We start from the raw sequence: 115343 nt of genomic DNA on the forward strand, positions 1-115343 counted from the left end.
GTGACCTTGATGCCCATCTCTTCCACGGCGCCGATCACTTTGGCCGGTGGCGCGGCGCCTGCGACCATGGCATTGATAGGGTGATCAATGGCAGCCTTCGCCGACTCAGGCATGTTGACCAGAGCGTTGAGCACGATCGGTGCACCACAGAAGTGGGTGACCTGATGCTCGCGGATCAGGGTCAGAATCTTCTGCGGGTCGACGCGGCGCAAGAACACATGCACGCCAGCCATCGCAGTGACGATCCACGGGTAGCACCAGCCGTTGCAGTGAAACATCGGCAAGGTCCACAGAAAAACCGGGTGGTGCCCGATGTTCCAGATCATCTGGTTGCCCAGCGAGTTCAGGTAAGCGCCCCGATGGTGGTAGACCACGCCTTTCGGGTTACCGGTGGTGCCGGAAGTGTAGTTCAGTGCAATCGCCTGCCACTCGTCGTCCGGCCATTGCCAGGCGAACGCGGGATCACCTTCGGCCAGCAGCGCTTCGTAATCGAGGTCGCTGACGGCCTGGCCTTCGCCATACTCCGGGTCATCGACGTCAATCACCAGCGGCGGGTGGTCCAGCATGCCGATGGCGGCGCGGATCACGTCATGGAACTCGCGGTCAGTGATCAGCACCTTGGCCTCGCCGTGCTGGAGCATGAAGGCAATCGCTTCGGCATCCAGGCGCACATTGAGCGGGTTGAGCACCGCGCCGATCATCGGCACTGCAAAGTGAACCTCAAGCATGGCTGGGATGTTAGGCAACATCACGGCCACGGTATCGTTCTTGCCAATGCCGCGACCGGCCAGCGCCGAGGCCAGACGACGGCAGCGCGCATAGGTTTGCGCCCAGGTACGACGAATCGAACCGTGGATCACGGCGGGGTAGTCAGGGTAGACGCTGGCAGTGCGCTCAATGAAGCTGAGCGGCGACAAAGCAATATGATTGACAGCCGAAGGGGCTAACCCCTGCTCGAAGATCGACATGTGGCGGGTACTCGGTGGCTGATTATTAGCTCTATATCTGACCGTTCAGATTGCTCGTAGGGTCAGTTAATTATCCGACGCACCTTATATGCTAATTGCCATCTGATATGGAAGTACTACCTGAGTAGTATAGTAAAAATACTATACGTTTTTCATCTTGCACTAAATGGATACAGCCCTGCTAGTAAGGCGCGTATATGCTTGGCGTCCGCTACAAGGAGCTGCGATGACCTCAACCCCCGTTCGATTACACAGTTGGTTGCGCCTGCAATGTGAGGGCGTGCCTCTGGCTGCCCGTGCCGACTCATTGTGCCGCGCGTTTCAGGACTGTCCCGAAGTGCGTCAGGCGGTGTATTTGAGTTGGCAGCCACAGGCGCGAATTTATAGCCATGAAGGCGCCGCTCAGCATTTGCCACCGGGTCTGGGAGACCCATTGTTGGCCAGTGACCAGTTATTATTCGAGCGTCTGGCCGACGAAGGGCGGCTCGATCTGGATCAGGTCCGTCAACTCGATTGCTGGCTGTCTGGCCGTCTGCGCCGTGCGGCTATCAGCTATGGCCAGGTATTTGATCTGGCGCTGGAGCCGGGGCAGGCGGGGCTGCTGTTGGTGGAAGTGTGCGAAGGGGTGAGCCTGGACTGGCTGGGCTGGGTGCAGGATCTGCTGACGACACTGCTGAGTACCGTCAACGGGGTGCTGCGTGGCTCGCCGCTACTGGGCCATGACCCGCAACCGAGTCTGCTGCTGGATGCGCAGGGTCGGCCGCTGGAGTTGAATGCGGCTCTGTTGGCATTGCTCGCCGAGCGGCCTTTGACCGACGTGTCGGGTTTTTTGCCGGTAAACCAACAGGTGCTGGTCCGCGCCTGTCTCGAACAGCAGCGTGCCATTGAAGGGGTCGAGGCACAGTTTGAAGAGCGAATATTGATCTGGACATTTATTCCCGACTTACAGGAAAACCGCGTGTTGGCACGCTGTCGGGAAGCTACCGCGCAAGTGTTGGCGGAACGTGAGGCAGCCAAGGCGCGGCGGTTGTACAGGTTGATTATCGAGAACACCACTGATCTTATTTCCCGGCACACACCGGAGGGATACTTTCTCGACGCCTCGCCGGCTTCCTGGACCTTGCTCGGGTATTGGCCTGAAGAGTTGCGTGGGCTGCCTGCCCACGGTCTATTCCATGCCCAGAATCTGGCCAGTCTGGTGCAGCGCGCGCGGGACGCCCTGGAGCAGGATGGTTATCACACCATGACGTACCGCATCCGCCACCGTGCCGGGCATTACCTTTGGTTCGAGACCGCCTGCCGTGCGATTCGAGAGACTTACACCGGTACGGTGGTCGAGGTAGTCAGCGTTTCGCGTGACATCACCTCTCGGGTCGAGGCTGAAGAGAACAAGCGAAGACTGGCTGAAGTGGTAGAGGCCAATACTGACCCGGTCCTGTTTATCGATCCGAGTGGTCAGGTCACTTACCTCAACCCTGCTGCACGACGTATTTTGCGTCTGGGCGAGCAGCAGCCGATGCCGGCCCTGAGCGAGTTCTTTGCCAGCGATGACCTGGAGCGTCTGCAACGGGAGGGCTGGAGCACCGCCGAGCGCGACGGTTCCTGGAACCTGGAAACACGGCTTCAGCCACCCAGCGGCGGCCCTTCGGTGCCAGTATCGCTGGTGCTCCTGGCTCACCGGCCGGCCGGGGGCGAGCGTTACTACTCACTGGTAGCGCGGGACATGACCGAGCGTGAGCTGCGCGACGTGCAACAGCGTCACCACCAAGACGAACTCGCGCACACCGCGCGTTTGGTGACACTGGGTGAGCTGGCCTCGGGCATTGCCCACGAAATCAACCAGCCGTTGGCGGCGGTGGTCAACTATGCCAATGCCAGCCAGCGTTATTTACAGGCACTGGGTACCAACCCTCAGGCTGCCGAACGGGTAGCCCAGGGTCTGGAACGGATTACCCTGCACGCCAATCACGCGTCGGAAGTGATCAAGCGTCTGCGCGCCTTCCTGCGCAAGGGCCAGCGGCGTATGCAGGCCCTTGATGTCGCCGAGGTCGCTCGGGAGGCGGTGCGCATGTGTGCGTGGGAGGCGAGCAATTGCCAGGTGACTATCGAGGAGCAACTGCCGGATAATCTGCCGCCCGTTTATGCCGACCGGGTACTGCTGGAGCAAGTGCTGCTCAATCTGCTGCGCAATGCCATCGACGCCAATCGTGAGTCTCATCGGGGGCAGCCTTCGATGATTGTGCTCGCTGCGGACCTGGCCAGTGACGGGCGGGTGGAGATCAGTGTGCACGACCAGGGCCCAGGCGTGAGCGAGGCCGAGCTGGAGAAGATATTCACCCCTTTTTACACCAGCAAAGTCGATGGGCTGGGGCTGGGGCTGTCCATGAGTCGCAGCATTATTGAAGGTTTCGGCGGTGAATTGCAGGCCCGGCGCGTATCGGTCGGACTACTGATGCGCTGCTACTTGCCGCTTGTTGGTCCCCTAAAAATAATATCAGGAGTGAATGAATGACGAGTGTCGCGGAGCAGGTGGTCTATGTGGTCGATGACGATCAGGGCATGCTCGACTCGACCGTCTGGTTGCTGGAGTCGGTGGGCCTCAAAGCACTGCCGTTTACCAGTGGCCTCGCTTTCCTGGACGCGTGTGACGCCCAACTCAACGCCTGCGTGCTGCTGGATGTGCGCATGCCCGGCATGGGCGGGTTGAATGTGCAGGAAGAAATGCGCGCGCGTGAACTGAACCTGCCGGTCATTTTCGTCAGTGGCCATGCAGACGTGCCGATTGTGGTGCGCGCATTCAAAGCCGGCGCTCATGACTTTATCGAAAAACCATACAACGAACAGTTGTTGCTGGACAGTGTGCAGCAGGCCTTGGGCAGCTTCGATGCAAGCCGCTCCGGCAGCCAGGGTCATGCACAATTGCAGGCGCGCTTGCTCACGCTGACGCCCCGCGAGCGCGATGTGTTGCTGCCGTTGGTGCAGGGTTACACCACCCGCGAAATCGCCGAGCAACTGGGTGTGAGCGCAAAAACTGTGGATCTGTACCGGTCTCGGGTCATGAAGCGCATGCAGGCCGACCACCTGCCAGATCTGGTGGGCATGGCCATAGTGGCCGGGATCGTGGACCCGCTGAAGCTGCGTTGAGCGCAGAACTCTTGACTCAGGACAGGACGCTATCGTGCCTGGGGAGAGATCCTGTATTTGTTTTTGCGGGCGGCACCACCCGTCGTGGGCCACGTGAAATTCTGCCGACCTGAACCCGAGAAGACCATGAGCTATCCCATCCTGCTGACCCTGCACCTGTTCGCTGCTCTGATCTTCATTGGCACGGTGTTTTTCGAAGTGTTGATCCTCGAGAGCGTCCTCAAGAAGATACCGGCCAAGGCGATGATTCTGGTCGAGCGAGGCATTGCTCTGCGCGCTCGAAAGCTGATGCCATGGGTCTTGCTGACGCTGTTCGGCGCCGGGCTGGGCATGGTCTGGCAGCGCTATTTGCCACTTCTGGCCACGCCGCTGGCGTCTTCTTTCGGTACCTTGCTTGCGCTGAAAATTCTGCTTGCCATCAGCGTATTGGGGCACTTTCTCACGGCCATGTTTTTGCTGAGAAGCGGGCGTATGAATGCACGTTACTCGCGCGTTATTCATATCAGTCTGTTCTGCCACATGGTCGGGATCGTGATCCTGGCCAAGGCAATGTTCTATTGGCAGGGCTGATCGTCTTGCGCACGGTTACGATGGACTGACGCACAGGTTCAGCGGGACAGCAGGCCGTGCTCCATCGCGTATTTAACCAGACCTGCCGGTTTGTCGACCTTGAGCTTGCGCCTGATGCTCAAACGATGGGTTTCGACCGTGCGCACGCTGATAGCAAGTTCCCGGGCAATAGTCTTGTTGTTCAAACCCTGCGCCAGACCGATGAGCACTTGGCTTTCCCTCGGAGTGAGTTCGGTTTCATCTGGTTTCCTGGTGGCCAGTTTGAGGGCCACTTCGGCGCTGTAAAACGTCCCGCCTGTGGCGATCGCCTCGATGGCCGCAATGATTTCCTTTGAGGGGGCGTTTTTCAGCACATAACCACTGGCGCCTGCTCGAATGGAGGTCGCGATGTACTCATGGTTGTCATACATGCTCAGAATGAGGATTTTGATGTCCGGGTACTGAATGCGCAGCAGTCGTGTCAGTTCCAGGCCATTCATGTCTTTCAAACCGATGTCGACCAGCAGAATGTCGGGTGAAACACGGCCGCAAAGATCGAGTGCCTGGGCCCCATTCTCGGCCTCGCCGACCACGTCGAAGGAAGGCCGGACACCCAGCAATGCGCGTATGCCATCACGCACTAAAGAGTGATCGTCCACCAACGCAATACGGATGGGGTATGAGGTGTTCATGATCGCGCTCTGGTTGTTTTCAGGGTTGTTTTTGGCTTGTTGTTATGAGCACTACGCGAGTGAGCGAAGGCGGGTGGGGAGGGTAATGATCAATTCACTTCTGCCAGGGATCGACGACAGACTGAAGTGGCCGTTGAAGTGATCGACGCGCTCGCGAATGTTGCGCAAGCCGATCCCACCGTGGATCTCTTCAAGCCGATTGATATTGAACCCGACGCCATCATCGCATACCGATAGCCTGACCTGGGCCGGATCACCCTCCAGATCAATGTATACGTTATTGGCTTTGGCGTGACGTTCGATGTTGGTCAGCGCCTCCTGCAGGATCCTGAAAAGTGCCACGGGGGCGCCATCGACCAGTTGGACGTCGCCGAGGTTGTTTTCATAGTGAAGGGTCAAACCGCTTCGCAGTTCGAACTCTGTCACCAACTGGGCGACGGCGGCGGCCAGCCCCAGCGTGTCAAGCAACGAAGGGCGAAGATCATGAGAAATGCTCCGAACTTCGCCGATTGCATCCGCAAGCCGACCTATTCCTTGACGAAGGATGTCCTGGCCTTTTTCGCGTCCGGCCTCGAGTTCAAGGGCGGCCAGTTCAAACTGAAATTTGATTGAAACCAACACCTGGCTGATGCCGTCGTGCAGTTCACGCGAGAGCCGTGATCGCTCTTCTTCTTGAAGACTCACAATGCGTTGAGTCAAACCTTGCAGCTTTTTATCGGCTAGACGATGTTCGCTGGCGTTCAAGGTCAGCCCGCACGCAAAGACCAGCAACACGGCGACGAGGGCTACGACACCAATAGCGAGCATGGTGGTGTAGATGCCTCGGGCGACTTCTTCGCGAGCCTGATGGGTGGCGCGCTCGACGTCCTCAAGATAAATCCCGGTGCCGAGCATCCAGCCCCAGCGGTCGAGCATCACGACGTACGCCAGTTTGTCGGTGACCTGTCCGGTCGAGGGCTTTTCCCATGCGTAATGTTGAAACCCGTCGCCGGACTGCGCGCTTTTTAGTAACGCCTGAATCACCGGTAACCCATGGGGGTCGGTCATGCTCCACAAGTCTTGGCCCACCAGCGCGGCCTGACGGGGGTGCATCAGACTGCGGCCGTTATGGTCATAGACGAAGAAATAGCCGTTGATGCCAAAACTTAGCTTTGCCAGCTCATCAAGGACTTTTTGCTTGGTTTGCTCATCGTCCCGACCACTCTCATACACCGGGGCAAGCGCGCTCATCGCCATTTCTACGTAGTTTTTCAGCTCCGCACGTTTACTGGCCAGAATACTGTCTTCAATCAGCTGCGCCTGCTGTTCACCCAGACGCTGGTTTTGGAATATGACCAGCGCGCTGATGACCCCAACGGCCAATATCAGGGGCAGGATGCCGAGGGCGACGATTTTGTATTTGAGTTGCATGACGAGTGAAATCCAGGCTGACGGGTTTGCCTAAAGAGGGCTAGACACCGATTGTCGAACGACTTGACGGCACATGGTAGCCGCGTAAGGCGGCAATTGACCCGCGTAGTTCTACGTAGAAGTCTTAGTAGTACTGCGGATGTTTATACCCGCGTAGTGCGCGGATAGTAGTTAAGCCCTTTTTTACGGGGCATAACAATAACAACTATCGCCGCAGGGCTATGTTCCTCGGCAGGAGACCCACAATGACTCGACTGACCAAACATCTTGCTTGGTTCGCCGTTGCCTGCTTGGGGGCAATTGCATTGGGTGTCGTCGCGCTGCGCCGCGGTGAAGCCATCAACGCACTCTGGATCGTGGTCGCCGCCGTGGCGATTTATCTGGTTGCCTACCGTTATTACAGCTTGTTCATCGCCACCAAAGTGATGCAGCTGGACCCTAATCGCGCCACCCCTGCGGTCGTCAATAACGATGGTCTGGACTATGTGCCGACCAACAAACATATCCTTTTTGGTCACCACTTTGCCGCCATCGCTGGCGCCGGCCCTCTGGTCGGCCCGGTGCTTGCGGCGCAGATGGGGTATCTGCCCGGTACGCTCTGGCTGATTGCCGGTGTGGTGTTCGCCGGTGCGGTGCAGGATTTCATGATTCTGTTCCTGTCCACCCGGCGCAACGGTCGCTCCCTGGGCGAGATGGTGCGTGAAGAAATGGGCCGTGTGCCCGGCACCATTGCCTTGTTCGGTTGCTTCCTGATCATGATCATCATCCTTGCGGTGTTGGCGCTGATCGTGGTTAAAGCGTTGGCGGACAGCCCATGGGGCATGTTCACGGTGCTGGCGACGATCCCGCTTGCGATGTTCATGGGCGTCTACATGCGCTACATCCGTCCGGGTCGCATTGGCGAAATCTCGCTGATCGGTGTGATTTTGCTGCTGGCGTCGATCTGGACCGGCGGGCAGATTGCTGCGGACCCGGTCTGGTCCAAGGCCTTCACCTTCACCGGCATACAAATCACTTGGATGCTGGTCGGTTACGGCTTCGTCGCGGCGGTATTGCCGGTCTGGCTGTTGTTGGCACCCCGGGATTACCTGTCGACGTTCCTGAAAATCGGCACCATCGTTGCGTTGGCAATTGGCATCCTGATCATTGCGCCTGAGCTGAAAATGCCCGCGCTGACTCAGTTCACCGACGGCACCGGTCCGGTTTGGAAAGGCGCGCTGTTCCCCTTCCTATTCATCACCATTGCCTGCGGTGCGGTGTCCGGGTTCCACTCGTTGATCGCGTCGGGTACCACGCCGAAGCTGCTCGACAGTGAAGCCAACTCCCGTTACATCGGCTACGGCGCGATGCTCATGGAGTCCTTCGTGGCGATCATGGCCATGGTGGCGGCTTCGGTGATTGATCCGGGCGTGTATTTCGCGATGAACAGCCCTGCAGCGATTGTCGGCAGCGACGCGGTCACGGTTGCGCAAACCGTCAGCAGTTGGGGCTTTGCCATCACTCCAGACGCGCTGATTGCGGTGGCTAAAGACATCGGTGAAACCACTGTGCTGGCCCGTGCTGGCGGTGCGCCGACCCTGGCGGTCGGTATCGCGCAGATACTGCACCAGGTACTGCCGGGCAAAGACACCATGGCGTTCTGGTACCACTTCGCGATTCTGTTCGAGGCGCTGTTCATCCTCACCGCCGTGGATGCGGGGACCCGAGCCGGTCGTTTCATGCTCCAGGATTTGCTGGGTACCTTTGTACCGGCGCTTAAACGTACTGAATCCTGGACTGCCAACCTGATCGCGACTGGCGGTTGCGTCGCGATGTGGGGCTACTTGCTTTATCAAGGCGTGATCGACCCGTTGGGCGGGATCAACACCTTGTGGCCGCTGTTCGGCATCTCCAACCAGATGCTGGCCGGTATCGCGCTGATGCTCGCGACCGTCGTGCTGATCAAAATGAAGCGCCAACGCTACATATGGGTCACCCTGCTGCCAGCGGTGTGGCTGCTGATCTGCACCACCATGGCCGGCTACATCAAGCTGTTCGATCCGAGCCCGGCGGTTGGCTTTCTGGCTTTGGCGACCAAGTACCGCACGGCGCTGGATGCGGGTCAGGTATTGGCCCCGGCCAAGACTATCGATCAGATGCAGCACGTGATTTTCAACGCGTACACCAACGCTACCCTGACTGCGCTGTTCCTGTTCGTGGTGTTCAGCATCCTGTTCTATGCGATCAAGGTCGGTGTGGCGGCGTGGGGCACCAAAGAGCGTACGGATAAAGAAGCGCCATTCCAGGCGCTGCCAGACGCACGATGAGCCTGGGTTTCAACGGAGGAGCTGCCTATGTTCAATGACCTGAGTCGACTCGGGAAATACCTCGGCCAGGCCGCCCGCCTGATGGTGGGCATGCCTGACTACGATAATTACGTCGAGCATATGCAGATCACCCACCCCGATAAGCCGGTGATGACCTACGAAGCGTTCTTTCGTGAACGTCAGGAGGCGCGTTACGGCGGCGGCAACGGGCAGTCTCCCCGCTGCTGTTGATCGTCTGTCTTGATAGAGCAACGCGCCACGCCTTGTCGTGGCGCGTTGCGTTTGGGCACAAACCGAGGCCTGCGTTTAGTCTTGGCCAACGCTACAAACATCCCGCAGACGATAGTGGACCCGGTGCAACGCCGCGAGCAGTCCGGTTTTTGGAGGCGGGCGGTTCACTGACCCAGATCAACCGACGCAAAATTCAGCCTGTTATAAATATCAGCCTATGCTGCACATGAAATTCGGGTTTCGGGTCGACAAAAGGGGTGAGGTTTGCCCCGTTAATGGCGTTGACGTTTAGAAAGTGCCAGCCCCGGTTGACGTGCCGACAGGGAGCCCAATGTGATGGTTTACGCCTTAGCTGAGGAGTGACATTAAGTGAAAGCTCTCGTTTATCAAGGTCCTGGCCAGAAATCCTGGGAGGACAAAGCAAACCCTATCATCGAAAAGCCTACTGATGCTGTTGTGCGAATCCTGCACACCACCATCTGCGGTACTGATCTGCACATCCTTAAAGGTGATGTTCCTGCCGTCACAAAAGGACGGACGCTGGGCCATGAGGGCGTGGGCGTCGTGGAGGCGGTTGGTTCGGCTGTCCGTAACTTCAAGAAGGGCGATCACGTACTGATTTCGTGTGTCACCTCATGCGGCAGTTGCGCCAACTGTAAGCGTCAGCTGTATTCGCACTGTGCTGATGGCGGCTGGATTCTCGGCCACTTGATTGACGGTACCCAGGCACAACAGGTACGCATTCCGCACGCAGACAATAGCCTGTACCCGATTCCTGCTGGCGCCGATGAAGAAGCGTTGGTGATGTTGAGCGATATTTTGCCCACCGGTTTTGAGATCGGTGTGCTGTCGGGCAAGGTCAAACCGGGCGATTCAGTCGTCATCGTGGGCGCGGGTCCGGTCGGATTGGCGGCATTGCTCACTGCCCAGTTTTATTCTCCTGCCACCCTGATTGTGGTGGATGCCGATCCAAATCGGCTCGAAGTTGCCAAGCGATTCGGCGCCACTCACACCATTGACATCAACGTGGAGAATGCTGTCGATCGAATCTTCGCATTGACCGATGGGGTGGGTGTGGATGTTGCCATCGAAGCCGTGGGCATTCCTGCCTCCTTCGATACCTGTCAGCAAGTGATTGCTCCGGGCGGGCATATTGCCAACGTGGGTGTGCATGGCAAAAGTGTCGAGCTGCACCTGGAAAAACTGTGGATTCAAAACATCAATATCTCCACCGGCCTGGTCAACACCAATACCACGCCGATGTTATTGAAAACGGTGCAATCCGGAAAAATCGAGCCGGGCCAGCTCATCACTCATCGCTTCAAACTAGACAACATTCTTGAGGCATATGAGGTGTTTGCCAACGCGGCCAAAGAAAAGGCTATAAAAGTGATTCTGTCTCAATAAAGCGTCTTCGATCACTGCCCGATACTAAGGAAATCGTATGGATGATCAGGCACGCGTCTCATTGGGCCCGTCCACCGAGGGCTTGTTGCTTGTGATGAACGCAGGTTCTTCAAGCATCAAGTTTTCCATCTACCCATCCAGGCTGGATGATCAAGGGCAGCCCGTGGCCCGCGGTCATGGCAGCCTGGAGAGGCAGGGCAACGTATACCGGTTACGCTTTCGCGAGGTCGCCAGTGACGTGAATGTCGAGGAGCAGTGGCCGCAGACGGATGAGTCGGTCACCGACGAGACGTTGGGTCGTTTGGTTGAATGGATCGAACGCTACACCGGTGACACGCTTGCTGCCGCGGGCCACCGAATCGTTCACGGAGGCGAACGAAAGCAGGTCGCCGCCTTGATCGATGCGACGGTATTGAGCGAAATGGAAGCGCTGATACCGATCGCACCCTTGCATCAGCCTCTGTGTCTGGCCCCGGTGCGGTACTTGGCGCGCGAACACCCTCGACTGCCGCAAGTGGCGTGTTTCGATACTGCGTTTCACCACTCTCTGGATCGCCTGGAAACACTGTATGGACTGCCTCGTGCCTTGAGCGAGGAGGGCATACGTCGTTATGGGTTCCACGGTCTTTCCTACGAATACATTGCCAGTGTCTTGCCGGGCTACGATTCGCGTGCGGCGGCGGGTCGGACCATCGTCGCCCACCTCGGTAATGGCGCAAGTTTGTGTGCCTTGCACGGGGGACTCAGCCGCGCCACCAGCATGGGTTTTACCACGCTGGACGGCATCCTTATGGGCACTCGCCCAGGCCATCTGGATCCCGGCATCCTGCTGTACCTCTTGCGCGAGCGAGGCATGACGGTCCAGGCGCTTGAGCATTTGCTTTATCACGAGTGTGGTGTGTTAGGCGTCTCTGGCGGAATTTCCAGCGACATGCGTGAACTGTCTGCCAGCCAAGCCCCTGAAGCCAAAGAGGCCATTGATGTCTATGTGCGTACCATCGTGCGCGAAATAGGGGCGTTTTCTGCCGTATTGGGCGGGCTTGACGCGCTGGTATTTACCGGCGGCATTGGCGAACACGCGGTCGCCGTGCGAGCCGCCATTCTAAAGGGCTGCGCCTGGCTTGGGCTGGACATGGATGAACCTGCAAACCAAAAGCACGGCCCTCGCCTGTCGCACCCTGACAGCCGGGTGGCAGCTTGGGTAATTCCCACCGATGAAGACAACGTAATTGCACGTCATACCTTGCAATTGCTGCACGCCAGCGCCGAATTCCGGGCGGCAAATAAGAAAACTGAAAGTTATTGAATTAACCACTCCCTGTACGTTCCATTCCTGAGTTGCCGAGCGGTTGTCTGTCAGCCCGCGGATACGAATGGATTGACAACACAACGGTATAAGGAGAAAGCGATGAAGCAGTTGAAAGTGGCTTCCAGCGTTGCTGCACAGGCCTGTTTTCTGACCTCGCGACAGGTTGTGGGTTTTGATCAAACCGATTTGACCGACATTGCCGCCGCCGTTCTCACGACGGAAGACGTGCGCAATGGAATGATCGAGGTGATTAGTAATTCCGGGTTCGATATTCCTGTTTTTTTTGCAGTTACCGCGCAGGACAAGTTCTCTCGTAACACGCTCCCCGGCATTGAAGATGTGTTATTACAGATCAGTGGCGTATTCGATTTGGGCAGTGACAAGGCCGAGTTCTATGGCGACAAGCTGGAAACCGCTGCCCGGCGGTATGAGGACAATCTGTTTCCCCCCTTTTTCGGTGCACTCAAACGCTATGAGGAGCGTGGCAACTCAACGTTTGCTTGCCCAGGGCACCAAGGCGGACAGTTCTTTCGCAAACACCCTGCCGGGCGTCAGTTCTTTGAGTTTTTTGGGGAGACGCTGTTTCGCTCCGACCGCTGTAACGCCGATGTGGAGATGGGGGATCTGTTGATCCACGAAGGCGTGGCGCTGGCCGCCCAACAACGTGCGGCTCAGATTTACAACGCGGATAAAACTTACTTTGTCCTCAATGGCACCTCGGCGTCGAACAAGGTCGTGACCAATGCGCTGCTGACGCCTGGGGATGTGGTGCTGTTCGATCGAAATAACCACAAGTCGGTGCATCAAGGCGCTTTATTCCAGGCGGGCGCCACGCCGCTTTATCTGGAAACAGCACGCAACCCCTACGGCTTTATCGGCGGTATCGACGCGCACTGTTTTGACGAAACGTACCTGCGTGAGCGTCTGCAGGAAATCATGCCCGAAAAAGCCGCTGCACCAAGGCCGTTCCGGCTGGCGGTGATTCAGTTGGGGACCTACGACGGTACGATTTATAACGCCCGTCAGGTAGTCGACAAGATAGGCCATCTCTGCGACTATATTCTGTTCGACTCGGCATGGGTGGGCTATGAGCAATTCATTCCCATGATGCGCGACTGTTCGCCAATGTTGCTGGAGCTGGGTCCTGATGACCCCGGCATTTTTGTGACGCAATCGATTCACAAACAACAGGCCGGTTTCTCTCAAGCATCGCAAATCCACAAAAAAGACCGTCACATTAAAGGGCAGGATCGCTACTGCAATCACCATCGCCTGAATAACTCGTTCATGGCGCAGGCGTCGACCAGTCCGTTCTATCCACTGTTTGCCTCGCTCGATGTCAATGCCCGCATGCACAGCGGCCGCAGCGGCCTGCGTTTGTGGAGCGAGTGCGTACGCGCCGGTATTGAGGCGCGCAAAATGGTGATGGACAACTGCACATTGATCAGGCCGTTCGTGCCGCCGACTATCGATGGCAAATACTGGCAGGATTATTCCACCGACGAGATTGCCAGCAACCTCAAGTTTTTCATGTTTCACCCCGATGAACGCTGGCATGCGTTCGAAGGGTATAACGAGCAGCAATACTTCATTGACCCGTGCAAATTGTTGTTCACCACGCCGGGCATTGATGCAGTCACCGGCCAATACACAAGCTTCGGGATCCATGCCGGTATCCTGGCGACCTTCCTGCGTCAGAACGGGATCGTGCCGGAAAAAAGCGACCTGAACTCGATTCTGTTTCTGCTTACGCCCGCCGAAGACAAGGCCAAGATGCACCACTTGGTGGCTCAGATAGCCCGGTTCGAGCGGTTTATCAAAGACGACGCGCCGTTGAGCAGCGTATTGCCCGGTATTTATGCCGCGCACGAAGCCCGTTATAAAGACTACACCATCGTTCAGTTGTGTCAGGAAATGCACAACCTGTATGCGCAGCATGACGTCAAACAGTTGCAGAAAGAGATGTTCCGGCAGTCGCACATGCCCGCAATCGCAATGGGCCCGCGCGACGCCAACCTGGAGTTCATCCGTGGCAACGTTGAGCTCATTCCTCTGGAAAGTGCGCAAGGGCGTATCGCCACGGAGGGCGCGTTGCCTTATCCGCCAGGTGTGCTGTGCGTGGTGCCCGGTGAGGTCTGGGACGGTGCGGCGCTGAAGTACTTCCTCGCACTCCAAGACGCTATCAATCAGTTCCCGGGGTTCACCCCGGAATTGCAGGGCGTGTACCTGAAACAAGAAGACGATGGCCGCCTGCGGGCTTATGGCTACGTGCTCAAGCAGTAACGACTCATCACCGTGGACGCCCACCAACCGGTGAGGCGTATCGATTAAACATGTCGTCGTTTCGGGCTGTAAAAGGGGTGGAACATGGGAACTGCAGTTAAAAAAATGAGTGTGGTGCAGCTGACCGTGCTGACGGCTGTCAACATGCTCGGGTCGGGCATTGTCATGCTGCCGAGCAAACTGGCGCAGGTCGGGACGATATCAATTTTCTCTTGGATCGTGACCGCGCTGGGCTCATTGGCACTGGCTTATGCGTTTGCCAAGTGTGGGCGCTTCAGCCGTAAGGCTGGCGGTATGGGGGGGTATGCCGAGTACGCGTTCGGGCGTTCGGGCAACTTCATGTCCAACTACACGTATGGCGTGTCGCTGCTGATCGCCAACATTGCAATCGCTATTACGGCAGTGGGCTATTCGGTCGTCCTGTTCAAAACATCGCTATCACCAGTTGCCACTGCGATGGCCGCTATCGCGCTGCTCTGGGTCACGATGTTTGCCAACTTCGGGGGGGCAAGGATCACTGGTCGGATTGGTAACGTCACCATTTGGGGGGTCATCCTGCCGGTTGTCGTCCTTTCGATAATCGGCTGGTTCTGGTTCGACTTCTCAACCTATCGAGCGGCCTGGAACCCCCATAACATGCCGTTTATGCAAGCAGTAGGGGCCTCGATCTCGATCACCTTGTGGGCTTTCCTGGGGCTCGAGTCCGCATGCGCCAACACCGATGCCGTCGAAAACCCGGAGCGTAATGTGCCGATCGCCGTGCTGGGGGGAACCTTGGCTTCAGCAGTGATCTACATCGTCTCGACCAACGTGATTGCGGGGATGATTCCCAATGCTGAGCTGGTCAGCTCGACGGCACCCTTTGGTCTGGCGTTTGCCACGATGTTTACGCCCTTGGTGGGCAATATTGTCATGGGCCTGATGATTGTGGCCTGTATTGGTTCGTTATTGGGGTGGCAGTTCACCATTGGCCAAGTGTTCAAGAGCTCGGCGGACGTCGGGTACTTCATGAAAATCTTCGGCAAGGTGACCAAGACCGATACGCCTGTCGCCGGTATGCTCGTATTGTTGGCATGCCAGACAGCGTTGTCGTTGATGACCATCAGCCCGGACCTGAGTGGGCAGTTCGACCGACTCGTTAATCTGGCGGTGGTGACCAATCTGGTCCCCTATCTGATGTCCATGGCGGCCTTGATGACGATTCAACAAGCCGCAAACGTAACCCCGCGCCAGGCGTTACTGGCTAATATTGTCGCTTACATTGCCGCAGCCTACAGTTACTACGCACTCTTCAGCGCCGGTGCAGACGCGATGATGCTGGGTGGCATTGTGACGATGTTGGGTTGGACATTGTACGGTACTGTTTCCCGACGTTTTATGAAGGACGGAAGCCCTCAACCAGTCGGCGAAAAGCTATCGGTTTGATAATCAAGGAACACTGAAGGGTAGTAGACAGCGTGCAGCTGTCTTCTACAGTCAGACGGCTCTCGGGCAGTCTGTTTGCAATCGACCTGCTGTTGCGGAAACGTCTACAACGCCGTCCTATGGAGTCGTCATGTATATTTTCAACTCGCTGCTGTCCAGCGCTGATAACCCGTCAGCCGTACCGATCGCGTCGCCTGAACTTAACGACGTCGGTCCACTCTCGGCCGACCTGCTTGATCGCATGCATCGTTACTGGCTCGCTGCCAATTACCTGTGTGTCGGGCAGATCTACCTCAAGGCCAACGCGTTGTTGCGCGAGCCCCTGACTGCCGAGCACATCAAGCCGCGCCTGCTGGGACACTGGGGAACATCGGCGGGTCAGAACTTCATCTATGTGCACTTGAACAGGCTCATCAGCGAGCAGCATGTCGAGATGGTCTATATCTCTGGACCCGGGCATGGCGGCCCTACGCTCAATGCCTGCGCCTGGCTAGAGGGCACTTACAGCGAGGTGCACGCTGAGATAACGCCGGACGAGGCGGGTATGTTGCGGTTTTTCCGCAGTTTCTCCACGCCAGGTGGCGTGCCCAGCCACTGTGGTCCGCACACGCCCAATTCCCTGCATGAGGGCGGCGAACTGGGTTATTCGCTGGTGCATGCCTTCGGCGCTGCGTTTGACAATCCCGAGTTGCTGGTGACCTGCGTGATTGGTGATGGCGAGGCCGAGACATGTCCACTGGAGGGCAGCTGGAAGAGCATCCGTTTTCTCAATCCCCGCGACGATGGTGCGGTGTTGCCGATTTTGCACCTCAATGGTTACAAAATCTCCGGCCCCACCGTGGAAGCGCGCACAGACGATGCCGACCTTGTCGAGCTGTACCGTGGACGCGGTTATGAACCGATTATTGTCGCGGGCGACGATTTGCCAGGCATGCATCAACGTTTTGCGGCGGCCCTGGATGCGTCTTACGCCAGCATACGTGACATCCAGCGTCGTGCGCGGAACGAGGGGCTGGTCGAGCGTTTGCGTTGGCCGATGATTATTTTGCGCAGCCCTAAAGGCTGGACCGGGCCGAAGGTGGTCGACGGTCTGCCGGTCGAAGGCACATTCCGCGCGCATCAGGTGCCACTGGCCAATGTGATCCAGAATCCACAACACTTGGCCCAGCTCGAGGCCTGGATGCGCAGCTATTCGCCACAGACGTTGTTTGATGACAACGGTGCGCTGGTGCCTGAACTGCAGGCACTGACCCCGCCGGCCGCGTTGCGTATGGGCGCTGTTCCTCACGTCAACGGCGGGCGAGTGCTGACCGCGCTAGACCTGCCAGACTTTGCCGACTATGGCCTGGAAGTGCCGGGGCCAGGCGAAGTGATCGCTGAGGCGCCGCGCAAGCTGGGCGAATACCTGCGTGACGTGATTCGCTTCAACCCCACCAACTTCCGCGTGTTCGGGCCGGATGAAACCAATTCCAACCGACTCAATGCGGTGTTTGAAGCCACCAACCGAACGGCTACGGGACCGGTACTCGAGATCGACGATCACCTCGCGCCCAATGGCCGGGTGATGGAGGTGCTCAGCGAGCATTTGTGCGAGGGCTGGCTGGAGGGTTATTTGCTTACGGGGCGCCACGGCATGTGGTCGACCTATGAGGCTTTCGCCCAAGTCGTCGACTCCATGGTGACGCAACATGCCAAATGGTTGCAGCAGAGTCGCGAGTTTCAGTGGCGCCGCCCATTGGCCTCGCTCAATGTGCTGCTCACCAGCCATGCCTGGCGCAACGACCATAATGGTTTCAGTCATCAGTCCACGGGCTTTGTCGACAATGTGTTGCAACGTCGTTCCGACGTGGTGCGGGTGTACTACCCGCCGGACTCCAACTGCCTGGTCAACGTGTTCGATCACTGCTTGCGCAGCCGCAATTACGTGAACGTGGTGACCTGCGGCAAGCAGCCGGATTTCCAGTGGCTGGATTTCGACGCTGCGCTGAAACACTGCTCTCAAGGCGCATCGATCTGGAATTTCGCCAGCAGCGATGAGGGTGACGATCCCGATGTGGTGTTAGCGTGCGCTGGCGATGTACCGACCACCGAGGCGGTGGCGGCGGCATGGCTGCTGCAGAAATATGTCCCCGGCATCCGCGTACGGCTGGTCAATGTCGTGGACCTGTGCATTCTCAGCAACCCGGAAACGCGCCCCCACGGTATGGATCATGGGTCGTTTGAGGCCTTGTTCACCCGTGATGCACCGGTGATGTTCGCCTTCCATGGTTCTACCTGGGTCATCCACTCCATGGTGCATGGCCGGGCCAACGAAGCCCGCTTCCATGTTCGTGGTTTCTCTGATCGGGGCACCACGACCACACCGTTTGACATGGTGGTGCTTAATCAGATGAGTCGCTACCAACTCGCTATCGACGCATTGAGCCATGTGCCGCGCCTGTGTGCTCATAGCCAGAATGCGGTGAGTTATTTCGAAAGCCAGTTGCGCAAGCATCACACGTACATTCGCGAGCACTTCGAGGACCTTCCAGAGATACGCAATTGGCACTGGACCGCTGACTTCAGCCAGCCTGACAGCCCGCCGCCATTAGCCAAGGGGCATGTAAGAGGCCAGCTCTTTACCGATGCCTGAGCGGTTTCGACATCCGGTTACGCTTGAGGTGTGGCCGGACCCCAGTTTGTCCCCAGTTCGTATAAGGGCCAGTCCATGCAGTCTCCTTGCAACGATCTTGATCCGAGCTTTCAAACCCTGCGCCAACTGGCGTTTGATCAGTCCATCCGTTGGTCGTGTCTGAATGATGATATCTGGCGCAGTCTCGACCATGAATTATGGGAACTGACCCATAATCCCTGTGTGGTGCTCAATGCGGTTTCCGACCAGAAGATCAACCTCCTGCTGGGCAACAGTCATTTTCATGCGCGGGTTACCCGCATCGCCGAGATCCATCGGGATATCCTCGCTCAGCCCTCATGGTTCGAGCGCGAACAGCCTGACGCTGATTTGCATCAAGTGGCCTACTTCTCCATGGAGTACATGCTCAGCGAGGCACTGCCGATTTACTCGGGAGGGTTGGGCAATGTCGCGGGCGATCAGTTGAAAGCCGCCAGCGACCTGGGTGTTCCGGTGGTGGCTGTCGGTATGCTTTGGCAGCAAGGGTATTTTCGTCAGGAAATCGGTTTTCAGGGTGACCAGCAAGCGTTGTACCCGGTCAATGACACGCGCCAATTGCCGGTGGAGCCCTTGTTGCGCCCCGATGGCAGTTTGTTACGTCTGTCCGTGCAACTGCCAGGTCTGACGGTCTGGGTGCGGGGTTGGCAGGCAACGGTGGGCCGTAATAAATTGTTGCTGCTCGACAGTAACGACCCGGCCAATCCACCCCCGTTCCGGCTGATCACCGGTGAGCTGTATGGCGGCGATGTGGAGATGCGTCTTCGCCAGGAGGTGGTGTTGGGTATTGGTGGATGGCGTTTACTGGAGGCCGCAGGTTACACGCCGGATGTCTGTCATCTAAACGACGGCCACGCCGCTTTCGCGGTGCTTGAACGGGCCCGCAGCTACATGCAGGCGAACAAGGTCGGGTTCGATGTCGCGATGACCGCCACCCGTGCCGGTAATGTGTTCACCACCCATACACCGGTCGAGGCCGGTTTCGACCGTTTCCCCTCGGAGCTGATCAGCAAATACATGGGGCGCTATGTCGAAACTGAGCTGGGTCAGCCTTTGTCGGCCATTCTGGCGCTGGGACGGCAGAACGCTGATGATGCGCAAGAACCCTTCAATATGGCGTTCCTGGCGATGCGTTGTGCAGGTGCGGTCAATGCAGTGAGCCGTCTGCATGGGGCAACCTGCCGCCACATTTTCCAGAGTCTGTTTCCACGCTGGCCCCGCGATGCCGTGCCGGTCGGGTACGTGACCAATGGCGTTCATCTGCCGACATGGGTATCACTCGAGGCCGAGTCGCATTGGCAAGCCTTGCACGGGGGCGATCTGCCTTGGCGCGGCACCAGTGAGTCGCGGGTCAGCGAGTTACTGGAGCAGGTCGACGACGGGCAGATCTGGCGTTTGCGCCAGCAGGCCAGGACGCTGTTGTTCGAGTTCGTCCGCACGAGTCTGGCGCGCAGCGAGGCCATTCACGGAGCCTCGCTGGAGGCCATTGAGTCGGCGGGTGCCCTGTTCAACCCGCAGGTTTTGACGCTGGGCTTTGCCAGGCGCTTTGCCTCGTATAAACGGCCTAACCTGTTGTTACAGGACCCCGACAGGCTGCTGCGTATTCTCAATCATCCAACCCGGCCGGTGCAGTTACTGATCGCCGGCAAGGCGCATCCGGCCGACATCGTCGGGCAGCAGATGATTCGTGACTGGCATGCGTTTATTCGCCGTCCCGAGGTCAACGGGCGTGTGGCGTTCCTCGAAGACTACGATATGCGCGTAGCACGCCATTTGGTGCAAGGGGTCGATGTTTGGGTCAATACCCCACGCCGTCCGTGGGAAGCCAGCGGCACCAGTGGGATGAAAGTCCTGGCCAACGGCGGGCTGAACCTGTCCCAGCTCGATGGCTGGTGGGCCGAAGCATGCTCAGAGGAGGTGGGCTGGGGGATTGGCGATGGTGCCGAGCATGCTGACGATTACGACAGTGTCGACGCTACCCAGCTTTATTCGTTGCTTGAGGATGAGGTGGTGCCTGCTTTTTATGAGCGCGATGCAGAGGGCATTCCCAGGCAATGGATCCGGCGCATGCGCTGCAGCATGGGAGCGCTGGTGACACAGTTTTCCGCCGACCGGGCCGTGCGCGACTACACCCAACATTATTATCTGCCCGCCGCCACGGGCTACCGGGCGCGCGCGGCTGATGAAAGCCGACTGGCCGTGCAACTCACTCGTGAACGCGAGGATCTGAATGTTCGTTGGGCTCATATCCGCTTTCTGCATCTGGACATGCACCAGCAGATGGGCCACTACGCTGCAACGTTACACATGGACCTTGATGGACTGTCCCCGGGCCAACTACGCGTGCAGCTGTATGCCGAAGGTCTGGAGGGCGCGCCCGCTGATATTCAGGACATGGTGATCGACCCGATGGCACTGTCCGGAGGTGTTTTGATCTATCGCGCCGAGGTACCCGATGATCGTCCTGCCCAGGCTTATACCGCGCGCGTGATCGTCAATGGCGCCACTGGGCTGGAGGTCCCGCTGGAGGTCGGTCTCATTGCCTGGCAGCGTTAACGTGCCTTTTCACAGCGCTAGGCTATAGACGCTGAACATCTCATGCCGAGGCCTGCGGTTGCGGGCCTCGAGTTACCCTTTTTATCTGTCTGGAAGACACTATGTCCTTTGATCAGCAAAATCGTCTTGGCATGAAAGCACTGCTTATCCATGAAGATCTTGCTGCCAATACGGCGGCGGGCCGCGCCGTCAGGCAACTGGCGCAAGAGCTGGAAAAACGCCAGGTTGAGGTCCTGCTGGCACAGTCGGCGCTGGATGCCACTGTTCTGATTCACTCAGACCCTATGGTGCAATGCGTGTTACTCGATTGGGAGTTGGCCCTCGACGACAGTCATGCAATAGCCAACAGCGTATTGGATGCTGTGCGTGAGCGCAGCGAGACGCTGCCGATTTTTCTGCTGGCTGATCGCAACAGTGCAGCAACCATCCCGCTTGACGCCATGCAGAAATCAGACGACTTCATCTGGTTGCTGGAAGACACCACCGCGTTTATCAGCGGGCGCATCGTCGCTGCCATTCAGCGTTACCGTGAGGCCGTGCTGCCACCGATGTTTGGTGCGCTGGTACGCTTCTCGCAAGTGTACGAATACTCTTGGCACACGCCCGGACATACCGGCGGTACAGCGTTTCTGAGGTCGACGGTAGGACGGGCTTTTTTCGATTTTTTCGGTGAAAACCTGTTCCGCTCGGACTTGTCGATTTCAGTGGGCGAGCTGGGTTCGTTACTCGATCATTCTGGGCCCATCGGTGCCAGCGAAGTGTACGCAGCGAAGGTCTTCGGGGCTCATCGCACGTATCACGTCACCAATGGTTCATCGACCTCCAATCGGGTGATCCTGATGGCCAGCGTCACACGTGACCAAGTGGCATTGTGTGATCGCAACTGCCATAAGTCGGTCGAGCACGCGATGACCATGTCCGGGGCGATTCCGACCTACCTGATTCCCTCGCGAAATCACTACGGTCTGATCGGGCCGATACCTCCCCAGCGCCTGAGCCCCGAGGCCGTGCGCGACGCCGTGGCGAGCAATCCATTGGTGCGTGACGGGTTCGACCCGACGCCGATGCACGCGATCGTCACCAACTCCACCTACGACGGACTTTGTTACAACGTCACCCAGGTCGAGAAGCTGCTCGGTCAAAGCGTCGACCGCCTGCATTTCGACGAAGCCTGGTTCGGTTATGCGCGCTTCAACCCGATCTACCGAGAGCGTTTCGCCATGCATGGCGAGCCAGCAGACTACAGCGCGGACAGGCCGACTGTGTTTGCGACCCAATCCACACACAAGTTGCTGGCGGCGCTGTCCCAGGCTTCGATGATCCATGTGCGCGATGGTCGCCGGCCTATCGAACATGCGCGGTTCAATGAAGCGTTCATGATGCATGCTTCGACTTCGCCGAACTACGCAATCATCGCCTCCAACGATGTCAGTGCGGCAATGATGGACGGCCCTGGTGGCAAAGCCCTGACGGGCGATGCAATTCGCGAGGCGATTGCTTTTCGACGCATGGTGCCGCGACTCAACGAAGAGTTCCAGGCCCGGGGCGAATGGTTTTTCAATGTCTGGCAGCCTGACACTGTCATCGATCCCGAGAGTGGCGAAGTGGTGCCGTTCCATACTGCCGATGAGGCTCTGCTGGCGAGTGAGCCTGAGTGTTGGGGGCTAAAACCCAATGCTGCCTGGCATGGCTTCGGTGACATCGAAGACGGCTACTGCATGCTTGACCCGATCAAGGTGTCGATCACCACGCCCGGGATTTTGCCCGGTGGCGGCATGAGCCAGCAGGGCATTCCTGCGGTGGTGCTCAGTGCCTACCTGGACCGGCAGGGCATCGTGGTGGAGAAAACCACCGACTTTACGATTCTGTTCCTGTTCTCTATCGGTGTGACCAAAGGCAAGTGGGGTACATTGGTCAGCACCTTGCTGGACTTCAAACGTGACTACGACGCCAACGCGCCACTGGACAGCGTGTTGCCGCCCCTGATCGTTGCGCACCCGCAACGCTACCGTGGCATGGGATTGCGCACACTGTGCGACACCATGTTCCAGGCCATGTCCGAACTGCGCACCACTGAATCCATGTCTCGGGCGTTCTCTACCTTGCCGGTGCCCCAACTCAGTCCGGTCGCGGCATACGAGCAACTGGTGCGCGGCAATATCGAAGTCCTTACCCTCGAACAAATGGCGGGCCGCACCGTGGCGACCGGGGTGGTGCCATATCCGCCAGGCATCCCGCTACTGATGCCCGGCGAGAGCGCAGGGGCGGCGGATGGTCCAATTCTCGGCTACCTCAAGGCGCTGCAAGAGTACGACCGGCGCTTCCCGGGCTTCACCCATGACACCCATGGCGTCGAGGTGGAGGATGGGCGTTATTTAGTCCGATGCATTAAATAAACCCCAGGACGGTCCGGGCGACGGGGAGGACGGCGGCTATGCTGAAATCATGGCTGCTCATCGCTATCGGCGCGTTGCTCGGTGCCGGCTTCGTTTCAGCTGATTAGCGCACGCTAAAGGAGTTGGATCATGAAAGGTTTTCTGGTGATTTTCTTCACTCAGCAGAATCGTCGCTATCGCGGAAAAATGCTCGGTGACTGGGTCGTCGACCTGGCCAAAGAACTGGGGCTACGCGGCGCCACGCTATCGACGGGCATAGAGGGATTTGGCCATACAGGCCAGCTGCATTCCACGCACGTCTTTGAACTTGCCGATCAACCTACCGAAATTCGTATGGCGATTAGCGAAGACGAATGCGCGCGCCTGTTCGAGCGCCTGGAGGCCGAAGACATCTCCTTGTTCTACATAAAAGCGCCGATCGAGCTGGGGACTGTCGGCAAAAAAGCCGACAAGCCCCTTAGTTGACCGGGAGTTCCAGTGTTGCGCAGAGACCGCCGTCTGGAAGGTTATCCAGATGTATCCGACCTTTCAGGCGAACCGCAATCGTTTGTACAATCGTCAGTCCAAGCCCTGCGCCCTGGTCGTTACCTCGACTGTAAAAACGCTCAAAGAGCCGCTCACGCTCTGCCTCGTTGATACCCGGCCCCTGATCTTCGACAGCCAGCTGGAAGTGTCCATTGATTTTTGTCAGGCGGACAGTGATCAGGCCATGTTCTGGAGAAAAGTTCGCGGCGTTGGTCACCAGGTTATTAAGCGCGATGTTAATCGCTACTGGGTCGGTATGGGTGATGTAAGGGACATCGCTGACGTCGAAAGTCAGCTCAAGGCCCTTGCTCAGCAACCAGGGCGTAAGCTGAACGAGACCCTCTCGAACAGTCGCCGTCAGGTCAACGGTTTGCAGGGGCGGTGCTATCGACTGGGGTTCGAGCCTGGCCATGGTCAGCAACTGGTTAACCAAACGGCTGGTGCGGTCTACACCGACGATCAGGTATTCGAGTGACTCTCGTTTTTCTGCCTCGGTGCCCGCTTCCAGTAAATTCTGCGCATGCACCCGAAGTACCGCCAACGGTGTCCGCATTTCATGGGCCGCATCGGCAATGAAGCGTCGCTCTCGCCCCAGCACCTCCTGGATTTGCGAAAGCATTCGATTCAGCGCGGCCTGCATGGGTTCGAGTTCGCTGGGCAGCGGCTCGATTTGCAGGGGCTCCAGGGAGCCGGAGTGTCGAGCGCGCAGGGTCGCGGCCAAGTCGGCCAGAGGCTTGAGCCCCCAACCAATCGCCAGCCACATCACTGTGACCAGGATCAGGCTGCCCAACAGATTTGGCCAAAGGGTATGCTGAACGATACGGTCAACCAGATCCGTTCGCACATCGTTACGCTCGCCGACCCAGATATGCAGGCCGTACTGCACGTCGTCGAGAATGAATGTCCGCCACTGATGATTTTTCAGGTCAACGACATCGCTGAAACCTGTCTGGGAGGGGGGCAGGGTAAAGGTGGGGGCGCTGGCAGTGTGTACCAGCAGTTCGCCTTGATGATTCCATACCTGAAAAGCAATTTTGCTCTCATAGGGATGGCCATCGAGCTTGGGCGAGGCTTGGCTGAGGGCCTGATTGAAGGCCTGGTACAGTGCTGAATGGTCCTTGCTGGCCATTGGCATGCGCATGACGCCTTGCAGCAGGCGAGCGTTTTGGGCCAGTTGCGCGTCATAGACTTCGGCAATTTCATGATTACTGTCATGCAGGTTGAAGAAACTCATGATCAGCAGGCCGACAAGCAACAGGCCGAGAATCAGGGTCATGGTGCGCTTTCTGATTGACGTCATCGGCGCTCTTCAACCAGGTAACCGACACCGCGAATGGTCCGGATTAACTCAGAACTGAATTTTTTCCGCAGATTGTGGATGTGCACCTCGAGGGTGTTGCTTTCCGCTTCTTCGTTCCAGCCATAAAGCAGCTGGATCAATCGCTCGCGGGTCATCACCCGTCCTGGGGGAGAAAGCAGTTCATAGAGCAACTGGTACTCCTTGGGTGTCAGCGCAATCGGTGCGCCATGGTAAGTCACCTGTTGGGTACTCGGGTCCAGGCTGATATCGGCATGCTCGATCAGCACCCGGGCGCGTCCCGCACTTCGACGCAGCAGCGCGCGCAGGCGGGCTTTCAATTCGGCAAGGTCGAAAGGTTTGACCAGATAGTCATCGGCGCCTGCATCCAGACCGGCAATCCGGTCTTCGGTGGCATCGCGCGCGGTGAGGATCAGCACGGGCAGCGTGGAGCCGCTCTGGCGTAACTGGCGCAGCACTTCGAGACCGTCCATGCGTGGCAGCCCCAGGTCGAGCACGGCCAGATCAAAGGTTTCGGTGAGCAGCGAATGCAGAGCGCTGCTACCGTCTTTAAGCCAGTCAACGGTGTAACCCTCTCGGCTCAAGGCCTGATGAACACCTTCGCCCAGAGCGATGTCATCTTCGATAAGCAGTAGACGCACAGCTGACTCCTGTCAGTTAATTTTCTTGTTTACCTCGCCAAGCAACGCCTGGATCTCCTGGCGGCGACCTGTATCGGCGGTTTCCCGGCCAGGACGCGGTGGCGCTTGCAAGGCTTTGAGCAAGGCTGCCTTGGCTTCGACATAACGACCTTGACGATAAAGGTGGTCCCCCCAAAAGTACAGGCTGTCTATGCCAGTCGGGTTGAGTTGCAAGCCTTGTTTCAAGAGCTGTTCGGCTTTTTTCGCGTCGCCGAAGCCGATGGGCCAGCCGGGAACCCGATCATAGAGTGCGGCGAGGCTGGTATAAGCGGAGCCTTGCAGCGCATTCGGGTCCAGCGCTATCGCTTTTTCGAGATCGATACGCGCCGACTTGACCTTGCTCAATGCCCCCAGTCCGCCTTGAGCTCCGGCCCAACTGCTGGTAACGATACCGGACCAGACCCAGGCCTCGGCAACGGTTCCCCGGGACTGAGTGAACGCTGACGCTTGTGCTGCAAGCTTTTCAAACGCAGCCACACGTTGCTCAGCTGGCAATTCGTATTGGATATGGGCCCAGCTTTGCTGAATGGCAATCAGGCGTTCCTGATCCGCGCTTTCCAAGGCCCAGGCAGGGCTGCTCAAAACGCCGAGAAGCAGGTAGATGCAGAGCTTTTTCATGGTTTTTATTTCTCTTTTTCTTGCCGGACACTGAGTCGCCGGATCAAGGGCAGTTGTTTACGCAGGCTGCGGTCCACAAGGTTAGGCAGCAGGCTGTTCAAACGGACGAAGAAGCGTTCAGGCCAGCCCAGGTAGAGCTCGCGACGATCACCCGCAATCGCATGGATAACCGCCTGAGCGACGATGTGTGGGTCGTCGACGTTTGATTTCAGTGCGTCGGTCAAGGCCTGTGCGGCGGGGCTGTTCATAGAGGTGCGCGTCGCACGGGGCGCCACGTACAGCACGCCAACCCGGGTATCGGCCAGCTCGCGACGCAGGGCTTCGGAGAAACCGCGTAGCGCGAATTTGCTCGCACAATAGCTGGCGTAACCCGGAAAACCAATGGAGCCGTAGGTGGACCCCACATTAACGACCATGGCATTTTCAGCGTCTTTCAATAGAGGCAGAAACGTGCGCGTCAGGCAGATAGGGACGCTGATGTTCAACGTCAGCATGGCGTTGATTTCTGCATCGTCCAGCTGTTCGAGCATGGCGAAGTGGTTGACCCCGGCGGCATTGATCAGCAGGTTCACACCACCCATTTCCTCGGCCGTGGTGAAGACCTTTCTGCGGTCAGTGGCGGTCGTCAGGTCAGCTGATATCCAGCGCAGATTGTGCGGATAAAGCGCGAGTAGCCGCTCAAGTGGCGCTTTATGTCGGGCCACCGCCAACACCAGGGCGCCCTTCGCGCACAGGGCATCGGCAATGGCCAGGCCGATCCCGCCGCTAGCACCGGTCAGGACGACTCTTGCTTCAGAGAGCTGCATGCAAGGTCTCCTCGGCCGTAGCGCCCGGGAGGGCACGGAACATGTCGGCGTACAGTTTGTAGACGACTTTCGAGGCGTGGATGACGGCGGCTTGGTCGGTCGGGTCTTCCAGGCGATCCATCAACCGGCGATAGGTCTGCATGTGCGCCACGTCCAGCTCCCCGTGAGAGCTCAAATAGCTGAAGGCAGTGGTGGGGAGTTCAAGGTGCTCGCGAATACTGTCGGCGGCATGTGTGGACAGCGCAATGCTGGTGCCCTCGAGTACGTTGACCATCCCGAACAGGCCGACGGGATTGTCCCGCGCGATCAAGTCATAGAGGAAACCGACCATCAACTCGATCGGCAGTTCTGGGCGTCCTTCACGAACAGTATCGACGTCGCCACCGCAGGCCGAAATGTCATTCAGGATCCACTGTTCATGGCCGTACTCTTCGTCGATGTACTCACAGACGGCCCCTCGCAGCCATTCCAGGCCGATGGGCAGACGGGCGCCGCACGCCATCATCAATGGGACCGTGTGTCGAACGTGGTAATAGGCCTGGGTCAGAAAAGCGCGATAGCTTTCCAGGCTGACCCGACCGGCAAGGGCTTGGCGAATGATCGGTAAGTTAAATAATTCCTGGCGTTCGTGCTGGGTGGCTTCTTGCAGTGTGTCGAAGAAACTCATGATGCTGATACCTCAGGGTAAACCGATGAGATGAGTTGATGCCGGTAGCGTTCGAGGATGGCTTCGCGCCGTGGTCGACCATTGGCGGTGAGCAGGCCATTGGTCGGAGTAAAAGGTTGCTCCAGACGTGTCCATTGATGAACTTGGGCGTAGTCGGGCAAGTTTTCGTTTGCGAGGGCGACTGCGGCGGTGATTTCCTCGTCGGTGCAGTCCGGCTTGTGGGGCCACAGCAGCGCGTGGTTACGCGGCATTGCTTCGCCATACACAAAAGCCTGGGCGATATGGCTGCGTTGTGTCAGCTCGGCCTCGACCCATTCGGGATTGACGTTGCGCCCAAAACTGGTCACGAATTGATGTTTCTTGCGGCCGTTGAGGTAGAGATAACCCTCTGCGTCAAATTCGCCCAGGTCACCGCTGTGCCACCAACCCGTGGCCTCGGGCGATTCGCCCAGATAACCGAGCATTGGAGCGCCGCCAATCAACACTTCACCGTCCTCAGCCAAGCGGACCTTCACATGGGGCAAGGGCTTGCCGACACTGCCCAGGCGGTTGGCGCCGGGATGGTTCAGGCACACCACCGACGCGCATTCTGACAAGCCATAGCCCTCAAAGACCGGCAGGCCGATCCGTTGTGCGCGTAGCAACAACTCAACCGACACCCTGGCCCCGCCCACGGCGGCGAAGCGCAGTGTCGAGGCGTTGAATGCGCCGAGCTCGGCCGCGTTGACTAACAGCAGAAGCAGTTGCGGCACTAGGATCAGACTTTCGGGACGTCGTTCGGCAAGTGTGCCGAGCAGCCGGGGGATATCCACGCCACTGGCGCCCTGGATCCCGAGTTTTTTCTGACTCGGCAGGCTTAGCGTCGCACCCGCATAAAGCGCGGCATAGCACCCCAGGTTTTCCAGGAGAATGGCCAGAGGAAGCAGGGCGAGATGATGGTGAGACTCGGTAGCACGTGTGGCCAGGTCCAGTTCCCTGGCCACCCTTAGCAGGCTGTCGGCACTCAGGCATACGCCTTTGGGGGTTCCAGTGGTGCCTGAGGTGAACGTCAGCTTGGCTGTGCCTTGAGGCATGCGCGTTGTGCCGGAAAATGACCGGCGCCAGAACTCTCCGACCTGTGTATAGCCAGCCGTTGTCAGTTCAGGGGCCTGATCGGTGTCGGCGATGACCAGCTCGGCCTGGCTTTGCTCCAGGCAATGGTTACGTTGCGCGGGGCTGAAAAAAGGCGGTAACGTCAGGCAGGTAAGACCTTCGAACAGTGCCGCAAGGTCCCAAAGCAGTGCGTTCGGACCGTTCTCCAGGGCCAAGGCGACCACACTGATGCGTTCTTCGCGCAAGCGCTGTTGCCGATAGACGACTTCTGCGTACAGGGTGGCGTAATCCAGCCGCTGAGCATCTCCCCATAATGCCAGGACGTCAGGTTTTTCTTCGGCATGTTGACGAAGAATCTGTTTGAACCCTTCCAGTTCAGGCGACATGGTTGATCATCTCGGACGTCGATGGCAAACCGAGGCGATTGAATAGCCCCACGTTGCGTAAATGAATGAAGCCAGCACGGATATTGCCGACATGCACGGACGGCTGACTTTGGTAATAACTGCCCCAGGCATGTTGGTCTTCACCCAGTCGCTGCGGGTCGGCGGCACAGAGGGTCACGGGGCGCAATCCCAAGCGATGGAAGCTGTTGACCAGCCCAGCGTTACCGGTAAACGCCACCCACTCCAGCCCGCCCATCGCCAGTAGCCAGGTGAGGGTGATGATGCTCAGGCGTGCACTGCCGGTATCGCTTGCGGCGAGATTGCCGACCTCGACAATACCGATTCGGTCAACCGGGCGGCCAGCGGCCGCACAGATCAATGGTTCGATGGGTTCATCCAGATAATGCTCGAGAAACAGCGGCCCTGAAGCTCCCAGCCGCACTCCGGCAACGGCGCTCAGCCCTCCTGCGGAATGGCTCATCCCGAACAGTTCAGGCATGAATTGGCGTATCTCGGCCCCGTGAGCCAGGTGGAAGCGTTGTTGGATATAAGCTTCGAACTCTGAGCGTTTTGGTTCACCTGGCAGGGCCCTGACCAAGCTCATGTCAGGTGCGTCGGTGTTGCCGAAATGCAGGGGTAACCGGATGTTCCAGTCGAAACCGGGCATTGAGAGGACTCCTCCCGTGGGTAGTCAGGTTCAGAGTATCGGCGTCAATTCTTAGCGAAGTCTGAAGGTTCGTCCAAGTACGTCTAAGGTCGTATCGGGTCAGTCTTCAGACTGGCTTAAGACTCGTCAGCCAAGGTGCTGATAGCCCAAATGACTCGGGCAGCACATCACGACACTTGAGAGGTCCGCTCATGAACAACAGCGCAGTGCCGCAACGTTATGGAAAACTATCGATCACTCTGCACTGGCTGATGCTGGCGCTATTCGTCGGTGTCTACAGTTGTATTGAAATCAAGGGGCTCTTGCCGCGAGGGCATGCGCTGAAGGGGATGTTTCTTGGGCTGCATTCACTGTTCGGGCTGGCGATCTTCGCGCTGGTGTGGGTCCGGTTGCTGGCCCGTTTGAAACCCAGTCCGCCCATTTTGCCGCGTCCACCAGGCTGGCAGATCGGCCTGTCGCACCTGACGCATCTGGCGCTTTACGGGTTGATGATCGCTACGCCGATATTCGCCTGGTTGATGTTAGGTGCCGGGGATAAACCGATCCCTTATTTCGATTTCGTGCTGCCTGCTCCGGTCAGCGTCGATCCAGCATTGGCGCGTCAGTTCAAGGACTGGCATGAGTTGCTCGGCAGTGCCGGTTACTGGCTGATCGGGTTGCATGCAGCGGCAGGGCTTTTTCACCATTACTGGGTGGGCGACAACACCCTGAAGCGGATTTTGCCCGGGCAGCGATCTGAGTAGTTGCCGTGTCCTGGATAGGTGACGGAATCGTCCTGTCGGCTGAGGCCTTGCCGGGCCTCAGACGCCACTGAGTGACAACGCCGCCAATGCGCCGATCAACGCGGGCGGCATCACCAGAATGCCCAGACGCAGGAAGTCGATAGCACTGACGTGTTCGCCTTCGCGGCGCACGGCAATAAGCCACAGCAGCGTAGCCAGCGAGCCGGTAATCGACAGGTTTGGCCCTAGGTCGACACCGATCAATAGTGCACTCGTGATGGCCGTGGGCAGATGATCGATCTGACCCACCGACCCGGCGATCAGGCCTGCTGGAAGGTTGTTGACCACGTTGCTGGCGATAGCCACGATGATCCCGGCACCCCAGGTCGCCTGGAGGGTGGAGTTTTCGGCCAGGGACGCCAATGCATGCGCCAGGGTATTGATCACGCCTGTCTGCGCCAGCCCCTCGACCAATACAAACAAGCCTGCCACCAGCGGCAGTACGCCCCAGGAAACGCCCTTGAGCACCGGTAGCGGGTTCAGACGCTGGCGTAAGTGGATGAGGCTCGCCGTCGCGAGCCCGGCACAGAAGGTCGGCAGACCCAATTGCAGGTCAAGCGCCGATGCCAACAGCAACAACACCGCAGTCAGCACGATGCCGAATGCGGTCAGGCGTGCGCCACTCGACAGAGGTTGTAGGGTGATGACGGTTTCCAACGGCTTGCGAAGATGATTGCGCTGGGTGAAGCGCAGCACAATATAGGTCAGGCCGATCGCCGCGATGGAGGGCAGGGTGAACTGCCACAGCCAGGTCATCAGTGGTGGCATGTGGCTGCCAAAAACCACCAGGTTGGCAGGGTTGGAGATGGGCAATACAAAGCTTGCTGCGTTAGCGATGAAGGCGCAAACGAACAGATAAGGCAGAGGCTCTGCCTTGGCCGCTTTGGCCGCTACGTAAACGGCAGGGGTCAGCACCACGGCAGTGGCGTCGTTAGATAGAAATATCGTCACCAGCGTGCCGACCAGGAACACCAAGTCGAACAGTCGTTGTCCCGACCCCCGGGCGTGTTGCGCTGCATACATGGCCAGCCAGTCGAAGAGTCCCTCCTGACGCGCCAGTTCAGCCAGCACCATCATGCCAATCAGAAACAGATAAACATCGCTGCCTTTAGCCATCGCCGCCAGGGCCGAGTGGAGCGGAATGAACCCCAGACCCGTCAGTAATACGGCGGCACACACCGCCCAGACATACTCAGGTACTCGCCATGGGCGCAGGATGATCCCGCAGGTTGCCAGGGCGGCCACTGTCCAGATGACCGTAGTTGGATCGAATGCAGGCATTGTTTTTACTCAAGCGTGAGGCTAAAGGCGAGATAACGGAAATTGAGCATCGCGAGGTAATCGGGATGACTTTATCGGCAGGCTGGAGGGGCTGTTCCGAGCCCAATTCAACGTTTCGGGCATGGCAGCCATAGTAAAAGAAATGCCACTGCGGCAATAGCGGTGAGTATCAGGAAAGCAGCGCTGTAACCCGATTGCTGTACCACCAGCCCTGCCAGGCTGGCGTTGTGAAAACTCAGACTCAATGACGCAACTGACGACTATCAATGACCCGTCGTGCCCAGGTTTGGTTTCATCGAGCCGCACTTATAGCCGAGAACCGACCGGGTGGGGCGCGAGGTGCAGTACTTAAGTTTAGATCCCGGTTGTAACGGTAGTCTTACACCGTGATGGGCGGGCTCTACCCGCCAATCTAAAGCACTGACACATTGCGGCCAAGGCAGCGTATGGCTGTGGGCCAGACCTTTTGATAATCGCCTCCGACATCTCGTCCCTGTTGCGGAGCGCGCCATGCACAACAATAAGAATTCTCAACGTCGATTCCTGCCTGTGCTTATTGCCGGCCTGTCCACCCTCAGTTTGAGCCAACTGGCCAACGCCGAGATCATGTTATATGACAAGGACCAGACGACATTTTCCACTGACGGTTACGTCAACACCTTCTACGTGAACAGCAAAGTTGACCGGCCTGGCGATCAATACGATCGCAGTCAGGCCCGAGTGAAGATGGGCTTCCTGCCCAACTACATTGGTTTCAACATGGGCAAGCAAGTGGATGATCTGAAGTTGGGCGCACGGGCGTCGCTTTGGGTCACCATTAACGACAGCCAGACCAATGGCACGGCTACGGCTATCGACGTTCGTCAATTCTACGGCACCGTCGCCAAACCAGAGTGGGGGGAGGTCCTGATTGGTAAGGATTTTGGCCTGTTTGCGCGTTCCAATATCCTTCTGGACGAAATGCTTTCCGGCTATGGTCAGGTCAGCGATACCCTGGGTCTGGTAGACGGTGGCGGGGTGTCTTTCGGCAACATCGGCACCGGCTACCCCTATCCGTTTCCCACTTCGCAGATCACCTACCGTTCGCCGATCATGGACGGGCTGCGAGTAGCTGTAGGCATCATGGATCCGGTGGATACCAATAACAGCAGCGCACTGGGTAAGGCTTACCAGAATAATCCGCGGACCGAGAGCGAGGTCACTTACCAGTTCGATGCGGCCGGGGCAAAGGTGTACAGCTGGGTCAACGGTAGCTATCAAACCTCTGACAATACCGATTCGACCGTTGCTTCGGTGACGTCAAAAGGGTTGGGTTATGGGGTTCAGGCGAAGATGGGTGGCGTGACGCTCACCGGTTCTGGGTTTCGGGCCAAGGGTATCAACCCGTTCTTCACCAATAACGCTGGCGAGGCGACTTTGCGTGAAGTAGACAGCGTTGGCTACCTGATGCAGGGCTCCTACAAACTTGGCAAAAACCGACTGGCACTGTCATACGGCAAGACCAATGACGATGGCAACGGCGTAGTAGGCTCCGGCGCCAATTACGACACGCGTGGTATCGCGCTGTTTCACGACGTCAATAGCAGCCTCCAACTGGTCGTCGAGTACAACCAGTTTGAAATCAGAGGGCATGAAACCACCGCCCTGAACGAAACCACCAACACCTTTGCCGTGGGCGCTGTCTTGACCTGGTAGTGGTTACGGTGTGCCAACTCCCACAGTGTACGTCCACTCTACTGTGGGAGTGAGTGCCTGAATGTCGCGGTCTCATCCTATCGGAGTGGCTACCCACTACCCAAGTAGGATACGGGGCCGGGTCCAGTATTCGTAGACTGGCCTATCAGACAACGCACTTTCGGGAGGCGACTATATGCAGCAAGCCCAAACCGACGGCGTAGTGAGCGCGATGTCGATGGCAACCGGGGCGCAAGAGGTCGCGCAGGAACTGGCGCGACAGCTGTTGCATCCGCACTTGGGCTTCGTGTTGTTCTTCTGCTCGGCTGAATACGATTTACAGGCCTTGGGTGCCGCCTTGCAGCAAAGCTTTGGAGGTATTCGCGTGGTCGGCTGTACCAGCGCCGGCGAAATCACTCCCGAGGGCTACGGCCGTGGTTGTGTGACGGCGATAGGCTTTGATCATCGGCATTTCTCTATTGCCGCCGAATTGATTGATGAAATGGAACGCTTCAGCCTGATCGACGCTCAGCAAATGGTCGAGCGACTGGTTGGCGACTGTCGCAGCAATACCCTGGCGCCGATCAAAGGCAACAGTTTCGCCCTGACGTTGCTCGACGGCCTGTCCAGCCGCGAGGAGATGGTCCTCGCCGCGCTGAGTGCAGCCTTGGGCGATATCCCGCACTTCGGTGGTTCTGCCGGAGACGATAATTACCTGACCCACACTCACGTATATTTCGGCGGCGAATTCCACAGCGGCGCCGCCGTGGTGCTGTTGGTCAATACCTGGCTGGACTTCGAAGTTTTCACCACGCACCACATTTTGCCGCGTGCGGAAAAGCTCGTGGTCACCCGTGCCGACAGCACCATGCGCCGGGTTTACGAGCTTAATGCCGAGCCTGCGGCTGAGGAGTATGCGCAGATCATCGGGGTACCGGTGGCCGAGCTCAATCACCGGATATTTGCTGCGCACCCACTGGCCGTTCGGATCAACGATCAGTACTACGTCAGGGCGATTCAACAGGTCAACCATGACCTGAGCCTGAGTTTTTACTGCGCGGTGGAGAACGGCATTGTGCTCACTGCCATGACCCCAGGTCCGTTGTTGCCCAATCTGCAGGGCCTGTTCGATGGCTTGCAGGATCGCTTGGGTTCGTTGTTGCTGACTATTGGCTGCGACTGTTTTCTGCGGCGCATGGAGCTGGAGGCCGATGGCAGCGTCCAGCAGATTGGCGACTTCCTGCGCGAGCATCGGGTGATAGGTTTCAACACCTACGGAGAACAGTTCAATGGCATGCACATCAACCAGACCTTCACCGGCGTTGCCATCGGACGGAACCGTGCAGCCTCCTTCCCCCGCTGAATTGCTCGAGCACATCGCACAACTGCAACGGGATAATCAAAAGCTGCGGCGGATCAACACGGCCCTGATTGAACGGGTCGAGTCCGGCACCGCGCGTGGCAATGATTCCTATGCGGCCTTTCAGCATTCGGTGGTCCTGGCCGAACAGGTCAGGGAACGCACCGATGCATTGAACCACGCGATGGCCGAACTCAAGGCCAGTAATTACCTGCTGAGCGAGGCCCGCCTGCGTGCTGAAACGGCCCACCAGCACTTGGTGGATGCGATCGAAAGTATTTCCGATGCGTTCGTGCTGTTTGATGAGGACCAGCGCATCGTCCTGTTCAACAGCCGATTCAAAGCGTTCTGGGTCAACAGTCGGGTGCGGATCATCGGTGGTATGCGTTTGGCCGAGGTCAAGCGTCTGATGGCCAGTACCGGGCTGTTTATCGAAGAACCTCGGCACAGCGCTGACGAGCATCTGTTGTATCGTCTGAACGACGGCCGCTGGTTGCAGGTCAGTGAGCGACCTACCCGAGAGGGCGGCCGGGTGATCCTGTTTACCGACATCACCGAAGTCAAAGTCAACGAAACCGTGCGCCGCGAACAGGCCGTCGCGCAGAAGTCGCACCTGCTGCAGAGGGCTGTCGATAACCTGTCTCAGGGGGTGGCGATGGTCAACGCCGATGGGGTTCTGGAACTGTGGAATCGTCGCTTTCTGGAATTGAGCGGGCTGGCTCCGGTCGCCGCGCATCGGCCTTTTGCCGAGGTGATCGCTGACAGCGAGCTGGATCTGCTGACACCGGCCAGCCGTGACGCCAACGGTCGAGTGATCCATGAGCGGGAACAGCGGTTGTTCGACGGGCGGGTCCTTGAAATCCGCACGCATCCATTGCCGACTGGCGGTTTCGTCAACACCTTCACCGACATCACCGAACGCTATCAGCATGCTGAAGCCCTCAGCGAAAGCGAGCGCTGGATTCGCCTGATCACTGACCACGTTCCCGCGCTCATTGCTTACCTGAACGCCGACCTGGTCTATGAGTTCACCAACAAGGTATATGAGGAGTGGTACTGCTGGCCGCGCGGCGTGATGCTCGGACAGAGCCTGCGCGAGGTTCACAGCGAAGAGCATTATCAGCGCCTGGAAACCTATGTTGAACGCGCCCTTGCGGGGGAGAGCGTGACCTTTGAATGCCCAGAGATCAACATCAACAATCAGGAGCGATACATGCTGCGCTCCTACGTGCCCAACCGTTTGGCCAGTGGCGAAGTGGTCGGTATTTTTGTGTTGATCCGGGATATCACCGAGCGCCGCCGTACCGCCGAAGCCCTGCACCAGGCCTACCAGAACCTTGAACTACGCGTTCGCGAACGCACGGCCGAGCTGACCACCCTCAACAGTCAGCTCCTGCGCGAGATCGACGAACGCAGTCGCGTAGAGTTACGCCTGCGTGAAGCCAAGCTCGAAGCCGAACAGGCCAACCTGTCGAAAACCAAGTTTCTGGCTGCCGTCAGCCATGATCTGCTTCAGCCACTCAACGCCGCACGCCTGTTTACCAGTGCCTTGCTGGAGCGACGCGAGCCGGTGGCCAATGCGATTCTGGTGCGTAATGTCAGCAATTCGCTGGAAGACGTGGAAAATTTGCTCTGCACACTGGTAGACATCTCAAAGCTCGATGCTGGTGTAATCAAGGCCGATATCGCACCGTTTGCTCTGAGCGAACTGCTGGACAACCTGGCCGTCGAGTACGCGCAAATTGCCAGCAGCGAGGGCCTGGTTTTAGAATTCGTGCCCTGCTCGGTGCTTGTACGCAGCGATATTCAATTGCTGGCGCGGATTCTGCGCAACCTGCTGAGCAACGCCATCCGATACACCACCACCGGCCGCGTGGTGCTGGGGTGCCGTCGGCATCGCCAGCGCCTGTCTATCGAGGTATGGGACACGGGCATCGGTATTGCCGAGAACAAGCTGGAGGAGATTTTCCAGGAGTTCAAACGCGGCGATGTGCAACGGCCGAATCAGGATCGCGGGCTCGGGCTCGGGTTGGCGATTGTCGAAAAAATCGCGGGCATACTGGGGCACAAGGTCAGCGTGCGTTCCTGGCCCGGCAAGGGCTCGATGTTCTCCATCGAGGTGCCAGTGACCCTAAGTGCACCTAAGGCGCTCGAGCAGGCGTGCATTACCGAACCGATGATGGAGCGCCTGCGAGGTGCGCGTATCTGGGTATTGGACAACGATGCGGCAATTTGCGCCGGCATGCGCACGTTGCTCGAAAGCTGGGGCTGCCAGGTGGTGACCGCACTCTCTGAGCAGGACCTGGCTCGGCAGGTAGAGAATTACCATGCCGACGCGGACTTGCTGATTGCCGATTACCACCTGGACGATGACAAGAATGGCGTCGATGCGGTGGCAACGATCAACGCTCGACGCGGCTCACCCTTGCCAGCGCTGATGATCACTGCCAACTACAGTAATGAACTTAAGCTGCAAATGCGTGAGCTGGGCCACACCCTGATGCACAAACCGGTGCGGCCGATGAAGCTCAAAACCGCGATCAGCCATCTACTGGGCCGATCGACAGTTTGATCAGCGTCGTAGATAGGCCGCGAAATCGATATCTCCGGCGCTGAGAATCGCCTGGACGCGGTTATGCACGTTGAGTTTGCGCAGGATCGCCGAGACATGGGCCTTGACCGTGGTTTCGGCAATTTCCAGGGTATAGGCGATCTGTTTGTTCGATTCGCCTTTGGTCATGCGTTCCAGTACCAGCAATTGCTTGCGGGTCAGGGCTTGTAGCAACTCAGGTGGGAAGCTGGGTGTGTTGTTCATGCTGCGCCGGGTGCCGGGCCTCTGTGCTCGAATGATGTCCGAGGGCAGGTAGACATTGCCGTTAAGAATCTGCTCTATCGCTTCGGTCATTTGCGCCCGTGGCGAAGACTTGGTGATAAAGCCCACCGCACCGTAGGTAATGGCTTGCAGCACAATTTGTTTGTCTTGTTCGGCGGACACGATCACCACCGGAATTGTGGGCGCCTCGTTGCGTAGATTGATCAGGCCATTGAGACCGTGCATGCCAGGCATATTCAAATCGAGCAGAATCAGGTCGAGGTCGTCATGGGTCTGGGTCAGTGCCAGCGCGCTGTCCAGATCGGCCGTTTCCATCACTTCGCTGCCCGGAAACCCGTCGCTGATGACATTGGCGATGGCTTCGCGAAATAGAGGGTGATCGTCTGCAATCAGAATTTTATACATAGCCTTTCACCTCGTTATTTTGATTATGGTGTGGCGCGGGGGCGGGCCTGTTGCTCAGGGAAAGGGTTCGGGTTGGGCCAGCTGTACGGGTAAATTGGCCGCCTGCCAGGCATCGAGACCATCGCGGTACCAATAGAGATCGCTGTAGCCCAATGCAGAAGCTCGTTTTACCGCGTTCCAGCTCAGCCAGCAATCGGCGCGGCAATAGAACACCAAAGGCTGATCCTTGCGTCCAGCCGTTGCTTTTTGCAAGTTTCGCGAAAAATAGTCCTGCCATCGCGGGGTGAGTTCGCCGTCGCCGCTGTTGGCCAGCCAATGGCTGCCGGGGAGGTTGGCGTGGGGTTCGTCGTCGATAAACCGACCTTCCAGCCATTGTCTGCGATAGACGTCGATCAGCACCGGTCTGGAAGCTTGCTGCAGTAGTGTCTGCAAGTGTTCAGTGTCGATGATATGAGCACCCTCTACGTGATCGGGAGTAGGGCTGCGATACAACGTGAGGCGATACCCGTCGGCTGAAAACAACGGGGTCTGTGCCTGGGCGACACTTAGACCCAGGCTTAACGTCAAAATAAGCGCCGCCAGGGAAGGGTGGAGTACAGGGCGTAGAACGCACGGCATAGGGTGTTTCCTTTCTTGTTATCGTGGCATTACATGTCACCGAAGGTGCTTTGTGAATGCGACGATAGACAGGTAAACCAGTACTAAAGTACTGGTTTACCTGTATTTGAACGCTGTCGGCTCAGGTTGCCCGACGCAACGCCGCGTGCTGAGGATTGAAGGTCAGCACTGCCAGCAGCGAAAACAGCAGGCACAGACCCACGCATACCCCAAACGCTAGCGGGTTGAAGCGCTCATACAAGGCAAAGCGCACCAGCTCTACCGCATGGGTGAACGGGTTGAGCGCACACAGCCAATACAGCCACTCGCTGGCTTCGCGCATTTTCCACAGTGGGTAAAGGGCCGAGGACAGGAAAAACAGCGGGAATATCACGAAATTCATGACCCCGGCGAAGTTCTCCAATTGGCGGATCGCGTTGGACAGCAGCAGTCCCAGCGCGCTTAGCATCAGCGCTACCAGCAACATCGCCGGCAAGGCCGCCAGCAAGCCCCAGGCGGGGGGGTGCACGCCGTAGATCCAGGCGATGGCGAGAAAGGCATAGACCTGGAGCAAGGAAATCAACGATGTGGCGAGCAGCTTGCTGGCCAGCAGAAAGGCGCGCGGCAGAGGGCTGGTCAACAATACGCGCATGCTCCCCATTTCCCTGTCATAGACCATCGACAGCGAACCTTGCATACCATTGAACAGCAGGATCATGCAGGACAGCCCCGGAACGATGTACACCTCATACGGGATGTAGGTGTCATAGGGCTCGATGATCGCGATGCCCAGCGCGGCGCGAAAGCCCGCAGCGAATACCAGCAACCAGAGCAGGGGGCGTACCAGCGCACTGAGAAAGCGCGTGCGTTGCAGAATGAACCGCAGCCATTCGCGCAGAACGATGCCGCTGAAACAGTGCCAGTAAACGCTCATCGATTTGCTCCTGTCGCGGGCGCGGCGTGTAACGAAGGTGCCGTAGTCAGCCGGTGAAACGCGTCGCCAAGGTCGCCGCCATGCTCCGCGCTTACCGCCGCAGCCTGTCCCGACGCTACCAGACGCCCTTGGTGCAAAATCAACAAGTCATCCTCTTCCTGGACCTCATCGAGTAAATGAGTGGTCCAGAGCACGCTGATTCCGTGTTCGCGACACAGGCTACGCACATGGCGATTGAGCGCCAGGCGACTGGCCGGATCGAGGCCGACGCTGGCTTCATCGAGTAATAGCAGGCGCGGTTCATGCAACAGCGCGCGAGCGATTTCTATCCTGCGGCGGTGACCGCCATTGAGTTCACGGACCCGCTCACCACGCCGTTCAGTCAGCTGTTGGCGGGCCAATTCCTCTTCGATCCGACCGTTCGCCTGACGCCGGGACATCCCGTGTAGTGCGGCGTGGTACCGCAGGTTCTGTTCGACACTCAAGTCCAGATCCAGGGTGCTTTGCTGAAACACCACACCCAACTGGCGCAAGGCCGGGCGCGGGGCCTGACGAAGCGAGCAGCCGCCCACACGGATTTCGCCGCGTTGCAGGTCGTAGAGCCGGGTCAGTAACGCGATCAAGGTCGACTTGCCAGCCCCGTTGGGGCCAAGCAGCGCCGCGAAATGTCCGGGCGCGACACTGAACGCCACATGCCGCAGTGCTTCTCTGGCGCCATAGGCGAAGCTGACATCATCCACTTCAAGGGCATTCATGGGGCGACAACTACGCCCCACGGATAACGGCCGACTTTGATCGACTTGGTCACCTTGAGGCTGTTCACATCAATGACGGATACATCGCCGCTCACGCCATTGGTGGCGAGTAACTGACTCTGGTCTGGCGTAAAGGCCAGCTGCCAGACCCTGCGGCCCACCAGCAAGTAATCGAGAATCTCAAGCGTCTTGGCGTCGACCACGGCTATGTGATTGGCCGGGCCCAGTGCGACGAAGGCATAGCGGCCATCGGCACTGAGCTTGATGCCCACAGGTTGAACCTTATCCGGATGCACGCCCTTGATCTGGAAGGTCAGCGTCTTGAGGATCTTGCGGGTGGACACATCAACCACACTGACCGTGCCGCCGACCTCCGCCGAGGCCCACAGGCGGGAGCCGTCCTTGTTGAATTCGACGAACCGTGGTCGCTGATCCACCAGGGTGCTGTCCTTCAGGGTTTGGGTGCTGGTGTCGATCCAATGCAGCATGTTCGTGGTTTCACTGGTGTTGACCGCCCACTTGCCGTCAGGGCTGACAGCCATGCCTTCAGGTTCGACGCCGACATCGACTTGCGCCAGGACCTTGGAGGTTTCGGTGTCGATGACCGTGACTAAAGCATCGTCTTCGTTGGAGACATACAGCCAGCGATCATTGGGGTGCAGGGCGAATTGCTCAGGGTCTTTGCCGGAGGGCAATTCTTTGATGATCTTGTGCGTGGCGACGTCCATGACTTGCACGCGGTCCGAGTCGCTGGCGCAGATATACAGCAGCTTATTGTCATGGGAAAGCAGTAACCCTCTGGGCCGCAGCCCCACGGGCAGGGTTTGGGTGACCTGCAGGGTCTCCATATCGATCAGGCTCAGGGTGTTGTCCTTTTCGTTGGAGATAAAGGCTGTGGCCGCCAGGCTTTGTCCCATGACAAGGAGCAGGGCGGAGGCAATCAGGGTGCGACGCATGGCGAGGTCCTTTTTTTGGAATTATTAGAGGCAAGTCACTGGAAATGGCAGGTTACTTCGGGCTTGTCGTAGCCCAAGGTGTCGAGTTCGGTGACGGGGTGCAGAAAGCCGTCCTGGGGTGAAGTGCTGACCAGCGCCCGGGGTTGAACAATAGGGATTGGCTGCCGCAGCTGACCGTTCCAGGCGCGATAGCTGAGTTTGCGGCCCTTGAAGCCGTCCAGCGGCAACTGGTCGCTCAGTTCTGCCTGGCGAATGACCATGGGGTCGGTCTGGTGCAGTTTGTTCACTGCGCTGGCGATACTGCGCACGGCCATCCATGCGGCAAAATCCCGATCATTCATCCAGCGCCCGGCGAGGGCTTCGAAGCGTTTTTGCAGCTGCGCTGCACCGTAGGTTTCCACAGACTTGTGCCAGCCTACGGGCGTCAGCCCTTGGGTGCCAGCCACCGGGCGTGGATACCAGGTTTGATAAGGCACGTACTCACCAAAGTCGCCACGCTCATCGGCGACCAGAACCACATCGTATTCGGTGGTCTGGGTGAACAGCGGCATATCGGCCTGTGCGCTGCGGCGCTGGTCGTTGTCAAAGCTCCAGGCTTTCTCGGCGACGATGGTGTGGCCGAACCGTTTGGCTGCGCGGCGCAGGGCGGCTGCATAGGCTTGGTCGTCCGGGGTCTGGCCGACGATCAACAGCCAGCGGTTCCAGCGCCTCACGGTCAGAAACTGGGCCAAGGCGTCGGTCAGCATGGCCCGGCTCGGCAGGGTGTGCAGCACGTTGTTCAGGCACGCAGTGCTGCGCAGGCTGTCATCGGCGCTACCGGCATTAAACAGAAGGCTGTCGGGCAGGGCGGCACTGAGCTGGCGCAGGGTGTCGGCGGGGGCGTTGACGACAAACAGCCGCAGGCCTTGCTGGTGAAGCGCTTGCGCGGCATCGAGCAAGGCTTGCGGGCTGTCGGCGTTGGCGGTTTGCAGGGTGTAGCTGTGATTGAGAAAGCGCCCGGTGCTATTGCTGTCGATGATCGCCAGTTCAGCGCCGCGCAGTCCGGCGTCACGGGGTTCGGGGATAATGTTCGACAGCACCGGGCCTAGGTCTGGGATGAAAGCCAGGTAGCCGATTTGAACCTTCATCTCCTCATTGGCGGCATGGCTTTGGGGCGCCAGCAAGGTCGCTGCGGCGAGGGTTAGCAGATAGATCAATCCGTAACGGACACGCTGACGCATAAGGCACTCCATACAGGTAGTGCCAGCATAGAAACCGATCGGAGGGAGGGGAATATGTAGAAAGTACCAGTCAGCCAGTACCAAGGTAGTAGGTTTGCGGGGTCGCATTGGCTTGGTCGGGCACTACCCCGTCTGGTGCAGGAAATCTTCTGTGTTGCGGGAATGGTTCTCTTGGCCCGCTCATCAAGGCAATCGCCACATGCCCTACTACCAAGGGAGGAGATGGCGGCCACCAAAGCAGCATTCGGTTGCGCTGACTGGGTTCATAAGATGGCGGCATAGCTTTTTTTGCGTGCAATCTCGAGGGCATAACAATGACAACAAAACGCAACGCCTTACTGATAGTGGGTTTGCTGGCTGGCTTGGTCGGCAGCGGCCTTGCTTCGGCGCATGGCGACGTCGTACCACAACCGGTGGCTACCGATGGTTTGACCCCGCTAGGTCCTGAATGGCGCACCGAAAACCCCTATCGCACTTCCAAGGATCATGACCGGGCGCTGGAAATCGGTTCGTCTGCCTATAACCAGAACTGCGCTGCCTGCCATGGCCTGGAAGTCATCTCCGGCGGTATCGCCCCAGACCTTCGCATGCTGGAGCCTGGCGCTGCTGGCGACGAATGGTTCGTAGAGCGGGTGAGAAACGGCGCCGTGCGCGATGGTCGGGTCTATATGCCGAAAATGGCCGACTACCTGAGCCAGGAAGCACTCTGGGCCGTCCGTACCTATCTGGACAGTGTGCACGTCGAGGAGTGACGGCTATGCGTTTTTATGCGCTGTTGTTGAGCGGCTTGCTGTTGTGTTGCCAGGCAGTGCAGGCGCAAGTTCGTAGCTACGACACCATGATCGAATCCGGAGTGCTCAAGGTGGCGGTCTACGAAGACTTCGCGCCTTACAGTTTCCAGGACAATAAAAAGCCACGCGGTGTCGATGTTGACCTCGCCGCTGCATTGGCCAAGGCCTTGGGTGTACGTCTGGAATTGCTCTGGGCGCCACCGGGGGAAAAGCTTGACGACGATTTGCGTGACTCCATTTGGCGCGGTAGCGAATTGCGTCATCAACAACTGGCCGATTTGATGATGCGAGTGCCCTATGACCGGGACTACTCGCTCAAGCGCGACGATCAGGGTGAACTGGCAAACGGTCATGTGGTGATGTTTGGACCCTACCAGACTGAATGTTGGCAGGTCGCTTACGACCGTCGGCGAATGGACGCCGTGCCCAGTGTTGCTGTGTTTCAGGAACACCCTATCGGTGTTGAAGTGGACAGCATCCCTTCGTTCTACCTGACGTCCGTGTTCAACGGCATGCTCAGCGCCAAGACGCATCACTACCCAAGTGTGCAGCAGGCTTTTGTCGCCATGAAGGGCGCCGAGGTCGATGCGGTGATGGGCATGCGCGGGGAAATCGACTGGCAAGTGCACCAGGCCAATGATAAGAACCTGGCTCTGGGGGAAAACGCTTACCCAAATATGGGCCGGCAACGCTGGGAAATCGGCATGGCGGTGCACGAGAGCAATCACCAGATGGCCTATGCCATAGAGGAAGCGCTGGAGGCCCTTATTCGTGACGGCAGTGTGCAAAAAATCTATGCCAGTTACGGTCTGCGTTATGACATTCCGGAGATGTATCAATAAGCGTGACTCTACAAAAACAAGTCATCAGGAGCGATGCGCGATGAACTGGCGAGTGACCTGTTTGCTGGCGGCCTGCCTGCCGATGTGGGTGCTGGCGGCGGGTGCCGACCCGGACACATCGCTGGAGAGGGCGCAGGGCAAGGATCCAGTCACCTCGGTGATGTGGGATTTCTATCACCAGAAAATGCTCAAGGGCGCGCCCTACGTTTTCGACCAGCAGGTGATCCTGCGGGCGCCACCGTTCGCTGAGGATTCGCGTCAGGTGCCTATCGAAATCGATGCCAGGGCCTTCAAAGGCCAAGTGGTGCGCATCCTGGCTTGGGCCGAACTCAATCCGCTGCCACAGATCGTTGACTTCCAGCCGGGGGATCAGATTTTGCCGTGGCTGGCGATTCGTATTCGCATCGAGCAGTCCACACCCCTGCGCGCGGCGGTGCTGACCCGCGATGGCGTATGGCACGTCGGCTCCACCGAGATATCCGCTGCCGGAGGCGGGTGTACGGCACCCAGTGTGGTGCGTACCCAGGCAGGCTGGGAAGAGCATATCGGCGAGGTCTTGGGAGGACGCTATCCCCGCAGTGATTTCAGTCGTTTAAGGCTGCAGATTGCCCATCCGATGGATAACGGAATGGTCAGTGGCATTCCCGAGTTCTACATCAATCACGCTGAATTACGTGACGCCAACAACAAGACCCTGGCGACACTTGAGCTGTTTCCAGCGGTCAGTGAAAACCCGACCCTGGGGTTTGACGTGCAAGGTGCCGGGCAAACCCGGCTGTTGCTGAGCGACAACAGCGGCAACGAATTTAATGCGGTCGTCAATTAACGGCTGCGGGCTGCCGTGCGGAGAGCGCCATGCGTGTGTTGATCTTGTTATGCCTGTGCCTGAGCCTGAGTCAGCCGGCACTGGCCGATCTGGACTATGCTCTGCAGCCTCGACAAATTGCCGAAGGTACCTGGTTGCTGGAGGGCAGCACCGATAATTTTACCAAGGCCAATGGCGGCAATATCGTCAATACAGGCTTCATTGTCACTGACAGCGGGGTGGTGGTGATCGACACGGGGCCGTCGCGACGCTATGGCGAAGCCCTGCGCAAGGCGATTGCCGCCACCACCGACAAACCGGTGATTCAGGTGCTGCTGACCCATCATCACCCTGACCATATGCTGGGTAATCAGGCGTTTGCCGATGTGCCCATCGGCGCGTTGCCAGGGACCATCGAGTTGATGCGCCAGCAGGGCGATGGCTTGGCTGAAAACATGTACCGCATGGTTGGTGACTGGATGCGCGGCACCGAGCTGCGGCTGCCGACCCAGACCCTGGAGAGCGGTACGCTGACGATTGGTGGTCATCCTTTGCGGTTGCTGGCCCTGAGTGGGCACACCGGTTCGGACTTGGCGATTCTCGATGAGAAAACCGGCGTTTTGTTTGCCGGGGATCTGATTTTTTATCAGCGGGCCCTGACCACGCCCAATACACCGGGCCTTGGCGTATGGCTGGCAGATATCGACCAACTGGAGGCTTTGCCGTGGACGGTCATCGTGCCCGGTCATGGCCCATTGGCTGAGGACCATCGACCCTTCGTCCAGATGCGAGACTACCTTGTTTGGCTGGACACACTGATGACGGAAGGTGCTGCCACTGGCGCAGACATGTCCGAGTTGATCCGCAGTCCGATACCTGAGCGCTTTGCCAGTATCAACCTGAGTCGCTACGAATTGATTCGTAGCGTCAGCCACCTGTATCCGCGTTATGAAAAGCACGACATGAAGCGGCTCGACGTCCGTCAATAAACCGCTCTACCTACTAAGGGATTAGAAAACTCCATATTGCGGGCAATTGTTGTCGAGGCGCCTGCCGCGAAGAATCTGCAACAGACCGGGAGGCTCTCCCGAACAAACAAAAAAACCGCAAAGGTAGCCGTCATGACCCAACCCGCACGTCGCCAACCCTTCGCTCTGAGCCTGCTCTTGAGCGCCATGCTGTTGTCAGGTAGCGCCCTGGCAGCCGTGACCGATCAGGATATTCTCAACGATCCCAAGAACCCTGAGCAGGTCGTTACCAACGGTCTTGGCGTTCAGGGCCAGCGCTACAGCCCGCTGGACATCATCAATAGCGACAACGTCAAGGATTTGCGCCCTGTCTGGGCCTTCTCCTTCGGTGGTGAAAAACAACGCGGCCAGGAAGCGCAGCCGCTGATCAAAGACGGCGTGATGTACATGACCGGCTCCTACTCGCGGGTGTTCGCGGTAGATGCTCGCACTGGCAAGAAGCTGTGGCAATACGATGCACGTCTGCCCGATGACATCCGTCCTTGCTGCGACGTGATCAACCGTGGTGTCGCGCTGTATGGCGACTTGGTGTTTTTTGGCACACTCGACGCCAAGCTGGTGGCCTTGAACAAGACCACCGGCAAGGTGGTCTGGAGCAAGGAAGTCGCCGATCACAAGGCCGGTTATTCAATCAGTGCCGCACCGCTGGTGGTCAATGGCAAATTGATTACCGGGGTCGCCGGCGGCGAGTTCGGCGTGGTCGGCAAAATCGAGGCTTACGATCCGAAGAACGGTGACCTGCTCTGGACCCGACCTACCGTGGAAGGTCATATGGGTTATATCTACAAAGACGGCAAGGCCATTGAAACCGGCATTTCCGGCGGCGAGGCGGGCAAGACCTGGCCCGGCGATCTTTGGAAAACCGGTGGCGCGGCGCCTTGGCTGGGCGGCTACTACGACCCGGAAACCAATCAATTGTTCTTCGGTACCGGCAACCCGTCGCCTTGGAACTCGCACCTGCGTCCTGGCGACAACCTGTTCTCTTCCTCGCGTCTGTCGCTCAATCCGGACGACGGCACCATCAAATGGCATTTCCAGAGCACGCCGCATGATGGTTGGGACTATGACGGTGTTAACGAGCTGGTCTCGTTCAACTATCAGGAAAATGGCAAAACCGTTCAGGCCGCGGCCACCGCTGACCGTAACGGCTTTTTCTACGTGCTTAACCGTACCAACGGCAAGTTCATCCGTGGCTTCCCGTTTGTCGACAAAATCACCTGGGCAACCGGCCTGGACGCAAACGGCCGTCCGCTCTATAACGAAGCCAGCCGTCCCGGCGCGCCAGGTGGTGCAACCAAAGGTACTTCAGTATTCGTAGCGCCAGCCTTCCTCGGTGCTAAAAACTGGATGCCTATGGCCTACAGCCAAGACACCAAGCTGTTCTATGTGCCGTCCAACGAGTGGGGCATGGAAATCTGGAACGAAGACATCACCTACAAGAAAGGCGCGGCGTACATCGGTGCAGGCTTTACCATCAAACCGCTTAACGAGGACTACATCGGCGTACTGCGTGCGATCGATCCGGTCACCGGTAAAGAGGTCTGGCGTCATAAGAACTTCGCGCCGCTGTGGGGTGGCGTAATGGCCACCAAGGGTAATCTGGTGTTCACCGGCAACCCTGAAGGCTTCCTTCAGGCGTTCAATGCCAAGACGGGTGAAAAAGTCTGGGAATTCCAGACCGGCTCGGGCGTATTGGGCTCTCCAATTACATGGGAAATGGATGGCGAGCAGTACGTCTCCGTATTGTCCGGTTGGGGCGGCGCGGTTCCATTGTGGGGCGGCGAAGTGGCCAAGCGAATCAAGGATTTCAACCAGGGCGGCATGCTTTGGACCTTCAAGTTGCCGAAGGAGTTAGTGGCCAAGCACTGACTTTAATCAGAGGCAGCTGGTTACTCTGCGAATGCGCGTGATGCGGTGTGTCTGATCACGCGCCTACGCAGGGTTCCAGCACCCTCTAATTACGACCAAAGAACGAGACTCCCCCTGCCAACGGCGCATTCGTTTGGCGCCTGCGGCTGTCTACCATCGGATCATCGCTTGTTCGACCGACAGGCAACGACCCGTACAGAGGCCACAATAATGATCTACGCACAACCCGGAACCCCAGGCGCTGTTGTTACGTTCAAACCGCGCTATGGCAATTACATTGGCGGTGAGTTCGTGGCACCGATTAACGGCGAATACTTCACCAACACATCGCCTGTCAACGGTGAAGTCATCGCCGAATTCCCGCGTTCCACCGCCGCTGATGTCGAACGCGCGCTGGACGCCGCTCACGCCGCTGCCGATGCCTGGGGCAAGACCTCGGCTCAGGATCGTTCGCTGGTGCTGCTGAAAATTGCTGATCGTATCGAGCAGAACCTTGAAATGCTCGCCGTTACCGAAACCTGGGACAATGGCAAGGCTGTACGCGAAACACTGAACGCCGACGTCCCGCTGGCTGCTGATCATTTCCGTTATTTCGCTGGGTGCATCCGGGCTCAGGAAGGCGGCGCTGCAGAAATCAACGAACTGACAACTGCTTACCACTTCCACGAGCCTCTGGGCGTGGTCGGGCAAATCATTCCCTGGAACTTCCCGCTGCTGATGGCCGCCTGGAAACTGGCGCCGGCGTTGGCGGCAGGCAACTGCGTGGTGCTCAAACCTGCTGAGCAAACGCCGCTGTCTATCATGGTGTTTGCCGAACTGATCAACGACTTGCTACCGCCGGGCGTTTTGAACATCGTTCAAGGCTTTGGCCGTGAAGCCGGTGAAGCCTTGGCAACCAGCAAGCGTATCGCCAAGATCGCTTTCACCGGCTCCACTCCGGTAGGCGCGCACATCATGAAATGTGCGGCCGAGAACATCATTCCGAGCACCGTGGAACTGGGTGGCAAGTCGCCGAATATCTTCTTCGAAGACATCATGCAGGCCGAACCGCAGTTTATCGAGAAGGCCGCTGAAGGCCTGGTGTTGGCGTTTTTCAACCAGGGCGAAGTCTGCACCTGTCCATCGCGTGCCCTGGTCCAGGAATCGATCTACGACGCGTTCATGGTCGAAGTGATGAAGAAAGTCGTCAAGATCAAACGCGGCGACCCACTGGACACCGAGACCATGGTCGGCGCTCAGGCGTCCGAGCAGCAATATGACAAGATCCTTTCGTACCTGAAAATTGCCCAGGAAGAGGGTGCTGAGCTGTTGACTGGCGGCGCGGCGGAACGTCTGGAAGGCGATCTGTCTACTGGCTACTACATTCAGCCGACGCTGCTTAAAGGCAACAATAAAATGCGCGTGTTCCAGGAGGAGATCTTCGGCCCAGTGGTCGGCATCACCACCTTCAAGGACGAAGCCGAAGCCCTGGCGATTGCCAACGACAGCGAGTTTGGCCTGGGTGCCGGTCTCTGGACCCGCGACATCAACCGTGCGTACCGCATGGGCCGGGCGATCAAGGCCGGTCGCGTCTGGACCAACTGCTATCACCTGTACCCGGCGCACGCCGCGTTCGGTGGCTACAAAAAGTCCGGTGTCGGCCGTGAAAACCACAAGATGATGCTTGATCACTACCAGCAGACGAAGAACCTGCTGGTCAGCTACGACATCAATCCGATGGGCTTTTTCTAATCTAAAGCTTCAAAGCGGGACGCGCAGTTGCATGCCTGCTGCCACGGGATTCGCAAGGATCCGTGGCAGCAGGTTTGCCTGGGAAAAGCCATGACGGTGTCTCTGGCAGCGTCATGACCCCCTACCAACGCACCCCACAAACACCCCCCAAAGTAGCATTCGAACCTATACCCCTCACGTGTATTAATTGACTTACCGGAATTGACCGGCCCAAGAAGAGGATTGACCTATGTGGACCAAACCCGCGTTTACCGATCTGCGCATTGGCTTTGAAGTGACCATGTATTTCGCCAGCCGTTGATCAATCAAGTCCCGGCCTATCGTTGCGTTGGCCGGGGCGTTTCTTGTTCGCTGGAGCACTCAGTATGCTCACCCAGAATTTCGGGTCTGCCGCCGGTGGCGGATGCCCTCCAATGACACAGTCCCCCCTCAATGGCGCGAGCGTCCTGCTCGACAGCACGATGAGTGCCAGCAAACGTGAGCGCATCCCGGCCCTCAGACACGGTTTTCGTCTGCAATGGGAGCCGCACCAGCGCTGTTGGGTTCTGCTTTACCCTGACGGCGTGGTCAAACTCAGCGACAGCGCCGGGGTCATTCTTCGCAAGGTCGATGGGCTGCGAAGCACGAACGTGATTATCGAGCAGCTGTGCGAAGGATTTCCCGCTACGCCGGGGGTCGATGACGACATCCTGGTCTTTTTAGAAATTGCCTATGCCCAGCACTGGATTGAGTTCCATTAACCGGTCTGGCCCGCTGCTCTGGCTGTGGGTGGATTGACTTACCGCTGCCCGTCTGTGCTCGCAAATGAAAGGCTTCTCGACTGATCTTCAAGGCATGAGCAATGGTCTGATTGCATTCGCCCAGAGATGGTTTAGGCTGGCGCCCATCTCCGATAACAACAAAAACAGGCTTTGTATGAGCCCTAGCATCAGCCAATTGCGTAAATTCGTTTCTCCAGAAATAATTTTCGGTGCCGGCAGTCGGCACAATGCGGGCAACTACGCCAAAACCTTCGGTGCCCGTAAAGTGTTAGTGGTGACCGATCCCGGCGTAATCGCTGCGGGTTGGGTCGCTGACATTGAGGCCAGCCTGCGAGCGCTGGACATCGAATACTGCCTGTACAGCGATGTATCTCCTAACCCGCGGGTTGAGGAAGTGATGCGTGGTGCCGAGCTTTACCGTGAGAATCATTGCGACGTGATTATTGCTGTAGGCGGCGGTAGCCCTATGGACTGCGGCAAGGCCATTGGCATCGTTGTCGCCCATGGGCGGAGCATCCTCGAGTTCGAAGGTGTGGACATGATTCGGGTGCCAAGTCCGCCGCTGATCCTGATCCCGACCACCGCAGGGACCTCCGCTGACGTTTCGCAATTCGTGATCATCTCCAACCAGCAGGAGCGGATGAAGTTCTCCATCGTCAGTAAGGCTGTGGTGCCGGACGTCTCGCTTATTGATCCGGAAACAACACTGAGCATGGATCCGTTCCTCTCGGCCTGTACCGGCATCGATGCGTTGGTGCACGCGATTGAAGCCTTCGTTTCTACCGGTCACGGGCCGCTGACCGATCCTCATGCGTTGGAAGCCATGCGTCTGATCAATGGCAATCTGGTGCAGATGATTGCCAATCCTGGCGACATTGCATTGCGCGAAAAAATCATGCTCGGCAGCATGCAAGCCGGGCTGGCGTTCTCTAATGCGATCCTTGGTGCGGTGCATGCGATGTCGCACAGCCTGGGCGGTTTCCTCGATCTGCCCCATGGCCTGTGTAACGCCGTGCTGGTCGAGCACGTGGTGGCGTTCAACTACAATTCAGCGCCGGATCGTTTCAAGGTGATTGCCGAGACCTTTGGCATTGATTGCCGGGGCCTCAATCACCGGCAGATCTGCCAGCGCCTGGTGGAGCATCTGATCGCTCTCAAACGTTCTATCGGCTTCCATGAAACCCTTGGCCTGCATGGCGTCAGCATGGCGGACATTCCGTTTCTTTCGCAGCACGCGATGGATGATCCCTGCATTCTCACCAACCCGCGGGCGTCCAGCCAGCGCGATGTTGAGGTGGTCTATGGCGAAGCCCTCTGAGGACCAGCAGCGCGCCCTCGCGGGGTTGCTGGGGCTGGGTAATCATTCGACGCGCAAGAGCCACTACCCGGAGCTGGCGGTACGTCTGGATGAACTCGAAAAAGAGCGCAATCGCTATAAATGGCTGTTCGAGCATGCGGTGCACGGGATTTTTCAGGCAAGCCTGAAAGAAGGCCTGCGCGCGGCCAACCCCGCTTTAGCGCGAATGCTGGGCTACGACGATCCGCAAGAGGTGTTGTTTTCCCTGGCCGACCTTGCCGGCAACTTGTTTGCGGGCGGTGCAGCGGAGTTGGAGACCATCGGCGACATACTGCTGCGCGAGCGTAGCCTGTTGGGCTATGAAACCCAGTTGCAACGCAAAGACGGTAGCCATGTCGATGTGCTGATGAACCTGCTGCTCAAACCTGATCAGGATGGCCTGGTCGAAGGCTTTGTTGCTGACATCACTGAACGCAAGTTGGCCCAGCAGCACCTGCAGCAGCTCAACGATGAGCTGGAGCAGCGCGTGATTGCGCGCACCAATGAGTTGCTGGACGTGAACCGCAACTTGCAGCAACAGATCGTCCAGCGGGCGGAAATCGAGCGGGCATTGCGCGAAGCTCGTGACGCCGCTCAGGCTGCCAATCGCAGTAAAGACAAATACCTCGCGGCCGCCAGCCATGATCTGTTGCAGCCACTTAATGCTGCTCGGTTGCTGATCTCGACCTTGCGCGAGCGGCAATTGCCTACGGCTGAGCAGGTATTGGTGGAGCGGACCCATCAGGCGCTGGAAGGCGCGGAAGACTTGCTGACGGATTTGCTGGATATTTCCAGGCTGGATCAGGCCGCGATCAAGCCCGACATCGAATTGTATCGACTCGACGAGCTGCTGGCGCCGCTGGCCTCGGAGTTCCAGTTGGTGGCCGAAGCGGCAGGATTGAACCTGCGCGTGCGCATAGGGGACTTCGCAGTACGTACCGATCTGCGCTTGCTGACGCGGATTATGCGTAATTTTCTCAGCAATGCCTGCCGTTATACCGCGCAGGGCAACATTTTGCTGGGCGCACGGCGGCGGGGCGATTATTTGCGCCTTGAAGTCTGGGACACCGGGCGTGGCATTGCCGAAGACCGCCTCGATTCGATTTTCCTGGAGTTCAATCAACTGGATGTTGGCCGTGCAGCCGACCGCAAGGGGGTGGGCCTGGGCCTGGCAATCGTCGAACGCATCGCGAAGATTCTGGGTTATCGGGTTCTGGTGCACTCACGACCGGGACGGGGTTCGATGTTCGCCATTGAAGTGCCTCTGTCGCACGACGTTCCGCTACCGGCCAATGTCGTGGTGCAGCAGCATCCTGTTGCGGGCAATCCTCTGCCGGGGTGCCGCCTGTTGGTGGTGGACAACGAACTGAGCATTCTCGAAAGCATGGCTGCGTTGTTGGGACAGTGGGGCTGTGAGGTCCTGACGGCCACCGATCAGGACAGCGCGCTGGAGGTACTGCAAGGGCAACCACCGGAGTTGATTCTGGTGGACTTCCACCTGGATCATGGGGTGATAGGTTGCGACGTGGTAACGCATCTGCGCGAGCATTTCGCGGTGATCATTCCTGCCGTAATGATCACCGCTGACCGCAGTGATCAATGTCGTCGTTCACTGCAAAAGCTGGGGGCACCGCTGCTGAATAAGCCGGTAAAACCCGGAAAACTGCGGGCGGTGTTAAGTCAATTGCTGGGTTAGGCTCCTGAATACAGCATAAGCACAAAGATTGCATAAGCACGGAGCGCGGGTTAATAAGGGGGTCTTTATACCCATTGGCTCTAAGAATGCTTCAGGCATTTTGGCGGCGGCGATCTGATTGGTTTTCTTGTGTCACAAATAGCATCCGTACTTGGGTCTAAACCCTGAAACTCTTTTGCAGTGAGAAAGAACACAATGCCCGTGATCCCTTTGCTGATATGCGACGACTCCAGTATGGCGCGCAAGCAGCTATTGAGGGCTTTACCCGCCGACTGGGGCGTATCGGTCACCATGGCGGCCAATGGCCAAGAGGGACTCGAAGCCATTCGTCAGGGGTTGGGGCAGGTGGTGTTGCTCGATCTGACGATGCCGGAAATGGACGGGTATCAGGTCCTGGCCGCTGTCCGTGAGGAAAACCTGCAAGCGAAGATTATCGTGGTTTCCGGCGATGTGCAGACGGAAGCGATACGACGTGTGCTCGAACTGGGCGCCTTGGCCTTCCTGAAAAAGCCTGCCGATCCAGACGAGCTCAAAAGAACGCTCGCAAGCCTTGGTCTGCTGGGCGAGCCTCAAACGGCTGTCGCCATCGCGCGGGAAGTTCCTGAGACGCAGACCAGCTTTCAGGATGCGTTTCGTGAAACCATCAACGTCGCCATGGGGCGTGCCGGGGCGTTGCTGGCCCGAGTGCTGGGTGTGTTCGTCCAGTTGCCGGTGCCGAATGTGAGCATGCTGGAGGTGGGGGAATTACACATGGCGTTAGCCGACGCACAGAACGGTGACCGGTTGACAGCAGTCTGTCAGGGGTATATCGGCTGTGGTATCGCCGGCGAAGCGTTGCTGATTTTTCACGGCTCTGAAATTGCTGATATGGCGAAATTGATGCAGCGGGACTCGGTCGAGTATTCGGACATGGAAATGCTCCTGGACTTGTCGACGATTCTGATTGGAGCCTGTTTGAGCGGGATAGCCGAACAAATTGACGTGGTATTTTCCCAGGGCCACCCGCAAGTACTCGGTGAGCAGGGAGGCATCGAAGAGTTGATCCGGGTTAATAAGCAGCGCTGGAAGAAAACCCTGGCAGTGGAAATCAGCTACAGCCTTGAGGGCCACAATATTCATTTCGATTTGTTGATGTTGTTCACCGAAGACTCGGTAGAGCGGCTTTCAAAAAAACTCGCCTACGTGATGAGCTGAGCCATGAACGATCACATCGATATCAAAGAGCTTCACTGGTTGCTAACCATCGTGCAGTGCATCGACGTGGGTGTCGTAGTCTTCGACCGGGATTTCCGGGTCCAAGTCTGGAATACTTTTATGGAGAACCGTTCCGGCGTTGTGCCGAACGAGGCCAGCGGCCAATCGTTTTTCACCCTGTTTCCCGAAATCAATGAGGCCTGGTTTCGCAAAAAGGTCGATAACGTGATCACCCTCGGTACGCCTGCGTTCACCATCTGGGAGCAACGACCATATCTGGTGCATTTCAAGAACTACCAGCCGATCACCGGCCAGGAGGACTTCATGTACCAGAACACCACTCTGTTTCCGCTGCGCTCGATCAACAACGAGATTGGTCACATTTGCCTGGTGATCTATGACGTGACAGACGTGGCCACCCACTCACATCAGTTGCAAGCGGCCAATAGTCAGTTGCAGACGCTGTCCAACACCGACCGACTGACCGGCTTGTACAATCGTGGACACTGGGAGGAGGCCCTTAAACTCGAATACGCCCGCTATCTTCGGTACGACACGGCCACAACGTTGGTCATGTTCGATATCGATCACTTCAAACGTGTCAATGACACCTACGGCCACCAAGCGGGCGACAAGGTGATTCAGCTCGTTGCCGAAACCGTACGTCAGCACATCCGCGATGTTGATATTGCAGGTCGTTATGGCGGTGAAGAGTTCGCAGTCTTGTTGCCCGACACCAATAAAGCAGGGGGCGCGGTGTTTGCCGAACGTTTGCGCAAGGCGATCGAAGCACAAGAGGTCATCCACGACGGCCATTCAATCCGTTGCACCGTCAGCCTTGGCGTTGCAGACATGAGCCAGCCTACGTCCGACTACAAACACCTGATCGAATCGGCCGACCAGGCGCTGTACGTTTCCAAGACCAATGGCCGTAACCTGGTGTCGGTGCATGAGTAAGGGCTGAGTCGCTGATCGTGCACAGTCGGCCCCCTACAGGTACGACGGTGCACAGAACTGCCAGCTTATTCGAACGCCGGCATGACCTGCTTGATGAACAGTTCCAGCGATTTCTTTTTCTCGGCGTGGGGCAAGCTGTTGTCACACCAGAAGCTGAACTCATCAACGCCCAGTTCCTGGTAGTACTTGATCCGGGCAATGACCTCTTCCGGGGTGCCAATCATGGTGTTCTTGTGGATGTTTTCAAGTTCGAACTCCGGGCGATCCGCAAATTTCTCTTCCGGGCTCGGCGCAAGGAAGCCATTGACGGGCACTTGCTTGTTGCCGAACCAGGCGTCGAACGTGCGGTAGAAACGCGAGATGGCCTTGGCGCCGACTTTCCAGCCTTCGGGGTCGTCGACACTGTGGACGTGGGTGTGGCGCAGTACCATCAGTTGAGGGCGCGGAACCTCTGGATTATTGGCCAGCGCGGTTTCGAACTTGTTCTTCAAGTCGAGCACTTCTTCGTCGCCTTTCATCAGCGGCGTGACCATGACGTTGCAGCCGTTTTTCACTGCGAAGTTATGTGAGTCAGGATCGCGGGCGGCAATCCACATGGGAGGATGCGGTTTCTGGATTGGCTTTGGCACGCTGGTGGAGGTGGGGAATTTCCAGATATCACCGTCATGGGCATAGTCGCCTTCCCACAGCTTGCGCACCACCGGGACCATTTCACGCAGGTGATTACCCCCTGAAGCAGCGGGCATGCCACCGGCCATACGGTCGAACTCGATCTGATAAGCGCCACGAGCCAGTCCGACTTCCATCCGTCCATTGCTGATCACGTCAAGCAGGGCGCATTCACCCGCGACGCGTAACGGATGCCAGAACGGCGCGATGATCGTACCGGCGCCCAAGTGGATGGTGGTCGTACGGGCTGCGAGGTAAGCCAGCAGCGGCATCGGACTCGGGGAGATGGTGTATTCCATGGCGTGATGTTCGCCGATCCAGACCGTACGGAAGCCACCGGCCTCGGCCATCAGGGTCAATTCGGTCAGGTCTTCGAACAATTGGCGATGGCTGACTTCCTCATTCCAGCGCTCCATATGCACGAACAAAGAAAATTTCATGACACATTCCTCAAGTCTTTTTAGTGGGCCTGTCAGGTGCAGGCGTGCGACGGTTTCGGATCAAGCAAAGGCTGGCAGTGCGCCCATCTTGCCGCGGCAGTACACCAACGGGCTGGTCTGTTGCTGAGGGACGATAAGGTTTTTCACCGCACCGACCATGATGGCGTGATCGCCGCCTTCGTACTCACGCCACAGTTCACACTCAATGATCGCGGTGGCATTGTTCAGCAGCGGATTACCCAGCTCGCTGAGCGTCCACTCAATACCTTGTGCCTTGTCTTTACCTTTGCGGGCAAAGGCAAAGGCTTCAGTTTGCTGTTCGCCGGAGAGAAAGTGGATAGCGAAGCGTTTGTTCTTGATCAGTACCGGGTAAGAGTCTGAACTGTAGTTGGGGCAGAACAGCACCAAGGCCGGCTCCATCGACAGCGAACTGAAGGCGCTGGCCGTCAAACCGACGATTTCGCCATTGTCATCCAGCGTGGTTATCACCGTCACCCCGGAGGGGAAGGAACCCATGACTAATTTGTAGACATTTGCATCGATCATTGGATTTTCCTCAGGTGACGGTGGCACCAGGCCTAATTGTATGGATTGTGTGTCTGATGGTATACCGTAATACCTTCTTTGCAAGTGGTATTTTTCCCGTGCGACGAAGACGATATTTCAGGCATAAAAAAGCCGACGCCTGGGTAGAAGCGTCGGCTTGGTGGGGAGTGGATCAGTGTGCGCCAGCCGCCTTGTTCAGGTCGCTTTCGGTCCATTGGGTATAGATACATGCATCGGCGGCGGCCCAGCGCACGCGCACCGGGTCCCCATCGTGGAGCGGCATTCCAGAGGCCGACAGCGCCTTGACGGTCATTACGGTGCCGCCTGCGGTGACAACGCTGCAGGTCTGACTCTCTCCGAGGAACAGGACTTCAGTCACCTTGGCAGCCACTTCGTTCCAGCCTGCTGCGAGAGGCTCGTTCCGGGCCTGTTCTACGCTCAGGGCCTGGGCTTTTTCCGGACGTACCATCAGCAGCAGGTCCTGCTCGGTCTGGAGCCCGGAGGTCAGGCGGATCGACAAGGGTTGGCCTTCAAAGACGCCCACGGCATTGCCCTGAGCCTTGAGCTTGAGGAAGTTCGAGTTGCCGAGGAATGACGCAACGAACGCATTTGGCGGGTTCTGGTACAGGTCATAACCGCTGCCCAGACCGACGATCTTGCCATGGCTGAAGATCGCTATGCGTTGCGACAGGCGCATGGCTTCCTCTTGATCGTGGGTTACGTAAACGATGGTGATGCCCAGCCGACGATGCAACTGACGCAGTTCATCCTGCAAATCCTCCCGCAGCTTTTTATCCAGCGCGCCGAGGGGTTCGTCCATCAACAGGATGCGCGGTTCGTAGACTAGGGCCCGAGCAATCGCCACGCGTTGCTGCTGGCCACCTGACAGTTGTGAAGGGCGGCGATGGGCGAACTGCTCGAGCTGAACCAGCTTGAGCATGGCGTCGACCCGGCGTTCGCGCTCGGCGCTGGCGAGTTTGCGGATGACCAGCGGGAAACCGATGTTGTCGCGTACCGACAGGTGCGGGAACAATGAGTAGCGCTGGAACACCATGCCAATATCGCGCTTGTGCGGCGGTACGTTGACCAGAGACTGACCATTGACCAGGATCTCCCCGGAACTGGGTGTCTCGAAACCGGCCAGCATCGACAGGGTGGTACTTTTGCCGGAGCCGCTGGAGCCGAGGAAGGTTAGGAATTCACCGTCCTGGATATCCAGCGAGATGTTGTCCACGGCGGCAAAGTCGCCGTAGTGCTTGTTCAGGTTGCGCAAGCTGACCAAGGTCTTGTTGGCCTGCTGCGCAGGGTCTTTGATCACAGCACTCATGTCGTACTCCTAGGCGCTCAGGCGCTGACTTCGTTGCGCCGGCGCACAGCGGCGGCGATCACCATGACCAGCACCGACAGCGCGATCAGCAGCGTCGAGGCGACGGCGATCACAGGTGTCAGGTCCTGACGCAGGGTGGTCCACATTTTTACCGGCAAGGTTTGCAGGGTCGGGCTGGCCATCATCACGCTCAGCACCACCTCGTCCCACGACACCAGGAAGGCGAACAGGGCGCCCGCCACCATGCCGGGGCGAATCGCCGGGAATGTCACCCGGAACACCGCCTGCAGGCGCGAAGCCCCACAGATCACAGCGGCGTCTTCGATGGACTGGTCGAACAGTTTCAGTGAGTTGATGATCGAGATAATGGTGAACGGCAACGCGACGATCACATGGCTGACCACAAACGCAAACATCGTCCCGGTGTAACCCAGTTTGAGGAACAACGCGTACACGGCCACGGCGATGATCACCAGCGGCACGATCATTGGCAGGGTGAACAGGCCGTAGAGCATTTCCCGGCCCCGGAAGCGCCCGCGCACCAGGGCAAAGGCGGTCGGCAAGCCCAGAGCTACAGCAAAGATCGTGGTCAGGACCGCGACCTTGAGGCTGGCGAAGGCGGCGTCCATCCAGTCGGCGTTGGAGAAAAACTGGCTGTACCACTTCAACGTCCACCCTGGTGGCGGGAACACCAGCCACTGAGATGAACCGAACGACAGCAGCACGATGAACACGATGGGCAGCAGCAGAAACAGCGCAATAGCTCCGGTTGTGAGGTAAAGGCCCAGACGCATGCGCCGGCTCATCGCATTGGCGGTCAATAACATGATGGTTTACCTCGAGTTGCTGGAGCCGACCGGGGATTCCGGTTGCAGCTTCAGGTAGAAGTAGAACAGCACCAGAGTGATCAGGATCAGCAATGCTGCACCTGCACTGGCCAGACCCCAGTTGAGGAAGGACTGCACCTGCTGGATGATAAATTCCGGCAGCATCATGTTCTGCGCGCCACCCAGCAGGGCCGGGGTGACGTAGTAGCCCAGAGACATGACGAACACCATCAAGCCGCCGGAGAACAACCCCGGACGGCACAATGGCAGGAACACCCGGAAAAAATTGCTCCATGGGCTGGCGCCACAAATGGAACCGGCCTGGAGGACCATGGGGTCAATCGCTTGCATGGTGGCCTGCAGCGGCAGAACGATGAACGGGATCATGATGTAGCTCATGCCAATCACCACCCCGGTCAAGTTGTGCACCATTTCCAGGGGTTGATCGATAATGCCCATGGCCATCAAGGCCTTATTGATCACCCCGGAAGCCTGGAGCAGCACGAGCCAGGAATAGGTCCGCGCCAACAGACTGGTCCACATCGACAGCAAGACGATATTGAGTATCCAGCGCCCCCAGCCACGAGGGACCAGGGTGATCGCCCATGCCAGGGGAAAGCCCAGCAGTAGACTGAATACCGTTACCAGACCCGCCACGGCGAAGGTGTTGAACAGCACACGGGCGTATGCGGAATTGGCGAACAACTCGGCATAGTTTCCCAGCCCCGGCGTGGGCTCAAGCACGCCGCGCAGTAACAGGCTGACCAGCGGCGCGAAGAAAAACAAGCCGAGGAACAACAGCGCCGGGATCAGGTTGCTGGCACCGCGCCAACGCAGCATCAGTGGAGTGGAATGCTTCATGACCGCAGCCTTGTCTGGAGCCGGGACGGCAGCGCCAGAGGCGCTCCCGACCGGGTTGGATTGACGGAGCGCGGTGGCCGTCATTTTCATTTGAGAAGCCATTCGTTCCACCGTGTCGCGATGGTCTGACCATTCTTGGCCCAGTACGCGAAGTCGAGAGTGATCTGATCCTTAGCGTAGGCAGTCGGCAGGTTAGGTGCCAGTACTGAGTCCAGACGTTGCACGCTGTCGGTGTTGACCGGTGCATAGGCGGTCAGGTTAGAGAAGTCGGCTTGGCCTTTGGCAGAGCTGGAGTTGGCCAGGAATCGCATGGCCGCATCCTTGTTCTTTGATCCTTTAGGGATGACCAGGAAGTCGGCCATGACCAGGTTCTGTTTCCAGCTCACACCGACCGGTGCGCCATCTTCTTGCAGTGCATGGATACGGCCATTCCAGAATTGACCGAGGCTGGCTTCACCGGAGGCCAGCAGTTGTTGGGATTGCGCGCCGCCGCCCCACCAGACGATGTCTTTCTTGATAGTGTCGAGTTTCTTGAACGCGCGATCCAGGTCCAGCGGATAGAGCTTGTCAGCGGGCACACCGTCGGCCAGCAGCGCCAGTTCAAGCACGCCAGGGCTCGGCCATTTGTACAGGGCGCGTTTGCCGGGGTAGGTCTTGGTGTCGAATAGTGCTGTCCAGTCCTGTGGGGCTTTGCCGCCCAGCTTGCCTTCGTTGTAGCCGAGGACGAAGGAAAAGAAGAACGAACCAACGCCATAATCGGAGACGAAGCGCGGGTCGATCTTGTCGCGCTGGATAACCTTGAAGTCCAACGGTTCAAGCAGACCTTCAGCCGCTGCGCGCAGGGCAAAATCAGCCTCTACATCGACCACGTCCCATTGCACGTTGCCACTTTCGACCATCGCCTTGAGTTTGCCGTAGTCGGTTGGGCCGTCCTGAACCACCTTGACCCCACTGGCTTTGCTGAAGGGATCGGCCCAGGCCTGCTTTTGCGCGTCCTGGGTGGAGCCGCCCCAGCTGACGAAACTCATGCTGTCGGCGGCGATGGCCGCGTTACAAGTTACTGCCAGTAAGCTTGCCGCGAGTACCGCAGCTGCACGTTTATTCAACACCATTTTCACGCCCTCATTTGTTGTGTTTTGAGCGGGCTGTTGACGCCCGCCTATCGGGAGCAGTAGGTCCATTGGAGCCTTGAACATTGACCGTGCCAGGCGCTGTTGTTGTGTGCTGTCCCTTTCAGGCGCACCTGGAAAACTATCCGGTCTATGGAATATCATATTATGGTATTCCAAACTTTCTGCAAGGGTTTCGCCTCACCGATTGTCTGTCTTTGTCTTGTTTTTTTGTTCTGTTTGGTTCGTCACCTGCCTGAGCGTGTTTGACGCCATCAGCCCGTAAACGGAATGCTTTCCACCACCTCCAAGTTGTACCCCGTCAACCCTGCATATTTCAGTGGCGGCCCGAGGTGGCGTAGTTTTCCCACGCCGATGTCTTGCAGAATCTGTGCCCCCGTACCGACTTCTGAATAGATGCGCGATTGCGAGCGGGTGTATTGCCGTGGTGGCTGGGTCAGTTGCGGAATCCGCTCAAGCAGCGCCTGCGAAGATTCATGGTTGGCGAGTACCACCACCACGCCGCAGCCTTCTTCGGCTACTTTTTGCAACGCTGCCCACAGCGTCCAGTTCGACGGTCCAGTGTATTCGGCACCCACCAGATCGCGCAGTGGATCGATCACATGCACGCGCACCAGGGTCGGGGCTTCGCGACGAATATTGCCCATGACCATGGCCATATGGACGCCACCTTCGATCCGGTCTTCGTAGGTGATAAGCCGAAAAGTACCGTGAACGGTAGGGAGTTCGCGCTCGCCGATGCGGGTTACAGTGCGTTCGGTGCTAAGCCGGTAATGGATCAGGTCGGCGATGGTGCCGATCTTGATACCGTGTCTGGCCGCGAACACTTCGAGGTCGGGACGGCGGGCCATGGTGCCGTCATCGTTCATCACCTCAACGATCACCGACGCCGGGGTAAAACCCGCCAGGCGCGCGAGGTCACAGCCAGCCTCGGTGTGCCCAGCACGGGTCAGCACGCCGCCTTCCTTGGCCCGTAATGGAAAGATATGCCCCGGCTGCACCAGGTCTTCTGCTCGGGCGTTGGCTGCGACAGTGGCTTCGACAGTGCGAGCGCGGTCAGCAGCGGAGATCCCGGTGGTGACACCGCTGGCGGCTTCGATGGAGACCGTGAACGCCGTGCTGAACGCACTGCCATTGCTCGGCACCATCTGTTCCAGGCCCAGGCGCTGGCAATGTTCGTCGGTCAGCGTAAGGCAGATCAGGCCGCGTGCTTCCCGGGCCATGAAGCTGATCGCCTGAGCCGTGCAGCGGTCGGCGGCGAGCAGCAGGTCACCTTCGTTTTCTCTATCCTCATCGTCGACCAACAGGACCATTTTGCCTTGGCGGTAATCTTCGATGATTTCTTCGATGCTATTGAAGGCCATGCTTGGGCTCTCTGTATCGCGAATGGTAGAGGGTTTGTTTTTCTGGTATACCATAATACAAATTAAACCGAAATAACGAGGTCGCCATGAAGGCTTACTGGATCGCTCACGTCGATGTCACCGACTTGGATCAATACGCGCAATACACCCAGCGTGCGCCAGCAGCGTTCGCGCTTTTTGGCGGCAAACTGCTGGCCCGTGGCGGGCGTTCCGAAGCGATGGAGGGCAGGGCGACGCCGCAACGCAGCGTGGTGATCGAGTTCGAATCCTACGAGCAGGCGCTGGCGTGCTACCACTCGGAGCAGTATCAGCAGGCGTGCGAGTACCGCCAAGGTGCGGCCAAGGCGGAGGTGATTATCGTCGAGGGGTATGAGTCTTGAGCGCTAGCCGGAGGGTTCAGCGGATGAAATGGATTTTTCCGCTGTCGTCATTGCCGATATAGATACCGTAGACCCCGGCTTGGCGTTCTTCTATGTAGCGTTCGAGGATCTGCCGGATGGCCGGATAGTAGATGCTGTCCCAGGGAATGTCTTCGGGTGCGAAAAAGCGGCAGTCGAGGGTTTCCGGGCCATATTGCCCCGTGTTCTCCACGGCGATGGCGCGGAAGATAATGTAGACCTCGCTGATCTGCGGCACGCTGAAGATAGAGTAGGGCGAGATGATTTCTGCACGCACGCCCGTTTCTTCCCAAACCTCGCGCAGGGCTCCTTGCTCGGTGGTTTCGCCACTTTCCATAAAGCCTGCGGGGAGGGTCCAGGTGCCGGGACGTGGCGGGATCGCACGTTGGCACAGCAGGTACTTGCCGTCCTGCTCGATGATGCAGCCGGCAATGATCTTCGGGTTGATGTAATGAATGTAGCCGCAGCCGCTGCACATCAAGCGCTCGTGGGTGTCGCCGGGCGGGAGCTGATGACTGAGGTCATCGCTGCCGCATTGTGGGCAAAAGCGCGGGCTGGGCATGTTCAGCGACCTATGCGCGGTTCTTTGAGGGCGATGGGCGAGACGATTTCACGCACCTTGCCGGTTTCGTTCTGCTTTAACTTAAGATAGTCCAGCGCCACTTTGGCGGCTGCCCGCACATGGTCGACCGAGGCCTGATGCGCGGCCAACGGATCGCCACTCTTGATCGCCTCGACCATGCGTTCCATTTCCAGATTGCTGACGCCGCGACGGTTTTCCTGGGACACGGAGGTGGCTCGCAGGTAGCTGATGCGGGCCTGCAACTGGCGCAACTGGGTCGCCGCGACGTGATTGCCCGAGCCTTCCAGCAGAACGTCGTAGAAGCCTTGCACCGAGTCGAGTACTTGCTGCAGTTCGCCGTCTTTGAGCGCCTTGCGGTTCTCCTCGAGAGCTTTCTCCAGGGCGCGAATGTCCTTGGCTTTAGCTCTGAGGGTGAATAACTGGACGATCAGGCCTTCGAGCACGCAGCGCAGCTCATAGATATCGCAGGCGTCTTCCAGGGTGATGATGGCGACACTCGGACCCTTGGCGTCGGCGAATTCAACCAACCCTTCGGATTCCAGATGGCGCAGGGCTTCACGAACCGACGTACGGCTGACGCCCAGACGCTCGCAAAGATCTCGCTCGACCAGACGGTCTCCCGGCAAAAGCTGGAAGTTCATGATGGCGCTTCGCAGTTTATCCAGCACGATTTCGCGCAGGGTAATGGGGTTGCGATTGACTTTGAAGCTGTCGTCAAGTGGCAGGCGTTTCATTGGGGCCGCTCTGAGTGGGGCTGTCCATGCAAAAGGAGCACCTTGATCGAGGATCTGCGGCGCTCCAGTCATTATTCAAAACAATGGCGGAGTTTATCATGTCGGGTTCTTTAAGCGACAAGCCCTCAAAGCCCCCCCATCAAGGTGTATTTGAGTTCCAGGTAATCTTCAATGCCGTATTTCGACCCTTCGCGGCCGAGGCCCGAGGACTTGATTCCACCGAAGGGCGCGACTTCTGTGGAAATCAGCCCCTCGTTGATCCCGACCATGCCGTACTCCAGGCCTTCGCTCATGCGCCATGAACGGCCCAGATCGCGGGTGTAGCAATAGGCTGCGAGACCAAACTCAGTGTCGTTGGCCAGGCGCAAGGCCTCGCTTTCGCTGTCAAAGCGGAATACGGCGGCCAACGGACCGAAGGTCTCCTCGCGGGCGACTTTCATCTCGTGTGTCACCTCCGCGAGCACCGTTGGCTGGAAGAAACCATGGCCCAGCGCATGCCGTTCGCCGCCGCAGACCAGGCGAGCGCCTTTAGCCAGGGCATCCTGCACATGGTCCTCGACCTTGGCCACTGCCCGATCGTTGATCAATGGGCCTTGGCTGACGCCCTCGTCGAAACCGTCGCCGACCTTCAGTTCGCGGACACGCTCCTCAAGCCGGGCGACGAAAGCATCATGGATGCCGCTCTGCACGAGGAAGCGGTTGACGCAGACGCAGGTTTGTCCGGCGTTTCGAAATTTGGCGATCAAGGCGCCTTCGATCGCGTGCTCCAGGTCGGCATCGTCGAACACAATGAAGGGGGCATTACCGCCGAGTTCCAGAGAGACCTTTTTCAACGTCGAGGCACATTGGGCCATCAGTAACTTGCCAATGGTCGTGGAGCCGGTGAAGGACAGTTTGCGCACCTCGGGACTGCTGGTCAGCTCGGCGCCGATGGCAATAGCATCGCCCGTAATTACGTTGAAAATCCCTGCGGGAATGCCCGCCTGTTCCGCCAGCACCGCCATGGCCAATGCCGAGAACGGTGTTTCCGGGGCCGGTTTGACGATGCACGGGCAACCGGCAGCCAGTGCCGGACCGGCTTTGCGGGTGATCATCGCCGCCGGGAAATTCCACGGAGTGATCGCCGCGACGACGCCAATTGGCTCCTTGCTGACGACGATCCGCGCATCGCCCTTGTGGCTGGGAATGGTGTCGCCATAGATGCGTTTGGCTTCTTCGGCGAACCACTCGATGAAACTGGCGGCATAGAGGACCTCACCCCTGGCTTCGGCCAGTGGCTTGCCTTGCTCCAGAGTAAGGATCTCGGCCAGGGCGTCGGCGTTTTCCAGCATCAACGCGTGCCAGCGCTTGAGCACCGTGCTGCGGTCTTTGGCCGTGCGTGCGCGCCAGGCCGGCCAGGCGGCATGGGCTGCGGCGATGGCTTCTCGGGCTTGTTCTGCACCGAGGTTCGGCACGTGACCGATGACTTCACCCGTGGCCGGGTTGTAGATGGCGTGGCGAGTACCGTTTTGGGCGTCACACCATTGGCCATTGATAAAGGCCTGCTGGCGAAACAGTTGCGAGGCTGCTGGGGTCATGCCGGCTCCCGGAAATAAAAAGGGGCCGCGACCGAATAGGGTGGCGTGCGGCCCTGAAACATTTGCTCAGGCGAGGGTGGGCAAGGGGCCCAGCTTGCCACGGTGATAGATCATCGGTGTCACCGGCTGATCAGGCAGAATCAGGTTCTTCACTGCCCCAACGATGATCGCGTGGTCGCCGCCATCGTATTCGCGCCACAGTTCACACTCGATGATCGCAGTGGCCTTGGCCAGCAGCGGGTTGCCGAGTTCGCTCAGGTGCCACTCGATGCCTTTGGCTTTGTCCTTACCTTTACCGGCGAAGGCGTAGGCCTCCGCCTGCTGATCCGCCGACAGCAAATGAATGGCGAATCGTTTGCTGTTGCGCAGGATCGGGTACGTATCGGAGGCGTAGTTGGGGCAAAACAGCACCAGTGCCGGGTCAATCGACAGCGCGCTGAAGGCGCTGGCAGTGATGCCGACGATGCCGCCTTCGGGGTCCAGGGTGGTGACCACTGTGACCCCGGAGGGGAAGGAGGCCATGACCTCCTTGTAAATGCCAGGTTCGATCATCTCAGGTCACCTCTCAACGCATGACAAAGGGGTCGGGCATCGGCGCCGACGACAGGTTGATCCACACGGTTTTCAGTTCGGTATAGGCCAGCACCGAATCGATGCCGCTTTCGCGACCGTAGCCGCTGTTCTTGAATCCGCCAATGGGCGCCATGGCCGAAACAGCACGGTAGGTGTTGACCCAGATGATCCCGGAGCGCACATCCCGCGCCATGCGGTGAGCGCGGCCCAGATCACGGGTCCAGATGCCTGCGGCGAGACCAAACTGCGAATCGTTGGCGATGGTCAGCGCCTCTGCTTCGTCCTTGAAACGGATCACTGACGCGACCGGGCCGAAGACTTCTTCTTGCATGATCTTCATCGAATTGCGGTCACATTCGAACAGGGTTGGCTCGTAATACCAGCCGTCATTGTCCATCTGCGGGCGCTTGCCACCCAGGCGCAGATGAGCACCTTCGGCGATGGCGTCGGCCACCAGGCCTTCGACGACGGCCAATTGCTGTGCGGTGGCCATCGGGCCCATCTCGCTGGCGTCGTCCTGCGGATTGCCGATACGAATCCGCTTGGCCCGTTCAACCAAACGCTCGACGAATTCGTCGTAGATTTCGTCTTGGACCAACAGGCGCGAACCGGATACACAGCTCTGTCCGGATGCGGCATAAATACCGGCGATGGCACCGTTGATCGCGCTGTCGAGGTCGGCGTCGGCGAAGATTATGTTCGGTGATTTGCCGCCCAGTTCCAGCGACAATTTGGCAAAGTTCTCTGCACTGCTGCGTACCACATGACGGGCCGTTGCCGCGCCGCCGGTAAAGGCGATTTTGCGCACCAGAGGGTGGCGGGTCAGGGCTGCACCGGTGCTGGGGCCATAGCCAGTAACAACGTTGACTACGCCTGGCGGGATACCCGCTTCCAGAGCCAGACGGGCCAGCTCGAGAACCGTTGCGGACGCATGTTCCGAGGGCTTGAGGACGATGGTGTTGCCGGCCGCGAGGGCTGGCGCCAGCTTGATCGCGGTCAGGTACAGCGGGCTGTTCCAGGGGATGATTCCGGCTACCACGCCCATGGGTTCATGCACGGTGTAGGCAAACAGGTCGGGCTTGTCCAACGGCAGGGTGCCGCCTTCGAGCTTGTCGGCCAGGCCTGCGGTGTAGTGAAAAAACTCGGGCAAGTAATTGACCTGACCCCGCGTCTCGCGGATCAGCTTGCCGTTATCGCGGCTTTCCAACTGCGCCAGTTGCTCTTTGTTTTCGGCGATCAGATCGCCAAGACGTCGCAGCAGTTTGCCGCGAGCGGTGGCGGTGAGACCGCGCCACGCCGGACTCTCGAATGCCTTTTGCGCAGCCTGGACGGCGCGCTCGACATCGGCTTCGTCTGCATCGGGCAGTTCGGCCCAGGCTTGGGCCAGTGCCGGGTTGAAGCTTTCGAAGGTCTTGCCGGAGAGGGCATCGACCCATTGGCCGTCGATGCACATTTGGAAGCGTGCGAGCGTCATGCAACGTTCCCCTTTGTTGGGTGTTGTCGGGTTTGTGCGGAGGCGAGAAAGTCCAGCAGCACCTGGTTGACCAGTCGCGGCGACTCCACCAGCATCATATGCCGTTGCTCGTCGAGGACAGCAACTTGCGCGCCAGGGATCCGTTCAGCCAATTGTCGGGCCATCTCCGGTGTCGAACCGGGGTCCAGCGCGCCGGTGGCAATCAGGGTCGGCACCTGAATGCTGCCCAGGTCCTCGGCGCGGTACATGTCTTGGGTGGCGAACAGCTCATACGTGGTCAGATAGCCCTGTGGGTCATTACCGGCAAGCGTCTGGCGGATCGCGGCAATCTGCCCAGGATTAGCAGCCTGGTATTCACGACTGAACCAGCGTGACAGCGCCGCCTCGGCATTCGCATCAGGGCCATGTTCGGCGGCTTGAGTCGTCCGCTCGTTGACCCCGGCGCGCTGTTCGGCGCTACGGTTGAACACGCTGTTGAGCACCACCAGCCCGAGCATGTGCTCTGGATAGTGCAAGGCGAACGCGCGAGCGACCAATCCACCCATGGAGAAACCAATCACCGTGGCTTGCGGCAGCTGCAAATGGTCGAGCAATTCCAGTAACTGATCGGCGTAGCCAAGCAGCCCGGTGCCCGGTTCCGGGCGCGGGCTGGCGCCATGCCCCAGCATGTCATAGGCAATCACGCGGTAGTGCGGAGCGAGACCAACGATCTGGCCGCCCCACATCTCTTTATTCAGGCCCACGCCATGGATCAGTACCACGGGTTGGCCTTGGCCGGTCGCCAGATAGCTGGTGCCGGCCGGGGTACGTTCAGCGGTGAGCCGAATCATGGATCGCTCCTGCAAATCTTATGGGTTACTGGGCTTTCTCTGCGGCCAGTTCTTCCAGATCGATGTAACGATTGCCGATGCGTGGGTGCAGACGACCCCCGTTGGCACAACCGAGGACAACAACGATCTCATCCGCGCGCGGGGCGTCTTCAATCTGCATTTCCAGGGTGATGTAGTGCGAACGCAGACCTTCATCGTCTTTATGCATCATCGGAATCTGGATCGACGTGCCTGTACCACCGCGCTTGTTAGTGAAGCTCAAGTAGCTTTTGGCTTTGACTGCTTCGCGGTAATGGTTGCCGAAACGCAGGGTGTGGATCACCGCAGAGGCGTGCTCGATTTCTCCATCGGCGCCGACCACGGCCGCTTTGCCATAGGCTTCGATCTTGTCCGCACCGCCGATGGTGGCAATCAGACGCTCGACCATCAGTGCGCCCAGATCGGAGCAGTTGGCCCGAATTTCTGGCTTCAAATCTTCAACAAAACCACGACCCAACCATGGGTTTTTGATGACAACAGCCAAGCCAACCATGGTCACTGGCGTGTCGGTGGCTTTGCCGCCCTCGATGAAGGTTTCTTCGATGTAGCTGACGATTTTGCGAATTTCAAAACTCATGAGCGGCTCCAGAAAAGAGGGAGGGGGAATGCGTCGCTGTATGATGGTATACCATAATATTGCGTATGCAAGCCCCAGCTGCATGTTCATGAAAGGGGAAGACGACGGAAGGTAGGGACGTGAAGCGTTGGCCGGTTAAGGATGGGTATTGCGGGGGGCAGGCGGCGGTGTTTGCGCTTAAACAGGAGGGAGTCGCCGCCTGACAGGATGACGCGGTGGGCATCACCGTTCGGCAGTTCGGGCATGCGCACTACTACAAGGACGCCGGGCACCGCTGGTTTCGCGGGATGCTTGCCCGGATCTTGGGTGCACCAGCAAAGGGGGGGGGTAGGGTGCCTTCAGCTCACACTTACATCCCGCATCAACAACCCGAAATGCAAGTCCACCGCATCCGGTATTGGTAAATACACCGTATGACCGTCCCCTGGTGCAACCTCGGTCGGCTCACCTTTGACGTTCTGCAACTGATGCAGATCGAAGTGGAAGTTGCCCTTGGGCGTCATCAGCTCCATGTGGTCGCCCAGGCCAAAGCGATTCTTGACCTTTACTTCGGCCAATCCATCACGCCGCTCGCCGGTCAGTTCGCCGACAAACTGCTGTCGCTCCGAAACCGAGCTGCCGTTCTGGTAGTTCTGGTATTCATCATGCACATGCCGACGCAGGAAACCCTCGGTGTAGCCGCGCTGAGCCAGGGATTCCAGATCGGTCATCAGGCTACGGTCGAACTCGCGGCCAGCCACCGCATCGTCGATTGCCTGGCGATAGACCTGAGTGGTCCGCGCGCAATAGAAGTGAGATTTGGTCCGGCCTTCGATCTTCAGTGAGTGCACGCCCATCTGCGTCAGCCGCTCGACATGCTGTACGGCGCGCAAGTCTTTGGAATTCATGATGTAGGTGCCGTGCTCGTCCTCGAAGGCCGGCATCAGTTCATCCGGTCGATTGGCTTCCTGCAACAGGAACACCTGATCGGTCGGCGCGCCGGTACCCAGAGTCGGTTCGGGCTGGAAGGTCTGAACGATCTCGCCGAGCTGATTTTCCGTGGCTTCCTGGGCCGAGTATTTCCAGCGGCAGGCATTGGTGCAGCTACCTTGGTTAGCATCGCGCTTGTTCATGTAGCCCGACAGCAAGCAGCGGCCGGAGTAGGCCATGCACAGCGCGCCGTGGACAAACACTTCCAGTTCCATGGCTGGCACTTGCTGACGAATTTCAGCGATTTCTTCCAGGGACAGTTCCCGGGAAAGAATGATCCGGCTCACGCCCTGTTGCTGCCAGAACTCGACACTGGCCCAGTTCACCGTGTTGGCCTGCACTGACAGGTGGATCGGCATCTGCGGGAAGTGTCGGCGTACCAGCATGATCAGGCCAGGGTCGGACATGATCAGCGCGTCCGGGGCCATGGCAATCACCGGCTCCAGGTCTTTCAGGAAGGTCTTGAGCTTGGCGTTGTGCGGCGCGATGTTCACCACCACGTAGAAGCGCTTACCCTGGGCCTGGGCTTCTTGAATGCCGAGGGCCAGGTTGGCGTGATCGAATTCGTTGTTGCGCACTCGTAAGCTGTAGCGCGGCTGGCCGGCGTACACCGCATCTGCGCCGTAGGCGAAGGCATAACGCATGTTTTTCAGGGTACCAGCGGGGGCGAGCAGTTCCGGGGTTGAGAGGGTCATGGCAGCGTCGGTCGCAAAAACCGCTGAGGGTAATCGGCTTGCCCGTGGGGTTTATTGATCTGGATCTATGCTTGGTGAACAAACGCATGGCACTACAAATTGCTGTTGGTATAGAGCCGGGTGCAAAGAGCCTGCTCTGAGTGTCAGGCGTTGAAACCCATCTCGGCAGAGATCAGGCGGGCGCTGTCCAGCAGCATGTTCTTGAAGCGTTCGCGATTTTCAGGATTGTCCATGATCGCGTCTGGCCCGGACAGGTTGATGGCCGCGACCACGGCGCCCCGATGATCACGAATGCCGGTGGCGATAGCGGTGGAGTAGTCAGAGCGGTGCAGTACCCAGCCCAGTTGCCGGTCCTGCTCGGCGATTTGTTGCAGCTCGGGCAAGGTTTTGGGCGCGGGTGCCGGGTAATCGTCCAAGCGTACGTGCTGATACAGGCTGATCAGGGTGGCTTCGCTCACGTCGCTGAGCAGCACCCGGCCCAGCGCCGTGCAGTGACAGGCGATCCGGGTGCCAATGGGCACGTTGACCGACAATCGTTGAGAGGCGAAGGCGCGGTAGATATAGACGCTGTCGGTCTGCTCGCGCACAGCCAGGTGGCACGACAGCGAGCTGCGATCACGCAGGATGTTGAGGTAGGGGATCGCGACGTCCACCAAGTCGCGGCTGGCCAGGTAGGTGAAGCCATCGGCGATGACCTGCGGGCCGAGTTCATAGGTGTTCTTCGCGACTTTCTTCAGGTAGCCCATGCCATTGAGCGTCTGCACGATGCGGTAGATCGACGACACGCTGACCCCCAGGCGTTCGGCGATGTCGTTCATGCTCAGCACCCGTTCGGCGCTGCTGAACAGCTGCAAAATCCACAGCCCGCGTTGCAGGGCCGGAACACGGTAATCGCTGTCTTGCGAGGGTTCTTCAATGCTGTTCACAGCGTCTCCTGGGTGTCAGCGGCGATCATAAATCCATTGCAGGAGCTGCCGAAGGCTGCTCCTGCAGAGGATTGCGATCTCCTGTGGGCGAATTATTTCGCGTTCATGGGCTATGCCAACAACGCATCGACCCCAACAGGCTTGCCACCAAACTCCTGCATGGCATCCAGTAACGCGTCCCACAAATATTGGGCCGAAGCCCGATCACACAGGATGTGGAACAGTGGCAAGTCCGGTTGCGAGCCGTTGATGATGATTGCGCTCATCCGTGCCACTGAGGTTTGCGCCACGGCACCCGGGGCGAATGCCTGTTGGCGCAGATCGACGCCGCAGACCTTGGCCATCACTGAGCTGATGTGTTCGCCGGTCAGCACCAGCCATGCGTGACTGTCCTGACGTGGCAGCAAATAGCAGCCCTTTTCGGATAACTGCCACTGGTCTTCGAGCTTCTGCAAGCGTGCACCGGCATCCTGAAAACTGCCCAGCAGGAAATACTCGGTCTGCGAAAGGCGGGCGACATGGCTGCCATCGCCTTGCGTTACACAGCGATTGGGTGCGGTCGGCAGATCGAATTGCTCCGCGTGCAGATGCGCAGCGGCATCGACCCCACGAAAGCCGACCCGCGCCAGATTACTCAGGTCAAGCAGGGCGCAGCGGGCCAGTTGTGCTGTTTCGTCCTGCTCGGCATAGCGGCTGACGATCAGGCTGTCACCCAGGCGTGCCAGTCGGGCGGTGGCCTGCAGCGTATACAGAGGGCTGCGCTGGCGAAAATCTTTGGCGTTAAGAGTGACCATGCTTACAACTCCTGGCGTTTGCTGTCGACATCGAAGAACGGCAGTTTGACCACCGTGGCCTGTATCACTTCACCGCCTTCCACCCGAATCGGAATCTGCTGGCCGGGGACGCTTTGATCGACGGCGGCATACGCCAGACCGATGATCATGCCCAGCGTCGGCGAGTACTCGCAGGAGGTGACGTTGCCGCTGATGTCCGGTCCTTTGAGCACCAGATGACCTTCCAGTGGCTGACTGCTGCCTTTGGGCAGGCTGAAACCGACCAGTTTGCGCTTGAGCGGCTGGGCTTCGAGGATGTCCACGGAGCGGCGTCCGACAAAAAACGGTTTCTTGCGGGAGATGGCCCAGCCCATGTCGATCTCTGCCGGATGGGTCATGCCATCGGTGTCCTGGCTTATGATCACGTGGCCCTTTTCCAGGCGCAGCAAACGTTGGGCTTCGACGCCGAACGGGCGAATGCCGTGTGCCTGGCCCGCATCCATCAGCGTGTCCCACAGGTATTCGGCATAACGTGCCTGCACATGGATTTCATAACCCAGCTCGCCGACGAAACCGACGCGCATGACCCGCGCCGCGATCCCTGCAACGGTGCCCTGACGCACGCCCAAATAGGGGAAGGCGTCAGGCGACAGGTCGATATCGGCGCAGAGCTTTCCCAACACTTCGCGCGAGTCGGGCCCGGCCAGGTTGACTGCTGCGATGGCGGCAGTGACGTTGGCGATATCGACGTTCAGACGCCATTGCACATTCCACTTGAGCATCGCCTGATAGATCCGGTCGACGCCGCTGGTGGTGGCCGTGACATAAAAATGCTGATCGGCCAGTCGCGCACAGACACCGTCGTCGATCACTACCCCGTGTTCGTTGGTCATCAGCGCATACCGAGTGCGGCCGATGGGTTGTTTGGCAAAGGCGAAGGTGTACATCCGCTCCAGCAGCTCGGCGGCGTCCGGGCCACGAATATCCAAGCCGCCAAGGGTCGAGACGTCGATCAGCCCGACGCCCAGGCGTACGTGAAGAGCTTCTTCCTGCATGCAGCGTTCACGTGTCGCTGGCTGACCTTTTTCATCCTTGAAAGCGTAATAGGCCGGACGTTGCCAGTTGCCTGCCGGCATCATTTTCGCGCCCGCTTGCAGGTGGCGGTTATGAATCGCGGTACGACGAATCGGGTCAAAGCTGCGTCCGGCGATATGCGCCAGTTTTTCCGCTTCGAAGGGCGGACGCGCCGTGGTAACCCCGGTTTCGCTGACGGTGCGCTGGGTACTGGCGGCAACCAGTCGCGCCGTTGGCAAGGCGGAATGACGGCCTTGGGACGGCCCCATGCCCACCGTGGAAAAGCGTTTGACCAACTGCACGTCGCGGTACCCGTGGCGTGTAGCGTTGATGATGTCGCGGATTTGCAGGTCTTCATCGAAATCGACGAATTCCTTGCCACTTGGGTGGGGGAAAATCGGCCAGTCGAAGTTGACCCGCTGTTCCGGGCTTAAGGTCTGCTCCTGATAGTCCGCTGACAGTCCCAGTGCCGCCGCCGCTTGTGCACCGACTTTGGCGCCATCCTTGAGTACGTTTTCCAGCAGATGACGACCGTTCACGGAGCCGGCGATGGCCAGGTTTTTCGGCAGGCCAGTGATGGCGAACTCGGCCGAAGGGTCGGCGTAGGCCAACTTACCGCCTGCCTGACACGCCAGTTGATAGACCGGCATGTAACCGGCAGTCATGCACAGCAGGTCGCAATCGAGTTGCAGGCTGCCTTGGTCGACTTCGCCACGGCGTGTGATCCGCCGGACATCGACGCCGCTGATATGGCGCATGCCCTTACTGTGCAAGGCTTCATAAACCGTGTGTTGCAGGTGCACGGTGATGCCCAGGCGTTTGAGCTCTGCAGCCAGGCGCGCATCGTCTGCGCTGTTGCGCATGTCGACCACGGCGGCGACGTCGACACCCTGTTCTATCAGGTCCAGGGCGGTGCGATAGCCGTCGTCATTGCCGGTAAGGACCACCGCACGCTTGCCGGGTTTGACCGCGTAAAGCTTCATCAGGCGCTGGGCTGCGCTGCACAGCATCACGCCGGGCAGGTCGTTGTTGCGGAAAATCACCGGCTGGTCGAAAGCGCCGGAGGCGATGATGCATTGGCTGGCGCGCACTTTGTACATGCGCTTGTCTTTGATCACCGGCAGGTAATTGTCGGTGAACCAGCCATTACACGTGGCTTCGGTGAGAACCTGGATGTTGGCATGCTGGCTGACTGCATCTACCAGTGCCTGGCGCACTTTATCGGCTTGCGTGCCCTGTACGTCGAAGCGTGCATAGGTGAGCGCACCACCCAGCAGACGCTGTTGTTCGATCAGCAATACCTTGGCCCCGGCATTGGCGGCGGTCAGTGCCGCCTGCAAACCGGCGGGACCGGCACCCACCACGGCCAGGTCGACGAACAGGTAAGCCTTGTCGTAATACTCGGGTTTGAAGTCCAGGTTGAGGATGCCCAGCCCGGCTTTCTTGCGGATCAGCGGCTCCCATATTTTCCACATGCCCTTGGGCTTGTAGAACGAACGGTAATAAAACCCCACGGGCATGAACCGTGAGAACTTGCCCAGCAGCGCATCGCGGTCGTTGTCCAATGTGCCGCTGTAGTTCTGCCCGCTGACTTCGGCACCGGCTTGCAGCCAATGGGTATCGGCCAGCACGTTGGGTTCATCTGGCAGTTGCACCAGGGTATTCGCATCTTGCCCGGCCATGGTCAACGGCCCGCGAGGGCGGTGATATTTGAATGAGCGCGAGAGCAAATAACGGCCATTGCCGAGCAGGGCGCTGGCGATGCTGTCGCCGGCAAAACCGGTATAGGCCTTGCCATCGAAGTTGAACGCCAGTGGACGCTGACGATCAATCAGCAAGCCCATGGGCAACGGCAAGCGGCTTTCAAAAGTGGAATCAGGCTGGCTCATTGCTGTGCTCCGCAGGGCTGAACTCGACGCGCTGGTTATAGACTTCCCGGGCATCGAAGGTACGCAGGATTTCATCGGTGACGGTGTGTCGTTCGGCCAGGAACCAGTAGCTGGACGCGTTGTGCATCCACCACTCACGGACCACGCCTGCGGCGTTCTCGCTGTTGAACACGTAATGTGCCCATTGCGCATCGCTGCAGGTGGTCGGGTCAGGCATGTCCTTGAACTCGCCGCCGTAGGTGAATTCGGTGATGTTTCGCGGCCCGTTCAGCGGGCAATTCATGACTTTCATACGGTTTGCCCCTTAGTGGCTGGCCGCCGTAGCGCCCATCTCGTTGACTTGCTGGAAGGTCGAAAACCGCTCCAGACCGAAGGGTTTGATCAGGTCCGGCACCTTGCCGCCGGAGGCGACCAGTTCGGCCATGGTCCTGCCGCAGATCGGCGTGGCCTTGAATCCCCACGTGCCCCAGCCCGCGTCGAGGTAATAGTTTTCGACCGGCGACAGGCCCATGATCGGGCTATAGTCGGGGGTCATATCGGTGATGCCGGCCCACTGGCGCATCAGTTTGGCGTTGGCCAGGAAGGGGAACATTTCGATAGCAGCGGAAATCAGGCTTTCCTTCAGGTCCAGGGTCGAGCGGGTGTTGTACAGCGGGTAGGGGTCGGAACCGCCGCCGAACACCACTTCGCCACGGCCGGTCTGCTGCACATAGCAGTGCAGGGCCGACGAACTCACCAATGGGTCGAGAAATGGCTTGAACGGTTGGGTGACCATCGCTTGCAGGGGATAGCAGACGATGGGCATTTCGATCTTGGCTTTTTTGGCCATCAATGAACTGTGCCCGGCCACGGCCTGTACCGCGCAACCGCACTGGATCGTGCCGCGGTTGGTTTTTACGGCGGTGATCCTGCCGTTTTCGATGATCAGGTCCTGAACTTCGGTCAGCTGATGGATTTCGACTCCGCGTTTCGCTGCGCCCTTGGCATAACCCCAGGCCACGGCGTCATGACGCGCAGTGCCGCCGTCGATATGCCACAGCCCGGCCAGTACCGGCAGGTGCCCGGGGTCTAAATTGAGGCTCGGCACCAGTTCGCGAATCTGCTGGCGGTCGACCATTTCCGTACGGCCGCCGAAGTGCTTGTTCACTTCCGCGCGTTGGCGGAAGGCGCGTACGGTGGCGTCGGTGTGGGCCAGGGTCAGTTGGCCTCGCTCGGAATACATGATGTTGAAGTCGAACTCGTTGGACAGGTCCTTGAACAGCTTCACCGACTCGCTGTAGAACTTCACACCCTCGCTGGTCAGGTAGTTGGAACGGATCACCGCTGTGTTACGTGCGGTATTGCCGCCGCCCAGATAGGACTTTTCCAGCACAGCGACGTTAGTGATGCCGTGGTACTTGGCCAGGTAATAGGCAATTGCCACGCCGTGACCACCGCCGCCGATGATGACTACATCGTAGGAGGACTTGAGTTCCTTGGGCGGCGGCAGGTCCATTTCTGCCGTGTATTCGGCAGAAAGGCCATATTTCAAGAGATTGAATGGCATCACGCCTCCTGAGGCGAAGTGTGAGTGGTCGCGAGTTCAGCGGCGCGCAGCAACTGTCTGCGCGTGGCGGTCACGGTGTTTTTCAGCAGAAAGGCGATGGTCATCGGGCCGACACCACCGGGAACCGGGGTAATGGCGCTGGCAACGGTGCGGGCGCTGGCGTAATCGACGTCACCCACCAGTCGGCTGCCCTGTTCGGTGTCGATTCGATTGATCCCGACATCGATCACCACCGCGCCGGGCTTGAGCCAGCTGGCGTCGATCATCTGCGGGCGGCCGACGGCAGCCACTACGATGTCTGCCAGGCGGCACAGCGCGGCGGCGTCGATGCTGCGTGAGTGCACCACAGTGACCGAGCAATTGGCTTGCAGCAGCAGGGTGGCCATGGGTTTGCCGACGATGTTCGAGCGGCCGATGACCACTGCATGCTTACCACTCAGGTCGCCGCACGTGTCGTGCAACAGGCGCATGCAGCCGCTAGGGGTGCAGGGCGTCAACACGTCCTGGCCCAGGACCAGCCCGCCGACGTTTTGCCGATGGAAGCCGTCGATATCTTTGGCCGGGTCGATGGCTTGAATGACCGCACCTTCGTCAATGTGGGCAGGTACCGGCAGTTGCACCAGAATGCCATTGACCTCAGGGTTGGCATTCAATTCGGCGATGACTGCCAGCAATTGCGCCTGGCTGGTGGTCGCGGGCAGACGCTGCTCCAACGAGCGAATGCCGGCTTCTTTGGCGCGCAGGATCTTGTTGCGCACGTAGACCTGACTGGCTGGGTCTTCGCCCACCAACAACACGGCCAGTGTGGGCGTGACCTGTTGCAGTGCAAGTTCGCGGACGTCGGCAGCGACTTCGCTGAGTACTTGTGCGGCGATGGCTTTCCCGTCGATATCGCGGGCGAGTTGAGTCGGGCTGTTCATCGGAAGATCACCGTTTTTTCGCGATTGATAAACACTCGGTGTTGCAGGTGATATTTGACGGCCTTGGACAGCGCGACCGTTTCCGTATCGCGTCCGATACTCACCAGATCGTCGGCTTTGTGCGCATGATCGACGCGTTGCACTTCCTGCTCGATGATCGGGCCTTCGTCCAGGTCCGAGGTGACGTAGTGGGCCGTGGCACCGATCAGCTTGACCCCGCGCTGGTGGGCTTGATGGTACGGCTTGGCACCCTTGAAACCCGGAAGGAACGAGTGATGGATGTTGATCGCCCGGCCCGACAATTGCTTGCACAGGTCATCGGAGAGGATTTGCATGTAGCGCGCCAGCACCACCAGATCGGTCTGCGTCTCTTCAACGATTTTCAGCAACTCGGCTTCCTGCTGGGACTTGGTGTCCTTGGTCACTGGCAAGTAGATGAAGCGGATGCCCTCGCGCTCGGCCATTGGCCGTAGGTCCAGGTGGTTGGAGACGATGGCGGTGATCTGCATGTCCATCTCGCCTTTGTGGTGGCGGTACAGCAGATCGGTGAGGCAGTGGTCGAATTTGCTGACCATGATCAGCACGCGCATCGGGTTGGCGACTGAGTGCAGTTGCCAGTCCATATTCAGCGCCGTGGCCACTTCATTGAAGTCCAGACGCAGCGCATCGATGTCGCCCTTGACGCCGCTGTTGAAGCGAAACACGGCGCGCATGAAGAACTGGCTGGTTTCTTCGTCGTCGAACTGGGCCAGCTCGCTGATGTAGCAGCGGTTGTCGGCCAGAAAAGACGTCACGGCGGCGACGATACCCGACGTCGCGGGACAGCTGATCTTGAAAATGAAGTGGTCCGGATCGGTGCTCATTACGGGTCCTCGCAGGGAGACATGCACGCTGAATGTTCATGGGTGGGGATTAAATTCAGGGATGAAGAAAAATTCCTCACGCGAATAAAATATTCCTGTGGAGCTTTTTATAGGTGAAATAAAAATCCGCGTCCAGCACTGTTTGGTTTTTTTTGCGGGGGAGGGTGGCGAGTCGCGGGGACGCGCAGGCGTGTTTGCGAATGCAGCGTGTCAGGTACACCGCATCAGGGGATATGCAGGGGCGACGTCTGGTTGCTCACCTGCGAGGAGGTAAGGCAACGATCTACGCTTTCATGCGTGCCGAGCCGATTGCCGCGAGGGCAAGCATCAACTCAGTCCCTTTGAGGGTGTGCTTGTAGTGCGTCCGTAGATCGGACTCCCAAGCGATCACTTCAGCCAGGGTCGCGGCCGCTTGATCGGCGGTAAGCGCAAAGTGTGCGCAATGGCTCAACAGGTTGGCGCGTCTGATCACCCGGCCCTCACGGCCCACGGCCATTGCGAGGTTGGGCGGAGAATACCCTTCGAGGCACGGCACCACGTCGTACATGGGCGCCAGCCGCCAGCCGCTCTTTAGCCAGAGGATAGCGTGATTCTTCGGGTGATCGTCGTCGTTGCCCACCAAGGCGTTGAAGCACATTCGCTTAAACAACTCCTGGAGGTCTTGCGCCGGCACACCACGGCGACTCATCTCGTTAGCGACGGAGGCATAGACCCAAGCGCTGCGGTCGGTGGTGTGCCATTCGGCGTCGAGCAAGGTGAGTGCGCTGAGCATCGGTATCCGAACGCTCATGTCAGCAGGCGGCATGCGGTCGAAACGCTCCACCAGCAAGGTCGAAGGCTTTTCGGCATACAGCGCGGTACGGGCGACATTCAAACCTTTCCCGGCCGCGAATGTCATGCAGGCATGTTCCAGTGCCGGAATATCGCACTGATCATAGCGGTCACGGGGTTTGACCAGAATCAGCACGCCGTGGTCCTGCAGGGTACGCTTGGGGCGGGCGCCTCCCAGAGAAGACCGTTGCCTGCGTAGCTTGAGGGTCTGAATCGCCTCTTCATCCAGTTGGTTATCGAATATGGCTTCGGTGGCCTGGATGAAGGGTGTGAGGCCCTTGAGCGACGGTAACGGATCCTGTCCGATACCGGTTGGCGGATGGCGCGTCTGGCCTGCCAGAAGGTTGCCCGCGCGATCATTGTTCGGGGATTTCAGCAGGTAATCGATAGGCCCCAGTGCGTGTCGATGGATGTCTTTCAAGACCCGCTCACCCCAGCCATCGGGCATCGCGTCGTTGATGAAGCCGGGTATTCCCTTGTTTTTGGTTATCGGGCCGAACGTTTCGCTGCGCAGCGGATAGCGAACCGGGTCGGGCACCCAGCCACGGGTAGTAACGTACTCTGGATCGTAAGTGAACTCGCCGACCCCGTTGACGATGACCAGTCGACCCAGAGAAACCACCTCGGCGGTTTCAGGATGCTCCATGTAGACGTAGGCCCTGGACATCAGAAGTCCTCACTTTGTGGTTTGGCCAGGCGAACTCGATGCGATGCATGGGGATCATTGGCTTGCATCTGTGAGGAGGACTCGATGCCGTCGAGGCTGCGAAATACTTCCTGGGTGAGTCCCAGGTGCCAAAGCACCATCATGAACGAGCGTAATTCCACAAGGGGGTCGCCGCCCTCGATTTTACGTACCGTCTGCTCGGAAATTGAAAGGGACAGGGCCAGGTCTTTTTGTCGAAGCCTGGACTGCAGACGCCTGCTTTTTACCAGAAGCCCTATTCTATATAGGTTGTCGGCGCATTCCAGTGGAAAAAAGCTTTTCATAAGCCGCCTTTTAGCAGTGCTAAAAATAGATAAGCAGCACTATAGCACGCCTAAAGCATTGCGAAAGAGGGCGGGGAAGCTTGCTGGATGTCCGAAAGCTAAGCGGTCAGTCGTCGCCGTAGTTCATGATCGACAGCAGATGAATCGGAACCTTTACCAGCTGCTCCGGGCCATGCGGAACTTCACCATCGAAGGTCAGGCTGTCGCCGGGTTTCATGTGGTAGAGCTGATCGCCATGACGGTAGACGATCTCACCTTTCAACAGGTGCAGAAACTCGGTGCCGGGATGGGAGAAGGTCGGAAACTCTTCGCTGGCATCGTCCATGGTGACCATGTAGGCCTCGAACGTCTTCTTCGGGCCACGGGTGTGATTGAGCAGGTGATAGGTGTGGCCTTTCTCGGTACCACGGCGCACCACCTGCATCCCTTCGCCTTTGCGCACAAGCAGGGCGCCACTGCCTTGTTGGTCGTACTGGCTGAACAGCTTCGACATCGGCATGCCGAGGGCATCGCACAGGCGGCTCAAGGTATCGAGGCTGGTGGAAACCTGGGCATTTTCGATCTTGCTCAGCATGCCTTGGCTGATGCCTGCCAATTGTGCGACATCAGCAATCTTCAGTTCCTGCAATTGACGCTGTCGCTTGATTTGCATGCCCAGGTACTGCTCGAGCCTCAAGCGTGGCTCGGCCTCGGTGGAAATCACTTTGCTCATGCTTCATTTCCGGTCATGAATATAAATTTCGCACTATGAATGTGCGATGCACCCTTGTTGCTGTCCGCCCGATTTACAGCGCGAGCGGCTGCAGCATGTCTGAAGTTTTCTTCACGCGACACTCATTTCCCTGGCGAAGCCTTGAAAAGCCTGCATTGCAAGATTAAGGACGCCCAGAATTTCCTCGTGGCTAATCATTTTGGCAAGGCAATTGCATTCTCATTAGGAAAGTAACTTTCTTGTTGAGAATACTCGGGTCGGCTTCAGGTCATGTCCAGACGAATTCTAGCACTGGGCAATCATTAACGACTGACGCCGACCCTAGATGCAGATCCCGCTGTTTTGCCTTGCTCGAGGAGTCCAAGTGATGTTGCCACCAGAAACACAACGAATTATCGATGAGCACAAAATCAAATATGTGCTGGCTCAGTTCGTGGATATCCACGGTTCGGCCAAAACCAAATCGGTACCGGTCTCCGGGCTGCAAACCGTCATCGACAGTGGCGCTGGCTTCGCAGGCTTTGCCATTTGTGGTATGGGCATGGAACCCCATGGCCCGGACTTCATGGCCAAGGGCGACCTGAGCACCTTGACTGCCGTGCCATGGCAGCCTGGTTACGGACGCATCGTCTGCGTCGGCCACGTCAATAACGAGCCGCACCCTTACGATTCGCGTTACGTGTTAATGCGTCAGGTAGAACGCCTTAATGCACGCGGCTGGACCCTCAATACTGGCCTGGAACCTGAGTTCAGCCTGTTCCGTCGCGATGCCGAGGGCAAGCTATGCAGCGTGGATGCCAGCGATAACCTGGACAAACCCTGCTACGACTATAAGGGCTTGTCGCGTTCGCGGCAGTTTCTGGAAAACCTCACCGAGGCGCTGCAAAAAGTCGATTTCGACATCTATCAAATCGATCACGAAGACGCCAATGGTCAGTTTGAAATCAACTACACCTACAGCGACGCGCTGACCTCCGCGGATCGTTTCACCTTCTTCCGTATGGCCGCCGGCGAAGTGGCCAACGATTTGGGAATGATCTGCTCGTTCATGCCCAAGCCTGATCCGAAACGTGCGGGCAACGGCATGCACTTCCACTTGTCCATCGCCGACGCGGTGAACAAGAACTTGTTCCATGACGCCAGCGACTCGCGCGGCATGGGCCTGTCGAAAATGGCCTACCACTTTGCGGCGGGTCTTCTGGCTCACGGCCCTGCGTTGTGTGCCTTCGCCGCACCCACCGTCAATTCATACAAACGCCTTGTGGTCGGCCGCTCGCTGTCAGGCTCGACCTGGGCTCCAGCGTTCGTTGCCTACGGCTCGAACAACCGCTCGGCCATGGTTCGGGTGCCTTACGGTCGCCTTGAATTCCGCCTGCCGGACGCGGGCTGCAACCCCTATCTGGTCAGCGCAGCGATCATCGCCGCCGGCCTGGACGGCATTGACCGCAAGCTGGACGCAGGTGAGCCGTGCAACGAAAACCTGTACTCGCTGAGCCTGGAAGAAATTGCCGGTCGGGGCATCGCCACTTTGCCGCAAAGCCTCAAGGAAGCCTGTGACGCGCTGGAGGCTGATCCCCTGTTCCGCGAAACGATGGGCTCGGAAATCATCAACGAGTTCATCGAGCTCAAGCGCATGGAATGGGTCGAGTACAGCCGTCACGTCTCCGATTGGGAGATCAAGCGCTACACCGAATTTTTCTAAGCGGTTTTCTGTAAAGACACGTTTTCAACCACTCGATTTGAATCAATCCGGGTCTTTTGAATCAGGAACCGGCTGCCAAGCAGGAGAAAGTGTATGTGCGGAATCGTAGGTCTGTACTTGAAGAACCCGGTGCTGGAGTCCCAGCTCGGCAAGCTCTTCGAACCCATGCTGCTGTCGATGACCGACCGTGGCCCGGACAGCGCCGGCTTTGCCATCTATGGCGATGAAGTCGCGGATGGCTGGATCAAGCTGACATTGCAGGCGACCACAGAGGACCAGGACTGGAAGACCCTGATGGGCGAACTGGAAGGGCGCCTGGGTTGCTCCCTGGAGTGGTTCCAGAACGCGACCGCCGTGGTATTGAAAATCAAGACAGAAGAGGCGTTGGTCCGCAACGCGTTGGCCGAGCTGGCGCCGACCGTGCGCATCATGAGCGCCGGGCAGAGCATCGAGATCCTCAAGGGCATGGGCTTGCCGAAAGAGATCTCCGAGCGCTTCAACCTTAAAGGCATGAAAGGCAGCCACATCATTGGTCACACCCGCATGGCCACCGAAAGTGCTGTGACCATGGAAGGCAGTCACCCGTTTTCGACCGGCGCCGACCTATGCCTGGTGCACAACGGCTCGTTGTCCAACCACTTCCGTCTGCGCCAAGAGCTCAAGCGCGAAGGGATCGTGTTCCAGACCGAAAACGACACTGAAGTGGCGGCGGGTTACTTGGCCTGGCGCCTGCAACAGGGCGACTCGCTCAAGCAAGCCTTGGACAACTCCCTGGAAAACCTCGACGGCTTTTTCACCTTTGCCATTGGCACCCGCAACGGTTTCGCGGTGATTCGTGATCCGATCGCGTGCAAGCCCGCGATTTTGGCCGAGACCGATGACTACGTCGCCATGGCCTCGGAATACCAGGCGCTGTCCAGCCTGCCTGGCATCGAGAACGCCAAGGTCTGGGAACCAGCACCTTCAACCATGTACATCTGGGAACGCCAAAGCGCCTGAGGAGCACCGTATGAAAGCTATCGATCTATCTGTCAGTGAAGTACGCGAGCTCAATCAGGGGCTGCACGATCAGGCCAAACAATTGACTGATGCGGAGTGGGTCGTGACCCATTCCAATGGCAAACACAACCTCGCGGTGGGCGTCGATCAAGAGCTGTCCATCGATATTCAGGGTCACGCCGGTTACTACTGCGCAGGCATGAACAAGAAGGCCCACATCACCGTGCACGGCAACGTCGGCACCGGCGTGGCGGAAAACATGATGTCCGGTTCGGTGCGGGTCAAGGGCAGTGCCTCCCAGGCTGCTGGCGCCACCGCTCATGGCGGCTTGCTGGTGATCGAAGGCGACGCGGGTGCCCGTTGTGGCATCTCCATGAAAGGCATCGACATCGTGGTCGGCGGCAGCATTGGCCACATGAGCTGCTTCATGGGCCAGGCCGGACGCTTGGTGGTGTGCGGCGATGCAGGCGATGCCTTGGGTGATTCGCTGTACGAAACCCACATCTACGTGAAGGGGAAAGTGGAATCCCTGGGCTCGGACTGCATCGAGAAAGAGATGCGCGCTGAGCACCTGGAAGAACTGCAGGAACTGCTCAATCGTGCCGGTTTCGACCACAAGGCAGCCGATTTCAAGCGCTACGGCTCAGCCCGTCAGCTTTACAACTTCAAAGTCGATAACGCATCCGCGTATTAATTCGCGTATCAAGGAGTACACCATGAGCGACAAACCCACTCCGGTCCTGCGCGAATCCGCGACCTTCGACCGTCTGACCATTCAGGAAATCCAGCGTGCCGCCGAAACCGGCATCTACGACATTCGCGGGGGCGGCACCAAGCGCAAGCTGCCGCATTTCGATGACTTACTGCTGCTGGGAGCCAGTGTTTCCCGTTACCCGCTGGAAGGCTATCGCGAAAAGTGCGGCACTGACGTAATCCTCGGCAATCGCTTCGCCAAGAAACCCCTGCACTTGAAAATCCCGATAACCATCGCGGGCATGAGCTTCGGTGCACTGTCGGCCAACGCCAAAGAAGCATTGGGCCGGGGCGCGACCATCGCCGGGACCAGCACCACCACGGGTGATGGCGGTATGACCCCGGAAGAGCGCGGTCAGTCCGAGCATCTGGTCTATCAGTACCTGCCATCGCGTTACGGCATGAACCCCGATGACCTGCGCAAGGCGGATGCCATCGAAATCGTCCTGGGGCAGGGCGCCAAGCCAGGTGGTGGCGGTATGTTGCTGGGGATGAAAGTCACCGAACGTGTCGCCGGCATGCGCACATTGCCCATCGGTGTCGACCAGCGCAGCGCCTGCCGTCACCCGGACTGGACTGGCCCGGACGACCTGGCGATCAAAATTGCAGAGATCCGTGAAATCACCGATTGGGAGAAACCGATCTACGTCAAAATCGGCGCCAGCCGTCCGTACTACGACGTCAAACTCGCGGTTAAAGCCGGTGCCGACGTGATCGTGCTCGACGGCATGCAAGGCGGTACCGCAGCGACTCAGGAAGTGTTCATTGAGCACGTTGGCATCCCGATTCTGCCGGCTATCCCGCAAGCGGTTCAGGCGTTGCAGGAAATGGGCATGCACCGCAAGGTGCAACTGATCGTCTCTGGCGGTATCCGTAACGGTGCCGACGTGGCAAAAGCCATGGCCCTCGGCGCTGATGCGGTGGCCATCGGTACGGCGGCGTTGATCGCACTGGGTGACAACCATCCGCGTCTGGACGAGGAATTGCGCAAGCTCGGCTCGGCGGCGGGGTTCTATGACGACTGGCAGAACGGTCGTGACCCGGCGGGCATCACCACTCAGGACCCGGAGCTGTCGAAGCGTCTGGATCCTGTGGAAGGGGGGCGTCACTTGGCTAACTACCTGCGAGTATTGGTCCTCGAAGCACAGACCATGGCCCGTGCCTGCGGCAAGTCACACCTGCACAACCTCGACCCCGAGGACCTGGTGGCCTTGACCGTCGAAGCCGCCGCCATGGCCCGCGTGCCATTGGCCGGGACCTCGTGGATACCGGGTCAAAAATACTGACTTTTCGACGCCGCCGTGATGGGCGGCGTTTTCTCTAGCTGCCAACGGGCACAGATCCGTATGCACCGCGAGCCTGCAGGGCCTCGCGATCCCTCTTTCTGCCAGTCCCTTGTGTCGACTTCCCTGTTTATGGAGCTTGCTGACTATGATTTCTGACTCGTTTATACGACCTCTTTCAAGGACGACCCTGGCGCTGCTCGCATTGAGCTTGTCGCCATTGGCCTCGGCAGCCGACGTTACTCTGGACACCGGCACCACCGCCTGGATGATGACCGCGACGATGTTCGTGTTGTTGATGTGTATTCCGGGCCTGGCGTTGTTTTATGGCGGCATGGTCCGGGCCAAGAACTTTCTTTCGGTGTTCACCCAGTTGTTCGCGGTCGCTGGCGTGATCGGCGTGCTGTGGGTGGTCTACGGCTACAGCATCGTCGTTGATGCGACGGGGATGGTCGCTGGTGAAGTCAATCTGCACAGCTTCATCGGCGGCTTGAGCAAGGTATTCATGCTCGACATGACCCATGACAGTCTGGTGGGCAACATTCCCGAAGGCGTCTACAGCGTGTTTCAGATGTCCTTTGCGATCATCACGCCGGCGCTGATTGCCGGTGGTTTCGCCGAACGCATGAAGTTCAGCGCGGCCGTGGCGTTTATGGCGCTGTGGTTCACCTTCGTCTATGCGCCTATCGCACACATGATCTGGGGCGGACCTGGGGGGTTGATGGTCAACTGGGGCGTTCTGGATTTCGCCGGCGGCACTGCGGTGCATATCAATGCGGGCGTTGCGGCGCTGGCGGCGTGCCTGGTACTGGGCAAGCGCAAAGGTTACCCGAACCTTGCCATGCCCCCGCATAACCTGGGCTTCACCCTGATGGGGGCCGGTTTGCTGTGGGTTGGCTGGTTCGGCTTCAACATTGGTTCGGGCGCTGCGGTGAATACTGGCGCGGGTATCATCATGCTCACGACCCAAGTCGCAGCCTGCGCAGGTGTTGTCGGCTGGATGCTCACCGAAACCCTGATTCATGGCCGTCCCAGTGCCTTGGGCGCGGCATCCGGTGCTTTGGCCGGTCTTGTCGGCATCACCCCAGCCTGTGCCTATGTTGGTCCGGCGGGCGCCATTGCAATAGGCTTGATCACCGGCGCGGTGTGTTTCTTCGGCGTCAGCCAGCTCAAGCAGAAACTGGGTTATGACGACACGCTGGACGTGTTCAGTCTGCACGGCATCGGCGGAATCGTCGGCGCACTACTGACCGCAGTATTCGCGTCTCCTTCGTTGGGCGGTTATGTCGAGAACCTGGACATCGGTGCTCAGCTACTGACCCAATTGAAGGGCGTCAGCTTCACCTTCGTTTACTGCTTTGTCGTGAGCATGACCCTCCTCAAAGTGCTGGAGTGGACCATAGGCCTGCGTGCCAGCGAAGAGAATGAAACGATGGGGCTTGACCTCGCGGAGCATGATGAGCGGGCGTATAACGTTTAATTGATAGAGGTAGTCGAAACGCCTCACGGAGTGGGGCGTTTTGACAAGGTGCCAAAGGCTACGCGTGACGTGGTGATTCAACAGGCGGTGTGCCGTCGTGAAATAGAGTCTTCAGTTGTGCGCGTAACTCCGGTGAATCGGTATGCTTATGAACAGTGACCGCATGCTGTGCAGCCGCCTCAAGCAATTCTTTTTCAGAGTCTGCGGATAGCGCGATCGAGCAGTTGATTTCGCTCGGGAATTCGCGGCAATCGATGTATTTGCGGGCCATGATGTTCTCCTCATAAGAAGGCAGGCCAAGAAGCCTGCGTGAACGACCGCTCGACACATTGCGCGGAATACATTGAACACGACTGCGCGTGGCATCAAGCGTAATCATTTTTAAAGTATAGAGCGGGTGCCAAGTTTGGGTTTCTTGAAGAGACAGGAGGCGTTCACCCAACATTTGAGTTGGCTATTCGAGGACGGAAATAAGGTTTAAAAAAACGAAAGCCGCTACGTGTAAGCCTTGGGCGCGGCGCGGCGCGGCCGTGGGTGGACAGTCCACCCTCTGCGCAAGGTCTCAATGGGCATAAACAATCTTCCTGAGAATCGCTTGGCGCACTACGAAAAAGCCCGCACATGGCGGGCTTTGAAAATCAAGTAGGTGGCCGGCGCTGGTCTCCGGCTTACAAGGTTTATCAGGCCTCTCACAGAAAAGTTTTGTGCCTTTCTGCTTCACACGGCGTAAGGGCTGGATCTCAGCGCGGAGATCTTTCTAACCGTGTACCCTTCGGAACGCGCCCCACGTTTCCTTGCTATCCTCTTGCGCATCAGTCTGCGTCTTCACCTACAACTTCAGAATAGCAAAAAGTCCTAAGCGTTAGCCGGATTTTTTAGAACGATTTTGATCCGGGGGAAGGGGGGCAAGATGGAAAACTACTATCCCGCGAGACTGCGGCGATATCTCGGCCTATGACGGGGCCTATGACGGGGCCGTGGAAGACTATCCGAAGGGATGAAAATGACGTTGACTGATGAAAGGTTGGTCAGGATAGCAATGGCCAATCCAATAAACGCTCAAATTACCTCACGCTTGCCTTCACTCGGTTTGAGTCAGTCCATGCCGCGAGCCTGGACTGGCTCTCGGGAGCTGCGATTTCAGCGCTGTGCCTTCAGATGTATGTTGGGAGAGTGGTCGTTTGGAAAACGTCTGAGTTGTTTCTGCTAGTCTGCCAAGCCCGGAAATTAGCAAAGCCAGGCTCAACCCTATGATCAATATCCGTGTCATGACTATGGACGATTACGATGCCGTCATCGACCTCATGAAGCGTACTCCAGGCATCTCCTTTCGTGCAGCGGACTCTCGTGAATCGACCTCGAGTTATTTAGAACGAAATCCCGGGATGAGCTTCGTTGCTGAAGCCGGAACCGCTCTTTGCGGTTGCATCATGTCTGGACACGACGGCCGCAGAGGATATTTGCAGCATTTGATTGTCCTTCCCCAGTATCGGCGTCAAGGCATAGCAAACGCGTTGGTGGAGCGCTGTCTTTCAACTCTTGAGAAACACGGAATACTTAAATGTCATCTCGACGTGTTCAAGACAAATACGACAGCTGCTGACTATTGGCACAGCCAAGGTTGGCAGCTTAGGTCTGATATCGATCGGTATTCGTTTACCCGATCAAATAATGAGAACGCATGATCGAGTAGACCGAACCAGAATCAGTCGTGTGATAAAGGATATTGAAAACATGCTCGCCGCAGCATAATCAGAACCGCTTCCCCTCAAGCCCCGTGACTCGGGGCTTTGTCGTAAGTATCCTCCTCAATCCAATTCGAAGATGTTAAGCATGAACCTACGCAAAATTGCAGTGGGGCTGTCGGCCCTTATTTTGTTCACGACGGGTGCGGCAGAAGCTCGCAGCCTGCTGGACTTCATCAACCCGCCCAGCCAGCATCAAGAGCAAGGGCATCGCTCTGGCTCAATCAGCCAGAGCGTGGCGATTGACCTCTATTCAAGCAAAGAGAAACAGGCATCGTTTGATGGGTGTTCCGACCTGTTCCCGGCAGCCAAGCCGATAAGCATGGCTACTGTGCCAGCAGCGATGAAGCCTTTGGCCCTGTGTTCCGACAACTTTGCGGTGCTGTACTCGCAAACCAGCAAGACGCCGATGGTTGTAGTTGAGCGCCTTAATTCAGCCCAGCTAAATGATGCCAAGGGAGAGGAACGAACCAATCAGTTCTATCCGGACCCACGTATTCCCAAGAGCGGGCGGGCAGAGTTGAGTGACTACCGTGGCCAACATCCGGCAGTGGATCGTGGTCATCAGTCTCCGGCAGCAGATGCACCGAATCCGAATGCAATGGCCCAGTCCTTTGCGCTTTCGAACATGGTGCCGCAAGACCCCACCAATAACCGGAAGATCTGGAGCAAGGTCGAGTCTGATGTCAGAAAGTTCGCGAAGCGAGCCGATGGCAATGTCTTCGTCTTTACCGGGCCGCTCTTTGACGCTGGCCATACCACTATTGGCGACAACAAGGTCTGGGTACCTACTCGCCTGTTCAAGCTGGTCTACGACGCTTCGTCCAAGCGGGCCTGGGCCTATGTGTTACCCAACGCGGAAACCCGCATCGAGAGACCCATGGACTATGAGACATTCGTGAAAACCACTGGACTCAACCTGTTGGAGAACCTACCGGTCTCTGGTTCGGTGGTTCGTTCTTGATCTTCGAGAGTCCACGGTAAGCGGGCAGGCTCACACCTTGGCTTGCGAAATACGCACAGACGATCACGGCTCGGGCAGTCCCTGCACAACCGGTTCGATCAACCGCATCAGCCCTTTGGCCAACGGGGTAACCAAACCGCTGACGTTAGTCGTCTTTGTATCATCACATGCACAGACGACGGGTCAGATCATTCAGAAGCCATCGGCCCGCTTTGCCTAAAGCGCGATCTTGCATGTGCGCTGCGTAGATCGTCAGTGTGTCTGGTGTGCGCTGAAGTTCGGCGGTTAACTCAAGCGGCACGAGGCGTCCTGAAGTCAGATGATCCGCGATGAGATGCTCCGGCATTCGGCACCAGCCGAACCCGGCGAGCAAAAAATCCAGCCGTCGTGCCAGATCTACAAACCGCCACTGGTGGCTGCCCGTCACCCCATAGCTAGGGCCGTCGGGAGCGACCGGATCGGAAAGTACCAGTTGCACAAAAGGCTTGAGGTCTGCACTTGTTGCCCGACGGCCTAACATAGCCAGGGGATGCCCGCTGGCGACTACTGGCCTCAAGTCGACACTCAGCAGCGGCAGTGCGATGACATCGTCGGGCACTGTCGGAATCAATGTGCAAAGCGCCAGTGCCGCATCGCCGTTGCGCAATCGGCGCTCTGCGCCGCCTAAGCCTTCTGTAGAAAAACTCACTGCCAGATGCGGAAAAGCCTCACGGAGAGCGCGGAGGCTTTCGATGAGCGGTGCGCTAGGGACTAAAGGGTCTATGGCGAGAGCTAACTCCGGCTCAACCCCTGCTGCCGTACTTGCGGCCATTGCTTCAAACTGGGCAGCGCTTGCCAGCACAGCGCGCGCTTGAACCACTAGCACTCGACCTACCTCAGTGATAGTTGGACGATGGCCGCTCCGATCAAACAGCCTCACACCTTGAACTGACTCAAGTGTGGCAATCGACTGGCTAATGGCAGATTGAGCACGCCGCAGGTGACGTCCCGTTGCCGAGAAACTGCCTGTATCAGCAATGGTTACAAGGATCCGCAACTGATCCAAGCTGAGATTTCCGATCATGACCCATCACTTAAACAGATGGATTCAATCATATTTACATCACTCCTGCGTAGAGATCGCATTGGGTAGAGTGTGTAGCACATCGCCTAAAGCGACAACGCAAAACATACCGCCGCGTCACCGCGCAGGAGTTACTTTCATGTCCAGGCTTCTCTCCATTGAAACCAGTCCACGTGGAGAGGCTTCAATCTCCCGGCAGCTCACGCGCCAATTTGTGGCCGCGTGGGAAACTGCACACCCAGGCGGCGTGGTCAAAATACGGGATCTAACGGACACTCAACTTACGTTTGTGACCGCTCCCTGGTTACAGGCTTACTTCACCCCGCAAACCCAACATTCGCCTGAAATGAAAGCTGTGTTGCAGCTATCCGATGAGCTTGTGGCCGAGTTGCTGGAAACCGATCACCTGGTTATTTCAACGCCGGTCTACAACTATAACGTCCCTGCGGCGCTGAAGGCGTGGGTGGATCACGTGGTACGTAAAGGCCTGACCTTGGGCTTTGATGGTAAAGGGCTGGTGACCGGTAAAAAGGCAACGGTGCTGCTCGCCTCGGGCGGTGTCTACACCCACGACTCTCCGATTAGAGACCGTGACATTGCGACCCAATATTTGAAACTGATCCTGAATGTCCTGGGTATCACTGACGTCACCTTTATTGCGGCCGGCGGCGCTAAAGCTGTAGATCTCGGAGAAATCAGCATGCACGATTTTCTAGATACATTTGATCATCAAATTCAAAAGTCGCTGGTTTAGACAGCATTTCTCCTAGCCCATACGATTCTGCTCTATCGACTTCGCGTGGTTAAACGGGCATCCACTTATGCGGCAGCAACTGATCGATTTCACTCGCCCGCTGCGTTGGCAGGCGCGTGAGGACGACCTTCAAATAAGCATACGGATCATGCCCGTTGAGTCGCGCCGATTGGATCAAACTCATGATCGCCGCTGCCCGTTTGCCGCTGCGCAGCGAGCCCGCAAACAGCCAATTCTTGCGACCTAGCGCCCACGGCCGAATCTGGTTGTCGGCCCAATTATTGTCAATGGGTACGGCCCCGTCTTCGAGATAGCGAGACAACGCCGTCCAGCGTTTGAGGCTGTAATCCAAAGCCTTGCTGATCGCCGAGCCGTCGTGCACAAGTAGGCGCTGGGCGATCATCCAGGCATGCAAAGCGTCCATCACCGGTATGGCTTTTTCTTTCCGTATTCGACGGCGTAAATCCGGCTCCAGATCGTAGACTTCAAGCTCGATTTCGTACAGCTGCTGGATGTAGCGCAAGGCCTGTTCGGCGAGCTGGCTCCTGTTGACTGCGCTGGCTCTACAGTCTGTGACGTCCGCGCATTCCATCATCTTTCTTGGTCTGTTGCCGCTCGCCACCGCCGTTTTCGGTGTTTTGCGTGGTGGCGAGCGCCTTCGGCCTGCGTTCTGGTTTTTTTCGGTTCTGGGAAGCGTGCTGGTTATGGGGTTCGCCTTTTTCCAGGGTCTGACAGCGTCTGCCGAAGGAGACATTCTGATGCTGTTGGCAGTCCTTGCATGTGGTCTTGGTTATGCCGAAGGGGCGAAGCTTTCCAGAACACTGGGAGGTTGGCAGGTAATTTCCTGGGCATTGGTTATTTCGACACCTGTTGTGGCACCGCTGACTTGGTTCCTGAGACCCAATTCGTTCTCGGGGATCACTACGCCTGTATGGTTAAGCCTGGCTTACGTCTCGCTCTTCAGCATGCTGATCGGTTTCGTATTTTGGTATCGCGGGCTTGCCCAAGGGGGTATTGCTGCCGTTGGACAGCTTCAGCTTCTACAGCCTTTCTTTGGATTGGCGCTGGCGGCCACATTACTTCACGAGCAGGTCAGCATTGGCATGCTGGGGATAACCGTTGCCGTGATCCTCTGCGTTGCTGGAGCGAGAAAATTTGCCAAGTAGCCGCTCATGGCCAAAGTTGCCTTGCAACGCTGGAGTGATTGGGTACTTTATCTTCAAGGCTCGACCGGCAGAACCAGCGATCCCTGGCAGTTGCTGTCTTGTCGGCAAGCGGACACTGGAACAGTCCATGACCGCAGGGCGATTCATTAGGGCGCGTCGGGCTTTTAGCGAATGGTCAGGTATTTTTTTCTTCCGCCAGGGCCTTGGCCACTACGGCAGGTAAGCTTCCGGGCGCCCTTATACGCATCTGCTTGTTCAAATTAAAACGACCGAACACAACCGTGATGTCAGAAACCGAGACGTCAAACTCTCGGGCGAGAAACTTGACCATGTGGTCAGTCGCCCTGCCTGCTACGGGTGCGGCAGTGACGCTAACCTTGAGTTGACTTCCTTTCGCCTTGCCGATGGCATCCTTTTTTGCACTCGGAGTTCCAAGTATGTTCAGAACTAGAACCTCTCCATCCCACCCACAAAACGAGGACATCTCAACGCCACGGCCGGAGGATTTTTTACTGGTAATTGCTCGTGCTTTTTTCACATGGATCCTGCAGAGGTCGGATAAAAATGCCTAGCTGTAAATAGACATCAAATGGTGCATATCTGGTTCGATTCAGAGCTGCGAAGCGGCTTCGGCTTGAATGGGTTGTTAGGCCGCGTCCTTGCGGTACGTGCCATCGGAATGAATAGCCCAATCAAATTTGTAAATTCCGGTGGTGCATAAGCTACATAGATCAGCTCTCAGAAGAAATGATTGAGTCGTGACTGGATTCAGCCGCTAGCTTCAATCGGTCAGCTTTATTAATGTATTTAGACTTGCTTGGCGGTGCCAATTTGTCACTGGCCTTTTTGGCGTGAGCCTTTAATAACTGTTTTATTTTTTTACGACGATTCATATTTCTTTTGCTCGGTTTGTAAGTTCTTGCATGATATCAGCTTGAAATATTGGGCCAGATCCCTGTGGTGCGCAATTAGTGCATAACCTTGAAAATAGGCGATGAATCGCCCCTGGCATCCTGAAAGCCTCCGAATGACCGCCCCTGGCGGAATGACCAAGACAGAAGCTTGCCTTATTCACTTCAGATTCTGCTCGATCCAATCCGCCGCCGTCATCAGATCAATACCGTTTGCAGCATTGAAAGTGTTGTGCTTATCCCAAGCGACTCCTTTGCCTTCAGCGAACACGGCTCGATACTTTCGCATCTGTTCGTCTGGAGCAGCAGCGAGATCGTTGTTCAGTTTGGGAACGCTCCATTCGACGCGAGATACTGTGCGATTGAGTGTTGCATCAACTGTGTCCGCCAATTGTGTATAGGTCAGGGTGTCTCCAGCGATGAAAATCACCTCGTTAGCGAGGCGTGGGTCGGCGAATATAATCTTCGCCGTCAGCATTCCTATGTCCTTCGGCGTTGTTACGGTGACCTGGGTGTCCCAGCTGCCTAGCGCATGAACCGTATTCTGTGCAAGATCAACCACGCCAAACGCTGGCTCGAACAGGAAGCTTGTGAACATCCCGGTCGAAATGATGATCCATTCGGTAGTGCGTTGCGCACGCAGTAGCTCGCGGACCTCAAGTTGCTCATCAAACAGATCCTGCGGACTGCCTTTGCCGATGACGTCGTAGTCCACCCCAAATTGCCAAGGCACATAGCGCTTTACGCCTGACACAAGCGCGGCGCGCGCAAGCTTCAGCTGAGTGCCGGCTCCTGCGATAAAACCTACGCAACTGACAACCGTGTCGAATCGGCCGAAATGCTCTGCAAGTTCTTCAACTGAATCGTGAATGACATCAGCCTGCAAAGTGTCTATGCCTAGCCCACGCAATTCTGCAATCGCGTGCATCTTTGAAGCGTCTTGAGTGGTGACCGCCGATGGACGCAGCAGTACAGTAATGCGAGCGCCACCTTTGCTTGACGCGACCATAGCAAGCTCGCGCAGTACAGACATGCCGAGCTCCCCAGCCCCCAGCACCAGAATATTGACCGTTTCTCCAGGAATTACCGCGTGCATAAACTTCCTCCAGTTTGCTGTTCAATGGTGAGTGGTTGTTATCCTGTCATCATTGGGGCCTGCTCATAAGTAGGCACACGAGTGATCCTGGGGGGCGAATGGATAACGAAGAAATCATCAGGCAATCTCAAGCCGCGTGCGAAGCATTGAGTGCAGAAGACGACGGATTGAAGCGAGAAGTGCTCACTCACGCAGGTAATCGCTGGTCTTTGGGAATCGTCCACACATTAGGTGTGGAAGGGCCGTTGCGGCATGCGGAAATAGGTAGGCGTATGAATGGGGTGACGCAACGAATGCTGACTCGCAGCTTGCGACAGCTGGAAAGGGACGGTTTGGTTTTACGTCGGGATTACGGCGAAATACCACCGCGTGTCGACTATGAATTGTCGGAACTGGGGTATGGACTTCTTGCGCGGATGATTCCGTTATGGATGTGGGTCGCCGAAAACGCTGAAAACTTTCGTGATGCTCGTATTCTCTACGGCTCTGAAAATTTGACGGGTACAAAGTGACTGCTCTTGGCCGGCTCCTGCTTGTCACAATTGACTGAAATCGATCCTGAATAAACTCATCGAGTTCGAATGGCGTGATGTGTAGATCGGTACTGAACGTCCCGCCGGCATTGGCGATGCCTGCGCTTTGAGACGCTTGCCCAATTGTGCGATGGTGGCTTCCCCGGGTTTCTCGCTCCAGGCGCCAGCTCGACTGAAAACGGTTGAGATAGTTGTATATGTAGATATTCAGCAGGCTCGCGGGATGATGAACCGGTCGGCCAGTATCTGCCGACGTGTCTCGATTCAACGGTACCGTGATGATGTACGGTCTTTATGTAATGTCGGTTTCTATGATCCTGAGCCAAGGCCAGCGAGCTTGATAACTGTTCGCCTTCTGCTCGAACAAGTCTGGCTGGTGATTTTTGGGATTGATACGAAGAACCCCCTGCTCGACGTCGGCCAAGCCGTAGGGCGCATAGATCTCACCCGTTTCAGCATCCAGCCCAATACACGTACCCGCAATCAGGTAACGATCAATACCGTCTTTAACCGACAGAAGTTGAGGATAAGACCTGCCAAACCGCTGACTGTACCAAAGGTGGACGCGAGCCTGATTCTTGATATCAACGTTAACGTCAAGGACTTGGAAGAGACGCTGAGCCGAGTTGATGACCTCATTCTCGGCCTCCCAAGACAGATCATTGTCGAAGTAAAAAACGTCGTAATCCTTCACTCCCCACGCTGACGGCAGGTGCGACTGATGATTCCAGACGGCTTGGAACAGACAGCCCGCAGTGAGCATGCATTGACTCAAACCGAGTGAGGGCAAACGTAAGGTAATTTCAGCGATTATTGGATTGGCCATTGCTATCCTGACCAACCTTTCGACAGTCAATGTCATTTTTATCCCTTTGGAGTCGATCGAGCCCGAGCGACCGACAATACATCAAAGCATAATAAAATTTCGCGAAGGACAGCCCTTTTACACGCTCGGGGCCATAAGCAGCGCGCCGACAGTGCCAACTTCGTCCGGGGTGTCGCGGCGTTTTTACCCGCCGATACCTCAATCATGTGCCGGTATCCCTCACCCCGAGGATCGATCAATTATCTCTCGCGAGTGGGGTAGAGATGACGATTACATGGGGCACGGTCAATTCTCTTTTTGCTTAGAAAAAATACCGGGAGTCATGATTTCGACGGTACCGCCGCTCGCTGATGTGCAGTAGGCGGTTATTAACCGCCTGTCATTCGTAGTACGGCTTCGGGCAACCGGGCACCCTGCACCACGATCTTTGACGCGGCCGAATCAATCATTCGCAGGTCATCGCCGGTGAGCTCCACTGCCATCGCGCCGAGGTTCTCGTCGAGCCGATGCAATTTGGTCGTTCCGGGAATGGGCACAATCCATGGCTTTTGCGCCAATAGCCACGCGAGTGCTATTTGTGCAGGCGTCGCATCCTTGCGCAGCGCGACGTCGCGCAGCAGATCGACCAGCGCCAGATTCGCCTTGAGCGCTTCTGGAGCGAGGCGCGGAACACGCGAGCGGAAGTCGGAACTGTCGAACCGTGTGTTCTCGTCCATTTTGCCGGTCAGGAAGCCCGCACCCAATGGGCTGAAGGGTACGAAACCGATGCCGAGTTCTTCGAGCGTCGGCAGTATTTCGGCTTCCGGTCCCCGGAAGAACAGGGAGTATTCGCTCTGGACCGCTGTCACCGGCTGCACGGCATGCGCTCGGCGAACCGTGGCCGCTGCTGGCTCCGAGAGGCCGAAGTGGTGAACCTTGCCTTGCGCGATCAGGTCCTTGACCGCTCCGGCCACATCTTCGATAGGCACGGCCGGGTCGACGCGGTGCTGGTAGAACAGATCAATTGCGTCAATCTTGAGGCGCCGTAGCGAGGCTTCCGCGACCGCCTTTATGTGCTCGGGCCGGCTGTCCAGTCCGCCTCGGCGCTGTGCCGTCTCCGTGTCGAGGTCGAAGCCGAACTTGGTGGCAATGGAAACCTGGCCCTTGAACGGCGCGAGCGCCTCGCCAACAAGCTCTTCGTTGACGAATGGGCCATAGACCTCGGCCGTGTCGAAGAATGTGACGCCTCTCTCTACCGCCATACGGATCAGCGCGACATCTCTTGCTTGTCGGCCGGAGGGCCGTAGTTGGCGCTCATGCCCATGCAGCCCAGACCGAGCGCCGAAACGGTGAGACCATTGTGGCCCAGTTGACGTGTTTTCATGTGCGTGTCCTTGTCGTTAACCGATGACAATTACTTTAGGCAGCCTGCCTCGGAATGACTAGACTGCTGAATCGACATGCACTTAGTAGGTAGGCTTATCAATGGCGCGCTTCGATGACTTGGCCAGTTTTGCGGCCGTGGTACGCGCGGGCAGTTTCACCCGCGCGGCCGCACAGCTAGGGGTGACGCAATCCGCGCTCAGCCAGACCATCCGCACTTTGGAACGGAGACTGGACCTGAAGCTTCTCAACCGGACCACGCGCAGCGTTGCTCCCACCGAAGCGGGCGAACGCTTGTACCAAACTGATCGTCGCCGCAGCGCTGTCCGGGAACGGTCTGGCATGGCTGCCCCTCAATGCTGTCGAGGAACACGTTGCGCAGGGTAGGCTGGTGTCGGTACTTGACGAGTGGGCGACAACGTTTACCGGCTACCACGCTTACTACGCCAGTCGACGTGCCTCGCCCGCATTGATGTTGGTCGTGGAGGCGTTGCGGCCTCCAGAAAACCGGTGAAGGTATTGGGGCAGTGGAACCGTTATAGGTTGCAGATTGATGCAAATCAGCGATGCCTTGGCTGACGTGTCGATCTGCCCGTACTCCGTCACGGGCAAGGCGGAAAAAGCACGCTAGACTAAAAATCATGTGCGGCGCCCGGCAAGTCCGCATCAACCAGTACCTGGGTCTAGGCGTATGGGCTTCCAGGTTCAAGCGGGTCATTGGTGGCCCTGGGAGACGTGATGAGCAAGCTTCAGCAGTGGTTGAACTCGCAGGGTAGCACCCCGCTGTGGGTGGTCTTCTGGCTCTATGGCGTAGTGCTCAGCAATGTACTGTTTGGCCTGATCCTGATGGCCTTTAATCAGGTTGTCACGTCTCTGTTTGGCCTCATGTTGCTAAGTTTTGTGGTTTATACCGCTTGCGTGCTCAATGCTGTATGGCGCAATGCGGATAATGTCGGTGAGCCCATGTACGGTCAGATCGCTCGCTTTCTAACGGTGGCCTGGTCGATCAATGCGGTACTGGTTTCCGGTTTTCTCTTCCTGAGCCACCTGAATGCAGTGGTTTCCCCACTGCCGTTTCCCTTCTAATCCACAATAATTCAAGGCCCGCAATGCGGGCCTTGGACATTTGCTCAAATCAGCCGGAAGCAGCTCTTCGGATGTGCCTGCAAAATCAGGGGCGATTCACTGTGTGAAAAATCCGAGTGGAGCGTTCGCCTGCTGCCGCTGACCCCGTTATCTTCATGCACGCGAACTGTCGAGCCACTCCACTGACGTGCGCCAGGCGCAGATGCCCAAAAAATACGCTGACATCGCGAGCCACAGCCCTATCACCATCGGGTTGCTGGAGGGATGGTTTACAACCAGCGACAGGCTGCACAGTAGCCAAATGGACGTCACTGCAATGTTGATTGGCATGAACCGACGGACGCGGAAGGGGTGAAGGAATTTGATCCGGGTCAGGGTCAATAGTGCCAACCCGATAATGGTGATCAGCGTTAGCCAGGGCGTTGGGGAGATGATGTAAATACACAGGGTGACGACGTTCCACGCTGCAGGGAAGCCTTGAAAGTAGTTGTCCTTGCTCTTCATGTTCACGTTGCAGAAGCAAAAGAGCGACGACACCAGGATTAGCGATATGGTCAGCAGCAGCGTGTAGTCCGGCAGCGGGATATAGCGATAGATGAACAGGGCCGGGATAAATACATACGTCAGGTAGTCGATGACAAGATCCAGGACGGACCCGTCGAAACCCGGCAGTACGGATTGAACATTGACCTTGCGGGCCAGCGCACCGTCCAGTCCATCCACTATCAGAGCGACGCCTAACCACAGCAGGCAGGCTTTAGGTTGATTCTCGAATAATGCGATGGTCGCCAAAAAAGCAGTGACCACGCCGGTGGCGGTAAAACCATGGGCGCCCCATGCTTTGAGTCTGGCTATGCGTAGAGTCGATATCACGGGGACGTTCTCCAGGAAGTAAAGCAGTCCGGTGACCACCCTCGACGGGGTCACCGGAAAAGCAAGCTAGGTTGCAACTATCGACCGGGTATCCGGTGATAAGGTTCACCGGCAAGACGTATTTGGGGCTGCGACTCACTTTGTGGCTTGGCAGGACAGTACTTCTAAGCTGTGTTGCTCGCAGTGGCTGCGAGCGGCAAACAAAAAACTCTACAACTATGGCGTGGCTTCAAGGGAAGCCGGTCGAAAGGTCTCCCGCGGTTCGCTTTCGACCTCGGGCCTTACTCTTTGCCGCTTTCGATGGCGCGCTGGGCTTGCTCCAGTTTCTCGATATCGGCTTTGCTTAGCTGAGGCCGGTCGATCTTCAGGGTGATCTTGTTCAGCTTGCCGGTGAAGGTGAACGGCGGCAGATAATCGGCGTCGTTGACCCCGGTGAGGGTGTCAGAGCCGATATCCAGACTTTCGTCCCATGCCAGGGTGAAGGGCAAACTGTGGTCCATTTTGTGTTGATCCGCCACCTTGCCATCCACCTTGAGGGTGCCCATACCGCCGCGACCGACACCGGAGAAATTGTTGAACCCCAGAGTTTCAGCGCCCAGGCCGTCGTACTTGAAGTCGAACTCCAGCACATGCTTACCCGGCGTGAGTGCGTCGGCACCTTCCCAGCGCACTCGCTCCAGATCGATCAGGTTCCACAGGAACACCGGTTTACTCTTCAGGACATAGAAACCGTAGCCGGCGAAGCGTCCGCCTTGGGTGATCAGCATGCCTTCGGCGCCGTTTTGCGCAACCTCCACCTCGGCAGTGAAGGTGTAGGAGGTATTCAGCACGCTCGGCGCGTCACCATTGGGCGTACCAATCAGCGGATGGGTCCAGGTAAAAATATTGCGCCCGGCTGTAATGCTCGGTCTCGGGGCGATCATCCGTGGCAGTACCGAGGTATCCAGCGGCAGTACCTGATACTTGCGCGCCTCGTCCATAAACATGGCCTGCATCTGCTTGAGCTTTTCGGGATGTTGCGTCGCCAGATCGGTGGACTGCGAGTAGTCCTCGTTCAGGTTGTACAGCTCCCATTCCATCTTCATCGGATCGGTTGCTTTGGCGGTCATGTCCCACGGTGCCCGCACGACCTTGGTACTGGCGATCCAGCCGTCGTGATAGAGAGCATGGTCGCCCATCATCTCGAAGTACTGGGTCTTGTGGGTAGAGGGCGCTTCGGCGTTGGCCTTGTCGAAGGTGTAGAGCAGGCTGGTGCCCTCGATCGGTTTCTGGACAATGCCATTCACCAGCTTTGGCGCACTGATGCCGGCGGCCTCCAGGATGGTCGGTACGATGTCGATGACGTGGTGGAACTGGGAGCGGATGCCGCCCTTGTCAGTGATCCGCGCAGGCCAGGAAATCGCCATGCCCTGGCGCACGCCGCCCATGTGCGAAGCTACCTGCTTGACCCACGTGAAGGGCACATCGAAGGCCCAGGCCCAGCCAGCGGCCATGTGGTTATAGGTCTGGTCGGTGCCCCAGGCGTCATAGAATTTCTTCAGCTGCAACTCGACCGGTATTTGCACGCCGTTGAACATGGCGACTTCGTTGGGTGTACCGAACATCTGCCCTTCAGAGCTGGTGCCATTGTCGCCAGTGATATAGATGATCAGGGTGTTGTCCTGCTTGCCCATATCCTCGACAGTCTGGATCACCCGGCCAATCTCGTGGTCGGTGTAGGCCTCATAAGCGGCGAACACCTCAGCCTGGCGGATATACAGCTTCTTCTGGTCGGCGCTCAGGCTGTCCCATTCGGGTAGCAGATCTGTTGGCCAAGGCGTCAGCAGGGTATTCGGCGGGACCACGCCGAGCTTCTTCTGGTTGGCGAAAATGGTCTCGCGCAGCTGGTTCCAGCCGCCGTCGAAGAGGTGCATGTCGCTGATTTTCTTGATCCACTCCTGCGTCGGGTGGTGCGGCGCGTGGGTGCCTCCGGGCGCGTAGTAGACAAAGAACGGTCGGTCCGGCGTCAGCGCGTTCATGCGTTGCATGTAGTCGATCGCATCGTCGGCCATCCCCGTGGTCAGGTTCCAGCCGGGCTTGCCCTCGAACGGATAGATCGGTGTGGTGTTGCGGAACAGGTTGGGTTGCCACTGATTGGTGTCACCACCGACAAAACCGTAGAAGTACTCAAAGCCCATGCCGGTTGGCCACTGATCGAAGGGGCCGGCCTGGCTGGCCTGGAAGGCGGGAGTGTTGTGATCCTTGCCGAACCAGGAGGTGTGGTACCCATTCTCCTGCAGTATGCGGCCGACAGTCGCCGTGTCCTTTTCAATGACGCTGTCATAGCCGGGATAGCCGGTGGCGGCTTCTGAAACAGTCCCGAAGCCGACCGAGTGATGGTTGCGTCCGGTAATGAGCGCTGCGCGGGTAGGCGAGCACAGTGCGGTGGAGTTGAAGTCGTTGAAGCGCAGGCCGTTGGCCGCGATGCGATCCATGCTCGGCGTCGGGATCACCCCGCCAAAGGTACTGGACACACCATAGCCGGCGTCGTCGGTGATTATCAGCAACACATTCGGCGCGCCCTTGGGCGGGACTATCGTCGCCGGCCAGTAGGGTTTTGAGCTTTGCGCGATGTCCGTGATCGAGCCCTCGAACGGCAGGTCGGGCGGGGGTAGCTGCTGCCCGGAAATCACTCGGGTGGTGCTGGTTGCGCCGGGGGGGCCATTGAGTTGATCGGCGTGTGCGCAGCCGATGAATACACCGAGGCCAAGGGCTAGGCATCGTAGTAAGGGGTGGACAGTTCGCCGAGCTGAGGTTGAACGAGGGACACTCATCATGTGCTCCGGTGCGGGCATGCGCCGCTACGTGTCGGTTACTGCTCAGGCTGATGATAGCTTTTGGTTCAAATTTGGCTCGGGTTGTCCTGTTTTAACCGACAGCCGTAAGCCTGATCAATCTCGCCGTGCGGCTCGCTGGCGCTGAAGTTCTGGCGCTGTCTGTAACCCGTATGCCCTTTGACAAGAGAGGTACGGTGTCTATAACTGATCCTGACGTCAGAAAGGCTGAGCAATGACCTCAGCCTGAAGGAAACCAAGGGGCGCACAAATGCTTGTCAGGAAACGGCGCTGGGGCATTGCCATAGTCGCAGTCGGGGTAGTGTCTGCCTGCCTGGCTTTTGCTGTGAATCAGTACATTCGTGGTCCATCGCCTTTGACGCTGGGTGATGGGAAAAATGGCCCTTTGGATATGGTCTGGATTCCTCCCGGTGAATTCTTGATGGGGAGCGATCATAAGAAGGCGCGACCCAATGAGGGGCCTGCCCATAAGGTTCGACTCGATGGTTATTGGATTGACCGCAACGACGTTACCAACGCAGATTACGCCCGTTTTATTTCTGAAACACATTACGTGACCACTGCCGAACGCAAACCCAAATGGGATGATCTGAAAGTACAGCTATCACCTGGTACGCCAGAACCGGATGACAGCGTCATGGTGCCCGGGGCATTGGTTTTTGTGGGCGCAGACAGGCCAATCCCCCTGAATGATTTCAGCCAGTGGTGGGCGTTTGTCCAGGGGGCTGACTGGCGCCACCCGTCTGGCCCCGACAGTACAATCGAAGGCAAGGAAACCCATCCGGTCGTTCAGGTTTCACATGAGGATGCAGAGGCGTACGCAAAGTGGGCACACAAGCGCCTGTTGACCGAGGCTGAATGGGAATACGCCGCAAGAGGCGGGCTGGAACAAGCGGACTATGCATGGGGGAGTGATTTCACGCCGGGCGGCGAAAAGATGGCCAATACCTGGAATGAGGTACAACCGTTCCCTGTTACAGGGTCCCGCAATAAATTCAAGATTGGCACCCAGCCTGTAGGCAGTTACAGGCCCAACGCTTATGGGCTGTACGACATGTCAGGGAACGTTTGGCAGTGGATCGCCGATTGGTATCGCGCTGATGCGTTCAGAGTAGGGCTCAAGCTTCAGCCGGCTGGCGAAGTATCGTTTAACCCGATGGGTCCGCTCCAGAGTTATGACCCGGCACTCGGGGTAACAGCCAATGCACCGCAGCGTGTGATTCGCGGTGGATCTTTTCTTTGCAGTGACAGCTACTGCACGAGCTTTCGAACCAGCGCCAGGCAGGGGGCGGATCCGATGAATGCCATGTCGCACCTCGGGTTTCGCTTGGCGATGAGTAATGATCAATGGGGAAAAAGCCGCTGAATGCGATACGCAGGCGCGAAGAAGGTATAGCGGTTTATCAACGCGGTAGCGCCGCAACGACGTTCTGGCGGCTGGGGGAGGGCAGAGGGCAAACCGCGCAACACTTTGTTAGCGTGAAGACACGTTATGATGAGCCCGCCCGGCGCTGATCCTTCAAGTCACGGGCACGCCTTAGTCCCGGAGTCAGATACGTAATGTCCACCATCACCCTCTTTGAAACCCCGCCGCCCGAGTCCATCAAAAGCCAGATTTTGCAGATGGTCGTCGATTACGTAACCGACATTAGTATGGTGGCGATCGCACCGAGCAATCCCCTCTACAACCTGTATCAATACGGTATCGGATACGAGGTTCATCTCTATCTGGACGCTATGGACGGCTCCAAAGGTATTCCGGTCGAGTTGATCGTAGCGTTGGATGCTCAGGACCCTTGCGCAGTCGTCGGCTTCTTGCTGTATCTGCCAGTGAAGAACGATCCAGAAGCCTGTGCAGTGGCCTATATGGCTGTGCAGGCAAGTCACCGACGTCGGGGTGTTGCGCGCGCGATGCTGCAGGAAATGGTCGGTCGATACCCTCATGCCGAGCTGGCCTGCTTCGTTGCCAAGGTGCCGTATTTCGAGTCAATGAGGTTTCAGGTTGTGGGCGTGCGCGGTCCTCAGGTGCTCATGAATACCCGTGACCACGGTACGGACAGCCTGTTGGCGGTGCTGGACGTAGCGCCTATCTATAAAACTGTGGAGGTGCGGCAGATTCATACTTATCTGCTTCAGCAACATGGGAAAAAAGCGATGGTGGATGCCGAGAAGCAGCGCGACCGACATCTCGACCAAATGACACGTCACGCGAAGGCCTTTGTGCTGGAGCGTCTTGGAGAGGCTGCGGCGCAAAACAGCGGGCGTGGGCCACGCGTGCTCTAGGATGATGCGTTCAGGCACTCACTGCGAGCCGAACATAGCCGTCCAGTAAATCCCCGCATCACTCTTCGGATCAACCGCATAGGCTGCGCCCAGCTCGCGGAATTGTGGGTTCATCAGGTTGGCGCAGTGACCGGAGCTGGCGAGCCAGCCATCGACCACCTTGCGCGCGATGTCCTGCCCGGCGGCAATGTTTTCGCCGATTTGCTGACCGACGTAGCCTGCCAGTTCAGCCCGGTCGCCCGGTGTGTGGCCATCGCGGCCTTTATGATCAAAGAAGTTGTTGTTAGCCATTGCTCGGGCATGGTTCTCGGCTGCCGTCGCGAGCATCGCGTTCCAGGTCAGCGGTGTCGTGGCCGCAAAGGATTGGGCGCCGCACTGGCGCGGCCGCGTGCGTGCGGTGTTGATCATTTCGAGGAGCTTCTGTCCTTCCGCTTGCCAGTCGCCCAAGCGCCCAGCCAACATCGGACGCGCCAGCACGATGCGCCACTCACGGCCCTCCTGGCTCACGCCGATATCGACGAATTGCGGGTCCAGCACGACTTGGCAAAAGCTCTCTCGCACAGCCGTCATGGCCGACTGCGCATCACGCGGCCCGGACAGGCTGATCGCCTGCACGTTGACCATCGGATAGGTCGCCCGCGCCAGCGCCTGCTGCAGGTCTCCGACACTATTGGCGGGCAGGACCAGGCGCGGATCGGACGCTAGCGGTGGCAACTCCTGGGATGCCTGGCCCGCGCAGCGCTGCACTTGGCTGCGGTAAGCGTTGATCGACTCGACCAGTTGGGTGTCCTCGGTCGCCACGGCAGTGGCGGCGCACACCAGGCCCAGGGACAATGCGGCAATACGCATAACGGATGATAGGACGCGCATGGAAGTCTCTCTTTAACTGACTGCGCCCATGATGCGCGATTTCGCCCCACCTAGCGCAACGCCTTTTCACGTCGAACCGAAAATGTTTGGCAGATGCGACATATTTCGCGTCAGGTGACATCAAGTCAAAGGGTCAATCGTATTCCGCTTCCTGATGCTCTCCCAACAGACGCCGCTGACGTGGCGAGGCCGCCGCCAACACTATGGGGTTGAAGCGCCAGTGCAGATAGGGCGCGAATTTCTGCGCCACCATGCGCCGGCCGTAGTGCACCTGCAACAGGTAGCGCGTGCGGTCGAGGGTTTGGTTGTTGCTACCTGCGTGCCACAGTTCGCTGCGAAACATCAGTACGTCCCCGGCCCGGCACAGCACCGGCTGTGCAGTACAGCCTTGCCACTGGTTTTCACCGTCAGTCGGCGGACGCCCGGCCCGGTGGCTACCCGGGATAACCCGAGTGGGGCTGAGGTCTGCATCAATATCGTCGAGGTAGAGGTGCGCGGTGCAGATCTGCATCGGCAACTCGAACGAGGGGTCGCCCAGCAGGCTTTGCGGCAGCTCCATCACCAGGTAGTCCAGATGCAGTTCGGTACCGACGAAGCCGGGATGGCAGCGCCAGGCGGTCTGGCCGATGATGTGGCAATCGGTTCCTAGAGCAGCCTCGGCCAGCTCGATGATCCCGCTCAGGTCGAGAAACGGCAGCCACAACGGGTCGCGGTTGAACACGCACTTGTAATGATCGAGCAGGCCGCTGTAGTCCCAATGCTGCGGGTCAAGGCAGTCGATAGCCTTGCGCAGCGTGGTTATTTGCGAACCCTCCAGCACTCCGGGCAGCAGTACGAAGCCGTCTCGGTGCAACGCCTCAAGACGGCTGGCGGTCATTGATGACAATATCTCTGTGGCGGTCATGTCGCGCCCCCGGAAAACGCAGATAGCGCCAACTCATACTGGCACTGAGGGCTTTTCACCAGTGGCCGAGTGGTCAGCTGACAGCAAAAGCGTAGCATGTAGTCTGTTGGAATGATTTGACCACTACATGAGTCAAGAAGGTTCGACTATGCGCCTTATAGGGATAGCAATCTGCTTCGCAATAGCCCTTCTCGGGAAGCCGGCGATTGCGGCTGACCAAGAGCAAAATAAAGAAGCGGCGGTGGACAAAGCCCAGGTCCTGGAGCAGAAAGCTGCAGAGAAGGGGAGCGCGACACCTGCGCCCAAGGCCGAGGCCATCACGCAACCTGAAGCGCAGGCGGTCGATCCCGTAGGGAAAGCACCTTTGGACGATGCAATTACCTGTCTTGCACGCTCCGTCTACTGGGAAGCCAAAGGCGGGGCCTCTGCCGACATGGAAGCCGTCGCCAGCGTTGTCATGAACCGACTTGGCCATGAGGGTTTTCCAGATACGGTGTGCGCGGTGGTCAAGCAAGGCTCTGAAAAGCATGCCTGTCAGTTTTCGTGGTGGTGTGATGGGCGTTCGGATCAGGTAGAAGAGGACGCTCCTTATGCGATTGCCAAGGAAATAGCGCGAAAAGCGCTCAACCAAGAACTCACAGACCGAACCCACGGCGCTATGTATTTCCACGGCAAGAACGTGTCGCCCGACTGGGCCAAGGACTATATCAAAACAGCCGAGACCGGGAAGTTTCTCTTCTATAAGCCTCACGATGGCACAGCACGATAGGCCTTGGCTGAGCAGACAATACCTATCCGAATGGGCGGGGCGGGCGTCTACGAAACCAGAGGCCATTCGGCCAGCGGTCGATAGCGGCCTTTGTGCGACTCGAATAGGATGAGGTGTCTGGCGCTTAGGTGAAAGTCTGGTGGAGTGTTGGACTCAGGGACAGGTGCTCGATAGTCCCGCATCAAGGTCAGGTGAGGGCGAAACTCACGGGCGGCGTCCACAAACCCAAGGGGTAACAGCGCCTGTTGCAAGGCATAGACCAGCTGGCGTAAAACCCGTGGCGACTGTGCTGGAGCGAGTAATAAAACGTTGGATTGAGGCCATACATCCAGGCGGTCGAGAGGTACAGTCCACGGCCTGCCTGGCGTTCTAATCCGTGCGGCAGCGGCGCAGATGTCCGGGATTTGGCTCACAGCAACAGAGCCCAGAAACATCAGCGTCAAATGAAAATTTTCCGCAGGCACTGGGCGTCCGCCGCTTAGCTCAAGAGCGCTTCGCCATTGGGCGATGGCCCGGCGTTGTGCATCTGCGCAGGGCAGGGCGAAAAACAGACGCTTGAGCGGTTCGCCTTGCTCACGAGCTTCACGACCCATGCCTTGCCCCTCCAGGTCGCAGTTTGACTTGGTTGAAATGAGTGCCATTTGATCACTCACGATAGCGCAAAGCATCCGGTCAGGCTCACGCTACCGTAAGGCCCAGGCCGGACAGCAACATCCCGGCCTGGGCTCTCGAGATGATCGATCCCTTGAACAGCTTGGCGTCAGTCAGCTTCAGCCCTTGAAGACTGGTATCGCGCAGATCCGCATTGTCGAACCGCGCACCGTTCACTCGGGCATTGGCCAGGCTGCCACCGACGAACACCGCATGGCGAAAGTCGGCATCAGTCAGCTCCGCATCGGACAGATCAAGGTTGTCGATTTCCGTCTTGTAGAACGAGAACCCCGGCAAATACGCGCCAATAAGAAGCGTATCGCTGAACGTCATGCCAAGCGCCGACACTTGGGTGAAGTTGGCTTCGGTCAGCTTACAGCCGGTGAAGCTTGCCTGATTCGGCTCAGTGGGGAGGGTCGTACGCCTGCGGCGCTGTGCTGCATGTTGGTATCCAGGGCAAAGCTGTTAGCATGCTGGCTTCAAGCCATCATGGCGTGTCATTCGGAAAAGGAGTTTGCCCCCATGTCGCAAAACATCAGCATCGCCGTGATCGGCGCAGGCCGTACCGGCTCACCGCTGCTGCGTGAACTGCTGCAGTATGACTACATTCAGGTTCTCGGTGTCGCGGACCTTGATCCCAACTCCACCGGGATGACCTTGGCCCGCGAGCAGCAGATCCCCTGCTTCTCGGACCCGATAGCGATGGTCGAGGCCGTTGGCGAGGTGGATATCCTGGTTGAGGTCAGTGGTGATCGGGACCTAAAGGCAAAGATCAAGCAGCACTACGAAACTGCGGGCAACCGCCACACCATTATCTTGCATGACCTGGTGGCGCGGCTGGTGATTAGCCTCTGCGATCGTAGCCCGACCCTGGTGCCATCGCGACATCCCGACGATCACGGTATTGGCTGAGGGCGCGCGTTACGGGTAGAGATCCACCCAAAGCTGACGCCCAGGCTATGGAAAGTAAATCTACCCCGTTTTCCCGGGATCGATAAACCGGACAATAGCCTTACTCCTTGAGTGTTTTTTTCAGGTAGTAGCGCTGGTGTCCGGGCGGGCAATCTTCCAGCACGCCCATTATCTGGAAGCCCTGCTTCTGATAGAAGTCGGGCGCCTGGAAGCTGTAGGTGTAGAGGAACAAGCCCTTACAACCCCGACGTTGCGCTTCATCCTCTGCTCTCTTCAGCAACTTACCGCCTAGACCATGGCTGCGCAGGGTATCGTTCAACCAAAGATAGTCAATGTAGAGCCAGCCCATCCCGAAATGGCCGAACATGCCTCCTATTACCTGGCCGCCGCTATCGCGGGCATAGAGCTGGAAATCCTCGTAGGCGTAGGGGCCTATCTGCTCCACATTGAAGCGTTCCAGACCTTGGCGCACCACAGCCATGGCCTCGGCATCAGCGCCTAAGCTGAAACAGTAAGGGGTATCGGTCATAAGTTCTCCTGTGCGGCGTTGTCGGCAGAAATCAATACGCGGCATGATTGTAAACGCTGGATGGCGATGCTGCTTGCGCGACGACTCGCTTGCAAAACGCCGCGATCTCCAATGGATTGATCGGCCGACACGACTAATCCCCCTCGCAACTGATATTCACCCTGCAACTTTCCCGCAGGTTGCGCTCATGCATCAATAACCATTAGGGTTGACGACAACTGAGTCGCCCGGCGTGAATTACCCAAGGAGAGTTTTATGTCGTTCACCATTAATTCAATAAGTGCCGCCGACACAGACCAGGCAGCGGCGGCCTTATGTGAGTTGTGGCCGCGATACTCACCGGCTGAGATTACTTCGACAATCGACGAGTTACTTCGCCCCAATGGCTACAACCTTGTCGGGCTTTGGGAAGATGGTTCGACCTCAGCTGTAAGTGTATTGAGCTATAGGATTCAGTTTTCTCTCTGGTTAGGAAAGTCTTTCTACATAGTGGACATTGCGACCCTGCCTCAGTGGCGCGGCAAAGGCCATGCCTCGAAATTACTCGATTGGGCTGAGGCCGAAGCAGTGCGCCTGGGTTGCTCGGCCGTGCATCTTGACTCTGGGGTTGGCACGGATAGGAGCGCAGCTCATCGACTCTACATGCAGCGCCACTATCAGATTTCCTGCCATCACTTTTTGAAACGGCTGGCCTGAAACGGCCTGTGTTTTTCTAGCCTTCTGAATGAACTGCACGGGCTGTGTGAAAGCGCACAGCTTGGTGATTGGGGGTAACCCGGTCATTTGATGAGGGGCAGAACGTGATCTCGTGTCAATGGCGCCAGCTCCAGGATCAGGGGTTGGTGTGCATCAACCCACACAGCTTCCTCGATTTCGGCAGCGGGTATGACATCGCCCTCGATCCTGACCTCGAACAGTTCGCAGCGGACTTCGAAGCCAGGTTCGTTGGCGGCGGGCGCGCTGAATCGCCCGAGATACCGGGTGCTTGCAGAATCGATGGTTATTCCCAGTTCTTCATTCAGTTCACGCACCAGGGCCTGCTCCGGACGTTCGTTGGGTTCAATCTTGCCACCGGGTTGCATGAAGGCGGTGGTGCCGCGTTTTCGCACCAGCAGGGCTTTCCCTTGTGGGTTGAGTAAGAGAGCGGCTGCAATGTGGATAACGCTTGGCATGTCATGTCCCCTTGGGTAAGCACGATCAGAGCAACATTGCTCAAGGCGGGTGTTGATTTTAAAAATTGGAGTTTTGCAATATTCAGGGTGAATCGTCGGATTATTATCGTTATCTGAGTTGTAAGTTTTTAAAAAAGAGGTTTCTCTTTAGTCAGTTGATTATACATCTTTACTCTTCGGTGACTGCCCGCATAACCGCCCATGGCTGAAATTGTCCCACCCTGGATATGATCAAGGTAGCTGAATATTTTCCGTGGGGACAAAAAAACAATCTGATATCCCCACGCGGCCATTCTATCTTGTAGTTCATAGCCGGGGTTGCGGTCGTCCGTCAGGAAGTGCAGCCCGTGCTTTTTAATCAATCGCACATTCCACAGGGTACAAAAGCTCTTTAAATGTTTTTCTCTGAACGGTTTCGGTTCTTTTGCGTTCAGGCCCAACGCTCGCAAGCTACGCCGAACGTAGTGTTTGATAAAACGGGTAGCCAAGCGCCAGGCCGATCGACCCATGCCTCGATTCAACTGTTCTACACATCCAACAGCCGCAACCTCACGTGGACCCGTACACTGGCCGATCATCATGGAAAAAACATTCAGATCATAAATGAGCGTATCGGTATGCAACAAAAATACGTATTCAGTATCGATCTTATCCAACGCAGTATCCAGCGCCCGACCGTGGGCAACGCTTCCGGCCTCAGGCGTGGTTTTTTTGCGCTCAATCAGGTTGATCCAGTTCAACGTGCGCAGGTACTCACTGCTCGCGTCGTCCGAGTAGTTATCCACGACCCAGACGGGTGTTCCAGAATCTTGCAACCCCTGGCGCAACAGGTCCAAACACGCCTTGGTAAGCTCAAGTGATTTGTAATTAACCAACACAACACTGTAGTTTGTCTTGGTTGGAGTGGAATGGGACATTGTTCGTCAAACCTCTATCACTTTATTTTTTGTTACCGATGGCTTGGCCGTTTTCAATACACCTCTGGCCAACGTGTTTGTCTCCGTGAGTGCATTAAGCGTCACCGCCAAACGCGAATCAAACAGTCGACTCAAGGCAGATTTCCGATACAGCGCCTAACTCCGTTGATAGGGAGTATCAAGCAAGCGGTGAACATTAATGTCAGCGATTGGTAAAGTATCAGTAAAGAGGCGGTCACTTGGAATCGACCACAACCCTGTCCAATGCCCACTGAGGCCATCGCCAAGTCACCTGGGTGCCGGACTGTTTGGACGATTACGTGGCGGAAGAAAATTCGGTGCGTATGGTCGATGTTTTTGTCGATGAACTCACCTTGGGGCACTCGGGTTTGAGGGTGTCGATCCTGCTGCAACTGGTCGTCGGGCTAACCACCCAGCGGTCTTGCTGAAGATCTATATCTACGACTATCTCAATCGGATTCAGTTCAGCCGTCTGGATGCGGTTGTGGCGGTGCTGATTTGTACCAGCGGATAAACCAAGCGGCGAGCGGCGTCCACATTTGCAAAACCATTCGTGGGCCATTGCGGGCAATATTTCAGGGTTCTAAACAGCAATTCTGAGTAGGGGTGTCATTGCTTACCGCATTGAACTCAAAGGCGAATCGATGCGCAGGCGCTCGACGAAATTGACGACAGCGGGTACTTCAGGTTAACAATGCGAACCTGCGTCGCTGCGACTGCCTGTCCACGTGAATGTGGAACGAGTGCCCATGTGGCGTGGAATCCGCAGGTGGAAACCGGGGCCGACTTTTTCAGGCTGCGAGACTTCGAGGTTAGCAGTCACTTCAGAGCTTATTTACCACGTTGAGTGGTTATTCGGTTCTGCGTTGACGGTGCAGCTTTGTCAGTGGGTTGATTGGAGGTTTTTTGGTAAATTCAGGCACACCTATCCCGTAGTTGGCGGCCAGTGGGATTTCAGTTTGGCCAGCCTTCTCAAGTTTTGTATCGCTGCCGCTAACGTGAACTCATCGCTCGCACCGCTCATACCTCGCAATCGCAAGCGATCCACTTTCAAGATTCGCTCGAGGTGAGCGAACAACATTTCGACTTTCTTCCGTTCGTGGCGGGAGCACACATATTGCGGCGTCGCGGCTATTCGCCGAGCAACATCGCGCGCCTCTTCATTCCATTGAAAGTCGGTACTCGAGAGACTGCCGTTTTTACGCTCGGTTTTGTCCCAAACCGGCACATGTGGCTCGATATCTTTTTCCTCCACCATCCAAGCCAGCCGGCGCCTTGCCTAGCGCTGCAGTGATGAACGGCATTACCTTGTTGTGCGGCGGTGTGCTTCTTGTAGCGCGTATTTTCCGCCAACAGAGGTAGGGTAGTGGTCGCAAGAGGAAGGCTGCTCAGCGCCGCCCACACCACGGATAAACCAACAGTGAAATCCCGACAGCCAGCAATGCCCCACCAAGGCTGTTACAGACCCGAAGAATGCTCAGCCCCAGTTCCGACGCAGACGGCTGGCCCAGCTCTGCAACGAGAATAAAGTGCGGTGTCAGAAACAGTATGTAGGCTCTGTAACTGATAGATCGCCCTGCCAGCGTGCCAATCGAGAGCGGCAGGATCAGCGCTGCCAATAACAGGGGCGAGTGAATGAACGACCCCAGGGCGGCGGCCAACAGGCTGCCGAGCAAGGTGCCTGCGACCCGTTCAAGCGAGGTTTTCAAGGTGCCGGAAAACTTGGGCTGCATGATGAAAAATACCGTCAAGGTCATCCAGTAGCCATGGTCCAGCCTCCAGTATTGGACGAGCCCCACCGAGATCGCCGCCGCCAAGCCGACACGCAGCCCGTGAAGGGTGAGGTCAGACGTAAGCGTGAAGCTCGCCTGGGCAGCCTCTGTTATTGAAGTTGCATGGGGCTTTTCAATGCGCCACAGCAGCAGGGCAAAGCCCGTGGCCCACAGATTGCCGTAGAGAAAGTAAGTGGCGTAGGTCATGCCGTGGGCAAAGTCTTTACCGGGGAAAGCGGTTGAAACCGCGAAGGCCGTCGCCGCCAACAGGGCAGGCAACCCGATTCGCGTTCCGCCGCCTTGGGCCACGGCGCCGCCAAAACCTGTGATCGCGGCGAGCACGATCACGACGGGCGGATAGGCGACCGTCCAGGCGCCGAGCCCCGAAGCCAGGGCGCCCGCGACACCGAATGATAGGGCGAGTGACAGTCGCGTCCAAAAGCCTCCAGTCACCAGCGACAGGTAGGTCCAGAAGGCGGCAATCGCTGACCAGCTGAACAAAGGGTTATGCAGATAAGCCGCCAGCAACGCGGGAGCGGTACAGACAATACCTCCGCACACGACCTCGCCCACAGGGATATCGTGCAGCCTACGCAGTGATTGGAGCGCTTTGGCGGGCAATGAATGCTGCATGGCGGCCTTCAAACGGCTGCTTGAACCAGGGTACTTGCGTCGATCTGCTCAATCGACGTCACCCCGGTCAACGTCATGGCCACACGCATTTCCTTGGCAAAAATCTCCAGCATATTCTCTACACCACGCTGCCCATCGGCGGCCAGCGCATAGACCGTCGAGCGCCCGAGCAACACGCTTTTGGCGCCCAGGGCGAGCATGCGCACCACATCAAGACCCGAGCGAATACCGGAGTCGACTAACACCGTCAGATCACTGCCGACAGCCTGGGCAATCGGCGGCAACGCCTTGACCGTGGACAGCACGCCATCCAGCTGACGGCCACCGTGGTTGGATACCACAATGCCGTCCGCCCCGAAGCTCACCGCATCCTTGGCATCCTGCGGGTCGAGAATGCCTTTGATGATCATCGGGCCTTTCCAGAACTCGCGTA

General features: G+C 57.9%; 103 protein-coding genes and 9 pseudogenes (1 of these 112 running past the window's edge). 49 read left to right on the forward strand and 63 right to left on the reverse strand.

Going from position 1 to position 115343, the window contains the following annotated elements:
* Positions 1-968, reverse strand: a 968-nt coding sequence (locus QN399_RS07000; protein WP_330200754.1) for an AMP-binding protein, incomplete at its 3' end; no start/stop codon positions are given.
* 226 nt (positions 969-1194) lie between these two features.
* Between QN399_RS07000 and QN399_RS07005 the strand changes: the two genes are divergently transcribed.
* From QN399_RS07005 to QN399_RS07015, 3 genes are all read left to right on the forward strand, one after another.
* Positions 1195-3480 (forward strand): PAS domain S-box protein, encoded by a 2286-nt coding sequence (locus QN399_RS07005; RefSeq protein ID WP_322216639.1) that lies wholly within the window; start codon positions 1195-1197, stop codon positions 3478-3480.
* On the forward strand, positions 3477-4112 hold the full coding sequence (locus QN399_RS07010) for a response regulator transcription factor (RefSeq protein ID WP_219059954.1): 636 nt from the start codon (positions 3477-3479) through the stop codon (positions 4110-4112). Before QN399_RS07005 ends, QN399_RS07010 begins: the two co-directional genes overlap by 4 nt.
* A 126-nt stretch (positions 4113-4238) precedes the next feature.
* On the forward strand, positions 4239-4682 hold the full coding sequence (locus QN399_RS07015; protein WP_322178947.1) for a hypothetical protein: 444 nt from the start codon (positions 4239-4241) through the stop codon (positions 4680-4682).
* Positions 4683-4720: 38 nt separating this feature from the next.
* Here QN399_RS07015 and QN399_RS07020 read toward each other — a convergent pair whose 3' ends face one another.
* Together QN399_RS07020 and QN399_RS07025 are read right to left on the reverse strand one after the other, a co-directional pair.
* A complete protein-coding gene (locus QN399_RS07020; protein WP_322178948.1) occupies positions 4721-5353 on the reverse strand; it encodes a response regulator transcription factor in 633 nt (210 codons plus the stop codon).
* 51 nt (positions 5354-5404) lie between these two features.
* Positions 5405-6763, reverse strand: a complete 1359-nt coding sequence (locus tag QN399_RS07025; RefSeq protein WP_322178949.1) for a cache domain-containing protein — start codon at positions 6761-6763, stop codon at positions 5405-5407.
* Between the two features lie 245 nt (positions 6764-7008).
* Here QN399_RS07025 and QN399_RS07030 point away from each other — a divergent pair, with 245 nt between their 5' ends.
* The 10 genes and pseudogenes from QN399_RS07030 to QN399_RS07075 all read left to right on the forward strand — a co-directional run bounded on the left by QN399_RS07030 (position 7009) and on the right by QN399_RS07075 (position 23809).
* The gene (locus QN399_RS07030; RefSeq protein ID WP_322178950.1) at positions 7009-9069 is read left to right on the forward strand and encodes a carbon starvation CstA family protein; all 2061 of its coding nucleotides are present in this window, start codon (positions 7009-7011) and stop codon (positions 9067-9069) included.
* A 27-nt stretch (positions 9070-9096) separates the two neighbouring features.
* Positions 9097-9300 (forward strand): YbdD/YjiX family protein, encoded by a 204-nt coding sequence (locus tag QN399_RS07035; RefSeq protein ID WP_322178951.1) that lies wholly within the window; start codon positions 9097-9099, stop codon positions 9298-9300.
* Positions 9301-9669: 369 nt separating this feature from the next.
* Positions 9670-10707: a zinc-dependent alcohol dehydrogenase family protein gene (locus QN399_RS07040; RefSeq protein WP_322178952.1), complete on the forward strand. Its 1038-nt coding sequence runs from the start codon at positions 9670-9672 to the stop codon at positions 10705-10707.
* A 37-nt stretch (positions 10708-10744) separates the two neighbouring features.
* On the forward strand, positions 10745-12013 hold the full coding sequence (locus QN399_RS07045; protein ID WP_322178953.1) for an acetate/propionate family kinase: 1269 nt from the start codon (positions 10745-10747) through the stop codon (positions 12011-12013).
* Positions 12014-12115: 102 nt separating this feature from the next.
* Complete coding sequence (locus tag QN399_RS07050; RefSeq protein WP_330200755.1) at positions 12116-14299, forward strand: ornithine decarboxylase; 2184 nt, start codon at positions 12116-12118, stop codon at positions 14297-14299.
* An 84-nt stretch (positions 14300-14383) separates the two neighbouring features.
* Positions 14384-15704: pseudogene (gene potE / locus QN399_RS07055) on the forward strand (putrescine-ornithine antiporter); the annotation flags it as partial.
* 150 nt (positions 15705-15854) lie between these two features.
* On the forward strand, positions 15855-18356 hold the full coding sequence (locus tag QN399_RS07060) for a phosphoketolase family protein (RefSeq protein WP_330200789.1): 2502 nt from the start codon (positions 15855-15857) through the stop codon (positions 18354-18356).
* 75 nt (positions 18357-18431) lie between these two features.
* Entirely contained in the window at positions 18432-20948 is a 2517-nt protein-coding gene (glgP, locus tag QN399_RS07065) for an alpha-glucan family phosphorylase (RefSeq protein ID WP_322178957.1), read from the forward strand.
* A 131-nt stretch (positions 20949-21079) separates the two neighbouring features.
* Positions 21080-23344: an Orn/Lys/Arg decarboxylase N-terminal domain-containing protein gene (locus QN399_RS07070; RefSeq protein WP_323565718.1), complete on the forward strand. Its 2265-nt coding sequence runs from the start codon at positions 21080-21082 to the stop codon at positions 23342-23344.
* A 129-nt stretch (positions 23345-23473) separates the two neighbouring features.
* The gene (locus tag QN399_RS07075) at positions 23474-23809 is read left to right on the forward strand and encodes a DUF190 domain-containing protein (protein ID WP_322178958.1); all 336 of its coding nucleotides are present in this window, start codon (positions 23474-23476) and stop codon (positions 23807-23809) included.
* Here QN399_RS07075 and QN399_RS07080 read toward each other — a convergent pair.
* The 7 genes from QN399_RS07080 to QN399_RS07110 are packed head-to-tail and all read right to left on the reverse strand — an operon-like array spanning position 23802 to position 30103.
* Entirely contained in the window at positions 23802-25169 is a 1368-nt protein-coding gene (locus QN399_RS07080) for an ATP-binding protein (RefSeq protein ID WP_322178959.1), read from the reverse strand. The two genes, QN399_RS07075 and QN399_RS07080, sit on opposite strands and share 8 nt — an antisense overlap.
* The gene (locus QN399_RS07085) at positions 25166-25828 is read right to left on the reverse strand and encodes a response regulator (protein WP_322178960.1); all 663 of its coding nucleotides are present in this window, start codon (positions 25826-25828) and stop codon (positions 25166-25168) included. Before QN399_RS07085 ends, QN399_RS07080 begins: the two co-directional genes overlap by 4 nt.
* A 12-nt stretch (positions 25829-25840) precedes the next feature.
* On the reverse strand, positions 25841-26485 hold the full coding sequence (locus tag QN399_RS07090; RefSeq protein ID WP_322178961.1) for a hypothetical protein: 645 nt from the start codon (positions 26483-26485) through the stop codon (positions 25841-25843).
* A 5-nt stretch (positions 26486-26490) separates the two neighbouring features.
* The gene (locus QN399_RS07095) at positions 26491-27291 is read right to left on the reverse strand and encodes an SDR family oxidoreductase (protein WP_322178962.1); all 801 of its coding nucleotides are present in this window, start codon (positions 27289-27291) and stop codon (positions 26491-26493) included.
* Complete coding sequence (locus tag QN399_RS07100) at positions 27278-27958, reverse strand: iron-containing redox enzyme family protein (protein ID WP_330200756.1); 681 nt, start codon at positions 27956-27958, stop codon at positions 27278-27280. The genes QN399_RS07095 and QN399_RS07100 overlap by 14 nt, the downstream gene beginning before the upstream one ends.
* On the reverse strand, positions 27955-29436 hold the full coding sequence (locus tag QN399_RS07105; protein ID WP_322178964.1) for an AMP-binding protein: 1482 nt from the start codon (positions 29434-29436) through the stop codon (positions 27955-27957). Before QN399_RS07105 ends, QN399_RS07100 begins: the two co-directional genes overlap by 4 nt.
* Positions 29426-30103 (reverse strand): thermostable hemolysin, encoded by a 678-nt coding sequence (locus QN399_RS07110; protein WP_322178965.1) that lies wholly within the window; start codon positions 30101-30103, stop codon positions 29426-29428. The genes QN399_RS07105 and QN399_RS07110 overlap by 11 nt, the downstream gene beginning before the upstream one ends.
* A 191-nt stretch (positions 30104-30294) precedes the next feature.
* On the opposite strand from QN399_RS07110, the gene QN399_RS07115 reads away from it, so the two are divergent.
* A complete protein-coding gene (locus tag QN399_RS07115) occupies positions 30295-30846 on the forward strand; it encodes a cytochrome b (RefSeq protein ID WP_322178966.1) in 552 nt (183 codons plus the stop codon).
* Positions 30847-30903: 57 nt separating this feature from the next.
* Here the strand turns inward: QN399_RS07115 and QN399_RS07120 are convergent, their stop codons facing one another.
* Positions 30904-32166 (reverse strand): arsenic transporter, encoded by a 1263-nt coding sequence (locus QN399_RS07120; RefSeq protein WP_330200757.1) that lies wholly within the window; start codon positions 32164-32166, stop codon positions 30904-30906.
* A 21-nt stretch (positions 32167-32187) separates the two neighbouring features.
* Positions 32188-32393: pseudogene (locus QN399_RS07125) on the reverse strand (hypothetical protein); the annotation flags it as partial.
* A gap of 283 nt (positions 32394-32676) precedes the next feature.
* Here QN399_RS07125 and QN399_RS07130 point away from each other — a divergent pair.
* The 3 genes from QN399_RS07130 (at position 32677) to nahK (ending at position 37772) form a co-directional block, all read left to right on the forward strand.
* A complete protein-coding gene (locus QN399_RS07130; RefSeq protein ID WP_322178968.1) occupies positions 32677-33861 on the forward strand; it encodes a porin in 1185 nt (394 codons plus the stop codon).
* 175 nt (positions 33862-34036) lie between these two features.
* Positions 34037-35203 carry a nitric oxide-sensing protein NosP gene (gene nosP / locus QN399_RS07135; RefSeq protein WP_322178969.1) on the forward strand — a complete coding sequence of 389 codons (1167 nt, stop codon included), beginning with the start codon at positions 34037-34039 and terminating at the stop codon, positions 35201-35203.
* Positions 35130-37772 (forward strand): hybrid sensor histidine kinase/response regulator NahK/ErcS', encoded by a 2643-nt coding sequence (nahK, locus tag QN399_RS07140; protein WP_323565710.1) that lies wholly within the window; start codon positions 35130-35132, stop codon positions 37770-37772. The genes nosP and nahK overlap by 74 nt, the downstream gene beginning before the upstream one ends.
* Here nahK and QN399_RS07145 read toward each other — a convergent pair whose 3' ends face one another.
* The 6 genes from QN399_RS07145 to QN399_RS07170 all read right to left on the reverse strand — a co-directional run bounded on the left by QN399_RS07145 (position 37773) and on the right by QN399_RS07170 (position 42900).
* Positions 37773-38438 carry a response regulator transcription factor gene (locus QN399_RS07145; protein ID WP_322178971.1) on the reverse strand — a complete coding sequence of 222 codons (666 nt, stop codon included), beginning with the start codon at positions 38436-38438 and terminating at the stop codon, positions 37773-37775.
* A 54-nt stretch (positions 38439-38492) separates the two neighbouring features.
* Complete coding sequence (locus QN399_RS07150) at positions 38493-39056, reverse strand: PQQ-dependent catabolism-associated CXXCW motif protein (RefSeq protein ID WP_322216630.1); 564 nt, start codon at positions 39054-39056, stop codon at positions 38493-38495.
* 121 nt (positions 39057-39177) lie between these two features.
* Positions 39178-39969 (reverse strand): ABC transporter permease, encoded by a 792-nt coding sequence (locus tag QN399_RS07155; protein WP_322216628.1) that lies wholly within the window; start codon positions 39967-39969, stop codon positions 39178-39180.
* Positions 39966-40724, reverse strand: a complete 759-nt coding sequence (locus QN399_RS07160) for an ABC transporter ATP-binding protein (protein WP_323565711.1) — start codon at positions 40722-40724, stop codon at positions 39966-39968. Before QN399_RS07160 ends, QN399_RS07155 begins: the two co-directional genes overlap by 4 nt.
* Entirely contained in the window at positions 40721-41680 is a 960-nt protein-coding gene (locus QN399_RS07165; RefSeq protein ID WP_322178974.1) for a YVTN family beta-propeller repeat protein, read from the reverse strand. Before QN399_RS07165 ends, QN399_RS07160 begins: the two co-directional genes overlap by 4 nt.
* Positions 41681-41715: 35 nt before the next feature.
* Positions 41716-42900, reverse strand: coding sequence for an ABC transporter substrate-binding protein (locus tag QN399_RS07170; protein ID WP_322216621.1), 1185 nt, complete (start codon positions 42898-42900; stop codon positions 41716-41718).
* Positions 42901-43214: 314 nt separating this feature from the next.
* On the opposite strand from QN399_RS07170, the gene pedF reads away from it, so the two are divergent.
* The 12 genes from pedF (at position 43215) to QN399_RS07230 (ending at position 55910) form a co-directional block, all read left to right on the forward strand.
* Positions 43215-43652: a cytochrome c-550 PedF gene (gene pedF / locus QN399_RS07175; RefSeq protein ID WP_322178976.1), complete on the forward strand. Its 438-nt coding sequence runs from the start codon at positions 43215-43217 to the stop codon at positions 43650-43652.
* Positions 43653-43657: 5 nt separating this feature from the next.
* Entirely contained in the window at positions 43658-44533 is an 876-nt protein-coding gene (locus tag QN399_RS07180; protein WP_323565713.1) for a transporter substrate-binding domain-containing protein, read from the forward strand.
* Between the two features lie 40 nt (positions 44534-44573).
* A complete protein-coding gene (locus QN399_RS07185) occupies positions 44574-45359 on the forward strand; it encodes a quinoprotein dehydrogenase-associated SoxYZ-like carrier (protein WP_330200758.1) in 786 nt (261 codons plus the stop codon).
* A 29-nt stretch (positions 45360-45388) separates the two neighbouring features.
* A complete protein-coding gene (locus QN399_RS07190; RefSeq protein ID WP_322178979.1) occupies positions 45389-46327 on the forward strand; it encodes a quinoprotein relay system zinc metallohydrolase 1 in 939 nt (312 codons plus the stop codon).
* A gap of 132 nt (positions 46328-46459) precedes the next feature.
* A complete protein-coding gene (locus QN399_RS07195; RefSeq protein ID WP_322178980.1) occupies positions 46460-48235 on the forward strand; it encodes a PQQ-dependent methanol/ethanol family dehydrogenase in 1776 nt (591 codons plus the stop codon).
* A 210-nt stretch (positions 48236-48445) separates the two neighbouring features.
* Entirely contained in the window at positions 48446-49966 is a 1521-nt protein-coding gene (locus QN399_RS07200; RefSeq protein ID WP_322178981.1) for an aldehyde dehydrogenase family protein, read from the forward strand.
* A 229-nt stretch (positions 49967-50195) separates the two neighbouring features.
* Positions 50196-50267, forward strand: a complete 72-nt coding sequence (gene pqqA, locus QN399_RS07205) for a pyrroloquinoline quinone precursor peptide PqqA (RefSeq protein ID WP_010209364.1) — start codon at positions 50196-50198, stop codon at positions 50265-50267.
* Between the two features lie 160 nt (positions 50268-50427).
* Positions 50428-50706 (forward strand): pyrroloquinoline quinone biosynthesis peptide chaperone PqqD, encoded by a 279-nt coding sequence (gene pqqD, locus QN399_RS07210; protein WP_322183129.1) that lies wholly within the window; start codon positions 50428-50430, stop codon positions 50704-50706.
* Between the two features lie 175 nt (positions 50707-50881).
* Positions 50882-52045, forward strand: coding sequence for an alcohol dehydrogenase-like regulatory protein ErcA (ercA, locus tag QN399_RS07215; protein ID WP_322178982.1), 1164 nt, complete (start codon positions 50882-50884; stop codon positions 52043-52045).
* The gene (locus tag QN399_RS07220) at positions 52029-53759 is read left to right on the forward strand and encodes a NahK/ErcS family hybrid sensor histidine kinase/response regulator (RefSeq protein ID WP_322216614.1); all 1731 of its coding nucleotides are present in this window, start codon (positions 52029-52031) and stop codon (positions 53757-53759) included. Before ercA ends, QN399_RS07220 begins: the two co-directional genes overlap by 17 nt.
* Positions 53760-53954: 195 nt before the next feature.
* Positions 53955-54953, forward strand: coding sequence for a response regulator (locus tag QN399_RS07225; RefSeq protein WP_322216612.1), 999 nt, complete (start codon positions 53955-53957; stop codon positions 54951-54953).
* A gap of 3 nt (positions 54954-54956) precedes the next feature.
* Positions 54957-55910 carry a diguanylate cyclase gene (locus QN399_RS07230; RefSeq protein WP_322178985.1) on the forward strand — a complete coding sequence of 318 codons (954 nt, stop codon included), beginning with the start codon at positions 54957-54959 and terminating at the stop codon, positions 55908-55910.
* Positions 55911-55975: 65 nt separating this feature from the next.
* Here QN399_RS07230 and QN399_RS07235 read toward each other — a convergent pair whose 3' ends face one another.
* From QN399_RS07235 to ribBA, 7 genes are all read right to left on the reverse strand, one after another.
* A complete protein-coding gene (locus QN399_RS07235) occupies positions 55976-57019 on the reverse strand; it encodes an LLM class flavin-dependent oxidoreductase (RefSeq protein WP_322178986.1) in 1044 nt (347 codons plus the stop codon).
* A 60-nt stretch (positions 57020-57079) separates the two neighbouring features.
* Positions 57080-57565, reverse strand: coding sequence for a flavin reductase family protein (locus QN399_RS07240; RefSeq protein WP_322178987.1), 486 nt, complete (start codon positions 57563-57565; stop codon positions 57080-57082).
* Between the two features lie 172 nt (positions 57566-57737).
* Positions 57738-58892, reverse strand: coding sequence for an ABC transporter ATP-binding protein (locus tag QN399_RS07245; RefSeq protein WP_322178988.1), 1155 nt, complete (start codon positions 58890-58892; stop codon positions 57738-57740).
* 17 nt (positions 58893-58909) lie between these two features.
* The gene (locus QN399_RS07250) at positions 58910-59719 is read right to left on the reverse strand and encodes an ABC transporter permease (protein ID WP_322178989.1); all 810 of its coding nucleotides are present in this window, start codon (positions 59717-59719) and stop codon (positions 58910-58912) included.
* Positions 59720-59725: 6 nt separating this feature from the next.
* The gene (locus QN399_RS07255) at positions 59726-60670 is read right to left on the reverse strand and encodes an ABC transporter permease (RefSeq protein ID WP_330200790.1); all 945 of its coding nucleotides are present in this window, start codon (positions 60668-60670) and stop codon (positions 59726-59728) included.
* Entirely contained in the window at positions 60667-61692 is a 1026-nt protein-coding gene (locus QN399_RS07260; protein WP_322178990.1) for an ABC transporter substrate-binding protein, read from the reverse strand. Before QN399_RS07260 ends, QN399_RS07255 begins: the two co-directional genes overlap by 4 nt.
* A 272-nt stretch (positions 61693-61964) precedes the next feature.
* Positions 61965-63074: a bifunctional 3,4-dihydroxy-2-butanone-4-phosphate synthase/GTP cyclohydrolase II gene (gene ribBA / locus QN399_RS07265; protein ID WP_330200759.1), complete on the reverse strand. Its 1110-nt coding sequence runs from the start codon at positions 63072-63074 to the stop codon at positions 61965-61967.
* A gap of 86 nt (positions 63075-63160) precedes the next feature.
* Between ribBA and QN399_RS07270 the strand changes: the two genes are divergently transcribed.
* A complete protein-coding gene (locus QN399_RS07270; protein WP_322178992.1) occupies positions 63161-63454 on the forward strand; it encodes a DUF1330 domain-containing protein in 294 nt (97 codons plus the stop codon).
* A gap of 16 nt (positions 63455-63470) precedes the next feature.
* Here the strand turns inward: QN399_RS07270 and QN399_RS07275 are convergent, their stop codons facing one another.
* The 18 genes from QN399_RS07275 to QN399_RS07360 form a co-directional block, all read right to left on the reverse strand.
* Complete coding sequence (locus QN399_RS07275; protein WP_330200760.1) at positions 63471-64034, reverse strand: NUDIX hydrolase; 564 nt, start codon at positions 64032-64034, stop codon at positions 63471-63473.
* 2 nt (positions 64035-64036) lie between these two features.
* Entirely contained in the window at positions 64037-64789 is a 753-nt protein-coding gene (locus QN399_RS07280) for a GntR family transcriptional regulator (protein WP_322178994.1), read from the reverse strand.
* 125 nt (positions 64790-64914) lie between these two features.
* Positions 64915-66366 (reverse strand): NAD-dependent succinate-semialdehyde dehydrogenase, encoded by a 1452-nt coding sequence (locus QN399_RS07285; RefSeq protein WP_330200761.1) that lies wholly within the window; start codon positions 66364-66366, stop codon positions 64915-64917.
* A 66-nt stretch (positions 66367-66432) separates the two neighbouring features.
* Positions 66433-66918, reverse strand: a complete 486-nt coding sequence (locus QN399_RS07290; protein ID WP_322178996.1) for a flavin reductase family protein — start codon at positions 66916-66918, stop codon at positions 66433-66435.
* A 13-nt stretch (positions 66919-66931) separates the two neighbouring features.
* Positions 66932-68413 (reverse strand): aldehyde dehydrogenase, encoded by a 1482-nt coding sequence (locus tag QN399_RS07295; RefSeq protein ID WP_322178997.1) that lies wholly within the window; start codon positions 68411-68413, stop codon positions 66932-66934.
* The gene (locus QN399_RS07300) at positions 68410-69243 is read right to left on the reverse strand and encodes an alpha/beta fold hydrolase (RefSeq protein WP_322178998.1); all 834 of its coding nucleotides are present in this window, start codon (positions 69241-69243) and stop codon (positions 68410-68412) included. Before QN399_RS07300 ends, QN399_RS07295 begins: the two co-directional genes overlap by 4 nt.
* Before the next feature lie 25 nt (positions 69244-69268).
* Positions 69269-69859, reverse strand: coding sequence for an amino acid synthesis family protein (locus QN399_RS07305; RefSeq protein ID WP_330200762.1), 591 nt, complete (start codon positions 69857-69859; stop codon positions 69269-69271).
* 338 nt (positions 69860-70197) lie between these two features.
* Positions 70198-71523 (reverse strand): tRNA 5-hydroxyuridine modification protein YegQ, encoded by a 1326-nt coding sequence (yegQ, locus tag QN399_RS07310; protein WP_322179000.1) that lies wholly within the window; start codon positions 71521-71523, stop codon positions 70198-70200.
* 143 nt (positions 71524-71666) lie between these two features.
* Positions 71667-72449, reverse strand: a complete 783-nt coding sequence (locus QN399_RS07315) for an IclR family transcriptional regulator (RefSeq protein WP_322179001.1) — start codon at positions 72447-72449, stop codon at positions 71667-71669.
* Between the two features lie 110 nt (positions 72450-72559).
* On the reverse strand, positions 72560-73243 hold the full coding sequence (locus QN399_RS07320) for a sarcosine oxidase (protein ID WP_322179002.1): 684 nt from the start codon (positions 73241-73243) through the stop codon (positions 72560-72562).
* Positions 73244-73245: 2 nt separating this feature from the next.
* Complete coding sequence (locus QN399_RS07325; protein ID WP_330200763.1) at positions 73246-76185, reverse strand: 2Fe-2S iron-sulfur cluster-binding protein; 2940 nt, start codon at positions 76183-76185, stop codon at positions 73246-73248.
* Positions 76172-76477, reverse strand: coding sequence for a sarcosine oxidase subunit delta (locus QN399_RS07330; protein ID WP_322179004.1), 306 nt, complete (start codon positions 76475-76477; stop codon positions 76172-76174). The genes QN399_RS07325 and QN399_RS07330 overlap by 14 nt, the downstream gene beginning before the upstream one ends.
* A gap of 12 nt (positions 76478-76489) precedes the next feature.
* Entirely contained in the window at positions 76490-77731 is a 1242-nt protein-coding gene (locus tag QN399_RS07335; protein WP_322216590.1) for an FAD-dependent oxidoreductase, read from the reverse strand.
* A complete protein-coding gene (folD, locus tag QN399_RS07340) occupies positions 77731-78651 on the reverse strand; it encodes a bifunctional methylenetetrahydrofolate dehydrogenase/methenyltetrahydrofolate cyclohydrolase FolD (protein WP_322216587.1) in 921 nt (306 codons plus the stop codon). The genes QN399_RS07335 and folD overlap by 1 nt, the downstream gene beginning before the upstream one ends.
* Positions 78648-79514 carry a formyltetrahydrofolate deformylase gene (gene purU / locus QN399_RS07345; RefSeq protein WP_322179007.1) on the reverse strand — a complete coding sequence of 289 codons (867 nt, stop codon included), beginning with the start codon at positions 79512-79514 and terminating at the stop codon, positions 78648-78650. The genes folD and purU overlap by 4 nt, the downstream gene beginning before the upstream one ends.
* Before the next feature lie 283 nt (positions 79515-79797).
* Positions 79798-81012: a type II toxin-antitoxin system HipA family toxin gene (locus QN399_RS07350; protein WP_330200764.1), complete on the reverse strand. Its 1215-nt coding sequence runs from the start codon at positions 81010-81012 to the stop codon at positions 79798-79800.
* On the reverse strand, positions 81012-81335 hold the full coding sequence (locus QN399_RS07355) for a transcriptional regulator (RefSeq protein ID WP_330200765.1): 324 nt from the start codon (positions 81333-81335) through the stop codon (positions 81012-81014). The genes QN399_RS07350 and QN399_RS07355 overlap by 1 nt, the downstream gene beginning before the upstream one ends.
* A gap of 106 nt (positions 81336-81441) precedes the next feature.
* Complete coding sequence (locus tag QN399_RS07360; RefSeq protein ID WP_322183133.1) at positions 81442-82035, reverse strand: helix-turn-helix domain-containing protein; 594 nt, start codon at positions 82033-82035, stop codon at positions 81442-81444.
* A 379-nt stretch (positions 82036-82414) separates the two neighbouring features.
* Between QN399_RS07360 and glnT the strand changes: the two genes are divergently transcribed.
* The 5 genes from glnT to QN399_RS07385 all read left to right on the forward strand — a co-directional run bounded on the left by glnT (position 82415) and on the right by QN399_RS07385 (position 88264).
* Positions 82415-83749 carry a type III glutamate--ammonia ligase gene (glnT, locus tag QN399_RS07365; protein WP_219059887.1) on the forward strand — a complete coding sequence of 445 codons (1335 nt, stop codon included), beginning with the start codon at positions 82415-82417 and terminating at the stop codon, positions 83747-83749.
* 93 nt (positions 83750-83842) lie between these two features.
* Positions 83843-84748, forward strand: a complete 906-nt coding sequence (locus QN399_RS07370; protein ID WP_322179010.1) for a glutamine amidotransferase family protein — start codon at positions 83843-83845, stop codon at positions 84746-84748.
* Between the two features lie 10 nt (positions 84749-84758).
* On the forward strand, positions 84759-85442 hold the full coding sequence (locus QN399_RS07375) for a protein glxC (RefSeq protein WP_322179011.1): 684 nt from the start codon (positions 84759-84761) through the stop codon (positions 85440-85442).
* A gap of 22 nt (positions 85443-85464) precedes the next feature.
* A complete protein-coding gene (locus QN399_RS07380) occupies positions 85465-86787 on the forward strand; it encodes an FMN-binding glutamate synthase family protein (RefSeq protein WP_322216575.1) in 1323 nt (440 codons plus the stop codon).
* A 145-nt stretch (positions 86788-86932) separates the two neighbouring features.
* Positions 86933-88264, forward strand: a complete 1332-nt coding sequence (locus tag QN399_RS07385) for an ammonium transporter (protein WP_322179013.1) — start codon at positions 86933-86935, stop codon at positions 88262-88264.
* 58 nt (positions 88265-88322) lie between these two features.
* On the opposite strand, the gene QN399_RS07390 is transcribed toward QN399_RS07385, so the two are convergent.
* Complete coding sequence (locus tag QN399_RS07390; protein ID WP_322183135.1) at positions 88323-88535, reverse strand: DUF1059 domain-containing protein; 213 nt, start codon at positions 88533-88535, stop codon at positions 88323-88325.
* Between the two features lie 979 nt (positions 88536-89514).
* Between QN399_RS07390 and QN399_RS07395 the strand changes: the two genes are divergently transcribed.
* The gene (locus QN399_RS07395; RefSeq protein WP_322179014.1) at positions 89515-89949 is read left to right on the forward strand and encodes a GNAT family N-acetyltransferase; all 435 of its coding nucleotides are present in this window, start codon (positions 89515-89517) and stop codon (positions 89947-89949) included.
* Between the two features lie 148 nt (positions 89950-90097).
* Positions 90098-90973: a DNA/RNA non-specific endonuclease gene (locus QN399_RS07400; RefSeq protein WP_330200766.1), complete on the forward strand. Its 876-nt coding sequence runs from the start codon at positions 90098-90100 to the stop codon at positions 90971-90973.
* A gap of 163 nt (positions 90974-91136) precedes the next feature.
* On the opposite strand, the gene QN399_RS07405 is transcribed toward QN399_RS07400, so the two are convergent.
* The gene (locus QN399_RS07405; RefSeq protein WP_322216557.1) at positions 91137-92036 is read right to left on the reverse strand and encodes a LysR family transcriptional regulator; all 900 of its coding nucleotides are present in this window, start codon (positions 92034-92036) and stop codon (positions 91137-91139) included.
* A gap of 139 nt (positions 92037-92175) precedes the next feature.
* Here QN399_RS07405 and QN399_RS07410 point away from each other — a divergent pair, with 139 nt between their 5' ends.
* On the forward strand, positions 92176-92790 hold the full coding sequence (locus tag QN399_RS07410) for an NAD(P)H-dependent oxidoreductase (protein ID WP_322179050.1): 615 nt from the start codon (positions 92176-92178) through the stop codon (positions 92788-92790).
* A gap of 49 nt (positions 92791-92839) precedes the next feature.
* Here the strand turns inward: QN399_RS07410 and QN399_RS07415 are convergent.
* Positions 92840-93340 (reverse strand): annotated as a pseudogene (locus QN399_RS07415) (transposase); the annotation flags it as partial.
* Between QN399_RS07415 and QN399_RS07420 the strand changes: the two are divergent.
* A pseudogene (locus tag QN399_RS07420) lies at positions 93336-93956 on the forward strand (DMT family transporter); the annotation flags it as partial. The pseudogenes QN399_RS07415 and QN399_RS07420 overlap by 5 nt on opposite strands.
* Before the next feature lie 175 nt (positions 93957-94131).
* On the opposite strand, the gene QN399_RS07425 reads toward QN399_RS07420, so the two are convergent.
* The 3 genes from QN399_RS07425 to QN399_RS07435 all read right to left on the reverse strand — a co-directional run bounded on the left by QN399_RS07425 (position 94132) and on the right by QN399_RS07435 (position 95963).
* Positions 94132-94494, reverse strand: coding sequence for a DUF167 family protein (locus tag QN399_RS07425; protein WP_322179051.1), 363 nt, complete (start codon positions 94492-94494; stop codon positions 94132-94134).
* Between the two features lie 193 nt (positions 94495-94687).
* On the reverse strand, positions 94688-94849 hold the full coding sequence (locus QN399_RS07430; protein ID WP_322179052.1) for a DUF2986 domain-containing protein: 162 nt from the start codon (positions 94847-94849) through the stop codon (positions 94688-94690).
* A gap of 178 nt (positions 94850-95027) precedes the next feature.
* Positions 95028-95963: an aromatic alcohol reductase gene (locus QN399_RS07435; protein WP_330200767.1), complete on the reverse strand. Its 936-nt coding sequence runs from the start codon at positions 95961-95963 to the stop codon at positions 95028-95030.
* A gap of 98 nt (positions 95964-96061) precedes the next feature.
* Here QN399_RS07435 and QN399_RS07440 point away from each other — a divergent pair, with 98 nt between their 5' ends.
* Positions 96062-96475, forward strand: a complete 414-nt coding sequence (locus tag QN399_RS07440) for a helix-turn-helix domain-containing protein (RefSeq protein ID WP_322179054.1) — start codon at positions 96062-96064, stop codon at positions 96473-96475.
* Between the two features lie 313 nt (positions 96476-96788).
* Here QN399_RS07440 and QN399_RS07445 read toward each other — a convergent pair whose 3' ends face one another.
* A complete protein-coding gene (locus QN399_RS07445; protein ID WP_330200768.1) occupies positions 96789-97358 on the reverse strand; it encodes a nucleotidyltransferase family protein in 570 nt (189 codons plus the stop codon).
* Positions 97359-97690: 332 nt separating this feature from the next.
* A pseudogene (locus QN399_RS07450) lies at positions 97691-98685 on the reverse strand (aldo/keto reductase).
* A gap of 101 nt (positions 98686-98786) precedes the next feature.
* Between QN399_RS07450 and QN399_RS07455 the strand changes: the two are divergent.
* Together QN399_RS07455 and QN399_RS07460 are read left to right on the forward strand one after the other, a co-directional pair.
* Positions 98787-99198 (forward strand): annotated as a pseudogene (locus QN399_RS07455) (LysR family transcriptional regulator).
* A gap of 224 nt (positions 99199-99422) precedes the next feature.
* Positions 99423-99770: a hypothetical protein gene (locus tag QN399_RS07460; protein WP_322179056.1), complete on the forward strand. Its 348-nt coding sequence runs from the start codon at positions 99423-99425 to the stop codon at positions 99768-99770.
* A gap of 153 nt (positions 99771-99923) precedes the next feature.
* Here the strand turns inward: QN399_RS07460 and pcsA are convergent, their stop codons facing one another.
* Both pcsA and QN399_RS07470 read right to left on the reverse strand, forming a co-directional pair.
* The gene (gene pcsA, locus QN399_RS07465) at positions 99924-100643 is read right to left on the reverse strand and encodes a phosphatidylcholine synthase (protein WP_322179057.1); all 720 of its coding nucleotides are present in this window, start codon (positions 100641-100643) and stop codon (positions 99924-99926) included.
* A gap of 281 nt (positions 100644-100924) precedes the next feature.
* Positions 100925-103456 carry an arylsulfatase gene (locus QN399_RS07470; RefSeq protein ID WP_330200769.1) on the reverse strand — a complete coding sequence of 844 codons (2532 nt, stop codon included), beginning with the start codon at positions 103454-103456 and terminating at the stop codon, positions 100925-100927.
* A 346-nt stretch (positions 103457-103802) separates the two neighbouring features.
* Here QN399_RS07470 and QN399_RS07475 point away from each other — a divergent pair, with 346 nt between their 5' ends.
* Positions 103803-104843, forward strand: a complete 1041-nt coding sequence (locus tag QN399_RS07475; protein ID WP_322179059.1) for a formylglycine-generating enzyme family protein — start codon at positions 103803-103805, stop codon at positions 104841-104843.
* A 194-nt stretch (positions 104844-105037) separates the two neighbouring features.
* Positions 105038-105760 carry a GNAT family N-acetyltransferase gene (locus QN399_RS07480; RefSeq protein ID WP_322179060.1) on the forward strand — a complete coding sequence of 241 codons (723 nt, stop codon included), beginning with the start codon at positions 105038-105040 and terminating at the stop codon, positions 105758-105760.
* 18 nt (positions 105761-105778) lie between these two features.
* Here QN399_RS07480 and QN399_RS07485 read toward each other — a convergent pair whose 3' ends face one another.
* Both QN399_RS07485 and QN399_RS07490 read right to left on the reverse strand, forming a co-directional pair.
* Entirely contained in the window at positions 105779-106630 is an 852-nt protein-coding gene (locus QN399_RS07485) for a CAP domain-containing protein (protein ID WP_322216547.1), read from the reverse strand.
* A gap of 133 nt (positions 106631-106763) precedes the next feature.
* On the reverse strand, positions 106764-107534 hold the full coding sequence (locus QN399_RS07490; RefSeq protein ID WP_330200770.1) for a phytanoyl-CoA dioxygenase family protein: 771 nt from the start codon (positions 107532-107534) through the stop codon (positions 106764-106766).
* A gap of 148 nt (positions 107535-107682) precedes the next feature.
* On the opposite strand from QN399_RS07490, the gene QN399_RS07495 reads away from it, so the two are divergent.
* Entirely contained in the window at positions 107683-108303 is a 621-nt protein-coding gene (locus tag QN399_RS07495; protein WP_322183137.1) for a cell wall hydrolase, read from the forward strand.
* 47 nt (positions 108304-108350) lie between these two features.
* Here QN399_RS07495 and thpR read toward each other — a convergent pair whose 3' ends face one another.
* Together thpR and QN399_RS07505 are read right to left on the reverse strand one after the other, a co-directional pair.
* On the reverse strand, positions 108351-108896 hold the full coding sequence (thpR, locus tag QN399_RS07500; RefSeq protein WP_322217789.1) for an RNA 2',3'-cyclic phosphodiesterase: 546 nt from the start codon (positions 108894-108896) through the stop codon (positions 108351-108353).
* An 85-nt stretch (positions 108897-108981) separates the two neighbouring features.
* Entirely contained in the window at positions 108982-109287 is a 306-nt protein-coding gene (locus tag QN399_RS07505) for a pentapeptide repeat-containing protein (protein WP_322179063.1), read from the reverse strand.
* A gap of 189 nt (positions 109288-109476) precedes the next feature.
* Here QN399_RS07505 and QN399_RS07510 point away from each other — a divergent pair, with 189 nt between their 5' ends.
* Positions 109477-109866, forward strand: coding sequence for a hypothetical protein (locus tag QN399_RS07510; RefSeq protein WP_322179064.1), 390 nt, complete (start codon positions 109477-109479; stop codon positions 109864-109866).
* A gap of 100 nt (positions 109867-109966) precedes the next feature.
* Here the strand turns inward: QN399_RS07510 and QN399_RS07515 are convergent, their stop codons facing one another.
* Positions 109967-110395, reverse strand: coding sequence for a GNAT family N-acetyltransferase (locus QN399_RS07515; RefSeq protein ID WP_322179065.1), 429 nt, complete (start codon positions 110393-110395; stop codon positions 109967-109969).
* Between the two features lie 255 nt (positions 110396-110650).
* Here QN399_RS07515 and QN399_RS07520 point away from each other — a divergent pair, with 255 nt between their 5' ends.
* The gene (locus tag QN399_RS07520; protein ID WP_322179066.1) at positions 110651-111091 is read left to right on the forward strand and encodes a GNAT family N-acetyltransferase; all 441 of its coding nucleotides are present in this window, start codon (positions 110651-110653) and stop codon (positions 111089-111091) included.
* 83 nt (positions 111092-111174) lie between these two features.
* Here the strand turns inward: QN399_RS07520 and QN399_RS07525 are convergent, their stop codons facing one another.
* A complete protein-coding gene (locus QN399_RS07525) occupies positions 111175-111567 on the reverse strand; it encodes an NUDIX domain-containing protein (protein ID WP_322179067.1) in 393 nt (130 codons plus the stop codon).
* 128 nt (positions 111568-111695) lie between these two features.
* Positions 111696-112484, reverse strand: coding sequence for a glycosyltransferase (locus tag QN399_RS07530; RefSeq protein ID WP_322179068.1), 789 nt, complete (start codon positions 112482-112484; stop codon positions 111696-111698).
* Between the two features lie 296 nt (positions 112485-112780).
* Here QN399_RS07530 and QN399_RS07535 point away from each other — a divergent pair.
* Positions 112781-112983 (forward strand): annotated as a pseudogene (locus tag QN399_RS07535) (IS5/IS1182 family transposase); the annotation flags it as partial.
* A 112-nt stretch (positions 112984-113095) separates the two neighbouring features.
* A pseudogene (locus QN399_RS07540) lies at positions 113096-113197 on the forward strand (AAA family ATPase); the annotation flags it as partial.
* A gap of 233 nt (positions 113198-113430) precedes the next feature.
* On the opposite strand, the pseudogene QN399_RS07545 reads toward QN399_RS07540, so the two are convergent.
* The 3 genes and pseudogenes from QN399_RS07545 to lldD all read right to left on the reverse strand — a co-directional run.
* Positions 113431-113772: pseudogene (locus QN399_RS07545) on the reverse strand (transposase); the annotation flags it as partial.
* Positions 113773-113893: 121 nt separating this feature from the next.
* Positions 113894-114910: an FUSC family protein gene (locus QN399_RS07550; RefSeq protein ID WP_322179069.1), complete on the reverse strand. Its 1017-nt coding sequence runs from the start codon at positions 114908-114910 to the stop codon at positions 113894-113896.
* Between the two features lie 8 nt (positions 114911-114918).
* Positions 114919-115343, reverse strand: the final stretch of a protein-coding gene (gene lldD, locus QN399_RS07555; protein WP_322179070.1) for an FMN-dependent L-lactate dehydrogenase LldD. It continues 718 nt past the right edge of the window; the window shows 425 of its 1143 coding nt (coding positions 719-1143); the start codon falls outside the window, past its right edge; it ends in the stop codon at positions 114919-114921.

Source organism: Pseudomonas sp. 10C3 (assembly GCF_036346185.1).
Classification (GTDB): Bacteria; Pseudomonadota; Gammaproteobacteria; order Pseudomonadales; family Pseudomonadaceae; genus Aquipseudomonas.

Bases quoted from the DNA above. Each gene is read 5' to 3' on its own strand.
- QN399_RS07005 (WP_322216639.1), top strand. From the start codon at position 1,195: ATGACCTCAACCCCCGTTCGATTACACAGTTGGTTGCGCCTGCAATGT.
- QN399_RS07010 (WP_219059954.1), top strand. From the start codon at position 3,477: ATGACGAGTGTCGCGGAGCAGGTGGTCTATGTGGTCGATGACGATCAG.
- QN399_RS07015 (WP_322178947.1), top strand. From the start codon at position 4,239: ATGAGCTATCCCATCCTGCTGACCCTGCACCTGTTCGCTGCTCTGATC.
- QN399_RS07020 (WP_322178948.1), bottom strand. From the start codon at position 5,353: ATGAACACCTCATACCCCATCCGTATTGCGTTGGTGGACGATCACTCT.
- QN399_RS07025 (WP_322178949.1), bottom strand. From the start codon at position 6,763: ATGCAACTCAAATACAAAATCGTCGCCCTCGGCATCCTGCCCCTGATA.
- QN399_RS07030 (WP_322178950.1), top strand. From the start codon at position 7,009: ATGACTCGACTGACCAAACATCTTGCTTGGTTCGCCGTTGCCTGCTTG.
- QN399_RS07035 (WP_322178951.1), top strand. From the start codon at position 9,097: ATGTTCAATGACCTGAGTCGACTCGGGAAATACCTCGGCCAGGCCGCC.
- QN399_RS07045 (WP_322178953.1), top strand. From the start codon at position 10,745: ATGGATGATCAGGCACGCGTCTCATTGGGCCCGTCCACCGAGGGCTTG.
- QN399_RS07050 (WP_330200755.1), top strand. From the start codon at position 12,116: ATGAAGCAGTTGAAAGTGGCTTCCAGCGTTGCTGCACAGGCCTGTTTT.
- QN399_RS07060 (WP_330200789.1), top strand. From the start codon at position 15,855: ATGTATATTTTCAACTCGCTGCTGTCCAGCGCTGATAACCCGTCAGCC.
- glgP (WP_322178957.1), top strand. From the start codon at position 18,432: ATGCAGTCTCCTTGCAACGATCTTGATCCGAGCTTTCAAACCCTGCGC.
- QN399_RS07070 (WP_323565718.1), top strand. From the start codon at position 21,080: ATGAAAGCACTGCTTATCCATGAAGATCTTGCTGCCAATACGGCGGCG.
- QN399_RS07075 (WP_322178958.1), top strand. From the start codon at position 23,474: ATGAAAGGTTTTCTGGTGATTTTCTTCACTCAGCAGAATCGTCGCTAT.
- QN399_RS07080 (WP_322178959.1), bottom strand. From the start codon at position 25,169: ATGACGTCAATCAGAAAGCGCACCATGACCCTGATTCTCGGCCTGTTG.
- QN399_RS07090 (WP_322178961.1), bottom strand. From the start codon at position 26,485: ATGAAAAAGCTCTGCATCTACCTGCTTCTCGGCGTTTTGAGCAGCCCT.
- QN399_RS07095 (WP_322178962.1), bottom strand. From the start codon at position 27,291: ATGCAGCTCTCTGAAGCAAGAGTCGTCCTGACCGGTGCTAGCGGCGGG.
- QN399_RS07100 (WP_330200756.1), bottom strand. From the start codon at position 27,958: ATGAGTTTCTTCGACACACTGCAAGAAGCCACCCAGCACGAACGCCAG.
- QN399_RS07105 (WP_322178964.1), bottom strand. From the start codon at position 29,436: ATGTCGCCTGAACTGGAAGGGTTCAAACAGATTCTTCGTCAACATGCC.
- QN399_RS07110 (WP_322178965.1), bottom strand. From the start codon at position 30,103: ATGCCCGGTTTCGACTGGAACATCCGGTTACCCCTGCATTTCGGCAAC.
- QN399_RS07115 (WP_322178966.1), top strand. From the start codon at position 30,295: ATGAACAACAGCGCAGTGCCGCAACGTTATGGAAAACTATCGATCACT.
- QN399_RS07120 (WP_330200757.1), bottom strand. From the start codon at position 32,166: ATGCCTGCATTCGATCCAACTACGGTCATCTGGACAGTGGCCGCCCTG.
- QN399_RS07130 (WP_322178968.1), top strand. From the start codon at position 32,677: ATGCACAACAATAAGAATTCTCAACGTCGATTCCTGCCTGTGCTTATT.
- nosP (WP_322178969.1), top strand. From the start codon at position 34,037: ATGCAGCAAGCCCAAACCGACGGCGTAGTGAGCGCGATGTCGATGGCA.
- nahK (WP_323565710.1), top strand. From the start codon at position 35,130: ATGGCATGCACATCAACCAGACCTTCACCGGCGTTGCCATCGGACGGA.
- QN399_RS07145 (WP_322178971.1), bottom strand. From the start codon at position 38,438: ATGTATAAAATTCTGATTGCAGACGATCACCCTCTATTTCGCGAAGCC.
- QN399_RS07150 (WP_322216630.1), bottom strand. From the start codon at position 39,056: ATGCCGTGCGTTCTACGCCCTGTACTCCACCCTTCCCTGGCGGCGCTT.
- QN399_RS07155 (WP_322216628.1), bottom strand. From the start codon at position 39,969: ATGAGCGTTTACTGGCACTGTTTCAGCGGCATCGTTCTGCGCGAATGG.
- QN399_RS07160 (WP_323565711.1), bottom strand. From the start codon at position 40,724: ATGAATGCCCTTGAAGTGGATGATGTCAGCTTCGCCTATGGCGCCAGA.
- QN399_RS07165 (WP_322178974.1), bottom strand. From the start codon at position 41,680: ATGCGTCGCACCCTGATTGCCTCCGCCCTGCTCCTTGTCATGGGACAA.
- QN399_RS07170 (WP_322216621.1), bottom strand. From the start codon at position 42,900: ATGCGTCAGCGTGTCCGTTACGGATTGATCTATCTGCTAACCCTCGCC.
- pedF (WP_322178976.1), top strand. From the start codon at position 43,215: ATGACAACAAAACGCAACGCCTTACTGATAGTGGGTTTGCTGGCTGGC.
- QN399_RS07180 (WP_323565713.1), top strand. From the start codon at position 43,658: ATGCGTTTTTATGCGCTGTTGTTGAGCGGCTTGCTGTTGTGTTGCCAG.
- QN399_RS07185 (WP_330200758.1), top strand. From the start codon at position 44,574: ATGAACTGGCGAGTGACCTGTTTGCTGGCGGCCTGCCTGCCGATGTGG.
- QN399_RS07190 (WP_322178979.1), top strand. From the start codon at position 45,389: ATGCGTGTGTTGATCTTGTTATGCCTGTGCCTGAGCCTGAGTCAGCCG.
- QN399_RS07195 (WP_322178980.1), top strand. From the start codon at position 46,460: ATGACCCAACCCGCACGTCGCCAACCCTTCGCTCTGAGCCTGCTCTTG.
- QN399_RS07200 (WP_322178981.1), top strand. From the start codon at position 48,446: ATGATCTACGCACAACCCGGAACCCCAGGCGCTGTTGTTACGTTCAAA.
- pqqD (WP_322183129.1), top strand. From the start codon at position 50,428: ATGAGTGCCAGCAAACGTGAGCGCATCCCGGCCCTCAGACACGGTTTT.
- ercA (WP_322178982.1), top strand. From the start codon at position 50,882: ATGAGCCCTAGCATCAGCCAATTGCGTAAATTCGTTTCTCCAGAAATA.
- QN399_RS07220 (WP_322216614.1), top strand. From the start codon at position 52,029: ATGGCGAAGCCCTCTGAGGACCAGCAGCGCGCCCTCGCGGGGTTGCTG.
- QN399_RS07225 (WP_322216612.1), top strand. From the start codon at position 53,955: ATGCCCGTGATCCCTTTGCTGATATGCGACGACTCCAGTATGGCGCGC.
- QN399_RS07230 (WP_322178985.1), top strand. From the start codon at position 54,957: ATGAACGATCACATCGATATCAAAGAGCTTCACTGGTTGCTAACCATC.
- QN399_RS07235 (WP_322178986.1), bottom strand. From the start codon at position 57,019: ATGAAATTTTCTTTGTTCGTGCATATGGAGCGCTGGAATGAGGAAGTC.
- QN399_RS07240 (WP_322178987.1), bottom strand. From the start codon at position 57,565: ATGATCGATGCAAATGTCTACAAATTAGTCATGGGTTCCTTCCCCTCC.
- QN399_RS07245 (WP_322178988.1), bottom strand. From the start codon at position 58,892: ATGAGTGCTGTGATCAAAGACCCTGCGCAGCAGGCCAACAAGACCTTG.
- QN399_RS07250 (WP_322178989.1), bottom strand. From the start codon at position 59,719: ATGTTATTGACCGCCAATGCGATGAGCCGGCGCATGCGTCTGGGCCTT.
- QN399_RS07255 (WP_330200790.1), bottom strand. From the start codon at position 60,670: ATGAAAATGACGGCCACCGCGCTCCGTCAATCCAACCCGGTCGGGAGC.
- QN399_RS07260 (WP_322178990.1), bottom strand. From the start codon at position 61,692: ATGGTGTTGAATAAACGTGCAGCTGCGGTACTCGCGGCAAGCTTACTG.
- ribBA (WP_330200759.1), bottom strand. From the start codon at position 63,074: ATGGCCTTCAATAGCATCGAAGAAATCATCGAAGATTACCGCCAAGGC.
- QN399_RS07270 (WP_322178992.1), top strand. From the start codon at position 63,161: ATGAAGGCTTACTGGATCGCTCACGTCGATGTCACCGACTTGGATCAA.
- QN399_RS07275 (WP_330200760.1), bottom strand. From the start codon at position 64,034: ATGCCCAGCCCGCGCTTTTGCCCACAATGCGGCAGCGATGACCTCAGT.
- QN399_RS07280 (WP_322178994.1), bottom strand. From the start codon at position 64,789: ATGAAACGCCTGCCACTTGACGACAGCTTCAAAGTCAATCGCAACCCC.
- QN399_RS07285 (WP_330200761.1), bottom strand. From the start codon at position 66,366: ATGACCCCAGCAGCCTCGCAACTGTTTCGCCAGCAGGCCTTTATCAAT.
- QN399_RS07290 (WP_322178996.1), bottom strand. From the start codon at position 66,918: ATGATCGAACCTGGCATTTACAAGGAGGTCATGGCCTCCTTCCCCTCC.
- QN399_RS07295 (WP_322178997.1), bottom strand. From the start codon at position 68,413: ATGACGCTCGCACGCTTCCAAATGTGCATCGACGGCCAATGGGTCGAT.
- QN399_RS07300 (WP_322178998.1), bottom strand. From the start codon at position 69,243: ATGATTCGGCTCACCGCTGAACGTACCCCGGCCGGCACCAGCTATCTG.
- QN399_RS07305 (WP_330200762.1), bottom strand. From the start codon at position 69,859: ATGAGTTTTGAAATTCGCAAAATCGTCAGCTACATCGAAGAAACCTTC.
- yegQ (WP_322179000.1), bottom strand. From the start codon at position 71,523: ATGACCCTCTCAACCCCGGAACTGCTCGCCCCCGCTGGTACCCTGAAA.
- QN399_RS07320 (WP_322179002.1), bottom strand. From the start codon at position 73,243: ATGGTCACTCTTAACGCCAAAGATTTTCGCCAGCGCAGCCCTCTGTAT.
- QN399_RS07325 (WP_330200763.1), bottom strand. From the start codon at position 76,185: ATGAGCCAGCCTGATTCCACTTTTGAAAGCCGCTTGCCGTTGCCCATG.
- QN399_RS07330 (WP_322179004.1), bottom strand. From the start codon at position 76,477: ATGAAAGTCATGAATTGCCCGCTGAACGGGCCGCGAAACATCACCGAA.
- QN399_RS07335 (WP_322216590.1), bottom strand. From the start codon at position 77,731: ATGCCATTCAATCTCTTGAAATATGGCCTTTCTGCCGAATACACGGCA.
- folD (WP_322216587.1), bottom strand. From the start codon at position 78,651: ATGAACAGCCCGACTCAACTCGCCCGCGATATCGACGGGAAAGCCATC.
- purU (WP_322179007.1), bottom strand. From the start codon at position 79,514: ATGAGCACCGATCCGGACCACTTCATTTTCAAGATCAGCTGTCCCGCG.
- QN399_RS07350 (WP_330200764.1), bottom strand. From the start codon at position 81,012: ATGTCCAGGGCCTACGTCTACATGGAGCATCCTGAAACCGCCGAGGTG.
- QN399_RS07355 (WP_330200765.1), bottom strand. From the start codon at position 81,335: ATGAAAAGCTTTTTTCCACTGGAATGCGCCGACAACCTATATAGAATA.
- glnT (WP_219059887.1), top strand. From the start codon at position 82,415: ATGTTGCCACCAGAAACACAACGAATTATCGATGAGCACAAAATCAAA.
- QN399_RS07370 (WP_322179010.1), top strand. From the start codon at position 83,843: ATGTGCGGAATCGTAGGTCTGTACTTGAAGAACCCGGTGCTGGAGTCC.
- QN399_RS07375 (WP_322179011.1), top strand. From the start codon at position 84,759: ATGAAAGCTATCGATCTATCTGTCAGTGAAGTACGCGAGCTCAATCAG.
- QN399_RS07380 (WP_322216575.1), top strand. From the start codon at position 85,465: ATGAGCGACAAACCCACTCCGGTCCTGCGCGAATCCGCGACCTTCGAC.
- QN399_RS07385 (WP_322179013.1), top strand. From the start codon at position 86,933: ATGATTTCTGACTCGTTTATACGACCTCTTTCAAGGACGACCCTGGCG.
- QN399_RS07390 (WP_322183135.1), bottom strand. From the start codon at position 88,535: ATGGCCCGCAAATACATCGATTGCCGCGAATTCCCGAGCGAAATCAAC.
- QN399_RS07395 (WP_322179014.1), top strand. From the start codon at position 89,515: ATGATCAATATCCGTGTCATGACTATGGACGATTACGATGCCGTCATC.
- QN399_RS07400 (WP_330200766.1), top strand. From the start codon at position 90,098: ATGAACCTACGCAAAATTGCAGTGGGGCTGTCGGCCCTTATTTTGTTC.
- QN399_RS07405 (WP_322216557.1), bottom strand. From the start codon at position 92,036: ATGATCGGAAATCTCAGCTTGGATCAGTTGCGGATCCTTGTAACCATT.
- QN399_RS07410 (WP_322179050.1), top strand. From the start codon at position 92,176: ATGTCCAGGCTTCTCTCCATTGAAACCAGTCCACGTGGAGAGGCTTCA.
- QN399_RS07430 (WP_322179052.1), bottom strand. From the start codon at position 94,849: ATGAATCGTCGTAAAAAAATAAAACAGTTATTAAAGGCTCACGCCAAA.
- QN399_RS07435 (WP_330200767.1), bottom strand. From the start codon at position 95,963: ATGCACGCGGTAATTCCTGGAGAAACGGTCAATATTCTGGTGCTGGGG.
- QN399_RS07440 (WP_322179054.1), top strand. From the start codon at position 96,062: ATGGATAACGAAGAAATCATCAGGCAATCTCAAGCCGCGTGCGAAGCA.
- QN399_RS07445 (WP_330200768.1), bottom strand. From the start codon at position 97,358: ATGACATTGACTGTCGAAAGGTTGGTCAGGATAGCAATGGCCAATCCA.
- QN399_RS07460 (WP_322179056.1), top strand. From the start codon at position 99,423: ATGAGCAAGCTTCAGCAGTGGTTGAACTCGCAGGGTAGCACCCCGCTG.
- QN399_RS07470 (WP_330200769.1), bottom strand. From the start codon at position 103,456: ATGAGTGTCCCTCGTTCAACCTCAGCTCGGCGAACTGTCCACCCCTTA.
- QN399_RS07480 (WP_322179060.1), top strand. From the start codon at position 105,038: ATGTCCACCATCACCCTCTTTGAAACCCCGCCGCCCGAGTCCATCAAA.
- QN399_RS07485 (WP_322216547.1), bottom strand. From the start codon at position 106,630: ATGCGCGTCCTATCATCCGTTATGCGTATTGCCGCATTGTCCCTGGGC.
- QN399_RS07490 (WP_330200770.1), bottom strand. From the start codon at position 107,534: ATGACCGCCACAGAGATATTGTCATCAATGACCGCCAGCCGTCTTGAG.
- QN399_RS07495 (WP_322183137.1), top strand. From the start codon at position 107,683: ATGCGCCTTATAGGGATAGCAATCTGCTTCGCAATAGCCCTTCTCGGG.
- thpR (WP_322217789.1), bottom strand. From the start codon at position 108,896: ATGGGTCGTGAAGCTCGTGAGCAAGGCGAACCGCTCAAGCGTCTGTTT.
- QN399_RS07505 (WP_322179063.1), bottom strand. From the start codon at position 109,287: ATGACGTTCAGCGATACGCTTCTTATTGGCGCGTATTTGCCGGGGTTC.
- QN399_RS07510 (WP_322179064.1), top strand. From the start codon at position 109,477: ATGTCGCAAAACATCAGCATCGCCGTGATCGGCGCAGGCCGTACCGGC.
- QN399_RS07515 (WP_322179065.1), bottom strand. From the start codon at position 110,395: ATGACCGATACCCCTTACTGTTTCAGCTTAGGCGCTGATGCCGAGGCC.
- QN399_RS07520 (WP_322179066.1), top strand. From the start codon at position 110,651: ATGTCGTTCACCATTAATTCAATAAGTGCCGCCGACACAGACCAGGCA.
- QN399_RS07525 (WP_322179067.1), bottom strand. From the start codon at position 111,567: ATGCCAAGCGTTATCCACATTGCAGCCGCTCTCTTACTCAACCCACAA.
- QN399_RS07530 (WP_322179068.1), bottom strand. From the start codon at position 112,484: ATGTCCCATTCCACTCCAACCAAGACAAACTACAGTGTTGTGTTGGTT.
- QN399_RS07550 (WP_322179069.1), bottom strand. From the start codon at position 114,910: ATGCAGCATTCATTGCCCGCCAAAGCGCTCCAATCACTGCGTAGGCTG.